Raw genomic sequence first — 113,588 nt, forward strand, 5'->3', positions numbered from 1 at the left:
GGTACTGGGCGTTTTTCCATTCCGTGATGTCTTCCAGCAAGCCGGCCATCACCACTTCGCCCTGCTCGTTGCGTAGCGGATGCGCCCGCACCCGAATCCAGCCGCGGGGCGCGTCGGCCCGGGGATTGGGCACGTCGTACTGAAACGGCACCAGCGCCCGCAGGCTTTCCTCCACGTACCGCCGGGTGGTTTCGTCGAGGTTGGGCCGCAAAAAGCTGCGCGGAAACTGTCCCAGCACCTCGTGCGGCTCCAGGCCGCAGAGCGCGGTAAAGCCCTTGTTCACCCACGTCACGCGGTTGTCGGCGTCGGTGAGCATCACGGCGGCGTACAGTTCCTGCATCAGCAGGAGCAACTGCTCGTGGTTGGGCAGGTCCGGCGGTGCAGGTGCCGGCCGCTGGGCCAATGCCCGGCGCAGGGCGGCGTTTTCGGCTTGCTGCTGGGCCAATGCGTGTTCTAGCTCCGCGTGCGTCATGGGCCTGTGGCTTTGCTCGTGCCGGTCGACGGCGTGGGTACTTCGGCGCTAGCCAGCGCGGCGAAGCCCCGGGTTGGTAGTACTACGCTGAATGCGACAAGGTTGTGCTTATCTGCCGGGTGGCTTAGTTGGGCAGGGTGCGCACGTAGCTGTGCTGCACCGGCACCGGGCTGCCCACGCCCTGCTGGGCCAGCCCGCGCTGCAATTGCTCAATGAGGCGACCCTGGGCACCGCCGTTGTGCCCGGCGGCGGTATAGGCCCGGAAGGCCACCGTCATGCCACCGGGCTTGAGGCCCGTAACCACTACCTGCGGCGCGGGGGTGGCCAGCACCTGTTCGTCGGCCTGCATCAGCGGAATGGCCCAGCCGCGCAGGTCGTCGAGGTTGGTGGCGTTGTCGAGGTCGGCCACAATCTCTACCAGGGCCTTATTCTGGGCCGTTTTGTTCACAATCACGTTGTTGGACGTGGCGCCGTTGGGCAGGATGATGGTGTCGCCCTGCGGCGTGACGAGGATGGTGTTGAAAATCTGAATTTCCCGCACCTCGCCCGACTTGCCCTGCGACTCAATGGTGTCGCCCACCACGTAGGGCTTGAAAATGAGGATGAGCACCCCGCCCGCGAAGTTGGCCAGCGTGCCCTGCAGGGCCAGGCCCACCGCCAGGCCCGCGGCCCCCAATATGGCCACAAACGACGTGGTTTCGAAGCCCACCATGCCGGCCACCGTGATGAGCAGCAGCACCTTGAGCACGATGTTGACCAAACTGGTCAGGAACGAAGCCAGCGACACATCTAGCCGCGTGGTGGCCGCCGCAATCAGCCGGCTGGCCCAGCCGATGAGCCACCAGCCCACCACCAGCGCCACCCCGGCCATGAACACGCGGGGCAGGTAGAGCACAACCAGGGATTGGAGCTGCTGGGCGTACGTAGCAACTTGATTCATAGCAGAGAAAGAACAGAAAGGAACGTAGAAAGCCGCGCTACTCGTGCGCTTGGTGGGCGTCAATTTCGCAAATAATCTTGCGCATGTGCCGCAGCACGCCGTGGTAGCGGCCGATACTATGGTGAATGGCCGGGTCCCGGTTCAGTAGTTGTACATCAGGTCGGCCTGCATCACGTAAAAGTAAAAGCCAATTGCTTTTGGCCCCGCCCCTACTTTACGGTTACCAGTTCCACGCCCAGAATCTGGTCGCCGATGTCGAGCTTGTGCACCACGTCCAGCCCGCCCACCACTTGCGCAAAAATGGGGTAGCGGCCGTCGAGGTGCGGCGTGGGCGTGTGGGTGATGAAGAACTGGCAGCTTTCGGTGTCCTTGCCGGCCGAGGCCAAGCCCACGCTGCCCTCTTGGTAGTGCAGGTCGCCAAATTCGGAGCGCAGATTGTAGGGCGCGCTGCCGTTGCCGTCGCCGCGCGGGTCGCCGCCCTGGGCCACGAAATTGGGCACCACGCGGTGGAAGTACAGTTTGTCGTAGAAATGCTCGTTGAGCAGCGCCACGAAGCTGGCCACTGCGCCGGGCGCCTCGTTGGGCTTCAGTTCCAGCAGAATAATGCCTTTGCTGGTGCGCAGGCGCACCTGCTGGCCCAGCGGCACACCCTGTACCACCGCCCAGTCGATGGGGTGTTGCGCGGCCGTGGCAAGGGGCGAAGGCGTGGGCACCGCCTTCTTTTCCAGCTTATCCAGTGCCTGCTGCAAGCCCTGCCACGCCTCGATTTCGCGCGGCAACTGCAGCTTGGCCTGGGCTTGGCGCAGGGCGGCGAGGTCGGCGGCCTGGGGTTCGGGAAAAAGTTTAGCGTCGGCGTAGGCTTCGGCGGCGGTGCCGAGTTGGGCCACGTCGCCACCGGCCAGGGCCTGGCGCATGGCCGCGGCAAAATCGGCCTGCTTGGCGGCCGGAAAATCGGCATGGCGGCGCAGGGCCAGCAGCGCGGCGGTAGCGTAGCCGGCCACCACCGGCGACTGCCCCGGCGCAAAGGCCTCGGTGCGCACAAAGTCGAACGCGGCCGGGTCTTCGCCCAGGGCCTGCAGCAAGAAGCCCTTCTCGTACACGGTGGGCACCGCTGGGTAACGCTTCTCGATGGTTTCGACCAGGCTGGGCCGGGCCGCCGGGCTGGCGTGGCGCACGGCCGCTTGCAGCAAGGCCGCCCGCACGCGCGGCGAGGACTGCTTGTTGCCGTCGGCCAGCGCGGCCAGGGCCGCGCCCGACTCGCCTTTGGCGTGGGCCAGCAGCCACTCCGCCGCCGTAAGGGCCACGGCGGGCTGGTCGCGGTTCAGGGCCGTGAAGACGGCTTTGCGGCTGGCCGGGTAGTTTTCCTGGTCGAACGGCAGGGCACGAATGGCGCTCAGCCGCACGCGGTAATCCGCGTCCTTGGTGGCGAGGCGGGTCAGGGTGGCGGCCGCGCCTCCTGCGCCCTTCGTGCGCAATGCATCGGCGGGCACCGGAATGGCGGCAATTTTGCCCAAAGTGGTGGCAACAGAGGCCCGCACGGCATACGACCGGTCTTTCTGTGCAAGGCGCAGCAAGGTCGTCTCGGCCTGCTTTTTCAGCTCGGCATCGAGTCCTCGGGTGCGCGAGAGGCCTACGGCAGCCAACACGCGCGCTCGGGTTGGCAATTTGGGGGTATTCAGCAAGGTAACGGTTTGACGAATGCCCTCCGGTGAACCGATGCCGCGCAGCGCGGCGCGGCTCAGGCCATACGCCAGGGCCGCGGTGCGGGCAGTATCGTTTCGGGTTTCGACGCGCCAGAGCTCGGGCAGGGTGCGGCGCGTGACGGTGCGGCCCAGCGCCTCGTGCACGTAGCGGCGTACCACGGGGTCGTCCTCTTCCTGCACGCGCACACGCAGGGGCTCCACGGCGGCGCTGTCGCCGATTTGGCCCAGGGCATACGCGGCGGCGCGGCGCACGCTGGGGTCGGCATCGCGCAGCAGCGGCAGCAGGCCGGGCACCGCGGCCGGCGCCTGCACCGAGGCAAACGCCAGGGCAGCCTCGCGGCGGTAAGTAGGGTTGGAATCGGCTAGGGAAGGCAGCAGCGCGGCGGTGTTGCGCTCGTCCTGCGCCGTGCCGATTTGCCGAATGGTGGCGTCGTGGTACTTATTGGCGAGGCCGGCGCTGGGCCGGGGCGTGCGGGCGCAGCCGGCCAGCAACAGCAGCAACGGCCAGAATCGTGAGGAGCGGTGGGGCATGCGGTAAATGTAGCGCGAACTTGGAAAGAGGCGCTCCCCTACTCCCCACCCCACGAGGCTTCCTGCGCCGCGAGCTCGGCCGGCAGGTGGCGGCTGCCGATATCCTGTAGCTCCTCGTCGAGGCGCGCAAACAGCACCTCGTTGCCCTCCTGCTGGTAGCTGGCCAGGGCTTTTTCAAAATTGGCCAGGCCGTAGAGGAAAGCGCGCAGGTTGTCGGCCGTGATGGCCTCAAAATGGCGGCCGTAGCCCATTTTTTCCACTTCGGCCGCGTTCAGCCACTGCTCAAACTGCGCCGGAATGGGAATGGCGCAAATGGGCTTGTGCAGAAACACAGCTTCCGAAATCAACGAGAAGCCGCCGTTGGTGACCACGGCGCGGGCACTGGTCAGGTCGGCAATGAAACCGGCTTCGGAAAAGGCGCGGAGCTGCACGTTGCCGTGGCTTTCCTGCTTGTTGAAGCCGTAGACGCGAAACTCCTGGTCGGGCAACTGCTGGAGCAGGGGCACCAGGTTTTGCTGCGTGGTGGCCGACTGGTACACCAGCACGTGGTCGCCTTTCGAAGGCTTGGCGGCCAGGATTTCGGGCCGGATGATGGGCGGCACCAGCGTGGTGCGCTCCTTCTGCAGGGGCAGGTCGAAGAAGGTGGTGACGAAGTAGTGGCGGCTGTGCGGCAGCTTGGCCCGCACAATGCTTTTGGCCAGGTTGAAGTTGCCGCGCTCGGCTTTGGGCACCGCCACGTTCAGCTTGGCCCGGCTGATAATCTGCATGTTGTCGATGCTGACCACGGGCAGCCGGTGCATCTTGGCAAACAGGTAGGTGAAAGATTCAAAATCCGACACCACCACCTCGGGCTCAAAGTCACAGAGCAGCTCGCGGTATTTCGCGAAGTTGATGCGCAGGTCTTCCGGCGCGGTGCGCAGCGTGAGCGCGGCCGTGCGCAGCTTGCTCACGGCCAGCCCCTTGTAGGCCAAGTGAAACCCCCGGATTTCGTGCACCCGGCCCGGGAAGGCAGCGGCCAGCATTTTGTAGGCGCGGCTGCTGCTCACCACGCACACTTGGTGGCCCTGCGCCAGCAGATGGCCGATGACGACTTTGCTGCGGGTGGCGTGGCCCAGGCCCTCGCCGGGCACTCCGTATAAGATGTTCATGGGGCAAAGATGGGCAGGTCTGCGCAGACGTCGCGCCTCGCCCCCCGGCCCCTCTCCCAAAAGAGAGGGGGAGCCGCACGGCACAAAACCCACACTATTTCCAAACAAAAAGGCATCGACTGGCACCCCTCTTCTTTGGGAGAGGGGCCGGGGGTGAGGCGTCCGCCAGCATGTATTTACTTCACCACCAGCTTCTCATTCCGCGTGCCTTCGTTCGATTCCAGCTTCACGAAATAGATGCCGGCGGCCACGCCCTCCAGCGGCAGCGGGAGTTGCTGCGGGCCGGCCGGGTAGGCCTTCTCGCGGGCCAGCGTGCGCACCACGCGGCCGGTGGCATCGACCAGCGCCACGCTGACGGGCCCGGACTTGGCCAGTTGGAAACTAATGGCCGCACCGCTGCTGGCCGGGTTCGGAAACACGGCCATTTGCACGGTGCCGGGGGTGGTGGCCACGCCGGGCAGGGTGCTGAGCACGATGCTTTCGTCGCCGGGCTGGTAAGGCAGCAGCTCAAAATAGGTGAGCAGCATCTCGGCGGTGGTGCTTTCGCCCCAGGTCACTTGCTGGGGCGGGTTGTTGGGGTTGCGCGGGTTGTTGGCGGTGTTGTCGTAGGTGGCTTCGGCCATCAGGCGCGAGCCAAAGGGAATGCGCTGCAGGCTGGTGAAGCGGTAGGTGCCCTGCCAGCGGAAATCCCAGTCGTTGATTTTCACCAGCCGAATGGTGTCGCCGTTGGGCTTGACGGCCCACACCTTCCAGCTCTTGCTGAGCAAGTGGGCGTGCGGCGACACGCTCAGCACCGTGGCCTCGGCGGGCACCGTGAGCTGGGCGCGGAAGGTTTTGGTCTGGTTGGCCGGAATCACAAACGGCCCGTTGGTAAGCACGCTGGGCGAAATGGCCGGCAGCGTTTGCACGAAGCGCGTGACGGGCTGGCGGGCGAAGAAAATATTGACCACCGACGAGTCCTTCTGCGTCACGAAGTTGGGGCCGTAGTGAATCTGGAGCAGCAGCGAAGCGCGGCGGTACAGCTTCTTGCCCATGCCCGTGGGGTAAAAGCGCGCCTGCATGCCCGGCACCCAGGCGCCGAACACCTCTTCCACGGGGCTGAAGCCGAAGCCCCCGAAGCGGGTGTAGCCGTAGCCGGGGTCGGCGGCGTCGAGGGCCTGGGCCTGCTGGGTGGTGTCCATGCCGATGATGACGTGGTGCACGATGCGCTTGTTGCCGGCCCGAAACTCGATGGCGGCAATGTTGCGGTCGGCGGGCAGGTTCACGGGCAGCACGAAAATGCGGTACATGTCCTGGCCGTTGCCCTGGTGCGTGAAAGCCTGGCGCATGGGCACCACCAGGTCGGGCGTGCCCAGCTGCGAGCCGCTGGGAAACGTGGGCACGGGCGGCGTCTGGGCGGCGTTGCCCTGCGGCATGCCATTATCGACCCAGTCCCGAATCTGCTGGATTTCGGTGGTGGTGAGGGTGTTTTCGTCGAGGTAGTGCCGGTAGTTGGCATCGGGCTTCCACGGCGGCATGTACTTGGTGCCCGTCACGTACTTAATGGTCTGGGCGTGGCTGGCCACCTCGGCGTAGGTGGTGAGCGGAAACGGCGCCACTTCGCCCGTGCGGTGGCAGGGCGTGCAGTGCTGGTACACCAGTGGGGCAATGTGCTGGCTGAACGTGACCTGCGCGCCGGTTTGGGCCTGGGCGCGGGGCGCCGCCAGTAGGGCGGTTAAGCAGAGAAGGGAGAAAAGGTGTTTCATGAATAATAATTAAAACGTCATGCTGAGCGCAGCCGAAGCATGACGACTTTTTTTGCACATAGGGCAAGCTCTAACCTCAAATTTACTCAATAAAACAACCCACTGGCTCGGTGCGCGGCACGGCCACGGGCCGGCCGGCCACCACATCGGCCAGGGCGTCGGCCAGCTCGTGGCGACGCGTCACGGAGCGGTGCTGGCCCAGGGCGGCGTAGGCGTCGTTCAGGCGGCCGCGGTAGAGGACGGCGCGGCCATCGGGCCCCAGCACCACGGCCTCCGGGGTCACGCGGGCCTGCAGCTGCCGAGTGAGCCGGTGGCCAGGGTCGGCTTGCAGCGGGAAAGGCAGCTGGTAGGTTTTGGCGAAGGCGGCCAGGGCGGCCGGCGTGGCGTCGGCCGCCGGAAACACGCCCACAAACCGCACGCCCTGCGCCGCGTATTGGCCGTGCAGCTCGCGCAGGGGCAGCGTGGCCGCCTGGCTGATGGGGCACGTATCGGCCAGAAAAACGTAGACCGTGGCCCGCGGCGCAGGCCCCGAAACCAACAGCGTTAAATAACTGACCAGCAAGTACAGCAGCGGCATACGCGAAGATACAACGGCCAGCGTTGGGCCGAAGCGTTGGAAAGACACCGCCGGCCCGCGCCGGGTTCCGGCGTTTTCGGCCTGATTTTCGTTTTTACCCCGTTCTCCTTATTCTTCCTCTATGAAAATCTCTTTCTCTTTTGTTGCCTCGTGGCGCTCGGCGGGTCTGTTCGCTGCTTCAGCCCTGCTCCTGGCTACTTCCTGCACCGCGCCGCGCGCCATTGTGGCCACCGGCAAAGTCACGCCCCAGGGTGAGTTCCGGGTGGGCTACAACCAAGGCTTCAACGTGGCCACGGCCTCGCTCAGCAAGGCGGGCGCCGCCGTGAAAGAAGCCGCCAGCCAGGCCCTCACCCAGCAAAAGGTGGACTACACCGACGCCACTACCCAGCTGCAGGCGGCCGCCCTGGCCTACGTGCTCGACCCGGTGCAGCCCACCGCCGACCTGAACTTCCGCTACGGCATCGTGCCGCGCCTCGACGCGGGCTACAAGTACGCCTTCGGCTCGCACGTGTTCGACACCCAGTACCAGTTTCTGGGCCCCACCGGCACGCCCGAGGACCCCGGCGCCGGCGCCACCACCGGCACCACCTACGGCAGCATCGGCCTGCAGTTTGCCACCCAGCGCGCCAAGCTGCCGGGGCTGTCTTTCCTGTCCGACATCAACTCGCTGCTGAATTTCCGGGCCACGCGCAACGACCTGCTCATCCCGCTCACGTTCAGCAATTCGTTTGGGCCCGAGGAGGAAATCGGGGCCATCAGCTACGGCCTGGTGTATGCCCACAGCTGGGTGAGCTACGGCTTCGCCCCCACCAAGCTGTTCAACGGCTCGGTGCAGGTGCCCGAGCTCACGCTGCAGAAGCGCGATTTTTCGTCGTTTGGCGGGTTCGTGAACCTGAAGCTGGGCTACCGCTACTTCTACGTCATCCCGGCGGTGTCGCTGTTCTACCAGAACTACGGCAACTACGCCCTGCTCAACGGCCAAAGCACCTCGCTGAGCGGCGTGACGGTGGTGCCTTCGCTGGGCTTCCAGCTGCGGCTGCCCAATTTGTTTAAGCAATAAGCTTCGACGCCAGAGGGGCTTGCTTGCCAAACCGGGCCGTCGCAGCCGGTTACACGACGGGCAACAAAGAATGTCACGCGCAGTGGCGTTCTTTGTTGCCCGTTTTTCGGAATCGTTTCCGGAAACCGCTTTTCGACGTCTCCCCACCTATGGAAGCTCCCAACCCCGAATTCATGCGCGAAGCCATTCGCCTCTCCATCGAAAAAATGCAGGCCGGTTTTGGCGGGCCCTTCGGGGCCGTGGTGGTGAAAGATGGCCACATCATTGCCCGCGGCTTCAACCAGGTCACCACCACCCACGACCCCACCTGCCACGCCGAAGTCGACGCCATCCGCAAAGCCTGCAAAGAACTGGGCACCTTCCAGCTCGACGGCTGCGACCTCTACACCAGCTGCGAACCCTGCCCCATGTGCCTGGGCGCCATCTACTGGGCCCGCCCGCGCCGGGTGTTTTACGGCAATACCAAGGCCGACGCGGCCGCCATCGGCTTCGACGACCAGTTCATTTACGAAGAGCTGGACCGGCCCATGGAAAACCGTAAATTGCCCATGACGCAGCTGCTGCGCGACGAGGCCCTGGCCGGTTTCCGCGCCTGGACGGAACTGGAAGGCCGGACGGAGTATTAGGGTAAATCGCCTGTCATCCTGAGCGCAGCGAAGGACCTTATCACGTTTGCGCTACCTGATTACTGCAAATTGTTCTGGCGTGAGAAGGTCCTTCGCTGCGCTCAGGATGACAGACGGCACAATCACCAAGCTATTATGATTGAATTTCTCCTCAACGACCAGCCCATTCGCACCAGCGAGGCCCCGGCCAGCGCGCTGCTTGATTTCGTGCGCTACCATGAGCAGTTGAAGGGCACCAAAATCGGCTGCCGCGAGGGCGACTGCGGCGCCTGCACCGTGCTGGTGGGCGAGCTAAGCGCCGACGGCCAGACCGTGAACTACCAGAGCATGACCAGCTGCCTCACGCCGCTGGGCAACGCCCAGGGCAAGCACATCGTGACGGTGGAAGGCATCAACGCGGCCGGCTCGCAGCTCACGCCCGTACAAAAGGCCATTGTCGACGAGGGCGGCTCGCAGTGCGGCTTCTGCACGGTGGGCTTTGTGATGTCGCTGACGGGCCACAGCCTGAGCAGCACGCCGGCCACCGAGAAAAGCACCATCGCGGCCATCGATGGCAACATCTGTCGCTGCACCGGCTACAAGTCGTTAGAGCGCGCCGCGGCCAAGCTCACCGCCGAGCTGGAAAGCCGCCCGGTTGAAAACGCCTTGGCCTGGCTCAGCGAGAAACAATTTGTGCCCGGCTACTTCGCCAACATTCCGTCGCAACTGGCGAAGCTGCGCGCCACTGAGGCCCAAGCAACCGAGGCTTCGGCAGCAGCACAGGTTGCTTCAGGCACAGCCCAAAATGGCGGCAGCGCGGTGTCGACCTCGCCCAACGGCCACGCCCAAAACCAGAACGACCACGGCCACAACGGCACCACCAAACCGTTTGCCCACGCGCTGCTGGGCGGCGGTACCGACCTGCTGGTGCAGCGCCTCGAAGAGCTGCGCGAGCAGCCCGGCGTGCGCCTGATTTTCGACCAGCCCGGCCGGCGCGGCATCCGCCACGAAACCACCGGCCGCGTGGTGCTGGGCGCCGCCACCACGGCCAGCCAGCTGCTCGAATCGGAGCTGATGCGCGGCCTGCTGCCCAACTTGCCGCAGTACCTGAAACTGGTGAGCAGCACGCCCATCCGCAACATGGGCACGGTGGCCGGCAACTTCATCAACGGCTCGCCCATCGGCGACCTCACCATTATGTTCCTGGCGCTGGGCGCGTCTATCACGCTGCTCGACGCCACTGGAGCCACCCGCGAGCTGGCCCTGCCCGACCTCTACCTCGGCTACAAAAAGCTGGCGAAAGCGGCCGACGAGCAGGTCATCGAAATCAGCTTCCCGGCTCCGCTCGCCGGCGACTTCTTCCATTTCGAAAAAGTATCCAAGCGCACCCACCTCGACATTGCCAGCGTGAACTCCGCCGCCTGGCTGCGGGTCGAACACGGCCTCATCCAGGCCGCCCGCGTCTCGGCCGGCGGCGTGGGGCCGGTGCCGTTGCTGCTGGCCCGCACCAGCGCCTTCCTGCAAGGCCGCGAGCTGACGGCCGAAACCGTAACGGCTGCCAACGAGGTGATGCAAGCCGAAATCAGCCCAATTTCCGACGTGCGCGGCACCAGCGACTACAAGCGGCTTTTGCTGCGGCAGCTGCTGTGGGCGCATTTCCTGGAGTTTGCGCCGGAGCTGGCGGTGGATGAATTGATTTAGAACGTCATGCAGAGCGCAGCGAAGCATCTCGCGTGCGGCAGTAATTGACGCTGTTTTACCGATTGAATTAGTTGCGCTGGCGAGATGCTTCGCTGCGCTCTGCATGACGTTCTTTTTGGAACGACGCCCAAGAGCCAAAACCATGAACCACCTCGACCCCCACCGCCACGTGCGCGGCGAATCGCAGTACCTCGACGACGTACCCGTGCAGCAAGGCACCCTGTACGCGGCCGTGTTTGAAAGCCCGCTGGCCCACGGCGTGCTCCGCAGCCTCGATTTCGGCGCGGCGCTGGCGGCGCCGGGCGTGGCGCGCGTGCTCACGGCGGCCGACATTCCCGGCGAAAACCAGATTGGCGGCATTGTGCCCGATGAGCCGCTGCTGGCCGAGGGGCACGTGCATTTCCGGGGGCAGCCGGTGGCGCTGGTGCTGGCCCGCACCGAGGCGCAGGCCCACGCCGCCCTCAAGCTCATCAAGGCCGAAATCGACCCGCTGCCCATCATCACCGACCCGCGGGTGGCGGCGGCGCAGGGCGAGTTCATCGTGCCGCCGCGCACCTTCCGCCTCGGCGATTCGGCGGCGGCCTGGGCGACGTGCGCGCACGTGTTTGAGGGCGTGGCCGAGAATGGCGGGCAGGAGCATTTGTACATCGAAACGCAGGGCGCCTACGCTTTCCCGACGGAGATGGGCGGCGTGCGCATGATTTCGTCCACGCAGGGCCCCACGGCCGTGCAGCGCCACACGGCCGTGGTGCTGGGCCTGGGCATGCACCAGGTGGAAGTGGACGTGACGCGCCTCGGCGGCGGCTTTGGCGGCAAGGAAGACCAGGCCACGCCCTGGGGCGCGCTGGCCGCGCTGGGTGCGTTTATCACTAAAAAGCCGGTGAAGCTGGTGCTCGACCGCATGGCCGACATGCGCATGACCGGCAAGCGCCACCCCTACTCGTCCGATTTCAAAATCGGCTTTGATGCCGACCTGAAAATTGTGGCTTACGAAGTCACTTTCTATCAGAACGCCGGGGCCGCCGCCGACCTTTCGCCGGCCGTGATGGAGCGCACGCTCTTCCACGCCACCAATGCCTATTTCGTGCCCAACGTGACGGCCACGGCCTTTTCGTGCCGCACCAACCTGCCGCCCAACACGGCCTTCCGGGGCTTTGGCGGGCCGCAGGGCATGTTCGTCATCGAGTCGGCCCTGGCCAAAGCGGCCGAGGAGTTGGGCGTGCCCACCCACGAGCTGCAGCGCCGCAACCTGCTGCGCGAGGGCGACCTGTTTTCGTACCGGCAGGCGGCCGAAGGCTGCCACGCCGAGCAGGCCTGGGACACGGCCGCCGCGCAGTACGACCTGGCCGGCATTCGGGCCGAGGTCGCGCAGTTCAACCAAACCAATAAGCTGAAGAAAAAGGGCTTCGCGGTGATGCCCATCTGCTTCGGCATCAGCTTCACCAAAACGCCCATGAACCAGACGCGGGCGCTGGTCCACATCTACTCCGACGGCTCGGTGGGCATCAGCACGGGCGCCGTGGAAATGGGCCAGGGCGTGAACACCAAGATTGCGCTGGTGGCGGCCCGCACGCTGGGCATTTCGGTGAACCGCATCAAAGTGGAAACCACCAACACCACGCGCGTGGCCAACACCTCCCCCAGCGCCGCCAGCGCCACCGCCGACCTCAACGGCAAGGCCACCGAAATGGCCTGCCGCGCCCTGCGCGAGCGCCTGCTCCGGCACGCCAGCACCGAGTACACCCTCAACTACGAGGGCCTCGAAATCCGCGACGAGCAGGTGCTGGCCGCCGGCGTGCCCGCCGATACCAACTGGGAAAAGCTGGTGTCGTCGGCCTTCTGGAAGCGCGTGGCCCTCACCGAAAACGCCCACTACGCCACGCCCGGCCTGCATTTCGACGCCACCGTGAACCAGGGCCACCCCTTCGCCTACCACGTGTACGGCACGGCCCTCACCAGCGTGACGGTGGACTGCCTGCGCGGCACCTACACCGTGGATGCCCTGCGCATTGCCCACGATTTCGGCCAGAGCTTCAACGAAATCATCGACCGCGGCCAGATTGAGGGCGGCGCGGTGCAGGGCATCGGCTGGATGACGATGGAGGAAGTGGCCTACAACGCCGAAGGCCGCCTGCTCAGTAACTCCCTGAACAGCTACAAGATACCCGACATTTACGCCGCACCCAAGGTGCTCGACGTGCATTTCCTCGACACGCCGGGCCACCCCAAGGCCGTCCTGCGCTCCAAGGCCGTGGGCGAGCCGCCGCTTATGTACGGCATCGGCACCTACTTCGCCCTGCGCGACGCGGTGCGAGCCTTCCAGAGCCACACCGCGCTGCCGTTTTCCGCGCCGATGACGCCGGAAAAGGTGCTGGTGAGCTTGTATCCGGAGTTTGTGGGGGCGGGAGAAGCAGTTGCAGTGGCGCGGGGTTAGTTCAAAACAAGTTGTGGGGTATAATGCTGCGGCAATGCATCTTTACCTAAAACAGAACCCTAACATTCAATGATGAATCTGAAAGAGGCTATCCTAATATCCTTAGAGGAATTAGGAAAAATAGTAACTCACAACGATGTATGTGGGCATATCAACAATAAGGCTTACTATGACTTTGGGTCTGCCAAAACTCCTGCTTCTACAGTTTCGGCACTGCTTGGCGACTTTGTTCGCAAAGGGGATTCCAGAGTAAAAAGGATAAGTACTGGGAAAGGAAATTTCAGCTACTATTTAAGTAAGTATGAAGAATCTCTTTTTCCTGTATCAGGTACTATTAATCAAGTAGCACCATCGCTAATTCAGAAACAAGCGAGCTATAGTGAAAGAAGCTTACATAAGCTATTTAGCACGTATCTGAAAAGCGTCAATATTTCTTCTAAAACAATCTATCACGAACAATCTTCGAATAGCAAAGACAGCAACCAAAAATGGATTCATCCAGATATGGTTGGAGTTGAGTTCGCCAGTCTTCACACGAAAACCAGCCAAAGCTTCATTAAATCCATTAGCGTTGCAGAGTCTTTTAAGATAACCTCTTACGAATTGAAGCGAGAGATAAATACTGACTATGATTTGAAGCAAGCTTATTTTCAAGCAGTATCAAATTCAAGCTGGGCTAATTTTGGCTATTTGGTTGCTTTCGAAATAAGCGACAATCTGAATGACGAAATCAGCAGACTAAACCAGTCATTCGGTATTGGCGTGATAGAAATAAAAGCCAATCCTTACGAGAGCAAAATTCTTTATCCTTCAAGATTTAAAAGCCTTGATTTCAAGACAATTGACAAACTATGCAACATCAATGACAATTTTAATAAATTCATCGATAAAATTGATAAGATATTAAAAGCACAAGACGGCTATGTAAAATCAAGCGAAAGGGAGCTTGAAGAGTTTTGTGATACTTCTTTCAAATCAGAAGCCGACATACTCACCTATTGCAAGGAAGAAAACATTCCTACAAGCGAAAATTAAATAGAAACGAGAAGAGGCTGAAGCTCCCGTAGCTTCAGCCTCTTCTCGTTTCTGCCGCAGCGCATGGCTTTGGGGCAGTAGCTCGGCCAGCGCAGACCTCCCATCGTCCGCCGTTTTCTTTCGCCGCACCTATGACGCCGGAAAGGGTTTTCGTAATTTTGCACCCCGATTTTTACGAACCCCCTCCCTACTTGCAACTTACCCGCTCTATTCCCCTTGGCACCCACGTGCAAGGCTTCCTGATTTATGCGGCTGGCGACACCGCCGCCGCGCTGTTGCTGCATCAGTTTAGCTGGCTGCGGCTGCTGGGCATGGCCCTGGTGGGCGGCCTGCTTTACTCCACGGAGGTACCGGCCTATTTCCGCTGGCTCGATGCGCGGGTGCCGGTGCGCCCCGAGGGCAGCCAGCTGCGCAAAACCAGCCGCGCGGCCCTCACCCTGCTCTACTTCAACCCGCTCTGGATTGCCCGGCACTACGTGTTTCTGGGCGTGTTCGGGGGCGCGGCCGAAACGCTGTCGCTGGCGCTGCTGCCCGTGGCGGGCCGCTCCTTCCTGCTGAACGCCCCGGTTTCGCTGGCGGCCAACTACTACATTCAGAACCGCGTGGCCACCGGCCGGCGCTTCATGGCCAGCGCCGTTTTCTCGGGGGTTATGGCCGTGTCGTATGCCCTCAGCGCCGCTTGGCTGTAGTACGGAGGCGCCTTACCTGCTTCGCTGACCATTTGCAGGCATCAACGGCTTTTGGCAACCGGCGCGGCCTCATATACCACCCTGCCGCCCACCATCGTCAGCTCGCTCACGGTGCCGGGCAGGGCCGGCAGCGGCACCGTGAAAATATCCTGCGAGAGCACCGCCAAATCGGCCAGCTTGCCGGGCGCCAGCGTGCCTTTTTGCTGCTCCTGAAACTCGGCGTAAGCAGCCCCGGCGGTGTAGGCGCGCACGGCCTGCTCGCGGGTCAGGGTTTCTTTGGGGTCGGCCAGGGTGCAGGCAAACAAGATGTTCAGGTAAGGGTTGGATGGGCCATCGGAGCCCAGCGCGAAGGGAATGCCGCTTTCCAGCAACGAGCGAAAAGAGCCGCGCAGGGTGGCCGGCGCGCCGTGCTGCGGGTCCAGGGCGGCGTTGATGAAGTGCGAAGGATTTTGCACCACCACAATGCCCAGCGCGCGGGCTCGGGGCTGCAAATCGGCAGCCAAGCCGTCGCCGTGCTCGAAGCGGACGCGCTTTTGGCGCCAGGTGGCGGCGTCGCCCAGCTGGCTCATGAGGCGCAGGACCAGGCTGGCCGTGCTGTCGCCGGAAATGTGCAGCATCAGCGGCTCGGAGCCGGCCAGGGCGGTGCGCAGTAGCTGGCGCACGGTGTCGACGGGGAAATTGAGCTGGCCGTACCAACCGGGCCGGCCGGGATAGGGACGCCGCATGAGGGCGCCGCCTTCCAGCGGCGTCGCGTCGAGGATGTATTTGACGCCATCCACGCGGGCGCGGGGCGCGGGGTGACGCTCCACGCCAGTCCATTCGCGGCGGTTGATGCCCCGTTTGGAGGTCATCGGAAACGGGATGACACGCAGGCGGAGGGGCAGACCGGCGGCTTTTACTACCCGAATGGTTTGGTCGGGCGGCAGGCCGTCGGCCATGTCCTGCACGCTGGTGATGCCGAAACGCAGAGCCTCGGCGCCGTAAGCTTTGAGGGAGTGCACCCAGGTCGAATCGGCTATTTTGCCACTGAAAGTGCGGCGCGGGGCCCAGTCGCCGTACTCGCTCAGCAGGCCGTTGAGCTGGCCCACGTCGGGCAGTCGGCCGTAGGCGCCGCCCAACGGGGCCACGTCGGAATCCTCAACGCCGAGCAGGCGCAGCGCGGCCGTGTTCACGATGCTGCCGTGGCCCCAGGGCGTGCGCAGCAGCACCGGGTGCCGGGGCGCCACCAGGTCGAGGTCGGCGCGGCGCAACTGCGGGTCCATCAGCGCGTCGCGCCCAATTTCGCCTATCAGCCACCTGCCTTCCGGCTCCCGGCCGGCCAGGGCGGCCACCGTGTCCAGCACCTGGGCGCTGCGGGGGCCGGGTATCATGTCGGCCTTGGGAAAGTCGAAAAAATGCCCCGGCAGGTGGCCCGGCGGCAGGTGCGTGTGGGCGTCGTTGAAGCCCGGCACCACGGTGCGGCCGCGCAGGTCAACGCGGCGGGTGCGCGGGCCAGCCAAACGGGCAATTTCGGCAGTACTGCCCACGGCTACGATGCGCTCGCCGCGCACGGCCAGCGCTTGGGCGTAGGGCCGGGCCGGGTCGGCGGTGAAGATTTTGCCGCCGGTGAGCACGTAGTCGGGCGCGGCTTGCTGCGCCGCGGCGGCCGACGCCATCAGCAGGGAAACAGCTAATGAGATGGATTTTAATGCGCAGCGCATGTGGTTTCACCGGGTTGTGGAAGTCGCATCGAGACGGTGCGCCCGGCCAAATCTACATAGCTTTTACCGGATATTTAAACAGCCTTCAAAAAGCCATTTTTCTTACTATTGGAGGTGCTGCTCTGGGATTGGTCAACTAAATTGTTTACACCAGATTTTTCTTGATGTAGGCCAGGCTCTGTGTCAGGCTGTCGAAGGGCGAACCGGGCGTGGTGTCCTGCTCCACGAAAAAATAGTGCAAGCCGGCCTGTTTCGCTTGGGCGAAGATTTTCTTGAAATCAATGACGCCGTTGCCTACTTCGGTGAAAGCGCGTTCGGGGGTTTTGGCCATGTCTTTCACGTGCCAGAGCGGGAAGCGGCCGGGGTGCTGCCGAAACAGAGCTACTGGGTCTTGGCCGGCTTTGGTGGCCCAGTACAGGTCCAGTTCCAGTTGCACGAGCTTCTCGTCGGTAGCCAGGAGCAGGTCGAAGGGCCGCTGTCCGGCTTGGGGCACGAACTCGAAGTCGTGGTTGTGGTAGCAGAGCTGCAAGCCGGCTTGTTGGCAGCGCTCGCCGGCCCGGTTGAGCTGGTCGGCCACGTACTTGTAGTGGTCGAGGGTGCCCCGCTCGGCCGGGGCGAGGTAGGCGCACACCATGTACTTCGCCCCCACGGCGGCGGCATCGTCCACGGCCCGGTCCCAGCCGTGCAGCAGGGTGCCCAGGGTCGGGGCGCCGTTCGTGGGCTCCTCGCCCAGGCGGTAGTGGCTGCTGGGCATTAGCAGGCCGTTTTGCTTGAGCAGCGCCGCAAATTCGGAGGGCGTCAGGCCGTAGAATTTCTGGCTGCCCGTGTAGGTTGCGCCTTCCACCGCATTGTAGCCGATGCTGGCCAGCCGCGCCAGGGTGCCGGCGGGGTCTTTTTCCATGGCCTCGCGCACGGTGTAGAGTTGCACGCCGAGGTATTTTTTCGGGGGCGCCGCTAGCAACGGGGGCCCCACCGCCAGGCCGGCAGCAAGCAGCGCAGCCGAAGCCAAAAAATCGCGCCGGGAAGTCATCATGAGCAAACGGGCTTGGGTTGATGGACAAAAAAGACGGGCCGCACCGGCCACCGGGCATAAAGAAGGCCACCGCAAACACGGCCCCGCCCGGCGGCAGACCGCCACAAGTACGCAAATATGAAGCCCGGGAAAAAGACCTTCTGGAGAAGGCCCTTCCCGGGCTTCGCATAGCGTTGCTGTTTTGCTGCTGGCCGGCTTACGCCACGGCGGCTTTGCGGCGGCCTTCCAGAATGCGGTAGAACGAGCGGGTGTTGATTTCGTCGCGCGTGAGGCCCGTGGCTTCGATTTCCTCCTCCGAGATGGCGCCGCAGTTCAGGGCTTTCAGGAAGAAGTTGAGCAGGCCCTGGCCGGTGGCGGCGTCGTCGAAAATATCGCCGGTGAGGGTGGAAATGGCAGCCCGCTCCACAAAGGTTTTCAGGCGATGCACCGCGTCGTCGTAGCTGCTCAGGAAGAAATTGTAGGTGGCGGCGTAGCGCATGGGCAGCTGCGCGGGGTTCAGGTCCCAGCCCTGGTAGAGGCCGTTGATGAGCGAGTGCGTGGTGTGGTGGTAGGCCTGGCGCCAGGCGTTGTGCACGGAGTCCTGGTTTTCGCGCAACTGGGCGTAGCTCAGGTTCTCGCCGCGGTGCGGGCCGATGGGCATCACGTTGGTGGCGCCGTCGGAAAGGAAAATGCCGGTGCCGCCCAGCGCCACCTTGGTCATGTGGTGGGCGAAGTCGCACACGGGGTGGGCCATGGTCTGGTACTTGGCCGTGATGCCGCAGCTGGCCGTGTAGTCGTAGGTGCCAAAGTGGGCGGCCACGCAGCGCCCCTCGCTGGCCCGAATGATGCGCATGAGCGGGTTGCGACCTTCCTCGTCCATCACAATTTGAGTGGCCTCCACCATGGTTTCCATTTTGAGGGTGCCGGGGGCCAGATTGTTGGCCTGCTCCAGCAGCTCAAACAGGCGCACCATCGTCGTCATCTGCTCCGGAATGGTCACTTTGGGCAGCATCACCACGAAATTGTCGGGCAGCTTGCCGCCGGTTTCTTCCAGCAGCGTGGTCAGGAAAATATCGAGCGTGCGCACGCCGCGGGCCTTCAAATCTTCGGTGAAAGGCTTGATGCGGATGCCGATAAACGGCGAGAGCGTGCCCTGGGCCATGCCCTTGGCCACTTCCCGGGCGGCGCGCACGGCGGTTTCGTCCTCCTCGGCATCGGGCCGGTTGCCGAAACCGTCTTCAAAATCGACGCGGAAGTCTTCCACGGCTTCGCGCTGCAGCTTCTGCACAATCTTGTTGTAGACCGAGTACGCCAGCCAGGCGGGCTCTTGCTTGCGCTCTTCGGCCGTCATGGCGTCCAGCCTAGCTGTCAGTTCGTAGATGTCCTTTTCCAGCACGGGCAGGTGCTCGTGGTTTTTGAGTTGGAGCACGCGGGCCAGCTCCACGAAATTGGGCGCGTAGGTCTGCAGGTTGTTGAGGGCGATGTCGCCCATGCGCTTGCAGGTGTCGGCCTTGAAGAGGTTAGCGCCGCCGTACACGGTGTGCACGGGCTGGCGGTCGGGCTTGTCGCCGGGGTATACCTGCTGGAAATGGCGGTTGGCCACGCCCAGCTCATCGAGCAGGGCGGTTTTGGCGGAATCTTGGAGGCTGAGTTTCATGGTGGGAATTGATAAAGCGAGGTAGAGACGCAAAATATTGCGTCTCGTCGTTGCTGATGTTGTGTAGTGTGCGCAGGCGGTGCGGCCCCGGTCGTTCAACGCCGAGACGCAAAATAGTGCGTCTCTACACCGTTCAGGAGCCGCGGTAGGTGGCGTAGCCGAAGGGATTGAGCAGCAGCGGCACGTGGTAATGCTCGGTGGTAGCCACGTCAAAAACGATTTCTACAAACGGATAAAAATTCGCCGTGCCGTCCTGCGCGAAATATTCCTGCGTGAAAAATTTCATTTTATAAATCCCCAATTCCAACTGCGTTTCCTTGGGCAATAAATCGGCAATTCGGCCATCTTTATTCGTTACGCCGCGCGCTATTTCCTGCCAGTTGTTGCCCGCTTGCCGCAGCAGCGCAATGGTCACATTAGCCGCTGGCCTGCCCTTGGTGGTATCGAGAATGTGCGTAGTTATCTGGCTCATGCGGCAAGTAATTTTTCGAGGCGAATGCGGGTAATTTTATCCTGCTCGCCCGCAGCAAGTAGAATTTCGTCTTCGGGTTTATTGGGCATTCGCGCCTGCAACAACGCCAGCATTTCTTCCGCCGATTTCCCCGTGGCGCAGACAATAAAGATGTAGCCAAATTTCCGCTCATAAGCCGTATTACCCGCGGCCAACGCTTCCAGCGTGGCTTGGGAAGCCTGTTTCACCGCCGCTTGCTCGCCTTCGGCCCAGGTGCTGGTACTGGCGAATTTTTCGCGCAAAGCTGCCACGTCGCCGCCAATTTTGGGGTGGTGCGTGAAGGCTTCGCGCCAGTCGGCTTCGCTGAGTTTATTCCAGACAGCGGTGGCTTGTTGCATCAGCGTTTCGGCGTCGGCAATTGGAAATAAGGCCACCATATTCTCCACCCACGCCGAGGCGCCGCAGCATTTTTGCAGGGTTTCGGCCAGGGCGGGTTTGGGCAAGTTATTTAATTCGGCTAGGGTCATAAAATGTAGCGCGGACTTTTAGTCCGCGAGTACGCAGTTGGCGGTTCTATTCGCGGACTAAAAGTCTGCGCTACATCACCGTCGGAAACCGGTTCACGTTCTTGTAGTAGATGTACACCGATGGCTCCTGGCCCATGGCCGTGGCCCATTGCTGGCAATAGGGCGCCATCCAGATGGAATCGCCTTTTTTCACCGGGTACCAGCATTGGTCGAGCATGTAGATGGCCTGTCCTTCGAGGTACATCAGGCCGTGCTCCATGATGTGCGTTTCCACCATGGGCAGGTTGCCGCCGAGGCCGTAAGTGAAGATGTTCACGGCCATGTCGAAGCCCGGCTCATTCGGCAGCAATTCTTGGATGCGCAGGGCCTCGTCGTTCATGTAGATGGGCGCTTTATTGTAGTCCCGCTCGCCCCAAAATACGCCCGGCGTGGCGTGGCCCGCCAGCGGCTCGTACACTTTGTGGAAAGTGAGCAGCTGCGTACTGGCTTCGGGCTGGCTAAAATCGTAGCGCTGGCCCACGGGCACGTACACGTATTCGCCCGCTTTCAGCGCGCGGGTTTCGCCGCCCACGGTGGCCGTGCAATTGCCCTGCACCACGTAGAAGAAAATCTGCGAAGCCTCGGTTTCGCCCTGCACGCGGCCGGCCTCGGTAAGGGTGACAAGCGTTTGGCAGAGGCGGGCGCCCATCTGCTCGTTGATGATGACGTTGGTGGTGCAGCCGGTCCAGCCGGGCACGTTGCTGTTGATGTAGCCATCGGGGGCAATGATGGCGTGGTTGCGCTTCACAACTGAGCGCGTCAGGGCGGACATTTCCATGGGTTAGCGGGTAGGATATTGGGTGCGGAGAAGGGCCACAAACCGGTCAGCCACGGCCACGGCGGCCGCCAAATCGGGCAGCTCCACATTCTCCAACGGGTTGTGGCTGATGCCTTGGTAGCAACGAATGAACAGCATGGTGACCGGCGCCACGAAGGAGATGGGCACGGCGTCGTGGCCGGCGCCGCTCACCAGCGGAATGGTTTCGTGGCCGCTGGCGGCAATGGCTTGGGCCAGCAGCTCGTTCAGATGGGCGTCGCAGGTCACGGGGGCCGTTTGCTGCACCGGTTTCCAGTCCAGCGCCACGTTGCGGTGGCCGGCCACGGCCTCGCCGTGGCTGCGGAGGTAGTCGTAGGCCTGGGGCAGTTGCGCTTCGTCGGGGCTGCGCAGGTCGAGGCTGCAGGTCACTTCGCCGGGAATCACGTTGCTGGCCGCGTGGCTGATGGCCAGCTTGCCCACGGTGGCCACCAGCCCGCGGCCGTGCACCTGGGCAAACTGCTCAGCGGTGAGCACAAACTCGGCGGCGGCGCACAAGGCGTCCTGGCGCATGCTCATCGGCACGGTGCCGGCGTGGCCAGCCATGCCCCGGAAGGTGAGCTCCACGCGCTGCTGGCCGGCAATGGCCGTCACCAGCGCCACGGGCACGTGGCGCTCCCACAGCACCGGTCCCTGCTCAATGTGCATCTCAAAATAGCCCAGCCAGTCGGCGGCCGGCATGGCGTCCGTTGCAAGTTGGGTCGCGTCGGCGCCCATGGCTTCCAGGGCCTGGGCCAGCGTGATGCCGGCCGCGTCGGGGCGCGCGAGCCAGGCGGGCTCGAAGGAGCCGGCCACCACTTTGCTGCCCAGGTAGGTGGTGTGAAAGCGCACGCCTTCCTCGTCGCTGAAGGCAATCAGCTCGATGTGGAACGGCAGCTCAGCTTTTTGCGCAATGAGGTTTTCCAGCAAATCGAGCCCCATGAGCACGCCCAGCGGCCCGTCGAACTTGCCGGCATTCACCACCGTGTCGATGTGCGAGGCCAGCACGAAGGTTTTGGCCGCGGGGGCTTGGCTTTCCAGCCGGGCGCGCAGGTTGCCAATGCCGTCGACGCGGGTGGGCAGGCCGGCAGCCTGCATCCAGCCTTGCACCAGAGCGCGGCCCTGCAGAAAAGCGGGCGTGCCGAAGGTGCGCGTCACGCCGTCGGCGTCTTCGCTGATGGCGGCCAGCTGCTCAATGCGCTGCATGATGCGCGCGGCGCGCGCTAAGTATTCCTGCTGCATCCAGCTACCGGGTTAAAAAGTTGCCGTGGTTGAGGCGAAGGGCGTTGGGGCGCTGGTAAACTTGTTCACCGGCCAGGAAAGTTAATTCCACCACGCCCGCCAATTCCTGGCAAATGTAAGGCGACACTTTGTGTTTGTGCCGAATGAGTTCCGCGGTGACTTCAAACGTCTTTTCAGGGTCCAGCACCACCAAATCGGCGTCGAAACCCACGGTAATCTGGCCCTTGCGCTGGTGTTGGCCGGCCAGCTTGGCGGGGTTCGCACTCAGCCACTTCGCCAGGTCGTTCAGGCTGGCGCCGCGCTGCCGGGCGGCCGTCCAGAGCACGGGCAGGGCAAATTGCAGCGAGGCAATGCCGCCCCAGGCGGTGGTGAAGTCGCCGCTGGCAAGCTGCTTCAAATCGGGCGGCGCAGGCGAGTGGTCGGTGGCCACAAAGTCAATAACACCGCGCTGCAGCGCGGCCCACAGCTGGTCGTTGTTGGCTTTCTCGCGGATGGGCGGCGCGCATTTGAACTGCGTCTGGCCGTCTTGAATGTCTTCGGCGTTGAAATAAAGGTAGTGCTGGCCGGTTTCCACGGTCAGGGGTAGGCCCCGGGCTTTGGCCGCGGCAATGGGCGCAATGGAATTGGCCGACGACAAATGCACGATGTGCACCCAGCAGCCGGTTTCTTCACACAGGCGAATCATCATCGCAATGGCCTCGTCCTCCCACTTTTTGGGGCGCGAAGCCAGGTAGTTAGGGTACGAGCGGTGGTCATTTTTTTTCCACTCGTCGTTGTCCTCCGATAACTCGCAGTGTACCAGCAGTGGCAGCCCGTGCCGGGCCAGCACGGGCATCACCCGCCGCAAATCAGCTTCGGTTGCATTCGGAAAATCATCAATGCCGGAGTGCGTCAGAAAAGCTTTAAAACCCAGCACCCCGGCCGCAATCAACGGCTCTATCTCGGCCGCGTTGCCGGGCACCACGCCGCCCCAGAAGCCCACGTTGCAGTGCAGCTGCCCCTGCGTGGCGGCGCGCTTGATTTCCAGATTGGCCACCGACGTGGTGACGGGCGCTGAGTTGAGCGGCATGTCGACCAGCGTGGTGAGGCCGCCGGCCAGGGCGGCTTTCGTGGCCGTGTCGAAGCCCTCCCAGTCGGTGCGGCCGGGCTCGTTGATGTGCACGTGCGGGTCGATGACGCCGGGCAGCACGGCGTGGGTGCCCACGTCGAGGAGTTCGGCGCCGGCCACGTCGGCGTCGTGAGCCAGCAGCGCACTGATGCGGCCGTTTTCGAGGAGGATGGTGGCGGCGCGCACGCCGTCGGGCACGACGACGCGCTGGCTGCGCAAAGCGAGTATTGACATGAAGGAGAAGTTTGGCGCTAAATTGGGGGCTTTTTCCCGGTTTAATTAATTTGGACGACGGGCAAGCGGCCAACGCCATTCAGCCCGTCATGCAGAGCGCAGCGAAGCATCTCGCGTGCCGCAACTAAACCAAACAGCTGAGTCACCCTTGCACGCGAGATGCTTCGCTGCGCTCTGCATGACGGCAGATTATTCTCTGCTTTCGCGCGCCACTGCTCCCCACATGCTCCAATACGTTACCCTCCTTTCCCTGATACTGGCGTTTCTGCTGCTGCTGGGCGTCATTTATGCCCTGCAGCGCGTGGCCAAAACCCGGCCCGGCGGCGGCGCCGTGGGCAACAGCGGCTTCACGCTCGAAGGCTATTCGTATGCGCTGATGCTGCTGGCCGTCATTGCCGGGGTGGGCATCTGCTACGTGCTGGCGCGCGACTCGCCCTGGTCGGGCCACATCATGGAGTGGCTCAACATTGTGGTGCGCCTCATGCACATCACCTTCGGCATCGCCTGGATTGGGGCGTCCTTCTACTTCGTGTTCCTCGAAAACGCCCTCAACCGCACCGACAACGTGCGCGAGGAGCTAGCCGGCAACCTCTGGGCCGTGCACGGCGGTGGGTTTTATTACCTGGAGAAGTACAAGACGGCGCCCAAGGAAATACCCAAAAGCCTGCACTGGTTCAAATACGAGGCCTACTTCACCTGGCTCTCGGGCTTCAGCCTGCTGTTTGTGGTGTATTACTTCAACGCCAGCTCCATGCTCATTGACCCGCGCGTGCTCGACATCTCGCCGCTGGCGGGCGTGGGCATCGGGGTGGGCTCGTTTGTAGCGGCCTGGCTGATTTACGACGGGCTGTGCCGCACGGCATTTGTGCGCAGCCCCTGGTTTAAAGTGGTGGGGTTTCTGCTGGCCACGGGGTTTGCGTTTTTTTACGCCGAGGTCTTCAGCGCTCGGGCAGCTTACATCCACTTCGGCGCCATGCTGGGCACGCTCATGGTGGGCAACGTTTTCTTCACCATTATTCCGGCCCAGAAGGCCATGGTGAAGGCCGCCACCGAAGGCACGCCGCTCGACCCCACGCTGGGCAAGAATGCCCTGGCCCGCTCGCTGCACAACAACTACTTCACCTTGCCGGTGCTGTTTGTGATGGTCAGCAACCACTTTCCCAGCACCTTCGGCCACTCTTACCCCTGGGCCATTCTGGCGGCCATCACGCTGGGCACCGCCGGCGTGAAGCATTGGCTGAACCTGCGCGAAAAGCACCAGACCGATACGGCCGTGTGGGTGCTGCCGGCCGCCGTGGCCCTGCTGCTGGGCGTGGTGTTTGTGACGGCCCCGCCGGCTCAAACCGGCGCGGGCGGGGCGGGCGCGGCCTCGGCCTGCGCCCAGGAAATACCCATGAGCCAGGTAAACCTGATTGTGCAGAAGCGCTGCATTCAGTGCCACTCCTCCCACCCCACCGACGACGTATTCAAGTCGCCGCCCAACGGCGTGGTATATGACACGCCCGAGGACATCATCCGCCTGAAAGACAAAATCATGCAGCGCGTGGTGGTGACCAAAACCATGCCCCAGAACAACAAAACCCAGATTACCCAGGAGGAGCGCGACCTCATTGCCTGCTGGATTAATCAGGGCGCCAAAAACCAGTAACGCATGCCCGCCACTCCCCGCGACCTACCCGTTTGGGTTCTGGCAGCGGCCAGCCTGCGGGCGGGCACGCCGGTGGCGCTGCTGTGCGTGGTGCGCAGCGAGGGCAGCAGCCCCGGCCGCCAGGGCTTCAAGATGGCCGTGACGCCCGACGAGGTAGCCGGTTCCATCGGGGGCGGCATTATGGAGCACAAGTGGGTGGAGCTGGCCCGCCAGCGTCTGCGCGAGGCCGACGCCGCGCCGCTGTTGCGCCCCCAGATTCACCGCCGCGAGGCGCCCACCGACCGCTCCGGCATGATGTGCTCGGGCGAGCAGGAAGTGTTGCTGTGGCCCTTGGCGGCCGCTGATTTGCCCACGGTAGCAGCTATTGCAACCAGCCTGCAGACTGGCAGCCCGGGCTCACTCAGCATCAGCCCAACGGCGGGCCTACAGCTGCACCCGGCCGAAACGCCTCCCGCCACAGCCGCCGCCGAAACCACCGAAACGCCTTTCTACGCCTTCCAGCCGGGCCTGGAGTGGCAGTACCGCGAGCGGCTGGGCTTTCGCGACCAGCTTACCATTGTGGGCGGCGGGCACGTCAGTTTGGCATTGTCGCGGGTGCTGGCCGAGCTCGACTTTGAGCTGACCGTACTCGACGACCGCCTCGACCTGCCCACGCTGGAAGCCAACGACGCCGCCCACCACCGCATTTTGGTCGACTACGAAAACGTGGCGGCCGAAATTCCCGCCGGCGCGCACCGCTACGTGGTGGTGATGACCGTGGGCTACCGCACCGACGCCGTGGTGCTGCGCCAGCTGCTGGGCCGCTCCTTTCGCTACCTGGGCGTGATGGGCAGCGTGGCCAAAGTGGCCGAGCTGCGCCGCGGGCTGCAGGAAGCCGGTTTTTCGGCGCAGCAAATTGCCCGGCTGCGGGGTCCCATCGGCTTGCCCATCGGCAGCCAGACGCCGGAGGAAATTGCCATCAGCATCGCGGCCGAGCTGATTCAGGTGCGGCGGGAAGCAGCGCAGAAGCCTTGACCCTATGGCGCGTTAGCCCGGACGCGTGCAGTCGCCTGTCATTGCGAGCGCAGCGCGCAGCGAAGCATGACGTTCACGTGTAAAACCAAAAAGCCCCGGCACTGCGCAGTGCCGGGGCTTTTCACAGTAGAAGGCTGGTCGCACAGAGAGGAAGGATTGCCGCGCTGCGCTCGCAACGACAGGCGCTCCCTTGCGCCACCGGGCAATTCCCTAGCGGTCGGCGTCGCTGGCGCCGCTGGGGCTGATGTTGCCGTTGGCAAATTCTTCGGTGAAGACGCGGTAGCGGTCCAGAATGGAGCGCACGGAGCGCTTGAGCACGATTTCGCCCATGGGGCCTTCGGGTACGGTCACGCCCGAGGCGTAGCCGTTCCACACGGCGCGGTTGGTTTTCACGTCGATGAGGGTGACGAGCAGCGTGCCTTCGGCCAGCAGCAGGCGCACGGGCTGGTAGCCCTGGCGGTCCTCCTTGGGCGTTTCGTCGGTTTCCTCGATGTTGCGCTTAATCCACTGGCTGAGGTCTTCCTGCTGGAAGCCGTGGAAGTTCATGTCGCCCTCGTACACCCGGAAGTTCACCAGCATGTCGGGGCGGCGGCGGGCCAGCTTGTAGCCCTGGGCCATGAAGCGCTGCTGGATGGCCTCGCGCAGCGACTGCCCCAGGCGGCTGCTGTCGGAGGTGAGGCCGGTGCCGCTCACAAAATCGTAGGTGCGGTAGCGCCGGAAATTGCCGCGGTAGCTGTAGTCGGAATCTACCCGCGCTTCGCGGGTGGTCATGCAGCCGGATAAGGCCAATGCGACGAGGATAACAAGCGTAATGGTGGGTTTCATGCGAAGGACGTACGGCTGGTTAAAGTGATTACCAATGTACGAAACCTAAGGCACTTAGCGTTGGCCGCCGGCCCGAAAAATTCTGCGGTTTGTAATTTTTCGGGCCTATTCGCGGCTCTAGCGGTAGCCAGCCGCCTGCAAGGCAAACAACTCCGCGTAACGCCCGCCCTTGGCCAGCAGCTCTTCGTGCGAGCCGATTTCCACGAACTGGCCGTTTTCAATCACCAAAATGCGGTCGGCCATGCGGACGGTGCTGAAGCGGTGGCTGATGAGCACGGCGGTTTTGCCCTGGGTCAGCTCCTTGAAGCGCTGGAAGACTTCAAATTCGGCGCGGGCGTCTAGCGCCGCCGTGGGCTCGTCGAGGATGAGGAGCTGGGCGTCGCGCATGTAGGCGCGGCCGAGGGCGATTTTCTGCCACTCGCCGCCGCTCAGGTCCACGCCGCCGTTGAAGCGGCGGCCAATCATCTGGTTGTAGCCGCCGGGCAGCTTGGCGATGACGGTATCGGCGAGGCTTTGGTGGGCGGCGGTTTCGATGCGGGGCTGGTTGTGACGCTCCTCGATGCGGCCGACGGCGAGGTTTTGGCCGGCGGGGAGCTGGAAGCGCACGAAATCCTGGAAGATGACGCCGATTTCCTGGCGCAGCTCGGCGGGGTCGTACTCGCGCAGGTCGTGGCCATCGAGGAGGATGCGGCCTTCGGTGGGGTCGTAGAGGCGGGCCAGGAGCTTGACGAGGGTGGTTTTGCCGGCGCCGTTTTCGCCCACGAGGGCCAGCTTTTCGCCGGCTTGCAGGGTGAAGCTCAGGTTGCGAATGGCCCATTTTGTACCATTCTTGTACTGGAAGCCGACGTTTTCAAACTGAAAACCCTGCTGAATAGGCCGGGGGAAGGGAATGGGCCGTTCGCCGGTGAGCTCCTGGCGCACGATGCGCGGCCGGAGCGCAAAGAAGTCGAAGAAATCCTGCAGATACAAGGCGCCGTCGGCCACGGAGCTGAAGCGGCTGAGGATGCCTTCGAGCAGGGCGCGCAGGCGGGCGAAGGAGCCGGCCAGGAAGGTGAGCTGGCCGAGCGAGATGCTGCCGGCCGCGGTGCGGGCGATGATGTAGACGTAGGCGCCGTAGTAGCCGGCGGCGCCGATGGCGGCGAAGAGCGTGCCCCAGCCGGCGCGGCGCAGCACGAGGGATTTGTTTTGGCGGTAGAAGTCGTCGGAGAGGGTGCGGAAGCGGCCGATGAGGAAATCGGAGAGGCCGAAAATCTTGACTTCCTTGGCGGTTTCGTCGGAGGCGCCGGTTTGGCGGAGGTAGTCGAGCTCGCGGCGCTCGGGCGTCCAGGAGTGCGAGAGGGAGTAGCTGCGCTCGTTGAAGTGCGACTCGCCGAGGAAGGCGGGCACCACGGCCAGCAGCAGCAGCCCCAGCAGCCAGGGCTGGAAGGCCACGAGGCCGCCGGCGAGGAGCACGAGGGTGATGAAATCCTGGCCCTGGCTGAGAACCTGGCTCATGAGCACGGTGCGGGAGAGGGTTTGGCGGCGGGCGCGCTCGAGCTTGTCGTAGAAGGTGCTGTCTTCGAACTGGTCGAGGTCGAGGCGGGCGGCGTGCTCCATGAGGCGGATGGAGGACTGGTTGGCGAAGAGGTCGCCGAGCAGCGAATCGAGCAGGGCCACGCCGCGGCCCAGGGCATCGGCGAGCAGCACGAGGCCGAACTCGAGGCCCACGAGGGTGAGCACGGGCGTGAGCTGGCGGGCGGCCGCGGGCAGCTTGGTGAGGGCCACCACGTCGTCGATAATCAGGCGGCCGACGTAGAGCGTGGCCAGCGGCAGAAACGCGCGCAGCAGGCGCAGCACGAGGTTGGCGGAGGCCAGCGCGGGGCTGGTGGCCCAGATGAGTTTCAGGAAGGCGGGCAGGTGGCGCAGGGCCGATACCCGCTCGCGCACGCTCACGGCGGGCTTTTCGGGGCCGCGCCCGGCGTTGGGGTTCTTGGCGGAGATGGATTTCAGGAAGTCAAACATGGCCCGGGCGTGGGCAAGGTTGGGGCCGGGTTTGGGGGGCGGCCGTTTTGGCAGGGGGTGGGGCTACTCGGATGCTCGGAATTAAGCACTAACTAGCAGCTGAATCCGTCGTTTTGCTGAACGATTCCGATAATTAACCTTATCAACTATGCTGCGCAACTGGTTTCGTCCTCGCTTGTGGTGGGTGTTAGTCTTGCCCTTGGGGTTTTATTTGACACACGGACGGTACGTCTTTGACAAGCTGGACGAACAGTACAAGGTTATTAGCTTGGAAGTGTACGACAAGTTTCCCTTGCAATACGAGTTCAAGGAGTACTTCATACTCGGTGGGTATTACTCGCCAAACACTTACCACGTCTGGCAATTCGTGGCCAACGCTTGTTTGGTCATCGGATGCTTAGCGCTGGGAAAGGCATTGCTGTTCACCAGACCTACGCACACACAAGCATAGGCTCGGTTTTCTAAAGGCACCCAACCGCCCGCCGCAGCCCCGACAGCTTCTAGGAAACCCAGCTACGCCCCAACGTTTCCCAGCAGCCCCCGCCCCGCCAGCGGCGGGGGCTGCTGGCGGTGCCGGCCGGGGCCGCTTACACGCCACGCGGCCCCTCCTACACGCCACGGACGTGCTCCTACGCATCTCGGGCGCGCTCCTACATGCCACGGGCTTGCTCCTACACGCCACGGGGCTGCTCCTACACGTCTCGCGCCTCCTCCTACACGTCTCGGGCATGCTCCTACACGCCAAGCGGCTGCTCCTACACGCCACGGGCTTGCTCCTACACGCCACGTGGCCGCTCTTACATGCCAGGCTCCGGCCCCAACAAATTTTTGGCGGCTAAAACCCCGTCCACGGCGAACAGGAGCGGATAGCGGGGAAGACAAGGGGCACAACGTCGGGAATACCTACCTACTACGGGGGAGAATTGGTAGCTTACTGCCTCATCATTCCCAACCCAACTACCCTTTTTATGGATGCCCAAGACACCTCCATCCTCGACAGCGGCCAGCGCGTGGGCCTGGTCGCCGCCGATTATCCCAAAGAGCTGGCGGACTTCCTGCCCCTGCAAGCCGCCAACACCGACCGCGCCGAGCTGGTGACCGCCATCGAGGCCCAGCAGCAAACCCAGGACACCCGCACCACGTCCGCGACGACCGACAAGGACGACGCCCGCGAAAAAATGGCGCAGGCCACGGCCACGCTCTCGGCCAAGGCGGTGGGCTACGCGCTGGCCACCGGGCAGCTGGGGCTGAAGCAGGCCTTCACCCTCTCCTACGCCGACGTGCGCTACGGCGAGGCCACCGAGGACGTGAACCACGTGCGCGACCTGGTGAAGGCCGTGGCGGCCCTGCCCGCCCAGGTGCGCCAAGACTACCGCCTGACCGATGCCGTGATTCAGGCCCCGGCCGACGCGGCGAAGCTGTTCGAAGACGCCGCCGACGACCAGACCGACGCCAAAGCCGCCCCGCGCCTGGCCACGCTGGCGCTGCCGGAGCTGCTGCGCCGCCTCAGCGCCGCCCTGCGCCTGATGGAGACGCTGCTCAAGGGCCAGCGCACCGATGCGGACCCGGCGTTTCAGTGGCCGGCCTTTTATGCGGCCTTCAAGGAGGCCAACAAGCGGCGGGGCCTGCCCGCCCGCAAGGCCAAAAAGGCAACCCTGCCGAAACTCGACGGGGCGGTATAGGGGCAGCCAGCGCGGCGGTGCGGCGGCTTGGCACGACCACGAAAAAGGCCCTCACCTGACGGTGAGGGCCTTTTTTATGGATGGTGGGTTTGGTTCCCCGCTGGCGCGCGTCTCCGACGCGTGCCGGACTGGGCGTCGGAGACGCGCGCCAGCGGGATTTGACGGCCGGGCGTAAGGGGGCTACTCGGATGCTCGGAATTAAGCACTAACTAGCAGCCTGAACCACCGTTTTACACAATTGAAGTATGGAATCCAACATTCAAGTAGGCGACTTCTTAGAATTTGACGGCCTATTGTGCATCGTCGTGGCGCTTGCTGGCCGCTACGGAGACGAGGATATTCCAGAAGAACATATTGCCGTGTGGTTTGGCGGCAACGACCCAGCAGGAAAGCCCGTCGAAGAAGAGCGATTCAAACCGGCGATTTGGACCATTCCGCAAGAATATTTCAAAAAAACGCCAAGGCCAGAAGTGCTGCATTAGTCCGCTTTTTGTTTCGAGAGAGCGTTTGGCTTCCGCCCGTTTTCTTGTATATCTATTAATCTGCTGCACACATGGCGTTATACCTCTCCCGATTGGAATTAAAGGCCCGGGTTCACGCCGGCAAGGAAGTCGAACAATGGCTGGGCCATGCCGACGAAGGCGAGTACACGGTGATAAAGTGGCTCTACATCGCTCCAGCGGAGGGGCACCAATACAGCGTCACTTATCTAGAATCGTTCGATGAAGGCGATGCAGAGTGGCAACTCGTGCCTGAGTTTTCTCTGTTGGACCCTGATGCTGACGAAAGTGCTGTCTTTGATTCGGTCGAAGAAGCCGTAGCGTATGCTGTTCAGACATATGGTGCTTTGCCCGACCGATTCATCCCGGGAGGAATGTTAGCCGAGGAATATGCTCGATACTGGCAAAGCAAAAACGCCTCTGCTAAGTAACCGCTCGATTTCCCAAGCCGCCGCAGCCCCGACAGCTTCTCAGAAACCCAGCTACGCCCCAACGTTTCCCCAGCAGCCCCAGCCCCGCCAGCGGCGGGGGCTGCTGGCGGTTCTGGCGGGCGGCGGGAACCAATACACTACCGGCGACCTTAGTCAGCCGCTGTATCTTTGTTTGAGCCCCGCAAACCCCTTCAACCGCATTTCGCCATGGGCCCTATCACCTGCCTCTCGCAGCTCGACCCCAACGGCGTGTATACCTACGCCGATTACCTAACGTGGCAGCTTGACGAGCATGTGGAGCTGATAAAGGGCAAGGTGCTGCGGCCAATGGCCGGGGCCAGCCGCCGACACCAGCAATTATCGCGGCGCTTGGAATACGTTATTGAAGGCCATTTGCGGCGCAGCCCGTGCGAGATGTACCACGCCCCGTTCGACGTGCGCCTCACGCGCAACGTGGGCGCGGGCGATGCGCAGGTGCAAACCGTGGTGCAGCCCGACATCCTAGTAGTGTGCGACCCCGCCAAGCTGGACGAACGCGGCTGCGTGGGGGCCCCGGACTGGATTATCGAAATCGTGTCGCCCGGCAACCTCAAGCACGACACCAAAACGAAGTTCGACCTCTACGAGGAAAACGGGGTGCGCGAGTACTGGGTGGTGTTTCCCGGCGAGCACACCGTGCTGGCCTACGTGCTGGACGCGCACGGCCGCTACGAGGTGGCCGGCGAGTACGCCGCGCCCGGCCCCATGCCCGTCACGGTGCTGCCCGGGCTGGCCGTGGAGTGGAGCGAGGTGTTTGACGCGGCGGTGTAAAAAGCTCGGCCCGCAGGATTAACGACAGAAGCCCCCGCCCCGCCAGCGGCTGGGGCTTCTTCACGTCACAGCCCACCGGAAACCTCGGTCGCGCCGCGCTACGAGTTGCATGGCTCATGCCCGCTCCGCTACCAACCGGTACAGGTCCTGGGCATTTTCAAAAGCGGCGCCCATGGTATTGTTGAAGTAGGCATACACGTCTTTCCCCTCCTGGAGGTAGTCGTGTATCTGCTCGGCCTGGTCGTGCAGAAAGTCGTGCTCGTAGGACTCGCGGTAGTTTCCCTTGGGGCCGTGGAAGCGCATATACACAAAGTCGGCCCCTTCGTTGAGTTGGGCGTTTCGGGCGGGGCCTTTGTCGTGCAGCACGAGGCTGGCGCCGTGGTGGTCCAGCATCTCCAACGCATCATCGACATACCAGCTGGGGTGGCGAAACTCCACCGCTTTGCGCCACTCGTGGGCGGGGTCGGCCGCGGCAAGGGCAGCCAATAGGACATTGACGGCCTTTAGCTGGCGAATGGTGTTGCTGGGCGGGAATTGAATGAGCAGGCAGCCCTTTTTGGGGCCCAACTCCCGGGCGGCATCCAGAAAGCGGGCAATGCCGGAGAGGTCCTCGGCCAGCGCCTTGGTGTGCGTGATATCGCGCCACAGCTTGATGGTAAAGTCAAACGCAGGGCCGGTTTCCGCGGCCCAGGCGGCAAACGTTTTGGGCTGGGGGATGCGGTAGAAGGTGCTGTTAATCTCCACCGAGTTGAACAGGGTGGCGTAGTAGGTGAGGCGGCTCGTCGCCTGGTAGGCCTCCGGAAAGGTGGCCTTGGGGCCGGGCACGACGATGCCGCTGGTGCCAGTGCGCAGGGTGCCAAGGTGGGCCGGCATGGGAAGGGGTTATGCGGGAGTTTCGGGGTATAACGGGCCGCGCTGCCTCGGCGTTTTATCCCAGGCGCCTCTTCACAGGGGCCCAACGTATCAGTTGCCGCCTCGGCCGCGGCAGGCGTTTGACCCGGCTACAACGACGCCTGCAAATAGGGCCACGCGAAATAGAGCGCCGCGCCTTGCAGCAGCGTTAGCGCCAGGGTAACGCTCCAGAAAGCGGCTTTGCGGTTTTTGTGGTGCAGCAGGAAGATGGCGGCCCACGCGCCGGGGGCGGCGCCCGGCAGCGTGGCGAAGTGCAGCGTTTTTTCGGCAATGCGCCGCTGGCCCCGTTGGGCCTTGCCTTTGTCCAGGGCGAAGAGCAGGAAACACAGGAGGTTGAGAAACAAGAGGAAACTCAGGAGGAAGGTCATGGATTGGGGTTACGGCCGGAGTGCTCACGGCACGGGTCCGAACTGCTTGGACGGGCGTAAGAATGGGGGCGGGAAATGGGATGCCAGCGGTGAGGCAGCCGCAGATGGCACCGGCGGGGCTGCAAGTTAGGGCGTTGCGCCAAGCGCAAGGGCGGGGTATCTGCCGGCGGCTGCAGCTCTGTAAGGGCCAGGGCTGCTGCGTGTCACGGCCCGCGGGCAGTTCCGGCCTTCGCCAAAATGTTGCACAGCACCACCCGGATTTTGTGGAACGAAAATTTTATTCCGGTTAAGCCCGACCGTAGGGAACAGCTTGGTACAATTATGTGAGCAGAACGCGGCATCCTGCTACCGCAGGGCGTTTTATTTCACGCTTTTTGCCCAGCTTTTATGCCATGTGCCCTCCCCTCTCGTGCTGCCACCAGCGGCTAACGCAGCCGCTGCCCACGCAACTATATTACCTCACGCGCCTGCTGCTGACCCACGCCGAAACCGACGAATTGCTGCCCGACCAGCACGCCCTGGTGCAGCAGCGCCTGGAGCAGCTCTGGCACCGGGTGCAGCACGCGGTGCAGTGCCGCTGCCGCGTGTCGATGGCCCGGGCCATTGAGCTCACCGAATGCTTGGTGGCGTGCCTGCTGCGCGAGGAATGCTGCCGCCGCTCGCTGCGCCGAGCGGTGTCGTTGCGCGAGGCATTGGGGCCGGTGCTGGACTAGGGCCGGCGCTGGGGCTGGCAACGCAGTGGTGCGCCCCGCCGCCGGCCCTAGTCCAGCACCGGCTGCGCCAAGGCGAATGCGGCATCCTGTAAGCAGAGCCGACGGGCAAACAAGGCCTACAAATGGCCACAAAGGGCTTTTTTGATATGGGCAGGAATCTATATTTGCCCTGGCATGGCCATTGGGTTAGGTCATATTTCGTTAGCCAACGCGCTTGTTTCTGTCTATGAAATCAGTTTTTACGCTTCTTCCTTTGCTCACCCTTGGCCTGCCCCTGGCTGTTCGCGCTCAGAACGTGGGCATTGGCGTGGCAGTGCCGCAAGCCACGCTGCACGTGGGCGGCGCCGCCAGCACCCTGCGCGTCGACGGGCTGGGCGGTACCGGCACCCGCGTGCTCACCACCGATGCGTCCGGGGTACTGGGCTCGCAGGCACAGCCCACGCTGGGCCTGAGCAGCCAAACCCTGACGCTGACCAGCGGCACCAGCACCAGCAGCGTGACGCTGCCGCCCGGGCCCACAGGGCCACAAGGGCCGCAGGGACCACAAGGCCCCACAGGGGCCACGGGTGCCACGGGTGCAACCGGCCCCCAAGGACCCAGCGGGGCCTTGGGCCGCTACGGCGATGGTAGCGCGGGTGCTCTCACCGTCTCGTCTGGCCAAACCCTCGACCTTTCTGCATCCTTTAGCAGCCTTCCCAGTGGCGCCAACTTGCAGTTCACCACCCTCACCGTTTTGGGCAGTTTGATAGTGCCCAGCGGAACGGTACTGCGCTGCACCGGCAACGCGACTATTTCGGGCACCATCAGCGTGGTAGCCGGAGCAGTGGGCGGGCTGGCGGTGGCCGCGGGCGTGGCGCTCGGGCCACCCAGCGGGCTGGCGGGCGGCACCGGTATTAGCGCGCTCACGGCGGCGGGATTGCCCGTTGCCGGCAGCCTGGGAGGCGGCGCGGGGCTGCGCAGCGTGGCCAGCGGCAACTCGGGGGGCAACGGCGGCGGCCGGTTTGCACTGCTGTGCGGCGGCAACCTGAACGTGGCCAGCACTGGCTTTATTCAGGCCAATGGCACTTCCGCTGTCAACCTCAACACCGCGGGCCAAAGCATACCCGGCGCGGGCGGGGGCGCGGGCGGCGTGGTGGTGCTGGCCACCAAAGGCACCCTGACGTTGCAAGGAACCGTTCAGGCCAACGGCGGCAACGGCGCCAGTGCCTTCGACGGCAACGGCGGCAACGGAGAAGGCGGCGGGGGCGGCGGCGGGGGCGGCATCGTTCGGCTGCTGGCCAGCTCCTCGCCCAGCGTAACGGGCACCGTCCAGGTGGTCGGCGGGTCGGCGGGGGCGGCGGCGGGCTCCACTACCGTGGTCGTGACCGGGGGCGGCGGCGGTGCCTGCGGCGGCAATGGCGGCGCGCCGGGCACTAGCGGTGTATCGGCGGGCGCCGGGTCGGCCGGGTATTTGATTCAAACGGTAGCGCCGGCCCCCGAAAACCTGCTCGAATAAGCAATGCCCGGGTGCATACAGGCACAAGCCCCGGCCGATGGTCGGGGCTTTTTGGTGCAGTAGCTGAGAGGCCGACAGGTGAGTGTCGTGGCCCATGACGGTGCAGGAAGGTGCTGGGAAACAGGCCGCGTAGGTTAGCCGCGTCAACTTTTCCCATCCCTCGCACTATGGTTCACCGTTACCTCCTAGCCCTGCTGCTGGCCCTGAGCTTTGGCCCGGCATTTTCCGCAAAATACTACGTGGCCCCCACGGGCAACGACACGAACAGCGGCACCATTCTCCAGCCCTTTCTGAGCATTCAGCGGGCTCAGGTGGCCGTGGCGCCCGGCGACACGGTGTGGGTGCGCGGCGGCACGTACCTGATGCAGAGCTCGCAGATAGCGAACTACGTGAGTCCGTATGCCTACGTGACGCAGCTGAGCAAGAGCGGCTCGGCCGCGGCGGGCCGCATCAACTACTGGGCCTACCCCGGCGAGCGGCCCGTGTTCAACTACGCCAACATCGACCCCAACGTGGGCGTCAGCAACGCCAACGTCACCTTTGCGGCACCCTACCGCATCAGCGCGTTTGAGATAACGGGCTCCTACATCCACCTGCGGGGGCTGGAAGTGGTGGGCGTGCGGGTGCCGCTGGTGCCCACCAACACCAACACGCAGTCCATCTGCTTCTCGCAGAGCGGGGCGGGCGGCAACAACATTTACGAGCGCCTGAGCATGCACGACGGGCAGGCCATCGGCTTCTACCTGACGCGGGGCGGCAACACCCTCGTGCTCAACTGCGATGCCTACCGCAACAACGACAACGTGAACACCTCGAACTCCACCGGCGCCGCCAACGGCGGCAACGTGGACGGCTTCGGCTCGCACCCCAATAATGCCAACTACTCGGGCATCGTGTTTCGCGGCTGCCGTGCCTGGCAAAACAGCGACGACGGCTACGACTGCATCTCGGCCTTCGCCGCTACCACGTTTGAAAACTGCTGGGCCTTCTACAACGGCTACACCCAGAACTTCGTGAGCCGCGGCGACGGCAACGGCTTCAAGGCGGGCGGCTATGGCACCTCCACCTCGTTTCCGGCCGTGGTGCCCAATAATACCGTGCAGCTGTGCCTCTCGGTGCGCAACAAGTCGAACGGCTTTTACTCGAACCACCACCAAGCGGGCAGCTACTGGTACAACAACACGGCCTACCACAACGCCACCAACTACAACATGGTGAACCGCAAGGACAAAACCGCCAGCGGCTACCTGGTGGACGTGCCCGGCTACGGCCACGTGCTGCGCAACAACATCAGCTACCGGGGCCGCTCGGCCAACAATCCCGACACCATCAGCATTAGCCGCTCGGCCAGCACCTTCGACCACAACGCCCTCGGGGCGGGCGTGACGGCGGCCGACTTCCTCAGCCTCGACACCACCCAGCTGCGGGCGCCGCGCCAGGCCGACGGCGCCCTGCCCGTCCTCAGCACCCTGCGGCTGGCGCCGGGCAGCGGCCTCGTCGATGCCGGCGTGAGCGTGGGCCTGCCCTACCTCGGCGCGGCCCCCGACCTGGGCGCCTTCGAGGCCGCCGCCCTCAGCACCTGGACGGGCGCGGTGAGCACCGACTGGTTTGACGCCGCCAACTGGACCGCCGGTGTACCCACGGCCACGGCCGATGCCCTCGTTCCCGTGGCGCCGCGTTACCCGCTCATTGGCGCGGGCGCGGCCACGGCCAAAAACCTGACCCTCGCCGCGGGGGCGGCACTCGGCCAGACCGGGGGCACGCTCAGCCTCACCGGCGACCTGACCAACAACGGCACCTTCACGGCCACCGCGGGCACGCTGGCCACCAGCGGCACGGCCAACCAGCTACTCGGCGGCGCCAGCGCCGGCGCATACCGGAGCCTCACCGTGGGGGCGGGCGGGGCCACCCTGGGCACGGCGGCCAGCATTCAGGGCGTGCTCACGCTGGTGGGCAACCTCAGCACCAACGGCAAAACGCTCACGCTGCTCTCGGCCGTGAGCGGCGGCGTGGCCGCCGACGCGCTGGTGGTGAACAGCGGCGGCGCGGTGCTGGGCGCGGCCACGGTGCAGCGCGCCATCGACCCCGGCCAGAACGCCGGCGCCGGCTACCGCCATTTCAGCTCGCCGGTGCAAAGCACCACCGTGGCCGACCTGGCCACCGCGGCCTTCGCGCCCGTGGTGAACCCGGCCTACAACACGGCCGCGGCCCCCGCCAGCGTGACGTCTTTCCCGACGGTATTCGGCTACGACGACAGCCGCCTGGCGCTGACCAACACTATGAGCGACTTCGACAAAGGTTTTTTCTCGCCCGCCGCCCTCAGCGACCCGCTGGCCGTGGGCCGGGGCTACGCCGTGAACATCGGCGCCTCGCAGCTGGTCGACTTCGTGGGCACCCTCACCAACGGCGACCTGCCCCTGGCCCTGACCAGCGCCCGCGCCCGCTACGCCGATGGCGGCTGGCAGCTGCTCGGCAACCCCTACCCGGCCCCGCTCGACTACTCGCTGGTGGCCCCGGCCGACCGCGCCGGGCTGGAAAGCGCCGTGTACGTGTACGGCAGCACGGCCCAGTACGCGGGCCAGTACCGCAGCTACGTGAACGGCGTAGGCAACCCGGTGCTGCCCGTGGGACAGGCCTTCTTCGCCCGCGTGGCCGCCGGCCAAAGCACGGCCAGCCTGACGTTCCGCAACGGCCAGCGCCTGACTGCTCCTAGTGGCACCACCTTCCAGCGCGGCGCGGCCGAAACCCGGCCGCTGGTGCAGCTCAGCCTGCAGGGCGTGGCCAGCCCGCTCACCGATGAGGCCACGGTGTATTTCGAGGCGGGTGCCACCAGCGGCTTCGATGCCGCCTACGACGCCGCCAAGCTGCCCAACCCCTCGGGCCTGAACCTCGCCACGGCCCTCGCCGGCACCCCGCGGCTCAGCATCGACGGCCAACCCGCGCTGGGCACCGGCCCGCGCGTGCTGCCGCTGGCCGTGGCCGTGCCCGCGGCGGGCGCCTACACCCTCACCGTCAGCCAGCTGCTGAACCTGCCCAACGTGCCCGTGTACCTGCGCGACCTGCAGCTCGGCACCCTCACCGACCTGCACCAGCAGCCCGCCTACCGCTTCACGGCGGCCACTGCCGGGGCCCTCAGCCCCGCCCGCTTCGAGCTGGTGCTGGGGGCACAGCAGGCGCTGGGCACTGCTCCCGCCGCATTGGCCGGCCAGGTAGCCCTCTACCCCAACCCCGCCCGCACCCAGGCCGTGGTGGAACTGCCCCTGGACCTGAGCCGTCAGCCCGTGGCCGCCGCCCTGGTCGACGCCCTGGGCCGGGTGGTGCGCCAGCAGGCGTTGCCGGCCGGCCAGGCCTCGCACGCGCTGCTGCTCATGGGCCTTGCCCCGGGCGTGTATGCCCTGCACCTGCGCACCGAGGCCGGCACGGTGGTGAAAATGTTGGTGGTGGAATAAGCAGGTTGCATTAAGATAAAACCCCGCAGCCGGCCTGGCTGCGGGGTTTTATTTTGCCCCACAGGCTGCCGGGCACGACTTCAACCCCCAAAGCTGACCCGCCCCAAAAAGCAAAGCCCCGGCTGCTGAGTGCAACCGGGGCTCACAATCATCTACCCAGCAAAAAGCTAGTTCAGCCACACGCGCTCTATGATTTCGAAGCGGTGCGGCGCGAAGGCGTTGTAGTAGGGAGCTTCGCCTTGGAAGCTGAGCACGTGCACGAGGTCGGTGCCTTCGGCCTTGCCCTCGGTGACGCGCACGGCATATACCTGCCCTTTCACGGGCCAGTCGCCCACGTGCCGGGCGGGGCGATTCTCGTCGTCGACGCAGATGGCGTAGTCGATGAACGGCGCGGTGGTGGTGGCTTCGGCGAAGGTGTGGTTGGCGACTTCCATGGGCATAACGGTAAAGACTCGCCAATATACACAGCCTCCGGCCACATGGTTCCGACCCAAAGACACCTTGAGGCTGCACGGGTGGGCGCGCCTGCCGACCTTTGCGGCTGCTTATGGCCCCTTCCTCCGCCCGCACCTACTCCGTCGGCTTCTGGCTGATGTGTTTGTCGTCGTTTCTGTTTTTTGCCAGCTTCAACCTGCTGCTGCCCGAGTTGCCCGAGCACCTCTCGCGGCTGGGCGGCGCCGAATACAAAGGCTTCATCATTTCGCTGTTTACGCTCACGGCGGCCATTTCGCGGCCGTTTTCGGGCAAGCTGGCCGACACCGTGGGCCGCATTCCGGTGATGGTGTTTGGCTCGCTGGTGTGCTTTGTGTGCGGTTTTTTCTATCCCTGGGCCCTCACCGTGTCGGGGTTTCTCACGCTGCGGCTGCTGCACGGGTTCAGCACGGGCTTCAAGCCCACCGGCACGGCCGCCTACGTGGCCGACATCGTGCCCGTGGCCCGGCGCGGCGAGGCCATGGGCCTGCTGGGCGTGACGGGGGCCCTGGGCATGGCCTTCGGGCCGGCCTTCGGCTCGTGGGTGGCCGAGACGTTCTCGCTCAACGCCATGTTTTACTGCTCCAGCGGGGCGGCGCTGCTCTCGGTGCTGGTGCAGGGCACCCTCACCGAAACCCTGCCCCGGGCCCAGCGGCGGCGCTTCAGCCTGGGCCTGCTGCGCCTGAAATGGGCCGAAGTGCTGGAGCCGCGCGTGCTGGCGCCCTCGCTGGTCACGGCGCTGTGCCTGTTTCCCTACGGCGCGGTGCTCACCGTCATTCCCGACCAAAGCCGGCTGCTGGGGCTGGCCGGTTCCACTAAGGGGCTGTTCTACATCTGCTACACGGCGGCGTCGCTGGCCGTGCGGCTGGTGGCGGGCAAGTCGTCGGACACCTACGGGCGGGTGCCGGTGCTGCGCTGGTCGGCGGGCATCCTGGCCGCGGGGCTGGCGCTGCTGGTGTGGTGCCCGTCGGTGCCGGTGTTTTTGGCCGGGGCGGTGGTGTTTGGGCTGGGCACGGGCCTCAACTCGCCCACGCTCTACGCTTGGACCATCGACCTGAGCCACCCCGAGCACCGCGGCCGCGGCGTGGCCACCATGTACATCGCCCTCGAAATCGGCATCGGGCTGGGTGCGCTCTTGGCGGGCTGGATTTTTGCGAACCAAGCCGCGCATTTGCCCTACGTGCACGGCCTTAGCCTGCTGTGCGTGCTGGCGGCCATTGGCTACCTGCTAAGCGTGAAAAGCACCGGTCCGGTGAGCCACGAAAGCGCCTCGGAAGCGCGGCCGGAACCCTCGCCCGAAGAGGTGGTGTAGCGGCCCAAAAAGAAAGATGAATAGTTGGTGAAATTCAGATAGATTCTTCTATTTTTAGGGTTTCAAAGACTGTCTACCCCTTTCTTTTTAGTTGATGCCGGCTTCTTTTCTGCTTCGCGGCATGCGACGGCTGCTACCCCTCCTGCTCGTGCAGGCGTTGGCCCGGCACCCGGCCCTGGCCCAGCCCGAACCCGTCAAGTTTGGCCACATCGACAGCCACTTGCTGACGGCCGCGCCCTTCGTGGGCGACAGCGCCGCCGAGGCGGTGGTGCTGTGCGACTACGGCACCGCCAGCATCCCCAACGGCGGCGAAGTGCGCTTCGACCGGATAACGCGCATCAAGATTTTGAAAAAGTCGGGCCTGGACTGGGGCAACTTCGAAGCCCTGCTGCGGCACGACCAACCCGGCCATGCCGAGCGCCTGACCAACGTGCAGGGCTTCACCTACAACTTGTTGAATGGCAAAGTGGAGCAAACGCCCCTGCAGGCGGCCACGGGCGTGTTGCTGAAGAAGTCGGAGCTCTACTCGCTGCAGCGGTTTGCGCTGCCCCACGTGCGGGTGGGCTCAGTGGTTGAGTTTCGCTACACGCTGTATTCCAACTACCTGTCCAACTTCCGGGGCTGGGACTTTCAGCGCAGCATCCCGGTGCGCTGGAGCGAGTACCGGGCGGCGTTCCCGCACCAGTTCAACTACAAAATCCTGCTCCAAAGCAAGCAGGCCCTGGCCGTGGACGAGCACGCCGGCGCCGAAGCCCTGATATCTACGCACCGCTGGGCCATGCGCGACGTGCCGCCCCTGCGCGCCGAGCCCTTCATGACCACCACGGCGGACTACGTGGACAAAGTCTTTTTTGAGCTGGCCAGCTACGGCGGCACCGACGTGGCCCGCTCGTGGGAGAAAATTGACGAGTTTCTGCTCCACGACTGGGAGCTGGGCCAGCAGCTCGACCACTTCAATTTTCTGAAAGACGACCTGGCCCGGCTGCCGCCCCCCACCCCCGACAACGCCCTGCAGCGCCTGGCCGCCGTGCGCGCCCTGGTGGTGCAGGCCGTGAAATGCACCGGCGAGTTCAGCATGCGCACCTCGACGCCGCTGCGCAAAATCTACCAGCAAACCCACCAGGGCAACACCGCCGAAGTCAATTTCCTGCTGGTGGCGGCCCTGCGCGGGGCGGGCTTCGCGGCCAACCCCATGCTGCTGAGCACCCGCGCCCACGGCCGCGTGCGGGCCACCATGCCCGAGCTCGGCCAGTTCAACTACGTGGCGGCCCACGTGCCGCTGCCCGACGGCCAGGCGCTGGTGCTCGACGCCACCGACCCGCTGCTGCCCTACGACATGCTGCCCGAACGCTGTCTCAACCAGCAGGGCCGCGTGATAGGCGGCAGCGCCGCGGCCTCGCGCTGGGTAGAGCTCAAGCCCCGCCACCGCCGCACCCACCTGCAGCAGGTGCAGCTGCGCCTGGCGCCCGACGGTGCCCTCAGCGGGCAGGTGCACGAGGAGTTTGGCGGCTACGCGGGGGCCCAGCAGCGGGCCAGCCTGCAGGCCGCCGGCGACAAGAAATTTGCGGCCGACGTGGCCAAGTTCCTGCCCGGGTGGACGGTGACCGGCTTTGCCCTGGCCAACCGCGACAGCGTGCACATGCCGCTGGCGCTGGACTACGCCGTGGCCCAGTCTACCCCGGCCAGCGCCCCCGTCGGCACCATCTACCTGAGCCCGTTGCAGTACTTCGGGCCCGAGCGCAATCCATTTCGGGCCGAAACGCGGCAGTTTCCGGTCGATTTTGGCTACGTCCGCGAAGAAACCATTGTGGTCAACCTCACGCTGCCAGCGGGCTACGCGCTGGCCGAAACGCCCAAATCGAAAGCCCTGGACCTGCCCGACAACGGCGGCCGCTTTGTGTGCAGCACCACGGCCACCGGCGCCGCCGTGCAGCTCACCAGCCGGCTGCTGCTGCGCAAGCCCATCTACACCGCCGCCGAATACGCCACCCTGCGTGAGCTCTACCGCCAGCTGCTGGAAAAGCAGGCGGAGCGGCTCGTAGTCAAAAAGCTAGGCTAAGCCACAACAATTTCATTCACCCGCCCATTCATCTGCGCCTATTCCTCCATTTTTACATGAACAACCTGCTCTCATGCAGCGCCTTGCGGTGGCTGCTGCCGGTGCTGGCGCTGTTGTGCAGCGGGCTGGCACACGCGCAGCCCGAACCCATTAAGTTTGGCCAGGTCGACAAGCCGGACCTGACGGCCGCGCCCTTTGCCAGGGACAGCGCCGAAGCCGTGGTGCTCTGCGACTTCGGCCGCTCGCGCATGGAAGGCAAGGGCGCTGGCCTGCAAGTGGTGTTCGAGCGCATCACACGCATCAAAATCCTCAAGAAAGCCGGGTTCGAACACGCCACCGTCGAAATCCCGCTGTACCACCGCGACGGGGACCAGGAAAAGCTTTCGGCGCTGCGCGGCTACACGTACAACTTGGTCAACGGCGCCATCGAGAGAACCAAGTTCGACGCCACGGGCGCGTTTGTGGAAAAGCGCACCCCCACCACCGACATCCAGAAGTTTACGCTGCCCAACGTGCGTGAGGGCTCCGTGATTGAGTACGCCTACACGCTGCGTTCTGACTTTCTGTTCAACTTTCAGGACTGGTCGTTTCAGCAGGCCATTCCGGTGCGTTGGAGCGAGTACCGCGTCAGCATTCCCACGTTTTACAAATACAAAATCATTTATCAGGGCAGCCAGGCGTTCGACGTGAACCTGGCCCGCTTCGGCACCGTGGGCCTGAGCCTCGACGACAAAGTGCCGACCGGAGCGGGCCTGAGCGCGGGCACCAGCACCGGCACGCTGAGCGTAACCGCCTCCACCGAAGAGCACCAGTGGGTGCGGAAAAACGTGCCCGCCTTCCGCCCCGAGCTCTACATGACCACACCCCGCGACTACGTGGACCGGCTCGACTTTGAGCTCACCGGCGAGCAATGGTCCGAAAACAACTACCACGACCTCACCGGCACCTGGCCCAAAATCAACTCGCTCCTGCTGGCCGACGAAGACTTTGGGGGCCGCCTCAACCACGCGGGCCCGCTCAAGGACCAGGTGACGGGCCTCGCCGCCCGCTACCCCGCCGTGGTGGACCGCGCCGCGGCCGTGCGCCAGACCGTGATGGCTGCCCTGCGCTACGACGGCCACGACTGGTACCGGGCCCAGACGCCGCTGCGCAAAGCCCTTGACGCGCACCGCGGCAGCGCCGCCGACGTGAACCTGCTGCTCATCGCCGCCCTGCGCGAGGCGGGCATCGACGCGCACCCGCTGCTGCTCAGCACCCGCGACCACGGCCGCATCAGCAAGGAGTTTCCGATGCTGGACCGCTTCAACTACGTGGTGGCCCTGGTGCCGCTGGCCGACGGCAAGGACCTGCTGGTGGACGCCACCGAGCCCGTGCTCCCCTGCGGCACACTGCCCGAGCGCTGCCTCAACTCGGTGGGCCGCTTGGTGCTCCCGAAGGACGGTGAAGGCCGCTGGATTGACCTCACGCCGACCCAGCGCCAGGTACGTTTTCAACAGGTGGCCCTCACCCTCGATGCCCAGGGCGGCTTGCAGGGCAAGGTGCACGACGAGCGCGGCGGCTACGCCGGGGCCCAGGCCCGGGCCGAGCTCGCCAGCCTCGGCGAAAAGAAATACCTGGCGGGGCTGCTGCAGCGCCACGATGCCTGGGCCGTGCCCAAGCTGACGGTGGGCCAAGCCGAGGCCGTGGAAAAGCCCCTCACGCTGGACTACGAGTTCACCCAGCCGCCGGCCGGCAACGCCACGGCGGGCACCTTCTACCTAAGCCCGCTGAGCGAGTTCGGGCCCGGCCAAAACCCGTTCCGGCATCAGGACCGTGCGTTTCCCATCGACTTTGGCATGATGCAGGAAGAAACCCTGCTGGTGACCCTGACGCTGCCGGCCGGCTACGAAGTGGCCAGCCTGCCCAAACCCGCCGTGGTTGAATTGCCGGACCAGGGCGGCCGTTTCATCTACAACGTGGCGGCCGTATCGCCGGGCGTGGTGCAGCTCACCAGCCGCCTCAACCTGCGCAAGCCCGTGTATGCGGCCAGCGAATACGCCAACCTGCGCGAGCTCTACGGCCAGCTGATGGCCCGCCAGGGCGAGAAGCTCATCATTCAAAAGAAATCCGGCGGATAAGACGCGGCGGCCCGAACAACGCCCGCGCAACTCCCGCACGGCACACAACCTGTTTTACAACCACTCACACCAACCGTCCATTTTTTATTTATTCATTTTTGTATGAAACAAACCTTACTGTCTGCGGCGGCCCTCGGGGCCGTGCTACTAAGCGCTTTCGGGGCGCAGGCCCAGAACGCGCCCATCAAATACGGCAAGCCCGACCCGGCCGACTTCACGGCGGCGGCCTTTGCGAAGGACAGCGCCGCGGCCGCCGTGGTGCTCTGCGACTTCGGCACCACCCGTTTCGAGTACGTCAACAACGACTTTCAGCTGCAGTCGGAGCGCGTGACGCGCATCAAGATTCTGAAGAAAGCCGGCTTTGATGCCGCCACGGTGGAAATACCCCTCTACCACCACGACACGCGCCAGGAAAAGATAACCGGCCTGCGCGGCACCACCTATAACCTGGTGAACGGCAAGATGGTACCCACCAAGCTCGACGTGGGCACCTCCTTCACCGAGGAACGCACGCCCAACGTGCGCATCCGGAAATTTACCCTGCCCGACGTGCGCGAAGGCTCCGTGATTGAGTACAACTACACGGTGACGTCGGACTTCTTTTTCAACTTTCAGGACTGGACGTTCCAACGCGAGATTCCGGTGCGCGTGAGCGAGTTCCGGGCCTCTATTCCGGAGTACTTCCACTACAAGATGCTGGTGCAGGGCTACCACACCCTCGACGAGCAGTCGCAAACGGAATCCACGGGCCAGTACGCCATTCACACGGGCGGCAGCACGACGGGCGGCGGTTTCAGCACCAATCGCGAAGGTCCCAGCACCGACGTGGTGACAAGCCGCGTGACCAACTACCGCTGGGCCATGAAAAACGTGCCGGCTTTCCGCGACGAGCCCTTCATGACCACTTCGGACGACTACGTGGACCGCATCAACTTCCAGCTGGCCGGCTTGCAGTTTCCCAACTCCGCCTACCAGAACGTGGCCGGCACCTGGCCCAAGATTGACATGGAGCTGCTGAACGACGAGAACTTCGGCCTGCAGATGAACCGCGGCAACTTCCTGCGCGAGCAGGTGAAGCCGCTGGCCGCCAAGTACCCCGAGTTGCCGGCCCGCGCCGCCGCCGTGCGCCAGCTGGTGATGGCCGCCGTGCGCTACGACGGCACCAACCGCTACTCCACCACGGGCTCGCTGCGCAAAGCCTACGACGCGCACCGCGGCAGCGCCGCCGACGTGAACCTGCTGCTCATTGCCGCCCTGCGCGACGCCGGCGTGGAGGCCCACCCGCTGCTGCTCAGCACCCGCGACCACGGCCGCGTGAACGAGTCGCAGCCCATGCTGGACCGCTTCAACTACGTGGTGGCCCTGGTGCCGCTGGCCGACGGCAAAGACCTGCTGGTGGACGCCACCGAGCCGCTACTGCCCTGCGGCGTGCTGCCCGAGCGCTGCCTCAACCAGAGCGGCCGCCTCATCATGCCCAAGTCGGAAAACGGGCGCTGGGTGAGCCTCGTGCCCAGCCAGCGCTACGTGCACTACCAACAGGTGGCCCTCACCCTCGACGACAAGGGCGGCCTCAGCGGCAAGGTGCACGAGGAGCACGCGGGCTACGCCGGTGCCCAGGCCCGCGCCGAACTGGCCAACCTCGGCGAGAAAAAGTACCTGAGCGAAATGGCGCGCACCCGCACCGGCTGGACGGTACCCAAGTTTGCCGTGGCCGAGCGCGACAACGTGGAGAAGCCCCTGGCCCTCGACTACGAGTTCAGCCAGCCGGCCGACGACAACAACCCCGCCGGCACGCTCTACCTGAGCCCGCTGCGCGACTTCATCAGCGACCAGAACCCCTTCCGCCACGACGACCGGCTGTTCCCCGTCGACTTCGGCGCGCCCAAAGACGACACCCAGACCATCACCCTGACGCTGCCCGCCGGCTACGAGCTGGCCGAAATGCCCAAGCCGGCCGTGGTGGAGCTGCCCGAGCAAGGCGGCCGCTTCCTCTACAACGTGGCGGCCGTGAGCCCGGGCGTGGTGCAGCTCACCAGCCGCCTCACGCTGCGCAAGCCCGTGTACGCGGCCGAAGAATACGTGCAGCTGCGCGAGTTCTACCGCATCATGCTGGAAAAGCAGGCCGAAAAGCTGGTTATCAAGAAGAAGGCGTAGTCCGCCGCTGCCAGTTTAATTTTAATGCCCTGGATTTATTCCCTGTGAAAGCATTCATTTCCCTGCTGGCGGCCTTGCCGCTGACCAGCTTCTTGCCGCCCCCGGCCGCCCCGGCGCCCAAATACGCGGTGGCCGATATTCCTGCCGCGCTGCGCGAAGGCGCCCACGCCGTGGTGCGCGCCGACGACGAAGTGGTGACGGTGAAAAGCGCCGGCCGCCTGGTGCACACCGTGCACCGGGTGGTGACCGTGCTCGACGCGGCCGGCGACGACCAGGGCCGCCAGATGGTGAGCTACGACGCGCTGCGGACCCTGAGCTACCTGCGCGGCGCCGTGTACGACGCCGACGGCCGCCTGCTGCACCAGCTGCGGCCCGCCGAGATTCACGACCAGGGCATGGGCGACGCCGGCGGCAGCTTCATGACCGACGTGCGCGTGCGCTACGCCGACCTGCGCCAGCCCCAAACACCCTACACGGTGGAGTTTGAGTACGAAATTGTGTCCGACAACACCCTGTTCTACCCCGACTGGCAGCCGCAGGAAGTGGAGGGCGGCGCCGTGCAGTCGGCCACGCTGCGCGTGCTGACGCCCGCGGCGCTGCCGCTGCGCTACCAAGAGCGGCAGCTGCCAGCGGGCAGCAAGGTGGTGCACACCAGCACTAGCGGCCAGGAAACCTACCAGTGGCAGCTGGCCAACCTGCCCGCCGTGGAAGAAGAGGAGGAGGCTCCGCCCCTCTCCTACACCACGCCCGCCGTGGTGCTGGCGCCCGGCGCCTTCGAGGTGCAGGGCCACAAGGGCACCGCCGCCACCTGGCAGGGCCTGGGCCAGTGGAGCTACGCCCTCAACGCCGGCCGCGACCAGCTGCCGCCCGCCACCGTGGCCAAAGTGCAGGCCTTGGTAAAAGACGCCCCCGACGCCCGCACCAAAGCCCAGCGCGTGTACGAAATGCTGCAGGGCAGCACCCGCTACATTTCGGTGCAGCTGGGCTTGGGCGGCTGGCAGACGTTTCCGGCCAGCTCGGTGGCCACCAACGGCTACGGCGACTGCAAAGCCCTGAGCAACTACACCACGGCGCTGCTGGCCGCCGCCGGCGTGCCGGCCTACGTGGCCCTGGTGGGCGCCGGCGCCGACCAGCCCGACCTGCGCGCCGACTTTCCCAGCTCGCAGTTCAACCACGCCATTGTGTGCGTGCCGCTGGCCCAGGCCGGCCGGCCCGACACGCTGTGGCTGGAATGCACCAGCCAGACCGAGGCCTTCGGCTACATGGGCAGCTTCACGGGCAACCGCCACGCGCTGCTCGTGACGCCCGACGGCGGCAAGCTGGTGGCCACCCCGCGCTACGGCGCCGCCGAAAACTGCCTGACGCGCCGCGTCGACCTGACGCTGGACGCCACCGGCGGCGCCACGGCCACGGCCCGCACCCTGCGCACCGGCCAGGAGCAGGACGGCTACGCCCAGCTCATGCACCAGCTGGGCCCGGTGGAGCAGAAGAAATACGTCACCGACCGCCTCAAGCTGCCTACGTTCACCCTCACCAAATTCAACCTGGCCGCCGCTCCCACCAAGGCCGCGCCCGGCATTGTGGAAACGCTGGGCTTGTCGTTGCCGGGCTTTGCCGCGCCCAGCGGCAAGCGCGTGTTTGTCAATCCCAACCTGCTGAGCCGCCTGCCTGCCCTGCCCGCGCAGGTGGGCGAGCGCCACACGCCCGTGTGGCTCACCGACGCCTGCCTGCACGCCGACACGGTGCGCCTGCACCTGCCCGCCGGCTTTCGGCCCGAAACCCTGCCCGCCCCAGTGCAGCTCAGCACGCCCTACGGCGTTTACTCCAGCCAGTACCAGAACCTGCCCGACGGCAGCGTGCAGTACATCCGCCGCCTGGAGCTGAAACGCGGCCAGCTGCCGGCCTCGGCCTACAGCGGCTACATCGATTTCCGCCGCAAAATCAGCGCCGCCGACAAAGCACAGGTAGTGCTGCTGAAAACGGAGAGCTAGGCCGGTTTACAACTTCTATTTTCTAGCCGTTTGCTGGCCTCGCCACTGTACTTCTTCCAATTCGATGTTCTATTCCCGCATTGTTGCGTCCTCCTGTAAGTGGGCGGTAGCCATTGGGCTCCTGGCCGCCGCTGGCTGCGGCAAAGACAAACCCGAGCCGCCGCCCGCTCAACCGGCCAATAAAACCATCACGATAAGCGTGGTGCGTGGCAACAACCAGCGCGACACCGTGGGACACATCTTGCGCGATACCGTTGTTGTGAAAGTGCTACGGGGCAGCCAACCCGCGGCGGGGTACGAGGTACGATTCGACAAGCCGACGTGCAATATCGAGCCAAGCGTATTGTCGCAGGTATATACCAATGCCAAGGGCCTGGCCTACTACCGTTGGCGGCTGAGCGGCGACGCCGGCCCGCAGACCCTAACGGCGCGCGCCATCGACTCGGTGGGGACTGCCCAGGCTACGATAGCGGCGACAGTCACGGCCGTACAACCCACCTCGGGCTGGCATCCGGCAGCGTGCTTGCCGCAGGGCATTAATGCGTTGTGCCAGCTTCCCAACGGCCGGGTACTGGCGGGGCTGAGCTACAACGAGTACCTCTATTACTCCGATGATGAGGGCCGGACTTGGCAACGGCAAGCTACCTTTCCAGGGCCGGGTACTATTTCCGTCATTAAGGCCACTCCGCAGGGCGAAATATTCGTGGCCACCGGCGCGACCAACGCCCAAGGCGGCTTTTATTATTCTGCCGATAATGGGCAGACCTGGCAAAACCGCACCGCCGGCATCAGCGACCCGCGCATGTTCCAGGACATTTCGTACACCGCCGGCGGCAAACTCTTTGTAAGCACGTACTTCGGCGGGCTGTCGGTATCCACCGACAAAGGGATAACCTGGCGAGTGGCCAACGGCGGCCTTTCTACTTCCGACCGGTTTCGCGACGTAACCGAACTGGCCAATGGCGACTTGCTGGTGGTGAATACCGGCAGCTACCTCTACAAGTCAACCAATGGCGGGCTCAACTGGAACCGCACCAGCAACAACCCGCTGTACAGCGTCTATAACCTGCTGGCCGATGCCAATGGCGACCTGTACGCAAGCGTGGACCAATGCACGGGCGACCTATATAAATCGACGAACGGTGGCGCCGGTTGGCAAAAAATATACACCGCGCCTCCCGTGCCTTCCTCTTGCCTGAAGATAACCAACCTCAGCAAAATCGGCAACGCGCTCTACTTTCTGGTGGTGGGCATCGGCATTGTTAAGACGACTGACTTTGCCACCTACACGTACTTTCGGCGGCGGCCCCGCGGGTTTGCCTTCATTCCTACGCGCAACCACACCCTGCTGTTGGAAGATACCGGCGAGTTGCTCTACCACCTTAACTGAGGTGTTCCCAACGCGCCGGCGCACTCAGCTGTTGCTTAAAACTTCACCCGCAGCTGCGCCTTCACCTCGTTGCGCAGCTGGCCCTGAATGGTTTCCAGCCCGCTGCCGATGGTGTCTTGGTGGCGGTAGCGGGTTTCGGCGTAGCGCAGCCAGAGCGTGAGGGAGCGGTTCAGACGGATTTCGGCGATGCCATAGAGGCGCGTGCCCTGGCCGTAGAGCGCGGGCACCGACACGGCCAGCAGCACGTCCTGCTCATACACGTACTGACGGGTGTCGTAATCGTCGGCGTCGAAGAGCGAGTAGCGGGCCGTGAGCTTGAGGCTGCGGTTGAGCTGGTAGCTCACGTCCTGGGCCAGGGCGTAGCCGCTGCGCCAGGCCAGGTTGGTGTCGTCGCGCAGGCGGGAGGTTTGCAGGCGGGTGCGCAGGCTGAGCGCGGTGCTGATGTCGGTGTTGTAGTACACCAGCAGGCTTTGGCGGAGCTGCTCGCCGGGCAGGGGCAGCACGCGGTTGGCGGCCAGCGCGGTGAGGTCGGCGGTGGCCAGGTCGCGGGGCTTGAGGCGCTGGCGGGCCTGCACGTAGAGCAGGCTGGTTTTGGTGGGCGAGTACGCCACGCGAATGAGGGCGTCGTGGCCGTCGGTGGGGGCGCTGGCCCGGTAGCGCAGCCACGGAAAGCGGTACTGGTCGTAGTAGGCCGAGATTTCCCACTGCGCAATGGGCCGCACTTTCAGGCCAATGTACACGCCGGTTTCGTTGATGTTGCGGGTGTTTTCGCTGAAAGCGTTGCCGTAGAGGGTGTGGAAGTTCGGGTCGTAGTGCCGCACCAGCAGGGCCGCGTCCACGGTGGGGCCCAGGCTGGCCAGCAGGCCGTTCACGGTGCCCAGCCCGCCGCCGGTGGTGCGCGCCGTTTCGCCAAACAGCAGGAAATTGCGGTACACGTAGCTGTAGTTGATGCTCAGGGCCAGGTTTTCCTTGCCGCTGAACTCGAAGCGGTTGTACACTTCCGGCCGCTTGAGGATGGCCGTGCCGTAGTGCGTGAACACGCCCGTGGCCCCGATGGCCAGGTTGCCGTTGCGGCTGGTGTAGCCCACGTTGCCGCCCCCGATGCTTTCCTCCAGTTGGTGGCGGTTGGCCAGCTCCGACGCCGTGCGGTGGAAGCCCGTGTAGAGCAGCCCCGACGTAAACTCGTCGAACTGCGCCAGCGAGTCGATGCTCTGCTGCAGGTTGGCGTCCACGTTTTTGCGCGACACGAAGGCCGTGGCCTGCACCGTGGGCGCCACCTGCACCGTGGCCGCCCCGCCTCGAAAAAACGTGTTTTCGAGCAGCGACGAGTACGCCCGCACGCCCACCGACGAGCGCCGCAGCGTGGTAATCGTCTCGGCGCCCTTGCCCACGCCCAGGCCCGACGACAGCAGCAGGCCCTGCCCGAACTGCAGTTGGTAGTCGCCCAGCGCCAGGGTTTTCAGCCGGCCCTGCTCTTGAATCACGAAATGCGCCGACACGTAATCGGCTCCATACTGCCCCTTTTGCGGGTTCCAAATGAATTGCTCGCCGGCGTCCTTTTCCATCGAAAAGCCCAAGCTGAAGTCTTTGGTGTGGCTCACGCGGTAGCGAATGAGCATTTTGTCGGGCGAGCCAAGGTAGCGCGTCGTTTCCTTGCCCTGGTACAGGGTGGGCGGCGTATAGCCCTGGCGCTGCTGCAGCACCCGCTCGTAGCGTAGGTACAGGGCGTTGTTGTCTTCCTTGGCAATGCGCTGCCACAGCGTGCCGCGGCTGGCGTTGGCGTTGCTGCTGAGCACGCTCACGAAGGGCAGAATGCGGCCGATGGTGCGCAGGTCGTAGCCCTCAATGCTTTGCAGCTCATACACGCTCAGCAGGTCGCCGTTTACCTCGCGGTGGCGCAGCAGCGTGGTTATCTGGTTTTCGTTGAGCAGCAGCAGGCCCCGCAGCTCTTCGCGGGTGGCCGTGTTCAGGTTGATGGGCGTTTGGTAGTACTGCAGCAGCGTTTCGTACAGGTCTTCGTACGGCACCTCGTCCGACTGAATTTCGGCAAACAGCTCCTGCGTGAGGCGGTCCAAATCCGGCGGACGGCGCACGTAGTCCTGCGCGCGCGCTGAGTGAACGGTTAGCAGTGAGCAGTTAACAGCGAGGAGTAGCAAGCACCAGCTACCGCGTTTCAGCAGTTGCTTGGACCAGCCAGTCAGCACAGGCCTTGCGTGAGGGTAAAGTTTTTTCATCGAATTCGGTTAGCGGCTCGCGGCCAATTGCTCACTGTTCACTGCTAACTGTTCACTGATTTCGCCCCCACGACTTGCTCACGCTCAGGTGTTGGCTGAAGCCCAGCGCTTGCTGGAACGCCGCCGCGTAGTCAATCTGAAACGCCCCGGCCGCTACGCCAATGCCGGCGCTGGCCTGCTCGGTGAGCGTGGCCAGGCCCAGCCGGGCCGCCAGCACCGGCACGGGCCGGTATTCCAGGCCTGCCTTGAAATTGGCGTCGCGCTCCACGTCTTTTTCGGTTTCCACCAGCAGCACTACCTGGGAACTGGGGCGGTAGGCTAGGCCGGCCTTGAGCACGGTGGGCACCCGCTCGTCCTGGTAGCTGGCCAGCTTGGTTTGGCTGAGGTTGTAGAGCGAGGCGCCGAAGGTGAGGCGGTTAGGCAGAACCTCAATCTGCCCGCCCAGCGTGCCCAGCACCACGCGCCGGCTGCCCAGGCCTTCGATGCTCACTTGCAGCATGTCGACCCGCGCGCCCAGGCTGATTTGGCCGAAACGGTAGCCGTAGCCGGCCCCTACGCGGGTTTCATTATACAGCGTGCCGCCAAAGCGCTGGGCCTCGAAGCCCACCACGCCGTGCCGGGCCCAGGTGCGCGCCGCGGGCACCACGGCCTGGGGCGCGGCCGAGCCGTCGGTGGGCGCCGTGGCGCCGGATTGGTGGCCCAGCGGCAGCGCCACGGCCAGCGCGCCCACGTTCAGGGCCGCGCTGAAATAGCGGTTTTCGGCGTAGAAGCCCACCGTGGGCCGCTGCATCTCGCCGAGGCCGGCCACGTTATTGCCCATGCTCCACACCTCGCCGCTCAGGGCCACCGAGGCGTTGCTGAGGCCGGCAGCGCGGGCGCCGCGCACGCCCGGCCCGTTGCCCTGCGCCGCGGCCGCGTGCCCGGCAAAGCAGAGCCCAAAGAATCCAATAATTGAAAGATACCGGGGTAAACAGTGTTGCATGACGGGAAGGTAGCACGGCGCGGCCGATTGGGCCGGCTAGGCTTCGAAATTATTTTCGGGGCCAAACCGGTTATGCAACCCGGCGCCCCTGCCGAACTTGCCACCGTATGCCCCGCTCCTTCTCCGCCGCGCCCCGCCGCGAAACGCTGCTTTACCGCAACCACTCCCTGCACTACACCCTGGTTTTTCGCTCCCGGCGCACCATCGGCTTCGCCGTGCGGCCCGATGGCAGCGTGCACATCAGCGCCCCCGCCGGCACCTCGCCCGAGTGGGTGGCCCAGCAGGTGCTCCGCAAAGCCGACTGGATTCTTAAACACCAAGAGGCCTTTGCCAGCCGCCCGGCGCCCGCGCCCAGCCGCCAGTACGAAGCGGGCAGCCAGCATTACTACCAGGGCCAGCCCTACACCCTGCGCTTTGCCGAGGCCCCGCGCCCCCGCGTGGCCGTCGAAGCCGACGAATTGATACTCAGCGCGCCCGCCCCGCTCACCCCGGCCCAGGCCGAAGCCCTGCTGCACGCCTGGTACGCTCGCCAGGCCGGGCCGCTCTTTGCCGAGTCGCTGGCCCGGGTGTGGCCCCGCTTCGCCGGGTTCAACCTCACCCGCCCCACGCTGTCGGTGCGCCAAATGCGCACGCGCTGGGGCAGCTGCACGCCGCGCACGGCCCGCATTCGTCTCAGCCCCGAGCTGGTGCGCGCCCGCCCCGAATGCCTCGACTACGTGCTGCTGCACGAGTGCTGCCACCTGCTGGTGGGCGACCATTCTCCGGCCTTCTACGACCTGCAAACCCGCCTGCTGCCCGATTGGAAGCAGTGGAAAGCAGAATTAAATGCGTTACCCAAGTAGCCGAGTATGGTCAGTAGTGAGAAGTGAGAAGTGAGTAGTAAGACTACGTTCTCTCTTTGTTGCTCTTTACTCACAACCCTCTATTAAATGTCCCGCTTTTTCCGTGCGTTTTTCCTGGGCTTGGTGTGGTTTTACCGCCACTTCATTTCGCCGCTCACGCCGGCCAGCTGCCGCTACACGCCCACCTGCTCGGCGTATGCGGCCGAGGCCATTGGCAAGTACGGGCCGTGGCGGGGCGGGCGCCTGGCGCTGCGGCGCATTGCCAGTTGCCACCCCTGGGGCGGCCACGGCTACGACCCCGTACCCTAATCGGGGGCCTGCGTATAGGAGGAGTTCACCGTTTGACTGTTGTTCGATGCGTTTCACTCCTCTCCTGCCGGCCGCGCTGGCTGTTTTGCTCACCACCTCTTGCTCGAAGGCCCAATCCGAAAAGTCTGGTAAAACCAAAACCGAAAACGGCACGCCCAACGGCGGCGACCGCCGCAAAGACAAAAACGCCGCCGCCGAAGTCCCCGGCCTGCGCAAAGTGGGCTCGCTGAAAGGCGTGGTGCCCGAAAGCTCGGGCCTGGCCCCGGCCCCCACCGCTGGCAATTATTACAGCTTCGGCGACGACGGCAACCGCCCCATTCTCTACGAAATTACGGGCACCGGCCAAGGAGTGCGCACCCTCGACGTGCCCGCCGACAACAACGACTGGGAAAGCCTCAGCCGCGACGGCCAGGGCAACTACTACATCGGCGACTGCGGCAACAACGAAAGCTCGCGCCGCGACCTGCGCATCCTCAAGTTCCGGCCCGATGCGCCCGCCAAGGTGGGCACCATCGCTTTCAGCTACCCCGACCAAGAAGAGTTTCCGCCCAAGAAAAAGCAGCGCAACTTCGACTGCGAAGCCAGCCTCTGGCACAACGGCCAGGTGTGGCTTTTCACCAAAGACCGGGGCCAGTCCAGCACCAGCACCGTGTACTCGGTGCCCGACCAGCCCGGCGAGTACACGGCGAAAAAAATGGCGTCGCTGGCCATTCCCGGCGAAGTAACCGACGCCGCCCTGCGCCCCGACGGCCGCCGCTTGGTGCTGCTGGGCCGCGGCGAGTTGTTCATCCTCGACGGCAGTTCCTGGGCCGATGTGCTCAGGGCCACGCCTCGCCAAGTGGCCCTTACCGGCGCCGGCCAAACCGAAGGCGCCGTGTTTAAAGACAATAACACCTTGCTCATCAGCACCGAGCAGGGCGGGCTGTTTGAATACACGCTGCCCTAAGCCGTGGCCGGCGGCACAGCCGAAGATTGTGAAGACGCCGCCGGGCGCGGGCGTTGCGGCGTTTCCGGGGCCCGGGTTCCGCCCAGCAAAGTCCGGGCTTCGGCCAGCGAAAGCTTCCCTTGGCCCTGAATGATGCTTTTTTCCGAACTGCCGGTTCCAATATTGGCGTTTAGCTGGCCCGGTTACCTAATTCGCTTTTTTCTTGACGCCCCTCCCCCTCTCTTCTCCCGACGCCTCGGCCCGTCAACTGGGCGTGTTGCTTGAATTGCTGCCGGAGGGCGTGGCCCTGGTTGGGGCCGATGGCCAAATTGAAGCCCTCAACCGCCGCTTTTTTGCCCTCTGCGGCCTGCTCGATGCCCCGGCCGACTGGCTGGGCCGCCCGGCCGCCGACCTACGGGCCCGCGTGTTTGCCCAAGTGTTTTCGCCAGCCGAAGCGGCGGCCCGCGGGCCCCTCCTACCAGTGGCAGGCAACGACTCAGGCGGCGAGGTACTCCCCCTGCGCACCGGCCGCATCCTGGCCTACGAAACTGTGCCGGCGCCCGCGGGCGTGGGCCACCCCGGCCAGGCACTGCTGTGCCTGCGCGACGTGACCCAGCAGCACCAACTGGCCGTCGAGATGGAGGCGCTGGCCCGCATTCCGCACCAAAACCCCAACCCCATGCTGCGCCTGGCCGCCTCCGGCCGCGGCGTCTATGCCAACGCCCGTGCCCTGAGCCTGGCCCGCAGCCTGGCCCGCCCCGAGCGCGCCCAATTGCAGCGCCGGTTGCGCGCGTTGGCAGCGCAGGCGCTGGCCGCGGCCGTTCCCACCGTACAGCACGCCGACCTGGCCGTGGGCCAGCAGTTTTTCACGGTGAACGTGGTGCCCTTCGCCGCCGAGGGCTACGTGAACCTCTACTTCACCGAAACCACGGCCCGCGTGCACGCCAAAGCCCAACTGCGCGAGCAACAGGAGTTTTACGAAAGCATCCTCAACGAGCTGCCGGCCGAGATTTTTGTGGTCGACTCCGACTACCGCTACCGCTACGTGAACCCGGCCGCCGTGCCCGACGCCGAAACCCGCGCCTGGATGCTGGGCCGCACCAACGCCGAATACATTGCCCGCCGCGGCCAGCCCACCACCGTGGCCGAGCAGCGCCAGGCCCGGCTGCAGGCCGTGCTCGACGCCCGCCAGCGCCACGAGTGGGTCGAAACCCTGGGCGGCAGCCACGTGCTGCGCCGCCTGCAGCCCGTGCCCGAAGCCGGCGACGCCGTGCGCCTGGTCATCGGCTACGGCCTTGACGTGACCGAGCAGGAAACCACCCGCCGACAGCTGCGCGAGCAGCAGGAATTCATTCAGGGCATTCTGGATGCCAGCCCCAGCGTGATTTACGTGCGCGACGCCCAGCAGCGCATTCTGTTCGAAAACGCGGCCATGCAGGACGTGCGCGCGGGGTCGCGCCACCTCTCGGGCGAAGCCCTCGACCCCAACGGCCTCGAAGCCCGCGAGATGGCCCGGCTGGCCGCCAACGACCGCGCCGTGCTGGAAAGCGGCCGCGAGCTGATGGTGGAAGAATCCCTGACCCAGGCCGACGGCACGGTGCGCGTGTTTCAAACCATCAAGCGGCCCTTGGTGCGGCCCGATGGCACGGTGCACGTGCTGGGCGTGAGCACCGACATCACGGCCCTGAAGCAAACCCAGCGCACGTTGGAGCGCAGCGAAAAGCAGTACCGCGACCTGATGACCTACGCCCAGGCGCTGATTTGCACCCACACCCTCGACGGCACGGTGCTCACGGCCAACCCGGCGCTCGGCGAACTGCTGAACTGTTCCGTCGACGAGCTCATCGGCAGCAACGTGGCCGACGTGATGCCCCCCGAAGACCACGCCCCCTACGCCGATTACCTGCACCGCATTGCCCACGAGCACCAGGCCTCGGGGGTGCAGCGGGTGCGTCCGCGCGGCGGCCATGGCGAGCTGCGCTACCTGCTCTACCGCAATTTCTTGGTGAGCGAGCCGGGCCAGCCGCCCTACGTCATCGCCCACTCGCACGACATCACCGAGCGCATTCGGGCCGAGCAGGAAATGAAGCGCGCCAAAGAGGCCGCCGAGTCGGCCTCGCGGGCCAAGGAAAACTTCCTGGCCAACATGAGCCACGAAATCCGCACGCCCCTGAACGGCGTGCTGGGCATGGCCCGGCAGCTGGGCAAAACCCGCCTCGACGCGCACCAGCAGGAATTGCTGCGCGTCATCAACACCTCGGGCCAGCACCTGCTCGGCGTCATCAACGACGTGCTGGACATGGCCAAGATATCGGCCGGCAAGCTCGATTTCGAGCAGGTGGCCTTCAACCTGGGCGAGTCCGTGGCCCAGGCCCTGCATTCGTGCCGGCTGCAGGCCCAAGAAAAAGGGCTGGCCTTTCGCAGCGCGTTTGGGCCGGGCGAGTTTCCGGCGGCCTGGGTGGTGGGCGACCCCTACCGCATCAACCAAATCCTGCTCAACCTGGTCAGCAACGCCATCAAGTTCACCAAGCAGGGCAACGTGACGGTGGTCGGGCAGCAGCTGGCCGAAACCGCGACGCACCTCACCGTGGAGTTCCGCGTCATCGACACGGGCATCGGCATTCCGGCCGACCGCCAGGCCCAGATGTTCGACGGCTTCACCCAGGCTTATGCCGACACCACGCGTCACTTCGGTGGCACGGGCCTGGGCCTGAGCATCAGCCGGGCGCTGGTGGAACAGCTGGGCGGCCAGCTCACGGTGCACAGCGAAGTGAACCAGGGCAGCACCTTTGCCTTCGTGCTCACGCTGCCCACCGCCTCCGCCCCGGCCGCCGAAGACGGCCCGGCGCGCGCCTTCCGCAACACGGGCGCCCTGGTGGGCCTGCGGGCGCTGCTGGTGGAAGACAACGAAATCAACCGCGAGGTGGCCCGCTTCATGCTCGAAGAATGGGGCGTGGTGCTGGAAGAAGCCGTGGATGGCGAGGAGGGCTTGCGCCTGCTCACGCAGCACGACTACGACGTGGTGCTGATGGACATTCAGATGCCCGGCCTCAGCGGCGTGGAAGTGACCCAGGCCGTGCGCCTGCTGCCCGACCCCGTGCGGGCGCAGGTGCCCATTCTGGCCCTCACGGCCAACGCTTTCCGCGAAGACAACGAACGCTACCGCGCCGCCGGCATGAACGACTGCCTGGCCAAGCCCTTCGAAGAGGCCGACCTCTATACCAAGCTCGAAGCCCTGCGCGGCACCACCCGCAGCACCGCCCCCTACAACCTGACCAAGCTACGCACCATGGCCCACGGCCGCGACGCGTTTGTGACCAAAATCATTCGCTCGTTTCTGGCCAATACCCCGGCCAGCCTGGCCCAACTGCAGACCGCTGCCGCCGAGGGTCACTGGGAGCGGGTGGCCGAAATCACCCACCACATCAAGCCCAGCCTGGAAATGATAGGCGTGACCGGCATCACCGACTTGGTGGCAGTGCTCGAAAAAGCGCCGCGGCCCATGCAGTCGGCCACGGAGCGGCCCGCCCTGACCACGCAGTTGGTGGCGCTGGTGGAGCGGGCCCTGGCCGCCGTGCCCACCGAGCTGCCCGACCAAGCCGCTTAGCGAAGCTTAGAAGTCGCGAAGCTGGCGCTGAAAACCCTCCTGGTAGGACTTGCCCACTGGCACCTCGTGGCGGGCAAACTGCACCATGTGGTCTTCCACCGCCTCAATGCGGCGCATGTTGACGATGTAGGACCGGTGCACCCGGGCAAACTGCTGCACGGGCAGGCGCTCCTCGAGGCGGCGCAGGGTGCTGTAGACGATGAGCTTTTGCTTGTCGAGCACCAGCACGCAGTAGTCCGACAGGGCCTCCACGTAGAGGATGTCGCTCAGATTGATGCGCATCAGCTTCTTGTTCACCTTCACGAACAGGTGCTGGACCGGCGCGCCCGGGGCCGTTTCGACGGGCAAGCGGTGGTCGGCCGCGGCGGGCTGGGCCTCGCGGCGCTGCACCACGCGCTGTACCGCCTGCAAAAAGCGCGGCAGCTCCACGGGCTTCACCAAGTAGTCGGACACGCTCAGGTCGAAGGCGTCGACGGCATAGTCGCGGTGCGAGGTCACGAGGATGATGTCGGGCGGCGGCACGGGGAGGATGCGCACCAGTTCGAGGCCCGAGAGCTCGGGCATCTCGATGTCGAGAAACAGCACATCGGCCCGGCCGCCCCCGGTGAAAAACGCGAGGCAGTCGACGGCGTTGGCAAACGAAGCGGTGAGGCGTAATTGGGGCGACAGGTCGATGAGGTGTTCCAGGTTGAAGCGGTTCATCTCGTTGTCGTCGACAACCAGGCAGGTCAGGGGGGCAGAGGGATTCATGCAAAAAGGTCCCGGCCCACGCCGCCCCGCTGCGGGACAAACGGCTGTGAACCCGGATTGCCGGCAAGCTATGCCCGCGGCGCGGCCGTTCGCCGCGCTTTTCGCCTAACTCGACAGCGCAGGCGTCTAACCTAGCTGATTCCCTGACGAATGAACTGCACTTTGGCGCTGCGCCCTCGCCCTACTGGGCAGTGGGAGGCAGCGCAGCGGCCTCCTTCGCCTCTAAATCGCGCGGGGCGTAGCCGTATGGATTTTGGGGGTCTTTGCCCGCGCGCCACAGCACCCAAATGCCAATGAGAATGAGCGGAATGCTCAGCAGCTGGCCCTGGTTGAGCAGGCGGCCGTTTTCAAAGTCGACCTGGTTTTCTTTCAGGAACTCGCCCAAAAACCGTTGCGTGAACAGCAGCACCACAAACAGCCCAAACAGTTGCCCGCGCGGCGTGCGCTCCTTGGTGCGGTTCCACATGGAGTAGAGCAAGGCCAACAGGAAAATGCAGAACAGGGCCTCGTAAATCTGGGTGGGGTGGCGCGGCACGGCCATGGGCGAGTCGGGCGCCACGGCCGTGCCCTCGGGCAGCAGGCGGTAGCTGGTGGTGCCGTCCTGGAAGCGCACCGGCTCGGCGGCTACCTGCACGGCGCCGGCGGGCAGCGGCCGCGTCACGGGGAGCAGGTGTTCGGCGTCGCGCGGAAACACGAAGCCCCAGGGCGCCGTGGTGGGCTTGCCCACAATTTCGGAGTTCATCAAATTGCCGGTGCGGATGCAGGCGCCGCCGAGCGCCACCACAATCACAATGCGGTCGAGCACCCACAGGTAGTCGAACTTGTTGTTGCGGGCAAACAGCCAGCAGGCCAGCAAGATGCCGAGGGTGGCCCCGTGGCTGGCCAGCCCGCCCTGCCAGATTTTAAACACCACCATGGGGTCGGCTTTCAGCGCCTCAAAATCATAAAACAGCATGTGGCCCAGCCGCGCGCCCACAATGGTGCCCACGAGCATGTAGATGGTAATCACGTCGACCCACTGCGGCGACACCCGCTCGGAGCGGTAGATGTGCGTGAGCACAAACGTGCCCACCACGAAGGGCAGCATGAAAAACAGCCCGTACCAGCGCAGCGTGACCGGCCCCAGGTGGGCGATGATGGGGTTGACGTTCCAGAAAACAGCGGCGAGGAAAGGCGACATGCGCAACGAAAATGAATAGTGGTTTCAAAGGTAGTCAGGCCCCGGCATGCGGCTGCGCCGATGCGGGGTGGGGCTTGGCGGCCGAATGACGGGCGCCCCGCCCGCGCAGCCATCAGGGTGCGGGGTGGCTGGTGGCGCCAGGCACCGGGCCGGTTGAGCTCAGGGCCTTGTCGTCGCCGCTGAGGGCCAGCACCAGGGCGCCGAGCAGCACGGCGTAGGCTGGCCGGCGCAACCAGCCGAACGGAACCGCGCGGGCGGGCGGGCCGGCCAGCCGGGCCATCACCCGGCCGTAGAAGAACGGGCGGGGCCGGGGCCGGGGCTGGTCGCGCAGCTGGCGCATCAAATCTTGCCACTCCTCGTCGGAAAGCGGCCGTAGGGCTGATTTAGACATGGCGAAAAGGCGATGGTAGGTGTTTGCGCAGGGTTTGGCGGGCCCGGAACAGCAACGACTCCACGGCCGGCACGCTCGTGCTGAGCACTGCCGCAATTTCCTCGTAGCTCAGCTCCTGCTCGTGGCGCAGGGTGAAGGCCACTTGCTGCTGCGGCGGCAGGCGGGCCACGTGTTCGAGTAGCAGTCGCAGTTGCTGCTGGCCTTCGAGCAGCGCCAGCGGATGGGCATGGTCGGGCTTTTCGTGCAGCACGGCATTGTCGAAACCCAGCAGGCTGGTGAAGTAGGCGAAGCGCTTCTGGGCCCGCGCTTTCCGCAAGCTCTTCAGGGCCCGCGACGTGGCCAGCCGGTAGAGCCAAGTGCTGAGCGACGCCTCGCTCCGGAAGCGGGCCACGGTCTGGTACACTTCCACAAATACTTCCTGGGCCACGTCTTCGGCTTCTTCCGGCGAGCGCAGCAGGGCCAGCACTGTGCGGTAGATGCGGTCTTGGTAGCGCTCCACCAAGGTCCGAAAAGCGGTTTCACTGCCTTGCTGCAGCTGCAGCACCAGCGCGGCCTCCGCCTCGGCCGCAAGGCGGAGCGGGCACGGGGCGGCCGGTGGGTCGTCGGTCAGCAGCAAGGGAAACGAGTACGCCACAGAGGAAAGCTAAAACGCCGGTGAAAATGTGTCCGGCAGTGGTCGAGCAGGACTTACATTGCCTTAGGCCCCCTCTGCCGGGCAAACTTGCGCGGGTGCCGGCATTTTTCTTTCCGCCGCCAGTGCCGCGGGCACCTTGCGTCAGCCCGCCCGGTGCTACAAGCCCGCCAGCTCCTCGGCAAACCCACCGCTGAGAATGGGGAAGCGCAGCCAGGAGCGCGGGTCCACGTTGTAGTCGTCTAAGTGGAAACTGGGGGCGTAGCGCTCACGCTTCCACTGGTTGCGGCTCCAGAGGTTGTAGAAGCGGCGCACGTAGGTTTTCAGCTGCTCCTCGTCGAAGCCCGTGCCCTCCCCTTCCAGCATGGCCAGCACCTGCTTCGGGCTGAGGCGGTCGTAGAAGGCCAGCCGCTCGATGCGATTGAGCAGCGTGTAGGGCATGAGGTCGCGCTCGTCGGTTTGCTTGTCCTCCAGGGGGCGCAGCTCGGCGGTGGGCTGCAGGGCATTCACGTGGCGCAGGGCCGTGTAGCCCAGCTCGGCTTCGGCCCAGCGCAGCCATTTTTTCACGAAGTCCTTGTCGACGCCCGCAATGGGCGAGATGCTGCCGGCCGTGTCGCCGTCCATGGTGCAGTAGCCCACGCTGGCTTCCGAGCGGTTGCTGGTGGTGATGAGCAGGCAGTTCTGCACGTTGGCCAGCAACCAAATGGCTGGGGCCCGCACCCGCGCCTGGATGTTTTGCAGGGCCAGGTCGTCGGTTTTCCAGGTCAGCTCCCGGCCCAGCGCTTGCTGGATTTTGCCCACGTAGCCGGTCACCTCCTCGTCGATGGTCCAGTTATAAAAACGGGCGCCCAGGCTATCGGCCAGCTCCTTGGCTGAGTTGAACGTATCGTCGGAAGAATTGACGGTGCCCTGGTAAGCACAAGTCAGCAGCTGCTGCACCAGTTGCTGGTTGGCGCCCAAGGCTCTCTCCGGCGCAGGCTGTTCCACTACTTGCGTGGCTTTGCCGCCGGCGCCTTCCTGCTTCACCACCTTCTCACCTTTTGGGAAGCAGCCGCTGCGGCGCTTGAACTCATCCAGGCCCAGCTCCTCCACGCCCAGACGCACCATTTCGGACACGCCCACGGCGCAGAAGCAGGAGTCGGCCCCGCCGCTCAGGCTCAGCACGAAGCCGCGGCTGCGGGCCTTGCGCAGGTAGTCGAACAGGGCCAGGCTCATGGCCTGGTTGAGCTCTTTGTACTCGTCGGGCGTGGGCAGCGGCACGATTTCTTCGGCCGGTGCCTGCTCGGCCGCAAAATCCACGTCCACCCATTCCAAATCCACTTCCTTGAAGCTCAGCAGCTGGTTGCGCTTCAGCAAATGGCCGTTGCGCGCCACCAGGATTTCGCCGTCGAAAATGATGCGGCCGGCCTCGTTGCCCAGCAAATTGGCGTAGAGGTAGGTGCAGTTGAACGTGCGCGAGGCCTTCATCACCAGCTGGTAGCGCACGTCGGTTTTGCTCATGGCAAAGTGGCTGGCCGAGGGGTTCACTATCAAATCCACCTTGCCCATGAGGCGGCAGGCGGGCCGCACGTTGTCGGGCCGCCAGGCGTCTTCGCATATCTCGAAGCCGAAGCGCACGCCCTCGTGCTCAAAGGTGAGGTCGCCCAACGGCCAGGTTTCGCCCTCGCAGGTCACGGTGGTCTGCTCGCCCGCCAGCCAGGGCACGAAGAAGCGCGTCTCGTAGTGCACCCCGTCGTTGGCCAGAAACTGCTTGGCCGCGAAGCCCAGAATCTGGCCGTCGCGCAGCACCGCGGCCGTGTTGTAGGTGCGGTGCTGCAGGCGCACCGGCAGGCCCACCACCACGCAGATGCCCTGCGTCCACTCCCGCACCTGTTGCAGGTGCGTCAGCGCGGCCTCGGGCATCCAGTCGCTCAGAAACAAATCTTCGCAGGCGTAGCCGGTCAGGCACAGTTCGGGCAGGCACAGCAGCTGCACGCCGCCTTCTTTGGCCAGCTCAATGGCCGCTTTGATGTTGCGAAGGTTGTTTTCCCAGTCGATGGGAATCTGATTGAGGGCGGCGCCAGCAATTTTCATAGGTCGTGGAAAGCGTTTAGCAAGCAACTGCCTTCGCGCAACTCAGGTTACGTGCGAGCTGCAAAACGAACGCAAATATGCCCTTCTGCCCCCGGTTTCGTTAAACGCCCAGCTCCGTCAGCGCGCGCTCGGCCGCCAGCTGCTCCGCCTGCTTTTTGCTTAGGCCCATGCCGGTGGCAATGATTTCCTCGTCCAGCAGCACGTTGGCCGTGAATTCCATCATGCCGCCGGGCCGGGCTTCGCCGGTGATGTCGTAGCGCACGGTTTTTCCTTCGCGCTGGGCCCACTCCACCAGCTTGCTCTTGAAATTGGCCGTGGTGGTGGTGAGGGTGTGCACGTCCACGAAGCCCTTCACTAGGCGCGTGAGCACAAATTTGCGGGCGGCCTTGTAGCCCAAATCCAGGTACACGGCGCCCACCAGCGCCTCCAGCGCGTTGCCGTTCACCGAGCGTGAGCGGGCGGCGCGGCCCTGCGCAGCGTCCAGCTGCACCAGCTTGTCGAGACCCAGCTTCAGGGCGATGCCGTTCAGGCTTTCGCGGTTCACGATGCGGGAGCGCACCTCTGTCAGGAAGCCTTCCTGCTCGTAAGGGTATTTCTTAAACAGGTATTCGGCTACCACCGTGCCCAGCACGGCGTCGCCCAGAAACTCCAGCCGCTCATTGGTTTGGTGACGGCCGATGCTGGGCTGCTGCCGCACCGCCGAGGAGTGCGTGAACGCCAGCCGGTACAGCTTGGCGTTCTTGGGCGTCTGCCCCGTGACGGTTGCCACGGCCTGCCGAAAGGCTTTATCGGAAGCAAAAAAACGGGAAACGAAGCCGAGCAAGAGAAAGAGAAAATTAGATACTGGCAGGAAATTTGGCAGGAAAAACCGACCAAAAAAGAACGTCATGCTGAGCGAAACCGAAGCATCTCTCCCGCAATACTAACTCAATCGAAAGGATTAGTTGCGCGGCAGAGATGCGTCGGCTTTGCTCAGCATGACGTTCTGAGTACCGTTCATGTAAGAAAACGGAGCGCCTACAGCTTGCGGAAAATCACCGACGTGTTGTGGCCGCCAAACCCGAAGGTGTTGCTCATGGCCACCCGCACGTCGCGCTCCTGCGCCACGTTCGGCGTGAAGTTCAGCGCTTGGTTGATTTCCGGGTCGGGCGTGTGCAGGTTAATGGTGGGGGGCACCACGCCGTGCTGCATAGCCAGCAGGCAAGCCACGGCCTCCACGCCGCCGGCCCCGCCCAGCAGGTGGCCGGTCATGCTCTTGGTCGAGGAGATGTTCAGCTTTTCGGCGTGCTCGCCGAATACCTGCTCAATGGCTTTAATTTCGGCGCCGTCGCCCAGCGGCGTGCTGGTGCCGTGGGTGTTGATGTAGTCCACGTCGGCGGCCGTGATGCCGGCGTCGCGCAGGGCGTTCTGCATCACGAGCACCACGCCGCTGCCCGTGGGGTCGGGCGCGGTGATGTGGTAGGCGTCCGACGACATGCCGCCGCCAATCAGCTCGGCGTACATTTTGGCGCCGCGGGCCTTGGCGTGCTCGTACTCTTCGAGCACCAGCGCACCGGCGCCTTCGCCCAGCACGAAGCCGTCGCGGTCCTTGTCATACGGCCGCGAGGCCGAAGCCGGGTCGTCGTTGCGCTCACTCATGGCCTTGAGGGCGTTGAAGCCGCCCACGCCCGATTCGGTGATGGCCGCTTCGGAGCCGCCCGTAATCATCACGTCGGCCAGGCCGAGGCGGATGTTGTTGAAGGCGGCGATGATGGAATCGTTCGACGAGGCGCAGGCCGACGTCGTCACGAAATTCGGCCCTCGGAAGCCGTTTTTGATGCTGATGTTGCCCGACGCAGAGTCGGCAATCATGCGCGGAATGAAGAAGGGCGAGTAGCGCGGCGTGCCGTCGCCCCGCTCAAACTGGAAGCACTCTTCCTGCAAGGACTTGAGGCCGCCGATGCCGGAGCCCCAAATCACGCCCACGCGGTCCTTGTTCACGCCGCTTTCCAGCAGGCCCGAGTCGGCGATGGCCTCGTCGGCGGCAATCACGCCAAACTGCGTGAACAAGTCCATTTTGCGGCCCTCTTTGCGGTCGAAGTAGGCGTCCGGATTGTAATCCTTCACCTCGCAGGCAAAGCGGGTTTTGAACTTGCTGGGGTCGAAGCGGGTGATGGTGGCCGCGCCGCTGGTGCCCGCGCGCAGGCCTTCCCAGTAAGCGGGGGCGGTGTTGCCCAGGGGCGTGATGGCCCCGAGGCCGGTAACGACAACCCGTCGGATGGACGTCATACAGAGCAAGCGCCACTGGCGCGAATGATGAAGCGGGATAAAACAGCAAAACCGGCCGGCGGCTAGCCGGCCGGTATGCGCAGAACAGGGGTCACGCCGAACGAAACGAGGAACCGGGGTAAAGGCTACAACTCAAATTGCTCGCAATGCTGGACGGTGACGAAATACTACTTGGCGTGCTCTTCGAGGTAGCTAATGGCTTGGCCCACGGTGCCGATGTTCTCGGCCTGGTCGTCGGGGATGCTCACGTTGAACTCCTTTTCGAACTCCATGATGAGCTCAACGGTATCCAGCGAGTCAGCACCCAGGTCGTTGGTGAAGCTTGCTTCGGGGGTAACCTCCGAGGCTTCAACGCCCAGTTTATCAATAATAATGGCCTTTACTTTTTCTGCGATTTCAGACATTTCCGTGGGGGTTTAAGGAAAACTACGGCACAAAGTAACGAGAGATTTTCCAATGAACCCACGGCCGCGCTTTTCAAATAGGGGTACAACATTATGGCGGCGCGGCTGGCAACCGCCCCGCGCAGGCCGTAGCTTTGCCCTGCCCGCCCGCGGGTGCCCTTTTTGCGGCTGCCATGAAAACCTTCACCCTCGACGTTGACTACGAGTGCGACTTTGCCCTGTTTGGGCTGGTGAGCAGCACCCGCGACTACACCCTGGCCTGGACCCTGAACCGGGCCCTGCGCCTGCGCCTGGTGAAGCAGCCCGAGCTGCTGCTGAACCTGCTCAGCCGCGGCCGGCTCGTGTTCACGCACTACCTGCACGCCACCGAGGCCCTCACCTTCCGGCTGCTGCGCAACCGCTCGGTGGCGCCCTCCACGCTCAAAAAGCCCTTTCTGGCGCCCGACATTAAGGAATACGACTACCTGCTGGCCGTCACCAACGGCACCGGGCCGCTGGCCGACCACGAGCTCATGGAGCAGCTGGCCGCCCTCGACGCCGTGCAGTACGTGTGTCAGTTTGACCCCAACACGCTCAAGTACAAAGAGAACCTGATTCTGTGAGTCTGGGCTGGCCTGGCCCGCGGCTGCCCGGCTTGTTTAACCGGCAAAGCCTGGCATACGGCACGCAGTGAGCAGCCCGGGCGTTGGTCAAAATAGGGGCCTTTCCGTATCGGTATCGACATCTTGCGGACAAATGCCCCACTGGCAATAGGCATTTCAATTTAATTAAACGACTTTTGCCCTGCTGAGCCCTTCCAAACCGGGGCCTGCCTCTTGCAACGCCTGCTACTTCAGCCGATGTACTGTGGGCAACCTGTCCCCTCCTTTTTTTCAGGTGGGGAGTTTTTTTGTACCGACATTTTCGCATTTCGCATGGATAACCATCCTGTTTTCAACAAAACCAAAATCGTGGCCACCGTGGGCCCGGCTTCCAATACCTACGAGCGCCTCGGCATCCTCATCCGCGAGGGCGTGGATGTGTTTCGCCTCAATTTTTCCCACGGCTCCTACGAAGACCACCTGAGTGTGATTAACACCGTGCGCCGCCTGAATAAGGACATGCGCACTTCCGTGGGCTTGCTGCAGGACTTGCAGGGCCCCAAGATTCGCCTGGGCGAAGTAGAAGGCGGCGGCGTCGAGATTAAGGCTGGCGACAAGCTCAAACTGGTGTGCGGCGAGAAGGAAATCAGCACGGCCACGCGCCTGAGCACCATCTACATGGGCCTGGCCCGCGACGTGAAGGCCGGCGACATGATTCTGATTGACGACGGCAAGATTGAGCTGAAAGTGCTGGCCACCGACCGCGAAACCGAAGTGGACGTGGAAGTGGTGTACGGCGGCCTGGTGAAGCCCCGCAAAGGCATCAACCTGCCCGACTCGGAAGTATCGGCCCCTAGCATGACCGAAAAGGACATCGAGGACCTGCAGTTTGGCCTGCTGCACGACGTGGACTGGGTGGCGCTGAGCTTTGCCCGCAAGGCCGACGACATTCGCTTCATCAAGAAAATCATTGCCGACGCCGGCAAAACCACCCGCGTGGTGGCCAAGATTGAGACGCCGGACGGCCTGCGCAACATCGACGAAATCATCGCCATTACCGATGCCGTGATGGTGGCCCGGGGCGACCTCGGCGTGGAGGTGAAGATGGAAGAGGTGCCCATGGCCCAGAAAATGATTATCGCCAAGTGCAACGCGGCCGGCAAGCCCGTCATCGTAGCCACCCAAATGATGGAATCGATGATTACGGCCCCCCGCCCCACCCGCGCCGAAACCAGCGACGTGGCCAACGCCGTGCTCGACGGCGCTGACGCCGTGATGCTCTCCGCCGAAACCGCCGTGGGTGCCTATCCCGCCGAGGTCATTCGCTCGATGGTGGGCACCATCCTGAGCGTGGAAAGCCGCAGCCCGCAGCTCTTCCATAAATGGTGGCCCATCGACCCGAACGGCCCCAACTTCATGGCCGACAGCGTACTCTCTGCTTCCTGCCACCTGGCCAAAAACACGGGCTCGAAGGCCATCACGGGCATGACGCACCACGGCTACACGGCCTTCCAGCTGGCCAAATACCGCCCGAAGGCGAACATCTTTATTTTCACCGATAACCGCAACCTGCTCACGGCGCTGAGCCTGGTGTGGGGCGTGCGCAGCTTCTACTACGACCGCCTCATCAGCACCGACAGCACCATCACAGACATCCGCTACGTCCTCACCACCACCGGCCACCTCGAAGCCGGCGACGTGTTCATCAACACCGGCTCCATGCCCATCCAGGACAAGGGCAAAGCCAACATGGTGAAAGTGAGCGTGGCCTAAACCCGCGCTGCCAAACGCAAAAAAGCCCCCGCTGCATGAGCAGCGGGGGCTTTTTTTATGGACAACCCAACGCTTACTCGTGGGTGAGCTTCCAAGTGGCGGTGGCGTCGGGGCTGCTCAGGTGCAGCAGGTAGAGGCCGGCGGGCCGTCCGGCCAGCGGTACAGCCACGGTGGTTTGGCTCGCGGACACGGGCGCATTCCACACGGTGCGGCCCAGGGCATCGGTCAGGCGCAAGAATTGGCCGGCGCGAGCGGGCTGGGCTAGCGTGAGCACAGCGGCGTCGGTGGCGGGGTTTGGGTGCAAGGTGGCCACGTCGGCGGCTGCGGCGGCCCGGGTGGGCAGCAGGCCTGTAAAAGTTAGCGGTGAGCCGCACGTAATCGGGATACCCGTGCCAAGGGTCCGGCGGTAATAGATAAGGCGGGTATCCGCGGTGGAAACGACACCCAGGCCCAGTGCCAGCGAAAAGTTCTGTCGCCATCCGATATCGACGCCCGTACTATATTGCCCAACAGGTGCACTGAATCCGGGGCCGGGAAACACCTCAATAAACCCTAGGTACAATCCATTGGGCGCACACCCGTTTCCGTTACTATTCATTAGAATACCCCGCCCTACCAGCAATGGCGGCGACTGGCTTCCGAACGCATTCACGTACTCACCCGTTAGCAACGGCAACGCTGGAAATTGCGCAGATTTGCCCGTTTGGAGTGAAACGGCCCAGCGTCCTCTGTAAATAGGATATACTTCAGTGCTAGCTGTGCCACCAGTAGGGGTAGCAAAATAATTGGTTCGCGTTTGTTCTTGGTAAGTAAAAACTAGACTATCCGTCGTTAACTGCCGAGAGAGAATACGACGAAAAGTATAGCTCTCCGAAGACGGGAATGGCGAGATGGTAAATGGTTCGGTAAAGTACCCCATTTCATCGCCGGGCTGGAAGTTGAATAGCAACGTCGGGTTATAGGGCGATTGCGACAAGGTCATGGGCAGGCGCGCCTGCGTCCACTGCGGCGCGGTGCTTACGGCACTCAACCATTGTGGCCCTTGCAACAAGCCATACGAACGACTTAAACGCACCACTTGGCCAGTACTCAGTGTGATGACGGCCACCGAATCCGAAGGGCTTCCCGCGGCGTTGTTCACTGGTTGCCAGCTTCGGCTGGTGAGGGTAGCCGTGAGGCTTGGAGAAGAGCTGGCAACCCAAGTGCTGCCAACCGGCGCTTGAGGGCGTAGCTGCAACGAAAATGCGGGTTGAAAGCCGCCTTCAGCCACGTTTTCGAGCACGAAAGCCGCGGGATTGCGCTGCCACAGCAGCCGAGCACCAAACAAGTTGTTGCGGCTTTTACGATAAACACCGAAGGGGTTTGTGCTTTGCTCTCCCCCGTTGCTTAGCTTAACGATTCGCCGAAATCCCCAAGCAGAATCGCCGCTGGCCGTAACGTAAGCCGAATCGAGCCGAAGCGTGAGCGCGCTGTTGCTGCCAGGCCCACTGAATGCATAAATCAGCCCCGGCCGAAACGGCCGCCAGGCCTGCTGCGCCCGCGCTGAGAATGTGCTAACAAGCATCACAACGGCCAGCAGCGGCCGCGCCAAAAGGTAAAAGTGTTTCATGCTCAGGGGTAGCTTAACGTGGAACGGTGCCCGTAAGGTACGCCACCTGAGCAATTTACCAAGCGCACGACCCGGCCAAACGCAAGAAGCCCCGCTCGTTGCCGAGCGGGGCTTCTGTGATGAGCGCGAGACCAGGCCTTGGGGCGGCGCAGCCTGGCCTCGCTAAACTCGTAGTCGCACTAGAGCGCGTTAACGAGCTTTGTCAGCTTGCTTTTGTTGTTAGCAGCTTTGTTCTTGTGGATGATGTTCTTCTTGGCCAAACGGTCCAGCATCGACGTCACCTTTTTCAGCAGCTCCTGGGCAACCGTTTTGTCGGTGGCTTCGCGCAGGCGCTTGATGGCCGTGCGGGTGGATTTGTGCTGGTAACGGTTCAACACGCGCTTGGCTTCGTTGCTGCGGATGCGTTTGAGGGCCGACTTATGGTTTGCCATGAGCAGGAAATATAGGGGAGCGTTATGCTTGAGTTCTGTGTTTGGGAGGGCAAAGGTACGAAACCGTCTGACAATTTCAAACCATGTCGGCAAAAATATTGACGCAAAGCCGTTTCAGCGAGGCCATAGCGGCTGTGGCGATAGGCGAAGCGGCCGTACTCTCACCGGCATAAGCCGCATTTCTATTCACCCTGTCTTCATTTCGGCCTGCTAAATTAGTATGCATGCCGATTAAGACCGAACTTTACTCTCTACCCCACCCAGCGCGCATCCTGCATCAGTAAGCCACCCCGCGCCATGCCTCTTGTATCGAAACCCGCTTACCAGCCGCCGTTTTACTTGTTCAACGGCCACTTGCAAACCATCGTGCCCAGCCTGTGGCGCACCGTGCCCGACGTGGCTTACCAGCGCGAACGCCTGGAATTGCCCGACGGCGACTTCCTGAACCTGGACTGGAGCCGCCTGCCCGAAATGCGCCTCACCGACGGCCTAGCCATCGTGTCGCACGGCCTGGAGGGCGACGCGTCGCGGCCTTACGTGCGCGGCATGGTGCGCGCCCTCAACCGCGCCGGCCTCGACGCGCTGGCCTGGAACTACCGCAGCTGCGGCGGCGAGATGAACCGCCTGCTCCGCTCCTACCACCTCGGCGACACCGACGACCTGGACGCGGTGCTGCGCCACGCCCTGGCCAGCGGGCGCTACCGGCGGGCCTACCTGTTGGGCTTCTCGGCCGGCGGCAACGTCACCTTGAAATACCTGGGCGAAGACGCCGGCCGCGTGCCCGCCGAGGTGCAGCGGGCGGCCGTGTTTTCGGTGCCCACCGATTTGCGGGCCAGCTCCATCCACATTGGCCGGCCCCAAAACCAGGTGTACATGCGCCGCTTCCTGAAATCGCTGCGCCAAAAAATTCGCGACAAGGCCGCCCTGCTGCCGGGCGAAGTGGACCTGGATGGCTTGGAGTCGCTGCGCAATTTTCCACAGTTCGACGACAAATACACCGCGCCCATGCACGGCTTCGACTCGGCCGATGCCTACTACCAGCACGCCAGCTCCGGCCGCTACCTGAGCGGCATCCGGGTGCCCACGCTACTGGTGAATGCCCAGAACGACCCGTTTCTGCCGGCTTCGTGCTTCCCCAAGGAGGTGGCCGAGCAGTCGCCCTACGTGTTTCTGGAAACGCCTCCGGACGGCGGACACGTGGGCTTTGCGGAGAGCAACGGCGAGTATTATTCGGAGCGTCGCGCGGTGGAGTTTCTCACGGCGGAGGTGCCGGCGTAACAATTAAGCCCTGTCAGTCTCATCTGGTGTCCGCATAGCAAAGGATGACAGGTGAGTCGCCTTATTTCGCAGGCACAAAAACGACCTTTTTTGTTTCAAAGAATTCCTCCTCAAAAAAGCTGCTCAAATCCGTGACTTTGGCTTTCAGGCCAGACTCGGCGATTTCCTCAGTTAGGTCGCCGCCTTTCAGGTAGTATAAACCGGCGCCGGGCACGCCCTGGGGCTTGAAGCGGTGGGCAATCCAGGGGTGGAAGGTGGCGAGGCGGGCCACGGCGCGGCTCACCACGTAGTCGTATTTGGTGCGGAGCTGCTCGGCGCGGGTTTGCTCGGCCGTTACGTTGTGCAGGCCCAAGGCGGCCGCCATGAACTGCACGGCCCGGATTTTCTTGCCGATGCTGTCGACGAGGTGGAAATGCACGTCCGGAAACATGATGGCCAGCGGCAGGCCGGGCAGGCCGCCGCCGGTGCCCACGTCGAGCACGGCGCTGCCTTTGGGAAACTGGATGACTTTGGCAATGCCCAGCGAGTGCAGCACGTGGCGCTCCACGAAATTGTCCATGTCGGTGCGCGACACGAGGTTGATGGCTTCGTTGGTGGCCCGGAACTCGGTTTCAAGCTGCTGAAATAGCTGAAGCTGCTGGGGCGTGAGCGCGGGGAAGTAGTGCGGCAAAAGGTTCATGGGTGCAAAGGTGCACGGTTTGGGGGTTTTGCCACGACACGAAACGGTCCTGCTCATCTGGCGTCCGCGCAGTCGAAGCATTTCTACTGCGCGAGCAATTATTTACTACCACACGCGAGATGCTTCGGCTGCGCGGACGCCAGATGAGCAGGACGTTCTTTTTTTATCGTTCAATACCGAAACTCATCAAAAAAGCCCCGACTCGCATCGGGGCTTTTTCACAACTTAAATAATTTGCTTGGTGTGCTTCACCATGTCATAGAGCAGCTCGCGGGCGCGGTGCAGCTGGGCTTTCACGGTGCCGAGCGGGGCTTTGAGCTCGGTGGCAATTTCTTCGTAGCTGAGTTCGTCGAAATAGCGCAGGCTCACGAGGCGCTGGTATTTGTCGGGCAGGCGGGCCACGACGTGGCGCATGATTTCGATTTTCTGGTTGCGCACGGCGTGTTCGGCCGGGTTCAGGTCGTTGTCGCGGAAATCGATGGTGATTTCGTCGCCGTTGTCGACCTTGATGGCCGAGTCAATCGACATGGTTTTGATTTTATTCTTGCGAATAAAATCAATGCAGTTGTTGGTGGCAATGCGGAACAGCCAGGTGCTGAAGGCGTATTCCGGGTTGAACTTGTGCAGGTTGCGAAACGCTTTGGCGAAGGCTTCGATGGTGAGGTCTTCGGCGTCGTCCTGGTTGCGCACCATCTTGAGCACCACGTGGTACACGGGCTTCTTGTAGATGTGCATCAGCTCGGCGTACGCCTTTTCATCGCCGTTGTCCACCGCGGCCCGAATCAACTTGAAGTCGTGCTTGGCTTTGGCGGAAAACTGCTTTTGAATATCTTGATTGTTTACTTCCATCGAAGGGTGCGGTTGAGGAATAGCGAGATTCCCAGGGCGAGGTATTGGAAAAAATAAACCACGTCGAGCACGGGCAGCAACCCGACGATTACGGGCTGACCCAGGCGGCTACTCAAACGGGCATACACCGCACCCATGAACAAAGTTCGGAGGGTGTATACCACCGCCAAAGGTACCCAATTGTTTGAAGAAAATGCTAGCGCGACCGTAGCGAAGTAGAACAACACGTTTGCCGCCACGAACGTGCCAATGCGCAACCGGTCGGCCAGGCGGTAGGCGCGGCCGGCCGACAAATGCCGCCGTTTCTGGTGCCACCACGCGCGCCAGGTAGGCGCGGGCTCGCTCAGGGTGTGGGCGCTGGCATCGGCCACCACGGTGATGCGCTGGCCGTAGCGCACGGCGTCCTGCACCAGCAGGTCGTCGTCGCCGGAGAGCAGGCGCATGTGCGAGGCAAAGCCTTTGGTGGCGTTGAAGCAGGCCCGCGTGTAGGCAAGGTTGCGGCCCACGCCCATGTAGGGCCAGCCGCGCCAGGCAAAGCTGAGGTACTGCGCGGCGGTGAGCAGCGTTTCGTAGCGAATGAGGTGGTTGAGAAAGCCGGGCGCCGCGGCGTAGGCCGAAAACCCGAGCACCACGTCGGCCCCGCCGCCGTGCGCAAAGCCGCGCTGCATGAGGCGCAGCCACTGATTGGTGGCCGGAATGCAGTCGGCGTCAATGAACAGCAGGCGGGCGTAGCGGGTGGTTTTGACGCCCAGGGTGAGGGCGTATTTCTTGGGGGCGAAGCCGCGGGGCGTGCGGGCCACGCTCACGAGGCGCACTTTCTCGTGGTAATACTGGGCCAGCTGCTGGGCATATAAGTACGTGTCGTCGTCGCTGCGGTCGTCGATGAGCACGATTTCGAAGCCGGCCGGGTAGTCTTGCTGCAAGAGCAGGGGCAGCAGCCGGCGCAGGTTGTCGAGCTCGTTGTGGGCGCACACCACGATGGAAACCGGCTCGGCATCCGGCCCGGGCGCGTCGGCCGGGGCCTCGGCGGGCCGGCTGGCAAACGGCCAGAAGAAATACGCGGCGTACATGAGCTGCACCACTCCGCACGCCACGAGCAGCCAGAAAAACGGGGAAGTGGGTATGGGTATCTGCAACGGAACGACGGGCGTGAAGGGGCCGGCAAAAGTACGGGACGCCGGGCGGCTGGGCTACCTTTGTGGTTGCTTATGACTTTTGACCTTCTCGCCCAAGACCCGGGCACCAAAGCCCGCGCCGGCCGCCTCGAAACCGCCCACGGCACCATCGAAACTCCCATCTTTATGCCCGTGGGCACGGCCGGCACCGTGAAAGCGGTGTCGCAAAGCACGCTCAAGGAAGACATCAACGCCCAGATTATTCTCGGCAACACCTACCACCTCTACCTGCGGCCGGGGCTCGACGTGCTGCGCGCGGCCGGCGGCCTGCACCGGTTCAACGGCTGGGACCGGCCCATTCTGACGGACTCGGGCGGCTACCAGGTGTACTCGCTCTCGAACACCCGGAAGATTAAGGAAGAGGGCGTGAAATTCCGCTCGCACGTGGACGGCAGCCAGCATTTGTTCTCGCCGGAGGGCGTGATGGACATTCAGCGCGTCATCGGGGCCGACATCATCATGGCCTTCGACGAGTGCACGCCCTGGCCCTGCGAGTACGACTACGCCGCCCGCTCCCTCGACATGACGCACCGCTGGCTCCGGCGCTGCATCCAGCGCTTCGACAGCACCGAAGGGCTTTACGGCTACGAGCAGAACCTTTTCCCCATCGTGCAGGGCAGCACGTTCCGGGATTTGCGCGTGAAATCGGCCGAGTTCATTGCCGAGCAGGGCCGGGCCGGCAACGCCATCGGCGGGCTGAGCGTGGGCGAGCCCGCCGAGCTGATGTACGAAATGACCGAGCTGGTATGCGACATCCTGCCCAAAGACAAGCCGCGCTACCTCATGGGCGTGGGCACGCCGGCCAACATCCTGGAAAACATTGCCCTGGGCGTGGACATGTTCGACTGCGTGATGCCGACCCGCAACGCCCGCAACGGCATGCTGTTCACCACGCAGGGCATTGTGAACATCACCAACAAGAAGTGGGAAACCGATTTCTCGCCCCTCGACCCCGAACTTGGCGGGCACGCCAGCACGTTCTATAGCCGCTCCTACGTGCGGCACCTGTTCCAGTGCAAGGAAATGCTGGGCCCGCAAATTGCCTCGGCCCACAACCTGGCCTTCTACCTGTGGCTGGTGAAGGAGGCTCGCAAGGAAATCCTGGCCGGCACGTTTGGCCCCTGGAAAGACCGCATGGTGAAGCAGGTAATGACGCGTTTATAAAGCAGTTAACAATTAACGGTGAGCAGTTATTCAATTACGTTCTGCACTGCTCACTGTTCACTGCCAACTGTTCACTGACTTAAAATGAACATCCTCGATAAATACATCATCAAGAAGTTTCTGGCCGCGTTTTTCTTCTCGGTGGTGATACTCGTGTCGGTGATTTGCGTGATTGATTTCACCGAAAAAAACGATGACTTTATCCAGCATAATTTGTCGATGGGGAAAATCATTTTCGGCTACTACATCTACCTGTTTCCGTATTTCGCCAACCTGCTTTCGCCGATTACCATCTTCATCGCCGTCGTGTTTGTGACGGCGCAGCTGGCGGCGCGCACCGAGATTGTGGCCATTCTGGCCAGCGGTGTCAGCTTTAAGCGGCTGATGCTGCCCTACGCCATGGGCGGGGCGGTGGTGGGGCTGCTCATTTTCGGGCTCATTGGCTGGGTGCTGCCCATCGGCAACAAGTCGCGGGTGGCGTTTGAGCGGGCGTATATCAAGCTGCCGTTTCGGTTTCAGGGGCGCAACGTGCACATCAAAATTGGCCCAAAAAGCTACGTGTACATGGAGAGCTACGACAACACGAGCAACGTGGGCTTTCACTTTGCCCTCGAAACCGTGGACGGCACCGTGCTGCGCCGCCGCCTGACGGCCGACGCCATCAACTGGGACTCGACCAAGCACGTGTGGCATTTGTCGCCGCAGCTGGTGCGCACCTTCCGCGGCGCGCAGGACGAAACCCTGCAAACCCTGCCCGCCCGCGACACCACCATGAACCTGCGCACCGAGGACTTCGCCAGTAACTACAAGCTGGCCGAAACCTTGACCCTGCCCCAACTCAACGCCTACATCAAGGACAAAATAGAGCGCGGCGCCGACGACACCCAACTCTACATGAGCGAGAAGTACGAGCGGTATGCCTACCCGTTCTCCATCATCATCCTGACGCTGATTGGCGTGATTCTGAGCGCCCGAAAATCAAGGGCCGGCGTGGGCGGGCAAATTGCGCTGGGGTTCGTGCTGGCCTTTATATTCATCATTTTCGTGATGCTGAGCCGCAACCTGGCCCAGGTGGGCAGCCTTTCGCCGCTGGTGGCGGCCTGGGTGCCCAGCACGGTGTTCAGCGTCATCGGGCTGGTGCTGTACCGGTTTGTGCCGAAGTAGTACCTGCAGCAAGCAGGCGAGGTGTTGTTGGGCGGTCATGCAGAGCGCAGCGAAGCATCTCGCGTGCAATAGCTAATTACTACCCCGAGCGTGATGCTTCGCTGCGCTCTGCATGACGTTCTGTTTGCTTACCTTCTATGCTCCGCGACTATCTCAAGCTTCATTTCATTGTGCTCCTGTGGGGCTTCACGGCCATTCTGGGCAAGCTCATTGCGTTGCCGTCGGTGGAGCTGGTGTTTTGGCGCACGCTGCTGGCGGCCACGGGGCTAGCCGTGCTGCTGGGCGCGCGGCGCATGCCCTGGCGCATTCCGGTGGGCCAGGTGTTGCGGCTGCTGGCCGTGGGCGCGCTGGTGGCCACGCACTGGATTACCTTTTTTCTGGCGGCGCGGCTGTCGTCGGTGAGCGTGTGCCTGGCGGGCTTGGCCACGCTGGCGCTGTGGACTTCGCTGCTCGAGCCGCTGCTACTCTGGCGCCGGGTGCGCGGCTACGAGGTGGGCCTGGGCCTCATCACCATGGTGGGCCTGTACCTGGTGAGCCAGGCCGAATTTGACCAATTGCTGGGCCTGGGCGTGGCGGTGCTGTCGGCGGGCTTGTCGGCCCTGTTCAGCGTGCTGAACTCGAAGCTGATAAAGCAGCACCCGCCGCTGCGGCTCACCTTTTACGAGATGCTGGGAGCCTGCCTGAGCATCGCGCTGTTCTTCCCCATCTACAGCCAATTTTTCACCCAGGGCAAGGGCCTGCAGCTGGCCTGGCACGGCCTGGACTGGCTCTGGCTGGGCCTGCTGGCGGGCGTGTGCACCGTGTACGCCTTTTCCACGTCGGTGGAATTGATGAAGCGCCTCTCCCCTTTCGCCGTCAACCTGACCATCAACTTGGAGCCGGTGTATGGCATTGCCATGGCGGCGGGCATCTACTGGCTGCACACCAAAGGCCTGTTGCACGCCCCGCAGTTCAACGGCGAACGCATGAGCCTGGGCTTCTACATTGGCACTCTGCTCATTGTGCTCAGCGTGCTCATTCACCCGCTGGTGGCGCGGCTGATGAAAGACAAAAAGCCGGATTTGGAGCCGGCCATGCCGGTTTAGAGCACGCCCTGCCACACGGCGTACTCGGCTGGCCACGCCATCGGCGCGGGCTGCGCGCCCGCGGGCCACAGCCCGTACACCGCCGAGCCCGAGCCCGACAGACTGGCGTACGTAGCACCGGCCTCGTAAAGCCGCTGCTTAATGTCGGCCAGCACGGGAAAGGCGGGCGTCAGGGCCGTTTCGAAATCGTTGCTGACGGTGTCGCGCCAGGTGGCCATGGGCTGCGCCAGTGCCTCCCGCAGCGGAAACTTCGGCGCCTGCGGCACAATGCGGGCGTACGCCTCGGCCGTGCCAATATGCAGCCCCGGGTACACCACCACGCACGTCAGGCCGGACAGGCTCAGGTCAATTTTCTCGAATACGTCGCCCTTCTCCACGGCCAGCACGGGCTGGTTGCGAATAAAAAAGGCGCAGTCGGAGCCCAGTCGGCGGGCGTAGTTTTCAAGGGCTTCCGGCGCGAGGCCCAGTTGAAATAATTCATTGGTGGCCGTGAGCGCAAACGCAGCATCGGCCGAGCCGCCGCCCAGGCCGGCCCCAATGGGCACTATCTTGTGCAGGTAGAGTTGCGCGAGCGGCAGCTGCGGGAAATCGGCTTGCAATAGCTCGTAGGCCCGCACGCACAGGTTGGTGGCGGGGTCGCCGGGAATGGGGCGGCCGGTGAGCGTGATGCTCGTGGGCTGGCCCGGCGCGGCGGGCAGGATTTCCAGCGCATCGGTCCAGGGCAGCGGCACAAACACCGATTCGATGCTGTGGAAGCCGTCGGGCCGGCGCTGGGTGACGTAGAGGCCGAGGTTGAGCTTGGCGTTGGGGAAAACGAGCATGAGGACAGCGCAAGCCAAAGCCTGCGACGCAAAGTTACTTTTGCGTTGTGCCCGCTCCCGATTCTTTTTACACCCGCCACGGCAAGCGCTGGCTCGACGTGGCCATTGCCTTGCCGCTGCTGCTGCTCACGCTGCCGCTGCTGCTGGGCGGGGCCGCCGTGGCCGCCGCTCAAAACCGGGGCCGCTGGCTGTTTCGGCAGGTGCGGCCGGGCTGGCACGGGCGCCTGTTCACGCTCTACAAGCTCCAGACCATGACCGACGCGCGCGACGCCGCCGGCCAGCTGCTGCCCGATGCCGCGCGCCTGCCCGCCGCGGGGCGCTGGCTGCGCGCCACTTCGCTCGACGAACTGCCCCAGCTCTGGAACATCCTGCACGGCGACCTGAGCCTGGTGGGCCCGCGCCCGCTGCTGCCCGAGTACTTGCCCCTCTACACGCCCACCCAGGCCCGCCGCCACGAGGTGCGGCCCGGCCTCACGGGCTGGGCGCAGGTGAACGGCCGCAATGCCATCAGTTGGGAAGAAAAATTTGCCTTCGACGTGTGGTACGTCGATAACCTGTCGTGGCGGCTGGACCTGACCATTTTGTGGCGCACGGCCGGGCGTGTGCTGCGCGGCAGCGGCGTGGCCACGCCGGGCCACGCCACCACCCTGGCCTTCCGGGGCACGCCCCCGCCCCCGGTTTCCCCGTAGATAGCCCCCTATGACCACCTTGTTTTTCTCAGACTACGAAGCCGGCGAAACCGGCGCCCCCCTCGTCATCTTCGGGGCCGGCGGGCTGGGCCGTGAAGTGCTGTTGCTGATTCGGCAGCTCAACGCCACCCTGCCCACCTGGGACGTGCGCGGCTTTTACGACGACGTGGCACCGGCGGCGCCCACCGTGGCCGGCCTCCCCTACCTCGGCACCAGCGCCGACCTCAACGCCACCACCGAGCCGCTGGCCGTGGCCGTGGCCGTGGGCAGCTCGGCCAGCCGCGCTGCCGTGGTGGGCCGCCTCAGCTCTCCCCACCTGTCGTTTCCGGCGTTGGTGCACCCGCAGGTGGTGCTGGGGCCCGAGCAGCGCATCGCGCTGGGCGAGGGCTGCCTCGTGCAGCAAGGCTGCATCCTGACCTGCGACATTTCGTTGGGCCGCTTCGTGCTGCTCAACCTGGGCTGCACCGTGGGCCACGACGCCGTGCTGGAAGATTTTTGCTCCCTGATGCCGCACGCCAACGTGAGCGGCGCCGCCCGGCTGGCCGCCGGCTGCTACCTGGGCACCAACGCCACGGTAATTCAGGGAGTGCGCGTGGGAGAGGGCAGCATTGTGGGGGCCGGGGCCGTGGTGGTACGCGACTTGCCGCCCCACGTGACGGCCGTGGGCGTGCCGGCGCGGGCCCTCAAGGTGGAAGATAAATAACCTGCTGGAACCAGAACGCCATGCCGGCCGCGCCGACCATGACGTTCTTTGCACTTCTTAAGCAACAGCATGCGCAGCCAGGACTACGACCGCCTTTACCTTTCCCCGCCCCACCTCGGCCGGCACGAGCTGAACTACGTGCACAAAGCCATTGAAGACAACTGGGTGGCGCCGGCCGGGCCCAACCTGGCGGGGTTTGAGGCCGACATCTGCGCGGCGGTGGGCGTGCCCTACTGCGTGGCGCTGAGCTCGGGCACGGCGGCCATTCACCTGGGGCTGTTGGTGCTGGGCGTGGGGCCCGGCGATGAGGTGCTGTGCCCCTCCTTCACCTTCGTGGCCACGGCCAACCCCGTGGTGTACCTGGGGGCTACCCCGGTGTTTGTCGACAGCGAGCCCGACACCTGGAACCTGTGCCCGGAGCGCCTGCGCGAAGCCATTCTCGACCGCCTGGCCCAAGGCAAAAAGCCGAAGGCGCTCATCGTGGTGCACCTCTACGGCATGCCGGCCAAGCTGCCCGAAATTCTGGCCGTGGCCAAAGAATTCGACATCCCTATTCTGGAAGACGCCGCCGAAGCCTTGGGCTCCGAATGGCAGCAGCAGCCGCTGGGTGGCTTCGGCCGGGTGGGCGTGTTTTCCTTCAACGGCAACAAGATTCTGACCACCAGCGGCGGCGGCGCCCTCGTCACCTACGACCGCGCGCTGGCCGAGAAGGCCCGCTTTCTCGCCACCCAGGCCAAGGACGACGCGCCCCATTACCAGCACTCGCAAACCGGCTACAACTACCGCCTCAGCAACATCCTGGCCGGCATTGGCCGCGGCCAGATGGAGCTGCTGGAGGAGCGGGTGAAGCGCCGCCGCCAGATTTTCGACTGGTACCGCGAGCACCTTTCCCGCCTGCCCGGCATCACGGTGGCCCTGGCGCCGGAGCCAGCCGGCAGCCGCTCCAACCGCTGGCTCACCACCATCCTGGTGAATCCCGCCGACCCGGACGCCGACGCGCCCGCCCGCCCCGTCACGCCCGAAACCCTGCGCCTGCACCTGGAAACGCGCAACATCGAGAGCCGGCCGCTGTGGAAGCCCCTGCACCTGCAGCCGCTGTTTGCCAGCGCGCCCACGTACGGCGGCGCCGTGTGCGCCGACCTCTTCGCCCGGGGCCTGTGCCTGCCCAGCGGCACGGCCATGGGCGAAGGCGAGCTGCGCCGCGTGAAAGAGGCCCTGGCCGAGGCGCTGGGGTAGCCGCTGATACCGTCGGCTAACCCTCCTTTGGGGAAGCGTAGGCGCTTGTTGGTTGGAGTTTACGAAACTCCAACCAACAAGCCATTTCGTAAACCGTGAATCGTAGACGGGTTTCGTACACTTGGTTTGCGCCACAGGGGCCAGTTGGCCATGAGATACAGAGCCAGTTCTTTTCGTTCACGGAAAGGAGCGTTCGAGTCAGACAGTGCATTATTACTTACTAGGCAGTCGAAGTGTCAAGGGGTAAGGAGTGCCCTTCTATCTTGCACCATGGTTTATCGGATTGGTTCATTTGTCTTCACTGGGCTGCTCTTGGGTGCCTGTGCATCTGACCGCTGTAACCCGCAGCAACGCAACCTTTCCCATGGTGGGCACCTCTACTTTAAGCTAGTTGACGCCCGCACGGGAGAACCGTTATGGGCCACCGATTCAGCCGCGCCCTCCCGCTACGTACTCGATTCAGCCCGGGTGTTTCGCGGCGAAGAACGGAGGTGGACTATCCATGATGAAGCGCGCCCCGGACAACTCGGGATTGTGGTGGTGGGCCTGGAGCGGGACAGCCTGCCACTGAAGACCGGTCTGGCCCAACGCTTCCTGCTATGGCCCACCCGGTCCGATGTCGATACCATTGAGGTCCATTATTCCCTCCAAGAAAACGAGTGCGGCTTTCGCGAGTTTCGGCGCATCCACGTCCTCTACAACCGCACTACAGTATACGTTGACAGCGGCATCATCCGCATCCCCACCCTGACCTTTCGCAAGTAGAAAGTTTACTGAAACGGTCTATTTTCTATTCCGCCTTTTCCGTAAGAAGCAACGCGTGCGGTGCCTTCTTGTTCGCAACGAGTGCCACGAGTCGCCCGGATGCGCAGCCATACGCCGCCAGGTTTCAGCGGCAACACGCACTGCCACCACCCGCAGTGCCCGGCCAGTACTCACGGCGGGCTTCAGGAGTTGCCGAAGGACCGCACGAGTGCTTGCAAAGCATTTCCCGATTTTCCAGAACCGGGCAACGATGACTCGCGGGGCATTTCCGGTGTTTCGGAACCGGGCCACGCGCCCTCGTTGCCCGCTTCCGGCAACGCCAAAGGCCCCCGCGAGTCCTCGCGGAGGCCTTGCCTATGGACCGGCAGCGGCCCGCGAGCTCGCGCTAGGGCTGGACGGGCGAGGGACCGGCCGCGGCTTTCTTTTTGGCCTTGGGCAGCTTGGCCGCCGAGAAATCGAAGAAGCTGTACACCTTCTCGGCGTCGTCGTACTTGAGTTCCAGCTGGGCCTTGAAGCGGCGCTGGGCGCGGGCAATGGCGGCGCGGTCGTCGGCCAGCTCCAGGCGGGCGTCGGCGATGGTGGCGGTCCGGGCGTCGCGGGCGGCATCGGCGGCGACCAGGGCGGCGTACCGGGCCTGGGCGCCGGCGGCCACCTCGGCGGGCAAGGCGGCTTGCTGGGCCCGGTACAGGGCCACGAGGGCCTGCGACGCGGTGAGCAGCTCGGGCTGGGCCAGCTCGGCCAGCCGGCTCTTGCCAAACTTCTTGAAGTCGGCGTAGACGGGCAGCTTGCGGAGCTTGGGCGTGACGTGGTCCTTCATGGCGTCGTCCACGAACAGCAGCCACTCGGCGCGGGCCTGGCGGAAGGCGTCGGTGCCCCCGGCCGTGGGCTGGTTGCGGTCGGTCAGGTTTTCGTCGAAGCCGGCAATGGCGGTTTCCAGCTCGGCCAGCAGCGGGGCAAACGCGGCGCCGAGGGCGGCCTCGCGGCCGGCCCGCAGGGCGTATTCGGCCTGGGCCTTGTAGGCGGGCCGCGCCATGCGCAAGGCCAGGAAAGGGTTGTCGAAATAGGTAGAGTAGGCGCCTTGCATGGGGGAAGAAAAAAGAGAAAACGGTAGACCGCGGAAGTGGTCACGCGCTGACTATCAGCGGCGGCGTAAGAGTAGCGCTTTTTTGTTTACCAACCTAGCGCACACCGTAGCACGGTGTTTGCCGTTAAAGGGGCATCCATCTTTTTATTTCCATGAAAAACCTTCGCCTTTTCGCGGCCCTCCTGCTGGCCCTGCCGCTGGCCGCCGCCGCCCAGACCACGCCCACCAAAACCACCACCACGCCGGCCCCGGCCACCACTCCCGCCACGGTGCCCCCCGGCATGCAGCCCCAAACCGAAGTAACCGAAGACCTGGACCCGGCCACCGGCAAAGTCATTCGGCGCACCACGCGCACCATTTACGTGCCGGCGGGCACCGCCGCCCCGTCGTCCACGACCACCAAAACCACCACGCCCAGCCCCACCACGGCCGACGTGCCCGCTGGGCCGGCCACCGATGCCCAAGTGACCACGTTCCTGCGCAAGAAAACCACGGTTTCCACCCTCACCACCGCCGGCCTGCTTGACGCTTACAGCCGCTTCATGGACCGCGTACACAGCGACCGTTCGGGCTGGAACGCCGCCGACTGGGCCAACGCCTCGGCCGTGCTCAGCCGCCTCAACGGGCGCTACGAGCAGCTCCGCGGCAGCTTTTCGTTCGATGACAAAGTGAACATTCGTGCGCAGCAGGCCGAATACCAGGCCCTGCGCACCGGCCGCCAAATTTCCGAGCAAGTGTCGGACAAGCTGTAAGAAAACGCCGCAACGCCTCCGTGGCTTATTGCCGAATGGCTATTTACCTAAAAGGCCCCTGTGTACGCACAGGGGCCTTTTTTATTTTCCTTAGTGGTGGTGGTGCTCCTCCTCGGGCGGCGGGGGCAGCTCGGCCGCGGCGCGGTAGAGCAGGGCCGTGGGCACGCGCGGGTAGTGGTGGTGCAGGTGATGAAAGGCAAACGAGGCCGTGATGGGCGTCCAGGCCTGGGCCAGGGCCGCAGCCGTGCGCGCCGCCGGGTTGCGCGACGACACGTGGTGCGGCACGTACGACGCCCAGATGGGCATCGTCGCGCTCATCACAAACGCCACGCCCCAGTACACCAGCCCCACCAGCGAGCCCGTGGCCCAGTATAGGACCACAAAAGCCAGCAGCAAGGCCAGGGTCAGCCCGGTTTCGATGAGCTGAATGCGGCGCGTATTCGGAGCAATGCGCAGCGACTCGCGGCGCAGCATGAGCGTGTGCCAGGGCCCCTGCCACAGCACCCGCGAGAAGCTCCAGGTGGCCGGCGCGCCCTCGGGGTCGGCCTCGGTGAGGCAGCGGCCGTGGTGGCGCAGGTGCGTCACCTGCAAGCCGTGGCCGCTTTTGAGAATGAGCAGCCCGGCCAGGGTCAGCACCCGCTCGTTGGCGGGCTTGGGCAGGCCCAGGGAGTTGTGCATGGCGTCGTGCATCATCACAAAAGCCGCCAGGCACACCACGGCGGCCAGCGGCACGGCCAGCCACCACCAGCTGGCCAGCGCGCAGCCCACGTACAGGGCCAGCAGCACCCAGGGCCGGGCCAGTTCCACGCGCCGCTGGGCAGGAGTGAGTTCAAGTTTCATGGAAGTGAATGAGGTTTATTCCCGGGCTTCGTACCGCAGCGGCAAGGCATGCGCCGGAATGTGCTCCGGGGCCACGCTGCGCCAGGTAGCATGAAACGAACCCGTATAGCCAAATAGCTTGCCCAGCACCGGGTTGCGCACCACCACTTCAATGCGGTAGCAGCCGGCGGCATCGTCGTACCACTCTTCCACATCGGCCAGCGCCGCCAGCACGCCGGGCAGGCGAAACGCCAGGCGGCCTTCGCGAAAGCGCTGCGCGCCCGACCGCAGCCGCAGCCCGCCCCGCTCGGTCACGGCCATGTCAATGTCCACGGCCACGTGTTGGTGGGTGCCCAGGTAGTCCACAATCGACTGGCGGGCGGCGCTGCGAATCATCGTTGCGTCGAAGCACCGGGTGTGCTCCGGGAAATGAAAGCGCCGAATCCAGGTCACGGTTTCGCGGCCCAAGGGGTCTTGGTACGCGTAGTTTTCGATGCGAAACGGCACGTTGTGCCCCGTCTCGGGGAAGGTGATGTGGCGCGCCAGGCCCGCTCGCAAAAACGGCTGCGTGAAAAACGGCCCGTGCCACACCCGTTCCATCACGCCCTCGCCCACAAACGCGCGATGGTCGCCGCTGCTAAAGCCCAGCCGCTCCTGAATGCGCGGGTGCAGCTTCTCAAAGTCGGCGCCCAGCTGCTGCTGATAGATGGAAGACATGGCAGGCAACGTGTGAATGTTAAGCAGTGGCTACGGGAGCTTCCCGCGGCACGCTCGCGGCAGTGCGCTGGCCTTCGGGCGGCCGGCGCAGGCACCGCGTGGCGCTGGGCACCAGTTCCGTCGGAATCAGGAGCGCCACCGCGGCCAGCGCCACCAGTGCCAGGTTCAGGGTGAGCGGGTTGAAAGGCGCCACAAATACGGCCGGCTGGCTGAATAGCGCCCCCGCGCCCAGCACCACCAGTCCCAGCATGTTCAGCCAGTACACCGGCCCCAGTCGCTGCAACGGCAGCACCCAAAACAGCAGCCCGAACAGAATTTCGCCCACGCCTACCGCCGAGGCCACGCTACGCGCCGCGCCCGCCGAAAAACCCGTGCCCTGCAAAATGCTCAGTTCACCGGTGTCCGGGTACAGCAGCTTGGGCACCACGCCCTGATACAGCCACACAACGCCCAGCGTAAACCGCACCAGGGCCATTATCAGCGCCAAAGCCCGCGATACCGCCGGCCGCTGCCCCTGCTCCAGCCACAGCCGCAGGCTGTCGAAGCTCCAAGCCGTGGCCCAACCGATGAGCGGCCGAAACACCAGCCGGTCAAGCCACTCCCCCACCGCGCCAAAGCGCGTCTGGTAATCGTAGCGCGTAAAAAAACGCAGGCCCTCCTCCGTTGGCACGTACTTCCAAAAGCCCGCGCCTTCGCGAATCAGCGACACCTTTTCTTCGGACCAAAACTTGAGCACCGAGGTGCGCTCTCCGTTTTTTTCGGTGGTGCCGAGGCTTTCGCCGCAGCCGGCCACGCCCAGCCCAAACCCAATGCGCGTGGCGTACAGAAACTGCTGCGGCTCGGCCTCCGACGGGCGCGGCAGGTACTCAATTTCGGTGAAGCGCAGGTCCCACTGCTGGTGCAGCTCGGGCTGCTGGGTGTGCGCCCAGAGCTGCTCCATGGAGCAGCGCATTTGGGCTTCTACGTAAATCGAGGGCCTCTTCATTTGTTATATTGAAGGTAGGCAGGAAGTGCCGGGCACCCAAGCGTTTCGGGCACCAGCGGCGGAATAAAACGCGTGAATTTTTACTCTAATGCCTGGGCCAGGTCGGCCAGCAGCTCTTCCACGGGCTCGATGCCCACGCTCAGGCGCACCAGCCCCACGGTAATGCCCAGCTCGGCCCGCTGCGCCTCGGTCAGGGCCCGGTGCGAGGTGGTGAGCGGGTGCGAGCACGACGAGTCCACGCCCGCCAGCGAAGGCGCGAACGGAAACCGCTGGCTGCGCTGCATGAAGCGGTTTACCACCGCCGCGTCGTCGGCCAGCCGAAACGACATCATGCCGCCAAACCGGCCACCGCCCTGGGCCAGCGCCAGCGCGTGCTGCGGGTGCGTGGGCAGCCCCGGGTAATACACCGCCTCCACGGCCGGGTGCTCGTCCAGAAACTCGGCCACCAGCCAGGCATTTTCGCTGTGGGCCGCCATGCGCAGGCGCAGGGTTTTGAGGCCGCGCACGCTCAGCCAGCTTTCCATGGGGCTCAGGGTGAGGCCGTACACCGTACCAATTTGGCGCAGGCGGGCGGCGTCCTCCGTAGTGCGGGCCACCACGGCCCCGGCCGTCACGTCGGAGTGGCCGGCGAGGTATTTGGTCACGCTGTGCATCACCAGGTCGGCGCCGTAAGCCAGCGGCTTGGTGAGCACGGGCGAAGCAAACGTGTTGTCGACCACCAGCTTCAGCCCGTGCGCGTGGCATTCGGTGGCAATGCGGGCCACGTCCACCACGCGCAGCAGCGGGTTGCTCATGGTTTCGCAGAGCAGCAGCCGGGTAGCTAGCGTCACGTGGGTCTTCAGGTCGTACAACTCCTCAAACGGCACGTAGCTCACCGTGATGCCCAGCCGCGCCAGCTCCAGGTTCAGCAGCGCCGCCGAGCCCCCGTAGATGTCGGCCGCGCACAGCACGTGGTCGCCGGCCCGGCAATAGGTCATCAGGGCCGCGAAAATGGCGGCCATGCCCGAGCCCGTGGCCACCGCCCCGGCGCCGCCCTCCCAGCGGCTCACGGCCTCGGCCAGTTCGTCGGAATTGGGGTTGCCGTTGCGCGAGTACATGTAGCGACTCTGCGGGTCGTCGATGTACTCTTGGATGGCGTTCAAATCCTCAAACTTGAAAACCGAGGTTTGGTAGATGGGGGTGACTTTGGGATGAATGGTCGAGAAGTCCATGGGTGGGAAAAAGCGCGTTAAGGCGCAAAGGTCGGCACAACCCCGGCTTTACACTTCCCCCGCCGCGGCCTTGTTCGTGGCCCGGTTTTCGCGCCGAAACACCTCCATCAGCACCAGGAAGTACGACACCAGCAGCGGCCCCACCACCAGCCCTATCAGCCCAAAAATCTCCACGCCCAGCACCAGTCCCACCAGCGTCACCAGCGGGTGAATGTCGCCCATGCGCTTGGCCAGCACGATGCGCAGCAGGTTGTCGACGTTGATAATGACGACGAAGCCCACCAGCAAAATGCCGATGGCCTGCCCGTTGTGCCCCTGCGAAAACTGATACAGCGCCGCCGGACCCCACACCAGCGGCGTGCCCAGCACCGGCAAAAACGCCATAAAAAAGGCCACCACGCCCCAAAACAGCGCATCAGGCACGCCAAATATCCACAGCGTAAGGCCCGTCAGAATGCTTTGCACCAGCGCCACCACCACCTGCCCCAGGACGTTGGCGTTCACGTTGTTTTTCAGCGACTCGCCCAGCTCCTTCAGCGTCTCGTTGCGGAACGGCAGGTAGCGGTGCAGGCCCAGCAGAAAGTAGGTTTCCTGCATAAACATGTAGTACATCGTGAACAGCATCAGGCCTACGATGACCAGAAAGGTGAGCGCGCTGCTGGCCAGCGTGGGCAGCCAGCTGCTCACCTTGGCGCCGCCCTGCAACAGCACCTGCCGCACATTAAACTGTTCGGTTATCTTAAACCCAATGGCCCGCTCTACCTTGTGCACCACTTCCAAAATCTGGTCCGGGTTCTGCGCAAACAGTATCAACCGGTCAAGCAGCAGCGAGCTCAGGGCGTAGAACGGAATCACGAGCACCACCACCGTCACCAGCAGCAGCAGAATGGTGACCAGCCGCCGGTTCCAGCGCCGCCGGTGCACCAGCGCCACCCACCACGGCCGAAACACCACAAACAGAATGCCCGCCGCCAGGAAAGCCGTGAGGTACTGCGCCAGCCCAAACACCATCAGGCCCGCCAGGCCCAGCAGCGAGGCCACCAGCAACACGTAGCGCTGGCGGTGGGTGTAAATGTTCTCGACGGCAATAAAGGGTTCAGAAGGTTTGTGCATAGCGGCGCAATTACGTCAGCATAGAATATTGCCTATACGCGTCAGCCAGAGTTTGGCCGCCACGCCGCACAAAAAAAGCCGTTTCTGCGGTGCAGAAACGGCTTTTGGTACCTCAACGGCTGGTAATTACGCCATGGCGCCTTCGGCGAGCACAATCACGTTGTTGCGCAGCACCTCCACCACGCCGCCTTCGATGCGGATGGCTTCGCGGCCGGCCGGGCCGGTCAGCGTCACCTGGCCAGCTTTGAGGGCGGCAATCAGCGGGGCGTGATTGTTCAGCACTTCAAACAAGCCATCCGCACCCGGAAACTGGGCCGACGTCACTTCGCCTTCGAATACCTTGCGGTCGGGGGTGATGATTTCTAAATGCATGTTTAGTTGTCAGTTGTTCGTTGTCAGTTGTTAGGCTTCAGCAGCTCGTTGCCGTTGTTAGAATGAGCTAACAACCGACAACGAGCAACTGACAACTAAAACTACTTGGCTTCGGCAATCAGGCGCTCGCCCTTGGCCACGGCATCCTCAATGGTGCCCACCAGGTTGAAAGCCGCCTCGGGCAGGTGGTCGTACTTGCCGTCGATGATTTCGTTGAAGCCTTTGATGGTGTCTTTGATGTCAACCAGCACGCCGGCCAGGCCGGTGAACTGCTCGGCCACGAAGAAGGGCTGCGACAGGAAGCGCTGCACGCGACGGGCGCGGTTCACCACCTGCTTGTCCTCTTCCGACAGTTCGTCCATGCCCAGGATGGCAATGATGTCCTGCAGTTCTTTGTAGCGCTGCAGAATTTCCTTCACGCGCTGGGCGGTGTTGTAGTGCTCGTTGCCGATTACGTCGGCCGACAGGATGCGCGAGGTCGAGTCCAGCGGGTCCACAGCCGGGTAGATGCCCAGCTCGGCAATTTTGCGGCTCAGTACCGTGGTGGCGTCCAAGTGGGCGAAGGTATTGGCCGGGGCCGGGTCGGTCAAGTCATCGGCCGGCACATACACGGCCTGCACCGAGGTAATGGAACCGCGCTTGGTCGAGGTGATGCGCTCCTGCATGGCACCCATTTCGGTGGCCAGCGTGGGCTGGTAGCCCACGGCCGACGGCATACGGCCCAGCAGAGCCGATACTTCCGAACCCGCCTGCGTGAAGCGGAAAATGTTGTCGATGAAGAACAGGATGTCGCGGCCGGCGCCGGTGCCGTCGCCGTCGCGGAAGCTCTCGGCAATGGTCAGACCCGACAGGGCCACGCGGGCGCGGGCTCCGGGGGGCTCGTTCATCTGGCCGAACACCAGGGTAGCCTGCGACTTCAGCAGCTCGTTCTGGTCCACTTTCGAGAGGTCCCAGCCGCCCTCTTCCATCGAGTGCTTGAAGGCCTCGCCGTAGAGAATGATGTTCGATTCGATGAATTCGCGCAGCAAGTCGTTGCCTTCGCGGGTACGCTCGCCCACGCCGGCAAACACCGACAGGCCTTCGTAGGCCTTGGCCACGTTGTTCACCAGCTCCATGATGAGCACGGTCTTGCCCACGCCGGCGCCGCCGAACAGGCCAATCTTACCGCCCTTCACATAGGGAGCCAGCAAGTCGATAACCTTGATGCCGGTGTAGAGGATTTCCGACGACGTAGCGAGGTCCTCGAACGCCGGGGGCAGGCGGTGAATGGGCAGCGCGCCGTCCGATTTCGGCTGGGGAATGCCGTCGATGGCCTGGCCGATAACGTTGAACAGGCGGCCTTTCACGGCGTCGCCGGTCGGCATCGACATCGGGGCGCCCAGGTCGCGCACTTCGGCGCCGCGGGTCAGGCCTTCGGTCGAGTCCATGGCAATGGTCCGCACCCGGTCCTCGCCCAAGTGCTGCTGGCATTCCAGAATTACCACTTGGCCGTTGTCTTTCGTGACTTCGAGGGCGTCGAGGATATTGGGCAGCTTCGTGTTTTCACCCGTGAAGCTCACGTCCACAACAGGCCCGATAACCTGGGTGATTTTGCCGGTATTGGCCATTTGGTTGTATTTATGATGAAGTTATGCAGTTTTTCAGGCCGCAAAATTACGGCAGAAGCGCGGCTTTTCCAACCCCACCGCCCAGGAAGCTGCGCCCGTGGGCCCACGCCTACAGCCGGGCTGGACAAGTGAAAATCAGGCAATCATGAGTTTTTAGGGGCATTCAGCGGGCCGCTGCTGATTTTTTCTTCAGATTTTTTTTGCTCTAACCCTTGCCCGAAATTTTTCCAGTAGTACATTTGCACTCCCAAACGGCACGTAGCCGGCTGGGAAATTGTCCGATGGTGTAACCGGCAACACGCTTGATTTTGATTCAAGAAAGTCCAGGTTCGAGCCCTGGTCGGACAACGACACCGCTCGCATAGCAACTGAAAGGCGCTGGCTTCTCCCCTGTCGGAGAGGCCGGCGCCTTTCTCTTTTTCCCTCAGGCTGCCGGCGGCGCCCTCGCTGCCCGCTGCCTTTCGCGCATCATCCCCCCTCTCAGCACCTTCCCCTATGAAACAGGTCAAAATATTCGCCGGCAGTGCTTCCCAGGTCCTGGCCGAAAATATTGCTGCCGCTTACGGCACCACCCTCGGCGACCTCACCCTGCAGCGCTTCGCCGACACCGAGATGGGTCCCAGCTTCAACGAAAGCGTGCGGGGCTGCGAAGTGTTTCTGGTGCAGAGCACGCCCCCACCCGCCGAGCACCTCATGGAACTCATGCTGATGGTAGACGCTGCCAAGCGCGCCTCGGCCCACAAAGTCAACATCCTGATGCCCTACATGGGCTACGCCCGGCAAGACCGCAAAGACAAGCCCCGCGTAAGCATCGGCGCCAAGGTGGTGGCCAACATCATCCAGAGCGTGGGCACCGACCGCCTGATGACCTGCGACCTGCACGCCGGCCAGATTCAGGGCTTCTTCGACATCCCGGTCGACCATCTGGATGGCGCCACCGTCACGGCGCCCTACATCAAGTCGCTCAACCTCGAAAACCTGATTTTCGCCTCGCCCGACGTGGGCGGCGTGGTGCGCACCCGGGCCTTCGCCAAGAAATTTGGGGCTGAAATTGTGGTCTGCGACAAGATGCGTCTGCGCGCCAACGAAATCGCCTCGATGCAGGTGATTGGCGACGTGAAGGGCATGGACGTGGTGTTCGTCGACGACATGGTGGACACGGCCGGCACCATCTGCAAAGCCGCCGAGCTGGTGATGGAGCGCGGCGCCAAATCGGTGCGCGCCGTGGTGACGCACCCGCTGCTGAGCGGCCCGGCCCACGACCGCATCCGCAACAGCGTGCTCACCGAGCTGATTACGACCGACACCATTCCGCTGCGCCAGGAAAACGACAAGATTCATGTCATCACGCTGGCCCCGCTGTTTGCCGCCGCCATCCGCAACGTGGTGACGCACGAGAGCATCAGCTCGCTGTTTGTGTAAACAATTGCTTTTCAAAAAGCCAAAAGGCCGCTCAACCAGTAGTTGAGCGGCCTTTTGCATGCATTCTGCAACGCTACGGGTTCACCGTTGCCTTTGGCAGCACTTCCACGTCGAGGTAGCTCTCGCCGAATACGCTGTGGGTGGCCTTCACGTAGTCGCTTTCGTTGGCCTTGTAGGGGTTCTCCACGAAGGTTTGCGGGTTGCGGGCAATGAACGGAAACCACGTGCTCTGCACCTGCACCATGATGCGGTGGCCCTTCTTGAAGGTGTGCAGCACGTCCTGCAACCGGAAATCGACGTCCGTTTTCTGGTTGGGCACCATGGCCTCGGGCTTCTCAAAGCTGTTGCGGAAGCGGGCGGGCATCACCTCAGAGCGCACCATTTGCTGGTAATTGCTCAGGATGATGCTTTTGTTGGGCATGTAGTCGTGGTTGGGCTCGTCGGGCGGGTACACGTCGATGAGCTTCACCACCCAGTCGGCGTCGGTGCCGGAAGTGGCCACCTTGAGCTTGGCCATGATTTCGCCGCCCAGCGTCACGTCGTCGGTCAGCACGTCGGTTTGGTACACCAGCACGTCGGGGCGGCGGCCGGCGAAGCGCTGGTCCTCGCTCATGTAGTTGAAGGGCGTGAAGCCCATGGTGGTGCTCAGGTCTTCGGTGTAGGGCACGGGCTTCAGCGGGTCGCTCACGAAGGTTTGGGTGCCGGGCGTGGCGGCGGGCTCGCGCTCGAGCTTGCCGCTGGCGCTCAGGTACAGCTTCTGGTGGGTGGCGGCGGGCGTAGGCCACTGCGCGAAGGTTTCCCACTGCTTCTTGCCGGTGTCGAAGAGGTAGGCTTCGGGCAGGCCGGTGTTTTTATCGCCCGAGCCCTTCAGGAAGTGGGCAAAGAATTTGGCTTCGATGTTGCGCTGGTAGAACGTGGCGATGCTGTCGCCAAAATACACGTTGCTGTGCAGGGTATGGCCGGTTTCGCGCGACCAGCGGCCGTGGCCGAAGGGGCCCATCACTAGGGTGTTGTAGGTGCCGGGGCTTTTCTTCTCGATGGTTTTGTAGATGGTGAGCGGGCCGCGCAGGTCTTCGGCGTCGAACCAGCCGCCCACGGTCATCACGGCGGGCTTGATGCCGGCGGTATAGTGCGCCGGCATCGCACGTTTCTGCCAGAACTCGTCGTAGTTGGGGTGGTTGACGGTTTCCTGCCAGAAGAAATTGTTGGCGTAGTACTTATCGGCGTTCTTGAGCGGGCCGAGGTCCAGCAGAAACTGGTAGCCGTCTCGGGTGCCCGCCTTTATCATTTGGGCATCGTACCACGACTTGCTGGTGGTGTCCTGCTTCTGCACCCCAAACACCGGATAGGTGTAGATGTAAGATTCCAGAAACGCGCCGTTGTGGTGGAAGTCATCGAAGAAAAAATCCGACACCGGCGCCTGGGGCGACGACGCCTTCAGGGCCGGGTGGTTGGACAGAATGCCCGAAGCCGTGTAGAAACCGGGGTACGAAATGCCCCACTGCCCTATCCGGCCGTTGTTGTGGGCCACTTTTTTCACCAGCCAGTCCACGGTGTCGTAGGTGTCGGTGGTTTCGTCCACGTCTTTTTTGCCCTTCTTGTGGTCGAGCACGGGCGTCATGTTGGTCCAGGTACCCTGGCTTTTCCAGCGGCCGCGCACGTCCTGGTAGGCGAAGATGTAGCCCTGCTTCATCATGGTTTCGGAGGGGCCGAGGCGCACCGGGTACTTGCCGGGGCCGTAGGGCGCCACGCTGTAGCACGTGCGCTGCATCATGACGGGGTATTTCTTGCCGGCCGCGGCATCCTTGGGCGTATAAATGGCCGTGAATAGCTTCACGCCGTCGCGCATGGTCACGTACACTTCTTGTTTGGTGTAGTGGTCCTGCGCGTAGGTGCTGGCCGGCGGCGCGGGCGTTTGGGCCAGCAGGGGCGCTGCGCTGAGCAGGCAGGCACCAAGGAAGAAGCAGTTGGTCATGAGGTGGGAATAAGGATGAGGATGAATGGGCGGGGCCCAAGGCACCGGCCCTGCCGCTGCCCTTGCCGGCGCGCTGCCGGGCACAATGTGGCGGCGGGGTTAGCAAATCTAGCAGATGCTCCTTACCTTTGCGGCCCGTTTTGGACTGATTTTCAGTTCAACCCGGCTTTCCTCATTTTTTTAACGAACCACTTTTATGAAAAGCCTCGAGATTGTAGGGTTTAAAAGAGCGAATCTCGGTAAAACGGACGCCAAGGCATTGCGCCTCGACGCCCAAGTACCGTGCGTGTTGTATGGCGGCAAAGACACCGTGCACTTCTCCGTGCCCGCTATCCTGTTCCGCGAGTTGTTGTACACGCCGGAGGCTCACATCGTGGACCTGAACGTGGAAGGCACCCTGTACCGCGCCATCGTGCAGGACGCCCAGTTCCACCCCGTGAACGAAATGCTCCTCCACGTTGACTTCCTCGAGTTGGAAGACGGCAAAGAGGTGAAAATGGACATCCCCGTGAAGTACGTGGGCGTGTCGCCGGGCGTGCTGGCCGGCGGCAAGCTGGTGAGCAAGCTGCGCAAAGTGAAAGTGCGCGCTACCGCCGACAATCTCCCCGACTACGTGGAAGTGAACATCAGCAGCCTCGAACTCGGCAAGTCCATCAAGGTGGGCGCCGTGGAGCCGAAGAACTACACCATCCTGACCAACGCCGCTGCTCCGATTGCGACCATCGCCATCCCGCGTGCGCTGAAAGGCGAAATGGCTGCCAACAAGTAATTCTGCACCACGGGTTCGACAGGTTTTCAGCTTGTCGAATTTCGTGGACGAATTAGCGCATACTCAAAAAGCCGCTCCAATTTTGGGGCGGCTTTTTAGTTGCGGTGCCCGGTGCACTGCCTCATTGTTTGAATTAACGTTATGAAGTTTCTGGTTCTCTGCCTGGGCAACATCGGCCCCGAATACGCCGACACGCGCCACAACATCGGTTTTATGGTGGCTGATTTCCTGGCGGCCAAATTCGATGCGCCCCGCTTCGAAATCGGTCGCCACGCCTTCACCACCGAAATCAAGCACAAAGGCCACACCTACACCTTGGCGAAGCCCACCACCTACATGAACCTGAGCGGCAAAGCCGCGGCGCACTGGCTGGCCACGCTGAAAATTCCCGTCGAAAACATGGTGGTCGTGACCGATGACCTGGCCCTCCCCTTCGGCAAGCTGCGCCTGAAAGGCCAGGGCTCGGCCGGCGGCCACAACGGCCTGAAAGACATTCAGGCCACGTTGGGCACCGATGTCTACGCCCGCCTGCGTTTTGGCGTCGACGCTAATTTTCCAAAAGGCCGACAGGTTGATTATGTATTGAACCCGTTTTCGGCCGATGAATTAATTGAATTACCGACCCGCATCGAGAAAGCCGCCGATGCCGTGCTGGCATTCGGCGCTATGGGCCTGGAGCGCGCCATGAACGTGGTGAATGTGAAGTAGCAAATTCGCTTTGTAAAAAAAAGGCCGACCGCAGTACTGTGGTCGGCCTTTTTTTCAAAGCGTGTGGCTTATGCTACCCCGCTGCCGTTGCGCACGGGCGTGCTGGGCTGCATCAGGGCGAGGGTACCGTCGGCATTTTCGGCCATCAGCAGCATGCCCTGGCTTTTGATGCCTTTGATTTCGCGCGGGGCTAGGTTGAGCAATACTTGCACTTGCTGGCCCACCAGCGCCTCGGGAATAAAATATTCGGCGATGCCGCTCACGATGGTGCGCTGCTCCAGGCCCACGTCCACAGTGAGTTTCAATAGCTTTTTGGTTTTGGCTACTTTCTCGGCGGCCACGATGGTGCCCACACGCAAATCCATCGCGCCAAAATCATCGAAAGTCACATCCGATTTAACGGGCGTGACGGGCGTGTTGGCCAACTGATTTTCCTTTTTGGTATCCAGCAGTTTTTGTACCTGAGTCTCCACCACGGCGTCTTCAATTTTGGCGAACAGCAGGGCTGCTTCGCGCAATTGATGACCGGCTTTCAACGCATCACGGCGGCCGGCGCTGGCCCAGTTGCCCAACTCTACATCAAGCATATCGGCCAGCTTCTGCGCCGATTCGGGCAGGAACGGCTCCAGCACCGGGGCCAGGGCCGCAGCAATTTGCAGCGCCACGTGCAGCACCGTGCCCGTGCGCGCCGCATCGGTTTTAATCAGGTGCCAGGGCTGCGTTTCGGCCAGGTATTTATTGCCCACACGCGCCAGGTTCAATACTTCCGCCAAGGCGTCGCGGAAACGGTAATTTTCAATCAGTTCCCCAATTTTGGCGGGAAATTCGGCCAGCTGCCCGAATGCCTCCTCGTCGATGGGTTGCAGCTCGCCTAATTCCGGCACCTTGCCTTCAAAGAATTTGTGCGTAAGCACAGCGGCACGGTTCACAAAATTGCCAAGCGTGGCCACCAATTCGTTATTATTCCGCGCCTGAAAATCTTTCCAGGTAAAATCGTTGTCTTTCGTTTCGGGCGCGTTGGCGCACAGCACGTAGCGCAGCACGTCGGCCTGGCCGGGGAAGTCGGCCAGATATTCGTGCAGCCACACCGCCCAGTTGCGCGAGGTGCTGATTTTGTCGCCTTCCAGGTTCAGAAATTCGTTGGCGGGCACGTTGTCCGGCAGCACGTAGTCGCCGTGCGCTTTCAGCATTACCGGAAAAATAATGCAGTGAAAAACGATGTTGTCCTTGCCAATAAAATGCACCAATTTGGAATCCTTGTCTTTCCAATATGTTTCCCACTCATCGGGGAAAGCTTCCTTGGTGGCCGAGATGTAGCCGATGGGCGCATCGAACCACACGTACAGCACTTTGCCTTCGGCGCCGGGCACCGGCACGGGCACGCCCCAATCCAAATCGCGCGTCACGGCGCGGGGGTGCAGGCCTTGGTCAATCCAGGATTTGCACTGGCCGTACACGTTGGTTTTCCAGTCGTTTTTGTGGCCGTCAATTATCCATTCGCGCAGCCAGGGCTCGTACTGGTCGAGGGGCAAAAACCAGTGCTTGGTGTCGCGCAACACGGGGTGCGCGCCGCTGAGCATGCTGCGCGGATTAATTAATTCCGTCGGGCTGAGCGAGGTGCCGCAGCGCTCGCACTGGTCGCCGTAAGCGTTTTCGTTGCCGCAATTGGGACAGGTGCCCACGATGTAGCGGTCGGCCAAAAATTGTTGGGCCGCCTCGTCGAAATACTGTTGCGTGGTTTGCTCGATGAATTTGCCTTCGTTGTTGAGCTTGGTAAAAAAACCGCTCGAAACTTCGGCGTGCGTGGCCGACGACGTGCGCGAATACACGTCGAACGACACGTTGAATTCTTTGAAAGAATCGCGAATCAGGGCGTGGTATTTATCCACCACTTGCTGGGGCGTCACGCCTTCTTTTTGGGCGCGAATGGTGATGGGCACGCCGTGCTCGTCGGAACCGCAAATAAATTTCACGTCGCGTCCCGCCGAGCGCAGGTAGCGCACATAAATATCGGCCGGTAAATAAACGCCGGCCAGGTGGCCAATGTGCACCGGGCCATTGGCATAAGGCAACGCAGCAGTGACGGTGTAGCGTTTAGGAAGTGAAGACATACGTAAACTGAGAAATAATGCAACTCCATGAATTTGCAGTCAAAATACCTGCAAACAATTGTCGCAAAAAGAAAGAAACATTGAAAATTGCCAGTTTTAAATCAACTTAAAACCAACGAAACCGTTTGACAAGCAAGTCATTTTACATTTGACCACGTCGTGAACACATCGACGTACAATTAAGCGCTTCTCCTCTGCCTTTTTTCACCTTCATCAACCTTTTTTTCACATGAAAAAACCTGCTTCTCCGACTCAAACGGGAAAACGCGCGAAACGCACGCCGGAAGAAAAAGCGGCCCGCAAATCGGCAAAAAATACCGGGCGCGCAAAGTCCGAACTGGACGATGACCGGGCCAGCCGCAAGGCCAGCCAGAAAAAATCGCTCAAATCGGCCGCCAAGCAATTGCAGAAAGAGTTGAACAACCGCATGAGTGAGGTGGTGACTCGCATCCGCAAAGAAACGAAAGCCAAGCTGAAGGAAGTAGTGAAGGAAGCCACGCGCCGCCTCGACGTGGATACGGAACGCATGTTTGAAGAAGCCCTGCACACCATTGTGCGGCACTACGATTCGGTGGCCGGCACCGGCGGCAACGCGGGCAATGCCAACGCAGCGGCCGATAGCGCCCCGAGCCGCAGTCGCAAAAAAAGCCAGACCCTGAACAAAGACGGCACCCCGCGCAAGCCCCGCGCTACGCGCACCGACGCGGCCGCAGCCAGCGCCGACGATGCTCCCCCGACTGCTTCCGCCTCGCGCGGCCGCAAACCCGCTGCCACACCGGGAGGAGCCCGGCGCGGCCGGCCCTCAGCCGCAGCCACCGGTGCCCGCCGCGGGCCTAAGCCCCGCACCCAAGCCAGCACCACGTCAGAGGCCAACGACGTGATGAACTCGGCCGACAGCCCCAGCACTGGCGAAGTCAGCGCGTAGCACGGCTGCAGGTTCCGATAACAAAAGCCCGCTTCTGGTACCAGAAGCGGGCTTTTGTTCGTAAGCGCCAGGGCTACGGGCGGCGCACCGTGTCGAGCGGTGCGGGGTAGTTGAGGCGCTGGATGCGGGTTTCGGGTGAGGTGGTGTTGGCGTCGTTGGTGTTTACGCTTTCGATGCGCTTCTGGCGGTTGATGTCGGCGGCCTGCTCGCCGAGGCGCACACGGTTGGGGGTGGCGTCGGGCACGGCCGAACTGGTGCCCGCCCCGTTGCCATTGTAGATGGCGCGGCGGTCGGCGTCGGAATTCACTTGCGTGGGCGTAGCGGTTTCGGCCGTTTGTTCGGCAGCCGTGCAGCTCACCAGAGCCGCCGCTAGGCTGGCGACCGCACCCAGGCGCAGGCCTATCATTTTACAGTTCAACATGGCAGCGCCGGTATAGCGCAGCCAGAGGCGGCTGCAGGCTTCAAACGCAGCGCCGGGCCGGCTGGTTCGGAACTGGCCCTACGCCAAAGCAGGGCGGGTTTTTCCCAGCTTCACGCCGTCCCAAAGGGCCATGCGCGCTTCCAGACAGCGCACCACCACCTGCTGGGCCTCCAGCCAGCGCTCGGGGTCGTCGGCGCACAGTTCGCGCACCATTTGCCGGGCCAGCGGGGCGTGCACGTCCTCGTCAAGCTCGATGTGGCGGTTGAGGTAGTAGGTAAACGTGTCGAGCTGGCCAGGAAAACGGGTGCTCAGGTCGTCCACCAATTGGCGGAACATGTCCGGAATCAAGTCTTCGCGGCCGAAGGTGAAGGCCGCGGCCACCGCGTGGGGCCGGCCCACGCGAATAATATTGAAGGTAGTGAGCACAAATTCGCGCACCGATTCCGGAACGCGCGCTGTCTCCAAGGCCCGCTCCACGGTATCGCCGGCCGCTACGGCGGCCACTAGGCGGCGAATGGGAGCCGTGTCGGCGCCGCACTCATCCATGGCGCGCACGTAGAGCTCGAAATGGCTGGTGGCGTGGCCCGCCGGGTCCACGTCGGACTCTTCTTCGAGCACAATTTCATTGATGAGGCGCCGCATGGCCGAGTTGGCGGTGGGCACCCAGGGCACCTGCACGCAGGTCAGGCCGCCCTGCAAGGCCTTGAGCAGCGACATGAAGTCCCACACCGCAAACACGTGGTGCTCCATGAAGCGCCGCAAGTCGGCCAGGGACTGAATGCTCCGGTACAGGCTGTTATTAAGCAGCAGGCGGCGCGTAGGCGCTATTTCCTGCTGTAGAAATTCGATGGGGTCAGAGGTAGCTTCCATAGCAAGAGAAGAATAATTGTAATTTTTCTCAGAGAGACATTTCTGCAACAGCATACCCACGAGGGTGAGCCGTCTATTCATCAACGAAAAAGGCCCTGCGAGTGGTTCTCGCAGGGCCAGCACTTTGTGAATTTTCCTAGAATATTGCAGTCAAGTCTACTTTTTCTTCTCAAAAACCAGGGCATTGCCGTCCATGCAGTAGCGCTGGCCGGTGGGCTTGGGGCCGTCGTCGAACACGTGGCCGAGGTGGCCGCCGCACTTGGCGCACACAATTTCGTCGCGGCTCATGCCGAAGGTGTTGTCGGAAGCCACTTTCACGCTGTTGTCGGTGGCCGGGGCGTAGAAGCTGGGCCAGCCGGTGCCCGACTCAAACTTGGTATCGGAGGTAAAAAGGAGGTTGTGGTCGGCGGCGCAGTAGTAGCTGCCCGCGGCGTGGTTGTCGTGGTATTTGCCGGTAAAAGCGCGCTCGGTGCCCTTTTCGCGCAGAATGTAGTACTGGTCGGGCGTGAGCATTTTTTTCCACTCGGCCTCGGTGTGCCGCACCGGAAATTCGTCGGGCTTGCCGGTCACGGGCTTGGGCTGAAAATAGGTTTTGCCAGCCGCTGTGCGGGCCGGCGCGGGCGTGTTGGCGGCCACGTCGGCGCGCTTTTGCGAGCAGGCGGTATCGAGCGTGAACAGGGAAACGAGCAGGAGCAACAAGGAAAAGCGCATGAGCAGGAATGGGCTGGAGTGATGGGAAGTCAACATACGGCACGGCGCCGGGGTTCGGACTGCGGGATAGACGAAAACCAGGCGGGAACCTTACGGCAGGGCTAAGCCATTTAAGGCGACGCGCTTGGCAGTGCGGCCGGCGGCCGATGCGGGCCGGTTGTTAAACATTGATTACCACAAGGCTTTGCGCCATTTTTTCCGTACCTTTGCACCCGCAAAACCAACCCATATGGCCCAGAATATCCGGAACATTGCCATCATCGCTCACGTTGACCACGGCAAGACCACCCTGGTGGATAAGATTATCCACGCATCTAAAATTTTCGACGCCCACCAGCAGTTCGACGACCTCATCCTCGACAACAACGACCTGGAGCGCGAGCGCGGCATCACCATCGTTTCGAAGAACGTGTCGGTGCGCTATAAAGACGTTAAAATCAACATCATCGACACCCCTGGTCACGCCGACTTCGGCGGCGAGGTAGAGCGCGTGTTGAAGCTGGCCGACGGCGTGCTGCTGCTCGTGGACGCCTTTGAAGGCGCCATGCCGCAGACCCGTTTCGTGCTGGGCAAAGCCATCGATTTGGGCCTGAAGCCCATCGTGGTGGTGAACAAAGTGGACAAAGAAAACTGCCGCCCCGACGAGGTGCACGAGCAGGTGTTCGACCTGATGTTCAACCTCGGCGCCTCGGAAGACCAGCTTGATTTCGTGACCCTGTACGGCTCGTCGAAGCAGGGCTGGATGAGCACCGACTGGAAGGTAAAAACCGACAACATCACCCCGCTGCTCGACGCGGTGCTGGCCTCGATTCCGCCGGCGCCGACCCTGGAAGGCACGCCCCAGATGCAGATTACCTCGCTCGACTACTCGTCGTTCGTGGGTCGTATCGCCATCGGCCGCGTGCACCGCGGCACCCTGCGCGAGGGCGCCAACATGAGCCTGATGAAGGCCGACGGCAGCATCAAGAAGGTAAAAATTCGCGAGCTGCACGTGTTTGAAGGCCTGGGCCGCAACAAGGTGAGCGAAGTGAACAGCGGCGAAATCTGCGCCGTGTCGGGCATCGAAGGCTTCGACATTGGCGACACCCTCGCCGACTTCGAAAACCCGGAGGCCCTGGAGCGCATCAGCATCGACGAGCCGACGATGAACATGCTCTTCACCATCAACAACTCGCCGTTCTTCGGCAAGGAGGGCAAGTTTGTGACCTCGCGCCACCTGCGCGACCGCCTGTTCAAGGAAACCGAGAAAAACCTGGCGCTGCGCGTGCAGGTGACGGACAAGGAAGACACCTTCCTCGTGTTCGGCCGCGGCATTCTGCACTTGTCGGTGCTCATCGAAACGATGCGCCGCGAGGGCTACGAGCTGCAAGTGGGCCAGCCGCAGGTAATCTTCAAGGAAGACGACAACGGCAAGCGCCTGGAGCCGGTGGAATTGCTGGTGGTGGACGTGCCCGAGGAAACCGCCGGCAAGGTGATTGAGCTGGTGAGCATGCGCAAAGGCGAAATGACCATCATGGAGCCCAAAGGCGACCTGCAGCACCTGGAGTTCACCATTCCGTCGCGCGGCCTCATCGGCCTGCGCAACAACGTGCTGACCGCCACCGGCGGCGAGGCCATCATGAATCACCGCTTCGTGGATTACGAGGAGTACAAAGGCCCCATCCCCGGCCGCATCGCCGGCTCGCTGATTTCGCTGGAAACCGGCCCCGGTACCGCCTACACCATCGACAAGATGCAGGACCGCGGCTCGTTCTTCGTGGACCCGGGCGAGGAAGTGTACGCCGGCCAGGTAATTGGCGAGCACACCCGCCCCAACGACCTGACCATCAACATTCAGAAGGGCAAGAAGCTGACCAACATGCGTGCTTCGGGCTCCGACGACAACGCCAAGATTGTGCCCAAGCGCCAGTTTTCGCTGGAAGAAGCCATGGAATACATCCAGAAGGATGAGTACTTGGAAGTGACGCCGAAGTCGATTCGCATGCGCAAGATTCTGCTCGACGAAAACGAGCGCCTGCGCTACGCCAAGACGGCTGAATAATTGCTCTCCCGCAATTGCACCGGAGAAGGGCGCGGCTTTGGTCGCGCCCTTTTTCTTTACCCCCGTTTAGCGTTTCAAGCAATTCCCGTTATGAACCAAGAGACCTTACAGCACTTCGTGCAGCTCTTCGCACTCGATGACGCCACCGCTACCCAGCGGGTGAGCGCCCGACTGGCGCTCGTGCTGCAAAACCCGGCCGCCTACCACACCCAGTTTGCGGAAGAACTGGCTGAGCGCGGCATCGTGGCGGCGCTGCCCGAGCCGGAACTGCGCGCCGTGGCGTTGATTGACGCCTTACTGGCCGAAGAACTTGTGTGGGAAAGCGACTGGCAGGACCCCGCCGCCGACCTGGTGTACGGCCTGAACGAAACCCTGACGCAGCAGCGCCGGGCCATGCGGGTGAGCGAACCGGCGCCGGGCCGAACCGCGGTGACCGGCCCCGACGCGCTGGACATCCTGCAGGACCTGCTGGAGCCCCTGGGGCTGGCGCTGGTGCTGCTGACGCTGGATGCCGACTCTTATGCCCTGACCGTAGTGGCCGATGGGCAGACCGAGAAAACCCGCCTGTTGGCAAGGGAGTTGGGGTTGGATGTGACGGTTTATTAACCCCTCTCCCCTACCCGCGCTGGCGGATGGCCTCGAACGTGAGCACGGCCGTGGCCACGCTCACGTTGAGCGAGTCGATGCGGCCCATCATGGGGATAATGACGGTTTCGTCGCAGGCGGCGCGCAGTTGCGGGGTCAGGCCCTCGGCTTCGGTACCCATGACGAGGGCGGTGGGGCCGCGAAAGTCGTATTGGGTGTAGGGCTTGGCTTCCGGCGCCAGGGCAGCGGCGTGGGTGCGGATGCCTTTCTCTTTCAGGAAAGCCAGGATACCGGCCACGGGCGCGGCCACGGTGGGCACCGTGAACACGCAGCCAATGCTGGCCCGGATGACGTTGGGGTTGAACAAATCGGTGCGCGGGTCGCCGATGAGCACGGCGTCGACGGGGGCGGCGTCGGCGGTGCGGAGGATGGCGCCGAGGTTGCCGGGCTTCTCCACGGCTTCGAGCACGAGGACGAGCGGGTTGGCGGGCAGGCGCAGGTCGGCGAGGGTGCGGGCGGGCGTTTTTAGCACGGCCAGCAGGCCGTCGGAGCCTTCGCGGTAGGCTACTTTTTCAAATACCGGTCGGGTCACCTCAAACCACTCGGGGGCATCCCGCTTGCCCGAAAACAGTTTTTGCAGGTCACCCAAACCCGCTTCGCCAGCCAGCTCGGGGCAGGTGTAGATGGTGGCCACGGCCACGCCGGCCTCCACGGCGATGGTGAGCTCGCGCAAGCCCTCTACCAGGGTGAGGCCCAGGGCGCGGCGCTCGGCCGATTTCTGCTGCAGCTTGAGCAGCTGCTTGATGCGGGGATTCTGGGGGCTGCTGAGGCGGTCGGAGGGGGCAAACGGCATGGGCGCAAAGATACCCGGCCGCGGGCCGGCCCCAACCTTCGCGGCAGCGCGGGCGTAGGGGCGCCCAGAACCTTCGCTGCCAATGAAATCGAAAATTGACCCCAAAATCATCATCGGCCTGGCCCTGGCCGTGGGCGTGCTGCTGCTCACGGCCGCGGCCTCGTTCTGGAGCATTCGGGGCCTGAAAGTGCAAACCGAGCGCGTGGAGCACACCTACCAGGTGCTGCAGGAAGCCGAAACCATTACGGCCGTGCTCAAGGACGCGCAAGCCGGCACCCGCGGCTACCTGCTCACGGGCGACACGGCCTACCTGCGCCCCTACAGCATTGCCACGGGCCAGCTGCCCACGGCCCTGGAGCGGGTGCGGGCCCTCACCGTCGACAACTCAGAGCAGCGCGCCCGCCTCGACTCGCTGCAGGCGTTGGTGGAGCAGGAATTTCACATTCTGCGGCCGCTCACCGAAATCAAGAAGGCCATGAGCCAGTCGGCCATGCAAACCCTGCTCGACACCGACCGCCAAACCCTGCGGCAGGTACGCACGCTGTACGCCCGCATCAAGAGCAATGAGATGGCCCTGCTGGCCCAGCGCAGCGAGTTGCAGGACATTTTTGAGCGCGCTACGCCCATCGTGGTGCTGGTATCGGCGGTGCTGGCGGTGCTGATTGTGGTGTGGCTGGTGCTGAAAATCGTGCGCGAGCTGGCCGACAACCGCCGCCTGCAAGGCGAGCTGGCCGCCATCAACGCCGAAGTGGCCCGGCGCATTGCCCAGATTCGGGTGCTGGCCGAGCAGGTGGTGCAGGGCGACTACACCGTCAAAATCACCGATTCGGCCGAGGACAACCTTGGCGGCCTGGCGGCGTCGCTCAACCGCATGACCCAGACCCTGGACGAAAGCTTCAGTGCCCTGGAAAAGCGTAACCAGGAGCTCGACCAGTTTGCCTACGTGGCCTCGCACGATTTGAAAGCGCCGCTGCGCGGCGTGACCACCATCGTGAAGTGGATAGAGGACGAGCTGGCGGCCGAGCTCTCGCCCCAGCTCCGCACCTACCTCGACCAAATGAAAGGGCGCCTCAGCCGCCTGGAAGACCTGATAAACGGCCTGCTGGCCTACGCCCGCGTGGGCCGCGTGGCGCAGCAGCCGGCTCCCGTCGACGTGGCCCAGCTGTTGCAGGAAGTGGCCGAGCTGGTGGTGCCGCCCGACTTCACGCTGCGTGTGGGGCCCGACATGCCCACCCTGACTACCGACCGCCTGGGACTGCAACAGGTGTTCACCAACCTGCTCTCAAATGCGGTGAAGTACCACCACCGCGGGGCCGGGCGGCTGGAAGTGACTTGCCACGACATCGGCCGCTGCTACGAGTTTCGGGTGCAGGACGACGGGCCGGGCATTGCGCCGGAATATCACCAGAAAATTTTCCTGCTCTTTCAGACCCTGCGCGACCGGCACACGGCCGAAAGCACGGGCATTGGCTTGAGCATTGTGAAAAAAATCATTGACGAGCACAAGGGCACCATTCGGGTCGAATCGGCGCCGGGCCAGGGGGCCGGGTTTATTTTTACCTGGCCGAAGTAAATTCCTGAGCGCGGGAACCCCTTGGGCCCGATTGTGCTTGTGCAGGTCCGGCGTTGCGAGGCCGGTTCCCCTTCTATTTTTTGTAGCGTATGCGTTCTGTTTTACTCGTCGAAGACGACATTTTTGATACCATGACGGCGGAGAAGTCCTTCGCCAAATTCAACGTGCCGCACCGCCTGCACACGGCCTTCAACGGCGAAGAAGCCCTCGACCTGCTGCTGGGCCGCAACGGCAGCGAGGCCCTGCGCCCCCTGCCCGAAGTCATTTTGCTCGACCTGAACATGCCGCGCATGAACGGCATTGAGTTCCTGACCGAGCTGCGCGCCAACCCCGAGTTTCAGCACATTCCGGTGTTCATCACCACCACCTCGAGCATGGACGTGGACCGCGTGAACACCGAAAGCCTGGGCATCAGCGGCTACATTCTTAAGCCGCTGGATTTCGAAACCGGCACCGACCTGTCCGACAGTTTGAGCCTGCTGGAGAAGCTGTTGAACTAGGCTGGCGGGCAGCGGGCCATTCACGCAAACTTCACGGCCGGCGGACGGAATTTGTGACGGCTCGTGAGAGTTTGCGCAGGAGCAGGGGTTGTGCGCGACCGGCCCGTGGGTTCTATTGGCAAATATTTGCCGGGCGTTGCTACCTTGTTCGGTCTCGTGGCCGTTAGCGCTGTTCATCTTATGAGAATTCCCGTTTTTTACTTCGCTGTGCTTGGGACGCTGCTGGCAGCACCGGCCGCCCGCGCCCAAGACGACGGCCCGCGCCAGCTGGGCGCGCCGCCTTCCCTGCCCGCTCCGGCCAAGCCCCGCGTGGCCCCGGCCCCGCGCCAGCTCGAAAGCGTGCCCGTGGCCCCGCCCGATACCACGCGCCGCGCCACCGTGACGGCCCCGCTGCCCGCGCCCATGCCCGCACCGGTATACGCGCCCACGCCAGCCGGGCAGCTGCCCGGCACCAACACGCGCCCGCCCCGCTTCCAGGTGGGCCTGAAGAACGGCTTGGTGTACAGCGCCAACGATGTAGAAACCAAGACGCCGCTGTTTGGCCGCTCCTACCTGCTGCTGGACGGGCAGCGCAAGTTTGAGCTGGCCGAGGTCGGGTTTTACGAAGACGAAACCGGGCACTACGTGCGCACCAACCTACCGGGCTCGTCGCGCGAGACGACCCTGCGGCGCGAGAAAACCGGCCGCATCAGCCTGTATTCCATCACCACTACGCAGTACAACTCGGGGCCGGGCGGCTTTGGCTACCCCGGCTACGGCTACGGCGGCTATGGCTACGGCGGTTTCGGGGGCTACCCTTACGGCGGCTATCGCACCGTGAAAACCGAGTATTTCTCGAAAGACAACGGCCCCATCCAAAACCTGACCAGCCGCAACCTGATGCTGTCCACCACCGACAACGCCGGGGCCCAGCAGCTGCTGGCCGATGCCCAGCGCTACCAGCGGGCCACCATCGGTGCCTACGTGGTGGGCGGTGGCCTGCTCATCTACGGCCTGGTGCAGTCGGTGCGGCCCACCGATGCGGGCCGTAGCATCTCGCCGCTGGTGTATGCGGCCATTCCGGTGCTCATCGTGCCCATTGTGTTGCAAAGCAAGCAAGCCAACAACCAGCGCCAGGCCATTGCACTGTATAACGCAGGGCGCTGAGGCCTAAAACACAAAACGCGGCAGCGGCGCGCAGAACCGGCTTAGCTGTTCTGCGCGCCGCTGCCGCGTTTTGAATGGCAGCCTAACCCCAAACCCCACGGCACGCGTAGGCAGCAGATGAAAACCGCTTCCACGGCCGATGCTCTGCCTACCGATTTTGCTGCCCTTCAAGCCAAGGCCCTGCTGGTGCACGAGCGGCTGTGCGCTGAGTACGGCGCCCCGTTCCGCTTCTTCAGCACCAAAGACCCGCTGAGCGAGCTCATCAGCGCGCTGCTGTCGCACCGGACCAAAAACGCCGACTCGCACCGGGCCTTCCAGGAACTGCGGGCCACCTTTCCGACCTGGGAAGCCGTGCGCGACGCCCCCACCGAGGCCGTGCAGCACGCCCTGCGCGCCTGCACCTGGCCCGAGCAAAAAGCGCCCCGCATTCAGGCGGTGCTGCGCGAAATCAGCCACCGCTGCGGCACCGATGCGCCCTGCTCGCTGGATTTCCTGGCCGACATGCCCATTCCCGAAGCCCGGGCCTGGCTGGAAAGCATCAGCGGCGTGGGCCCCAAAACCAGCGCGGCCACGCTCCTCTTCAGCTCATTGCGCATCCCGGCCATGCCCGTGGATAGCCACCACCACCGCGTGGCTCAGCGCCTGGGCCTGATTGGGCCCAAGGTGGGCGAAGGCCCGGCCCACAAGCTGCTGGAGGCGCTGCTGCCGCCCGGCTGGGACGCCCAGCAGGTGTACGACCACCACGAGGCGCTCATGTTTCATGGGCAGAAGTGCTGCTATTTCAGCGGGCCGGCCTGCGGCCGTTGCGTGGTGCTCGACCAGTGCCCCTTCGGGCAAGCGCGGCTGGGCCCAGCGGGGTAGTTTTGTGGCCGCATGGCCATTCTGCACCTCAAAGCCAAGCCCGGCAGCCGCGTCAACCAGCTTTCCATCGGCCCCGACGGCCTGGCCACCGTGCGCCTGAACGCGCCGGCCCAAGAGGGCAAAGCCAATGCGGCGCTGCTGGCTTATCTGGCGGCCACCTTCGGCATTGCCAAAAGCCGGATTACGCTGCTGGCGGGGCACACCTCGCCGTTCAAAAAGGTGGAACTGGCCGACGTGAGCGAGGAACAGCTGCGGGAGGTGCTGGCGCGGTTTCGAGAAGCCGCGGACTGATTGATAACGGCCGTCATACTGAGCGCAATCCCAGCCCCTACTTGCCGCGTTTCCAGCGGTAGTATTTGCGGTACCAGGTGGAAGTTTTCTTGAACAGGCTGCTGGTCGACTCGTTTGGAAACATATTCACCCGGAACACCTGCATGCGGTCATCCTCAATGGTCAGGCCGCCGGTATCGGTGGCTACGCCCAGGGCGAAACGGGCTTCGCGCACCCGTTGCTTCACGGCTTCGTTGAGGTCGCCGTAGGGATAGGCGAAGCTCACGACGCTGGTGTGCAGGGCAGTTTCCAGGGCGGCTTTGCTGCGCGCGATTTCCTGCGCAGCTTCGGGCAGCGGCAGCGTGGTAAGGCGGGGGTGCGACATGGTGTGGGCCCCGATTTCCCAGCCAGCGGCCACGAAGGCCTGCTTTTGCGCCCGGTCCATAATGTCGGAGCGGGGCTCGGTAGGGTCGGCGGCGAGGTCCCACTGGTTGTGGCGCACGTCGAAATCGCCGAGCAGGTAGAGCACGCCGCGGTAGCCGTACTGCTGCATCAGGGGCAGCAGGTTGGTGTAGTTGTCGGTGTAGCCGTCGTCGAAGGTAAGAATGATGGGGCGGGCCGGAAACTCGCTCAGCGGCCGCTCGCCGGCGGCAAAGCTGAGGTAGTCGGCGAAGGTGATGGGCGTGAGCTTGCGGGCCTTGAAATAAGCCAGGTGCTTCGCAAAGTTGTCTTTGGTGACGTAAATCTGGTGTTTGGTGTCCAGCGGCGCGTCCGGGATTTTGTGGTACATCAGCACCGGAATGAAAGCCGGAACAGCTTTGCGCATGCGGGCCGCCTGGTAGGTTTCGAGCACCCGAGCCGCCACGGTGGGCAGGTCGTAATGCGCCCGCACCTGCTGCTGCAGGGCGGCTGTCACGGGCTGCGGCGCCTGCAGGTAGCCCCACGCCGCGGCCAGCACCGCCGAAAAATCTACCGCCGACGGCGCCTGCCGGGCCGAGATGTCGCCAAAGTTGGAAGCCGCGGCCGCGCCGAACGTGGCTTCCGTCACCAGGCCTTCAAACGTGGCTTCGCCCAGGGCCAGCACCGCCCGGCCCGCGCCCAGCGCCTCAACGGCCACCCGGCCCGCCCCAATGACCAGCGTAGTGCGCGCCAGCCAGCCGGGCATGTCGCGGGTGAACCCAACAACTTCCACCCGCTCACCAAACTCGGCCTGCAGCTGCGCCAGGGCTGTTTTTCCGGCTTCAGGCAGGTGCTCCAGCTCGCCGCCGATGAGCGCCACGCGCAGCGCCGGCAGCTCGCGCAGCAGCACCGGAAACACCTGCTGCAGCAGGGCCGCTGCCCGCTCGCCCTTGCCGCCGTTGAAGCGCCCGATGAATGCGATTCTCAGCTCGGAGGGAGAACCCGTGACCGATGAAACCGCCACGCCAGGCGCCTTTTCATTTCTAAACGCCACCCCGTTGGGGATTTCCACGATTTTAGCCGCGGCCATCTTCACTTCGGCCACCAGGTGTTCCCGCAGGTTGCCGCAAATGGCAATGACTTTGTCGCCGTAGATGTCGAAGAGCGAAGTGGAGGCGTGCAGGTGCTGGCGGCCGTGCACGGTGCTCACCAGCGGCACTTTCAGGCCGCGCAGAGCCAGATGGCTCACCCAGCTGGCCGCCCGCGAGTGGGCGTGCACCACTTGGATGTCTTCGGCCTGAATGAGCCGGCGGATAAGTCGGGCATTGCGCAGACGCTGCCCGTAGCGGCGGTTGCTGATGGGCGCCGGCACCAGCGTGGCGCCCGTGGGCAGCTGCGCGGCGTCCGATACCAGCCAGACGCGGTGCCCCTGGGCGCGGTGTGCTTCGGCCAGCTGCACGGCATAGGCCACCGAGCCCGCAAAAAACTCAGCCGAAAGAACGTGGAGAATGCGCATGGCGCAAAGGTATTGCCGGGCTGCGGGTAGCCGGGCAAACCAATGCCACTAGCCCGAACAAGGCAGGGTCATGCTTCGCTGCGCGCTGAATGTCGTTCCTAGCTCAACGCAGACCGCTAGTTGAATGCCCGGCCGGCCACGTTGTCCATGTATTTCTGGCCGTTGCCAGTGTTCAGGAGCAGCACGGTTTCGTCGGGGTGCAGCCAGCCGGTGCCGAGCAGCTTGCGGGCGGCCATCCACACGGCCGCGCCTTCGGGCGCCACGAAAAGGCCTTCCTGCTGGCCCAGGTCGCGCATGCCGGCCAGCATGTCTTCTTCGCTGATGCTCACCACCGTGCCGTTCGATTCGCGCAGCACGCGCAGCATCATGGCCTCGCCCAGGGGGTGCGGCACGGCCAGGCCGTTGGCCAGCGTGGGGCTGCCGTGGTAGGCGTGGCAGTTGGCCTGCCGGCCGGCGTAGGTTTCAAGCAGGGGGCAGCAGTTTTTGGCTTGCACGGCCACCATGCGCGGCAGGCGGGTTTCGGGCGCGAGCCAGCCCAGGGCCTTCATTTCCTGAAACGCTTTCCAGATGCCGATGAGGCCGGTGCCGCCGCCGGCGGGGTACAGCAGCACGTCGGGCAGGCTCCAGTTGAGCTGCTCGGCAATTTCGTAGCCCATGGTTTTCTTGCCTTCGAGGCGGTAAGGCTCTTTCAGGGTCGAAATGTCGAGCAGGGCACCGTCGGCGTTGCGCTGGCGCACCCGGGCGCCGCAGTCGCTGATGAGGCCGTCGACCAGCTCCACTTCGGCCCCGTACCAGTAGCATTCCTCCTTGAAGGCCTGGGGCGTGTGGCGGGGCATCACCACCACGGCCTTGAGGCCGGCGCGGGCGCAGTAGGCGGCCATGGCCACCCCGGCGTTGCCGGCCGTGGGGATGATGCAGCCGTCGACGCCCAGCTCTTTGGCCTTGGACACGGCCATGCTCAGGCCGCGCGCCTTAAACGAACCGGTGGGATTTTGGCCCTCGTCCTTCAGCAGAAGCGAGGACAGCTCGTGGCGCGCGGCCAGGCGCGGGAGGCGCAGCAGGGGGGTGAAGCCCTCGCCCAGGGTCACCTTGTGGTCGGGGTTGAGCAGGGGCAGCAGGGCGCCGTAGCGCCACATCGAAGGGTCGGCCCGGTCGATGACGTCGCGGCCCAGCGGCTCAAACAAGTCGTAATCGGCCACCAGGGGCACGTTGCAGCAGGCCGACACGCGCTGCAATTCAAACGCCGAGTAAGCAGCGCCACACGCCGAGCAATGCAGGGCGCTAAGGCGGGAAGGAGATTCGAGGGCCACCATTTTCATGGGGCAAAGTACGGGAGTGCCCCGGCCGGGGTATGCCTTTTGGGGATGGGCTTTTGGAATAGCCTATGCCTTCCCGGAATAGTAGCGCTTGGTGAAAAGCAGGAAGTCGCGGTAGGGCGCGTTGTTCTCAGTGCCTTTGCGCTGGATGAAATTGAACTCCCGCTTCAAGGGGAAATTATTGATTTTCACTTCCGAAAACTCACCCGAAGCCAACTCCTTCAGCACGGCCTGGCGAGGCAAAAAGGCCAGGCAGTTGTCGACGCGCACGAAGTTTTTGAGGGCTTCGGTGCCGCCCAGGCGCACGCGCACCGGCAGCGCAGCCAGCTTGATGCGATGCTGCGCCAGGGCTTCTTCCAGCACGGCCAGGGTGCCGGAGCCGGCCTCGCGCAGGGCCAGCGGCGTGCTGAGCAGGTCGTGCACTTCGAGGGTGCGGTGTTCGAGCGGGTTGTTAGCGGCGCACACGGCCACCACGTCGTCGGTGAGCAGGGGCGTGTACGTCACGTGGCTCACCTTGTGAATGCCTTCGATGATGCCCAACTCAATTTCGTGGTCGAGCAGGGCCCGCAGGATGTTGTCGGAATTGCGGTTTTTGAGGCTGAGCTGGCGGTTG

At 63.7% G+C, this 113,588-nt stretch carries 99 protein-coding genes and 1 tRNA gene (2 of these 100 running past the window's edge); 48 read left to right on the top strand and 52 right to left on the bottom strand.

Going from position 1 to position 113,588, the window contains the following annotated elements:
* From JAO73_RS04800 to JAO73_RS04825, 6 genes are all read right to left on the bottom strand, one after another.
* A protein-coding gene (locus JAO73_RS04800; protein ID WP_198976015.1) for a PAS domain S-box protein crosses the window boundary here: on the bottom strand, positions 1–472 show its 5' end (the start). 2,750 nt of this gene lie to the left of the window's left edge; the window shows 472 of its 3,222 coding nt (coding positions 1–472); it begins with the start codon at positions 470–472; the stop codon falls past the left edge of the window.
* A gap of 124 nt (positions 473–596) precedes the next feature.
* Positions 597–1,412, bottom strand: coding sequence for a mechanosensitive ion channel family protein (locus JAO73_RS04805; protein ID WP_198976016.1), 816 nt, complete (start codon positions 1,410–1,412; stop codon positions 597–599).
* 209 nt (positions 1,413–1,621) lie between these two features.
* Positions 1,622–3,646, bottom strand: coding sequence for a HEAT repeat domain-containing protein (locus JAO73_RS04810; RefSeq protein WP_198976017.1), 2,025 nt, complete (start codon positions 3,644–3,646; stop codon positions 1,622–1,624).
* 38 nt (positions 3,647–3,684) lie between these two features.
* A complete protein-coding gene (locus JAO73_RS04815) occupies positions 3,685–4,794 on the bottom strand; it encodes an MJ1255/VC2487 family glycosyltransferase (RefSeq protein WP_198976018.1) in 1,110 nt (369 codons plus the stop codon).
* 176 nt (positions 4,795–4,970) lie between these two features.
* Positions 4,971–6,539 carry a T9SS type A sorting domain-containing protein gene (locus tag JAO73_RS04820; RefSeq protein ID WP_198976019.1) on the bottom strand — a complete coding sequence of 523 codons (1,569 nt, stop codon included), beginning with the start codon at positions 6,537–6,539 and terminating at the stop codon, positions 4,971–4,973.
* 82 nt (positions 6,540–6,621) lie between these two features.
* Positions 6,622–7,116 carry a redoxin domain-containing protein gene (locus tag JAO73_RS04825; protein ID WP_198976020.1) on the bottom strand — a complete coding sequence of 165 codons (495 nt, stop codon included), beginning with the start codon at positions 7,114–7,116 and terminating at the stop codon, positions 6,622–6,624.
* 121 nt (positions 7,117–7,237) lie between these two features.
* On the opposite strand from JAO73_RS04825, the gene JAO73_RS04830 reads away from it, so the two are divergent.
* From JAO73_RS04830 to JAO73_RS04855, 6 genes are all read left to right on the top strand, one after another.
* Complete coding sequence (locus JAO73_RS04830; protein WP_198976021.1) at positions 7,238–8,176, top strand: hypothetical protein; 939 nt, start codon at positions 7,238–7,240, stop codon at positions 8,174–8,176.
* A gap of 149 nt (positions 8,177–8,325) precedes the next feature.
* Complete coding sequence (locus JAO73_RS04835) at positions 8,326–8,802, top strand: nucleoside deaminase (protein WP_198976022.1); 477 nt, start codon at positions 8,326–8,328, stop codon at positions 8,800–8,802.
* Between the two features lie 135 nt (positions 8,803–8,937).
* The gene (locus JAO73_RS04840; RefSeq protein ID WP_198976023.1) at positions 8,938–10,482 is read left to right on the top strand and encodes an FAD binding domain-containing protein; all 1,545 of its coding nucleotides are present in this window, start codon (positions 8,938–8,940) and stop codon (positions 10,480–10,482) included.
* A 142-nt stretch (positions 10,483–10,624) separates the two neighbouring features.
* Positions 10,625–12,916, top strand: a complete 2,292-nt coding sequence (locus JAO73_RS04845; RefSeq protein WP_198976024.1) for a xanthine dehydrogenase molybdopterin binding subunit — start codon at positions 10,625–10,627, stop codon at positions 12,914–12,916.
* 69 nt (positions 12,917–12,985) lie between these two features.
* A complete protein-coding gene (locus JAO73_RS04850) occupies positions 12,986–13,951 on the top strand; it encodes a hypothetical protein (RefSeq protein WP_198976025.1) in 966 nt (321 codons plus the stop codon).
* Between the two features lie 191 nt (positions 13,952–14,142).
* Positions 14,143–14,640, top strand: coding sequence for a hypothetical protein (locus JAO73_RS04855; protein ID WP_198976026.1), 498 nt, complete (start codon positions 14,143–14,145; stop codon positions 14,638–14,640).
* Positions 14,641–14,681: 41 nt separating this feature from the next.
* Here the strand turns inward: JAO73_RS04855 and JAO73_RS04860 are convergent, their stop codons facing one another.
* From JAO73_RS04860 to allB, 8 genes are all read right to left on the bottom strand, one after another.
* The gene (locus JAO73_RS04860) at positions 14,682–16,295 is read right to left on the bottom strand and encodes an amidohydrolase (RefSeq protein WP_198976027.1); all 1,614 of its coding nucleotides are present in this window, start codon (positions 16,293–16,295) and stop codon (positions 14,682–14,684) included.
* 190 nt (positions 16,296–16,485) lie between these two features.
* Entirely contained in the window at positions 16,486–17,373 is an 888-nt protein-coding gene (locus JAO73_RS04865; RefSeq protein WP_233168690.1) for a sugar phosphate isomerase/epimerase family protein, read from the bottom strand.
* Positions 17,374–17,569: 196 nt separating this feature from the next.
* Complete coding sequence (locus tag JAO73_RS04870) at positions 17,570–19,009, bottom strand: DUF6986 family protein (RefSeq protein ID WP_198976028.1); 1,440 nt, start codon at positions 19,007–19,009, stop codon at positions 17,570–17,572.
* A gap of 133 nt (positions 19,010–19,142) precedes the next feature.
* Complete coding sequence (gene uraH, locus JAO73_RS04875) at positions 19,143–19,481, bottom strand: hydroxyisourate hydrolase (RefSeq protein WP_198976029.1); 339 nt, start codon at positions 19,479–19,481, stop codon at positions 19,143–19,145.
* Positions 19,478–19,987 carry a 2-oxo-4-hydroxy-4-carboxy-5-ureidoimidazoline decarboxylase gene (gene uraD / locus JAO73_RS04880; protein ID WP_198976030.1) on the bottom strand — a complete coding sequence of 170 codons (510 nt, stop codon included), beginning with the start codon at positions 19,985–19,987 and terminating at the stop codon, positions 19,478–19,480. The genes uraH and uraD overlap by 4 nt, the downstream gene beginning before the upstream one ends.
* A gap of 70 nt (positions 19,988–20,057) precedes the next feature.
* Positions 20,058–20,804: a (S)-ureidoglycine aminohydrolase gene (gene allE / locus JAO73_RS04885; RefSeq protein WP_198976031.1), complete on the bottom strand. Its 747-nt coding sequence runs from the start codon at positions 20,802–20,804 to the stop codon at positions 20,058–20,060.
* A gap of 3 nt (positions 20,805–20,807) precedes the next feature.
* Positions 20,808–22,061, bottom strand: coding sequence for an allantoate amidohydrolase (locus JAO73_RS04890; protein ID WP_198976032.1), 1,254 nt, complete (start codon positions 22,059–22,061; stop codon positions 20,808–20,810).
* 4 nt (positions 22,062–22,065) lie between these two features.
* Positions 22,066–23,403 (bottom strand): allantoinase AllB, encoded by a 1,338-nt coding sequence (gene allB / locus JAO73_RS04895; RefSeq protein ID WP_198976033.1) that lies wholly within the window; start codon positions 23,401–23,403, stop codon positions 22,066–22,068.
* A 223-nt stretch (positions 23,404–23,626) separates the two neighbouring features.
* Here allB and JAO73_RS04900 point away from each other — a divergent pair, with 223 nt between their 5' ends.
* The gene (locus tag JAO73_RS04900) at positions 23,627–25,051 is read left to right on the top strand and encodes a urate hydroxylase PuuD (RefSeq protein ID WP_198976034.1); all 1,425 of its coding nucleotides are present in this window, start codon (positions 23,627–23,629) and stop codon (positions 25,049–25,051) included.
* Between the two features lie 3 nt (positions 25,052–25,054).
* A complete protein-coding gene (locus JAO73_RS04905) occupies positions 25,055–26,065 on the top strand; it encodes an XdhC family protein (RefSeq protein WP_198976035.1) in 1,011 nt (336 codons plus the stop codon).
* 210 nt (positions 26,066–26,275) lie between these two features.
* On the opposite strand, the gene JAO73_RS04910 is transcribed toward JAO73_RS04905, so the two are convergent.
* Together JAO73_RS04910 and JAO73_RS04915 are read right to left on the bottom strand one after the other, a co-directional pair.
* The gene (locus tag JAO73_RS04910) at positions 26,276–26,890 is read right to left on the bottom strand and encodes a DUF4136 domain-containing protein (protein ID WP_198976036.1); all 615 of its coding nucleotides are present in this window, start codon (positions 26,888–26,890) and stop codon (positions 26,276–26,278) included.
* Between the two features lie 117 nt (positions 26,891–27,007).
* On the bottom strand, positions 27,008–28,891 hold the full coding sequence (locus tag JAO73_RS04915) for an ABC transporter ATP-binding protein (protein WP_198976037.1): 1,884 nt from the start codon (positions 28,889–28,891) through the stop codon (positions 27,008–27,010).
* A gap of 968 nt (positions 28,892–29,859) precedes the next feature.
* Between JAO73_RS04915 and JAO73_RS04920 the strand changes: the two genes are divergently transcribed.
* The 4 genes from JAO73_RS04920 (at position 29,860) to JAO73_RS04935 (ending at position 32,314) form a co-directional block, all read left to right on the top strand.
* Entirely contained in the window at positions 29,860–30,573 is a 714-nt protein-coding gene (locus JAO73_RS04920; protein ID WP_198976038.1) for a hypothetical protein, read from the top strand.
* Between the two features lie 245 nt (positions 30,574–30,818).
* Positions 30,819–31,055: a hypothetical protein gene (locus tag JAO73_RS04925; protein ID WP_198976039.1), complete on the top strand. Its 237-nt coding sequence runs from the start codon at positions 30,819–30,821 to the stop codon at positions 31,053–31,055.
* A gap of 71 nt (positions 31,056–31,126) precedes the next feature.
* On the top strand, positions 31,127–31,504 hold the full coding sequence (locus JAO73_RS04930) for a hypothetical protein (RefSeq protein WP_198976040.1): 378 nt from the start codon (positions 31,127–31,129) through the stop codon (positions 31,502–31,504).
* 207 nt (positions 31,505–31,711) lie between these two features.
* Positions 31,712–32,314 carry a Uma2 family endonuclease gene (locus JAO73_RS04935; RefSeq protein WP_198976041.1) on the top strand — a complete coding sequence of 201 codons (603 nt, stop codon included), beginning with the start codon at positions 31,712–31,714 and terminating at the stop codon, positions 32,312–32,314.
* A 114-nt stretch (positions 32,315–32,428) separates the two neighbouring features.
* On the opposite strand, the gene JAO73_RS04940 is transcribed toward JAO73_RS04935, so the two are convergent.
* Together JAO73_RS04940 and JAO73_RS04945 are read right to left on the bottom strand one after the other, a co-directional pair.
* Complete coding sequence (locus JAO73_RS04940) at positions 32,429–33,187, bottom strand: DUF72 domain-containing protein (RefSeq protein ID WP_198976042.1); 759 nt, start codon at positions 33,185–33,187, stop codon at positions 32,429–32,431.
* 128 nt (positions 33,188–33,315) lie between these two features.
* Entirely contained in the window at positions 33,316–33,594 is a 279-nt protein-coding gene (locus JAO73_RS04945; protein WP_198976043.1) for a DUF1294 domain-containing protein, read from the bottom strand.
* 392 nt (positions 33,595–33,986) lie between these two features.
* Here JAO73_RS04945 and JAO73_RS04950 point away from each other — a divergent pair, with 392 nt between their 5' ends.
* The 3 genes from JAO73_RS04950 to JAO73_RS04960 all read left to right on the top strand — a co-directional run bounded on the left by JAO73_RS04950 (position 33,987) and on the right by JAO73_RS04960 (position 39,251).
* On the top strand, positions 33,987–34,307 hold the full coding sequence (locus tag JAO73_RS04950) for a hypothetical protein (RefSeq protein WP_198976044.1): 321 nt from the start codon (positions 33,987–33,989) through the stop codon (positions 34,305–34,307).
* Between the two features lie 226 nt (positions 34,308–34,533).
* Positions 34,534–35,802: a hypothetical protein gene (locus tag JAO73_RS04955; protein WP_198976045.1), complete on the top strand. Its 1,269-nt coding sequence runs from the start codon at positions 34,534–34,536 to the stop codon at positions 35,800–35,802.
* A 167-nt stretch (positions 35,803–35,969) separates the two neighbouring features.
* The gene (locus tag JAO73_RS04960; protein ID WP_198976046.1) at positions 35,970–39,251 is read left to right on the top strand and encodes a right-handed parallel beta-helix repeat-containing protein; all 3,282 of its coding nucleotides are present in this window, start codon (positions 35,970–35,972) and stop codon (positions 39,249–39,251) included.
* A 167-nt stretch (positions 39,252–39,418) separates the two neighbouring features.
* Here the strand turns inward: JAO73_RS04960 and JAO73_RS04965 are convergent, their stop codons facing one another.
* A complete protein-coding gene (locus JAO73_RS04965; protein WP_198976047.1) occupies positions 39,419–39,691 on the bottom strand; it encodes a hypothetical protein in 273 nt (90 codons plus the stop codon).
* 107 nt (positions 39,692–39,798) lie between these two features.
* Here JAO73_RS04965 and JAO73_RS04970 point away from each other — a divergent pair, with 107 nt between their 5' ends.
* The 6 genes from JAO73_RS04970 to JAO73_RS04995 all read left to right on the top strand — a co-directional run bounded on the left by JAO73_RS04970 (position 39,799) and on the right by JAO73_RS04995 (position 50,745).
* The gene (locus JAO73_RS04970; RefSeq protein ID WP_198976048.1) at positions 39,799–41,034 is read left to right on the top strand and encodes an MFS transporter; all 1,236 of its coding nucleotides are present in this window, start codon (positions 39,799–39,801) and stop codon (positions 41,032–41,034) included.
* A gap of 121 nt (positions 41,035–41,155) precedes the next feature.
* On the top strand, positions 41,156–43,093 hold the full coding sequence (locus tag JAO73_RS04975) for a DUF3858 domain-containing protein (RefSeq protein ID WP_198976049.1): 1,938 nt from the start codon (positions 41,156–41,158) through the stop codon (positions 43,091–43,093).
* 56 nt (positions 43,094–43,149) lie between these two features.
* Positions 43,150–45,210 carry a DUF3858 domain-containing protein gene (locus JAO73_RS04980; protein ID WP_198976050.1) on the top strand — a complete coding sequence of 687 codons (2,061 nt, stop codon included), beginning with the start codon at positions 43,150–43,152 and terminating at the stop codon, positions 45,208–45,210.
* 102 nt (positions 45,211–45,312) lie between these two features.
* Positions 45,313–47,364: a DUF3858 domain-containing protein gene (locus JAO73_RS04985; protein WP_198976051.1), complete on the top strand. Its 2,052-nt coding sequence runs from the start codon at positions 45,313–45,315 to the stop codon at positions 47,362–47,364.
* Positions 47,365–47,408: 44 nt separating this feature from the next.
* On the top strand, positions 47,409–49,355 hold the full coding sequence (locus JAO73_RS04990; RefSeq protein ID WP_198976052.1) for a DUF3857 domain-containing transglutaminase family protein: 1,947 nt from the start codon (positions 47,409–47,411) through the stop codon (positions 49,353–49,355).
* A 64-nt stretch (positions 49,356–49,419) separates the two neighbouring features.
* On the top strand, positions 49,420–50,745 hold the full coding sequence (locus JAO73_RS04995; protein ID WP_198976053.1) for a sialidase family protein: 1,326 nt from the start codon (positions 49,420–49,422) through the stop codon (positions 50,743–50,745).
* A gap of 35 nt (positions 50,746–50,780) precedes the next feature.
* Here JAO73_RS04995 and JAO73_RS05000 read toward each other — a convergent pair whose 3' ends face one another.
* Together JAO73_RS05000 and JAO73_RS05005 are read right to left on the bottom strand one after the other, a co-directional pair.
* A complete protein-coding gene (locus JAO73_RS05000; RefSeq protein WP_317191200.1) occupies positions 50,781–52,838 on the bottom strand; it encodes a ComEA family DNA-binding protein in 2,058 nt (685 codons plus the stop codon).
* 193 nt (positions 52,839–53,031) lie between these two features.
* Complete coding sequence (locus JAO73_RS05005) at positions 53,032–53,961, bottom strand: hypothetical protein (protein WP_198976055.1); 930 nt, start codon at positions 53,959–53,961, stop codon at positions 53,032–53,034.
* A gap of 107 nt (positions 53,962–54,068) precedes the next feature.
* On the opposite strand from JAO73_RS05005, the gene JAO73_RS05010 reads away from it, so the two are divergent.
* The 4 genes from JAO73_RS05010 to JAO73_RS05025 all read left to right on the top strand — a co-directional run bounded on the left by JAO73_RS05010 (position 54,069) and on the right by JAO73_RS05025 (position 59,644).
* On the top strand, positions 54,069–54,803 hold the full coding sequence (locus JAO73_RS05010) for a M48 family metallopeptidase (protein WP_198976056.1): 735 nt from the start codon (positions 54,069–54,071) through the stop codon (positions 54,801–54,803).
* A gap of 87 nt (positions 54,804–54,890) precedes the next feature.
* Positions 54,891–55,112 (top strand): membrane protein insertion efficiency factor YidD, encoded by a 222-nt coding sequence (gene yidD / locus JAO73_RS05015; protein ID WP_198976057.1) that lies wholly within the window; start codon positions 54,891–54,893, stop codon positions 55,110–55,112.
* A 46-nt stretch (positions 55,113–55,158) separates the two neighbouring features.
* Positions 55,159–56,058 (top strand): hypothetical protein, encoded by a 900-nt coding sequence (locus JAO73_RS05020; protein ID WP_198976058.1) that lies wholly within the window; start codon positions 55,159–55,161, stop codon positions 56,056–56,058.
* Positions 56,059–56,260: 202 nt separating this feature from the next.
* Positions 56,261–59,644, top strand: coding sequence for a PAS domain-containing protein (locus JAO73_RS05025; protein WP_198976059.1), 3,384 nt, complete (start codon positions 56,261–56,263; stop codon positions 59,642–59,644).
* A gap of 6 nt (positions 59,645–59,650) precedes the next feature.
* On the opposite strand, the gene JAO73_RS05030 is transcribed toward JAO73_RS05025, so the two are convergent.
* The 8 genes from JAO73_RS05030 to JAO73_RS05065 all read right to left on the bottom strand — a co-directional run bounded on the left by JAO73_RS05030 (position 59,651) and on the right by JAO73_RS05065 (position 67,341).
* On the bottom strand, positions 59,651–60,394 hold the full coding sequence (locus JAO73_RS05030; protein WP_198976060.1) for a LytR/AlgR family response regulator transcription factor: 744 nt from the start codon (positions 60,392–60,394) through the stop codon (positions 59,651–59,653).
* A gap of 181 nt (positions 60,395–60,575) precedes the next feature.
* A complete protein-coding gene (gene lgt, locus JAO73_RS05035) occupies positions 60,576–61,574 on the bottom strand; it encodes a prolipoprotein diacylglyceryl transferase (protein ID WP_198976061.1) in 999 nt (332 codons plus the stop codon).
* Between the two features lie 112 nt (positions 61,575–61,686).
* Positions 61,687–61,965 carry a hypothetical protein gene (locus JAO73_RS05040; RefSeq protein WP_198976062.1) on the bottom strand — a complete coding sequence of 93 codons (279 nt, stop codon included), beginning with the start codon at positions 61,963–61,965 and terminating at the stop codon, positions 61,687–61,689.
* Positions 61,958–62,599: an RNA polymerase sigma factor gene (locus tag JAO73_RS05045; RefSeq protein WP_198976063.1), complete on the bottom strand. Its 642-nt coding sequence runs from the start codon at positions 62,597–62,599 to the stop codon at positions 61,958–61,960. Before JAO73_RS05045 ends, JAO73_RS05040 begins: the two co-directional genes overlap by 8 nt.
* A gap of 156 nt (positions 62,600–62,755) precedes the next feature.
* The gene (gene nadE / locus JAO73_RS05050; RefSeq protein ID WP_198976064.1) at positions 62,756–64,669 is read right to left on the bottom strand and encodes an NAD(+) synthase; all 1,914 of its coding nucleotides are present in this window, start codon (positions 64,667–64,669) and stop codon (positions 62,756–62,758) included.
* Positions 64,670–64,769: 100 nt separating this feature from the next.
* Complete coding sequence (rnc, locus tag JAO73_RS05055) at positions 64,770–65,492, bottom strand: ribonuclease III (protein WP_233168693.1); 723 nt, start codon at positions 65,490–65,492, stop codon at positions 64,770–64,772.
* 194 nt (positions 65,493–65,686) lie between these two features.
* A complete protein-coding gene (fabF, locus tag JAO73_RS05060; RefSeq protein ID WP_198976066.1) occupies positions 65,687–66,937 on the bottom strand; it encodes a beta-ketoacyl-ACP synthase II in 1,251 nt (416 codons plus the stop codon).
* Positions 66,938–67,104: 167 nt separating this feature from the next.
* Positions 67,105–67,341: an acyl carrier protein gene (locus tag JAO73_RS05065; RefSeq protein ID WP_019948606.1), complete on the bottom strand. Its 237-nt coding sequence runs from the start codon at positions 67,339–67,341 to the stop codon at positions 67,105–67,107.
* Between the two features lie 173 nt (positions 67,342–67,514).
* Between JAO73_RS05065 and JAO73_RS05070 the strand changes: the two genes are divergently transcribed.
* Positions 67,515–67,943: an IPExxxVDY family protein gene (locus JAO73_RS05070; protein WP_190922984.1), complete on the top strand. Its 429-nt coding sequence runs from the start codon at positions 67,515–67,517 to the stop codon at positions 67,941–67,943.
* 312 nt (positions 67,944–68,255) lie between these two features.
* On the top strand, positions 68,256–69,695 hold the full coding sequence (pyk, locus tag JAO73_RS05075) for a pyruvate kinase (protein ID WP_198976067.1): 1,440 nt from the start codon (positions 68,256–68,258) through the stop codon (positions 69,693–69,695).
* A 73-nt stretch (positions 69,696–69,768) separates the two neighbouring features.
* Here the strand turns inward: pyk and JAO73_RS05080 are convergent, their stop codons facing one another.
* Both JAO73_RS05080 and rpsT read right to left on the bottom strand, forming a co-directional pair.
* Positions 69,769–71,304, bottom strand: a complete 1,536-nt coding sequence (locus tag JAO73_RS05080; RefSeq protein ID WP_198976068.1) for a T9SS type A sorting domain-containing protein — start codon at positions 71,302–71,304, stop codon at positions 69,769–69,771.
* 179 nt (positions 71,305–71,483) lie between these two features.
* Positions 71,484–71,735 (bottom strand): 30S ribosomal protein S20, encoded by a 252-nt coding sequence (gene rpsT / locus JAO73_RS05085; protein WP_190922980.1) that lies wholly within the window; start codon positions 71,733–71,735, stop codon positions 71,484–71,486.
* Between the two features lie 297 nt (positions 71,736–72,032).
* Here rpsT and JAO73_RS05090 point away from each other — a divergent pair, with 297 nt between their 5' ends.
* Positions 72,033–73,013 carry a YheT family hydrolase gene (locus JAO73_RS05090; RefSeq protein WP_198976069.1) on the top strand — a complete coding sequence of 327 codons (981 nt, stop codon included), beginning with the start codon at positions 72,033–72,035 and terminating at the stop codon, positions 73,011–73,013.
* Positions 73,014–73,074: 61 nt separating this feature from the next.
* Here the strand turns inward: JAO73_RS05090 and rsmG are convergent, their stop codons facing one another.
* The 3 genes from rsmG to JAO73_RS05105 form a co-directional block, all read right to left on the bottom strand.
* On the bottom strand, positions 73,075–73,692 hold the full coding sequence (rsmG, locus tag JAO73_RS05095; protein ID WP_198976070.1) for a 16S rRNA (guanine(527)-N(7))-methyltransferase RsmG: 618 nt from the start codon (positions 73,690–73,692) through the stop codon (positions 73,075–73,077).
* A 225-nt stretch (positions 73,693–73,917) separates the two neighbouring features.
* On the bottom strand, positions 73,918–74,541 hold the full coding sequence (locus tag JAO73_RS05100) for an RNA polymerase sigma factor (RefSeq protein ID WP_190922977.1): 624 nt from the start codon (positions 74,539–74,541) through the stop codon (positions 73,918–73,920).
* Positions 74,532–75,635, bottom strand: coding sequence for a glycosyltransferase (locus tag JAO73_RS05105; protein WP_198976071.1), 1,104 nt, complete (start codon positions 75,633–75,635; stop codon positions 74,532–74,534). Before JAO73_RS05105 ends, JAO73_RS05100 begins: the two co-directional genes overlap by 10 nt.
* Before the next feature lie 114 nt (positions 75,636–75,749).
* Here JAO73_RS05105 and tgt point away from each other — a divergent pair, with 114 nt between their 5' ends.
* The 3 genes from tgt to JAO73_RS05120 all read left to right on the top strand — a co-directional run bounded on the left by tgt (position 75,750) and on the right by JAO73_RS05120 (position 79,129).
* Positions 75,750–76,880: a tRNA guanosine(34) transglycosylase Tgt gene (tgt, locus tag JAO73_RS05110; RefSeq protein WP_198976072.1), complete on the top strand. Its 1,131-nt coding sequence runs from the start codon at positions 75,750–75,752 to the stop codon at positions 76,878–76,880.
* An 84-nt stretch (positions 76,881–76,964) separates the two neighbouring features.
* Positions 76,965–78,044, top strand: coding sequence for an LptF/LptG family permease (locus JAO73_RS05115; protein ID WP_198976073.1), 1,080 nt, complete (start codon positions 76,965–76,967; stop codon positions 78,042–78,044).
* Positions 78,045–78,181: 137 nt separating this feature from the next.
* Positions 78,182–79,129 carry a DMT family transporter gene (locus tag JAO73_RS05120; RefSeq protein ID WP_198976074.1) on the top strand — a complete coding sequence of 316 codons (948 nt, stop codon included), beginning with the start codon at positions 78,182–78,184 and terminating at the stop codon, positions 79,127–79,129.
* On the opposite strand, the gene ispE is transcribed toward JAO73_RS05120, so the two are convergent.
* Complete coding sequence (gene ispE / locus JAO73_RS05125; protein WP_198976075.1) at positions 79,126–79,950, bottom strand: 4-(cytidine 5'-diphospho)-2-C-methyl-D-erythritol kinase; 825 nt, start codon at positions 79,948–79,950, stop codon at positions 79,126–79,128. The genes JAO73_RS05120 and ispE overlap by 4 nt on opposite strands.
* A 47-nt stretch (positions 79,951–79,997) precedes the next feature.
* Here ispE and JAO73_RS05130 point away from each other — a divergent pair, with 47 nt between their 5' ends.
* From JAO73_RS05130 to JAO73_RS05145, 4 genes are all read left to right on the top strand, one after another.
* Positions 79,998–80,639: a sugar transferase gene (locus JAO73_RS05130; RefSeq protein ID WP_317191201.1), complete on the top strand. Its 642-nt coding sequence runs from the start codon at positions 79,998–80,000 to the stop codon at positions 80,637–80,639.
* 10 nt (positions 80,640–80,649) lie between these two features.
* Complete coding sequence (locus tag JAO73_RS05135; RefSeq protein ID WP_198976076.1) at positions 80,650–81,342, top strand: acetyltransferase; 693 nt, start codon at positions 80,650–80,652, stop codon at positions 81,340–81,342.
* A gap of 48 nt (positions 81,343–81,390) precedes the next feature.
* Positions 81,391–82,578, top strand: a complete 1,188-nt coding sequence (locus JAO73_RS05140) for a DegT/DnrJ/EryC1/StrS family aminotransferase (protein ID WP_317191202.1) — start codon at positions 81,391–81,393, stop codon at positions 82,576–82,578.
* Between the two features lie 270 nt (positions 82,579–82,848).
* Positions 82,849–83,343, top strand: a complete 495-nt coding sequence (locus JAO73_RS05145) for a hypothetical protein (protein ID WP_198976077.1) — start codon at positions 82,849–82,851, stop codon at positions 83,341–83,343.
* 385 nt (positions 83,344–83,728) lie between these two features.
* Here JAO73_RS05145 and JAO73_RS05150 read toward each other — a convergent pair whose 3' ends face one another.
* Entirely contained in the window at positions 83,729–84,427 is a 699-nt protein-coding gene (locus JAO73_RS05150) for a hypothetical protein (protein WP_198976078.1), read from the bottom strand.
* A gap of 152 nt (positions 84,428–84,579) precedes the next feature.
* On the opposite strand from JAO73_RS05150, the gene JAO73_RS05155 reads away from it, so the two are divergent.
* On the top strand, positions 84,580–85,179 hold the full coding sequence (locus JAO73_RS05155; protein WP_198976079.1) for a hypothetical protein: 600 nt from the start codon (positions 84,580–84,582) through the stop codon (positions 85,177–85,179).
* A gap of 90 nt (positions 85,180–85,269) precedes the next feature.
* Here the strand turns inward: JAO73_RS05155 and JAO73_RS05160 are convergent, their stop codons facing one another.
* The 7 genes from JAO73_RS05160 to atpD all read right to left on the bottom strand — a co-directional run bounded on the left by JAO73_RS05160 (position 85,270) and on the right by atpD (position 92,003).
* Entirely contained in the window at positions 85,270–86,019 is a 750-nt protein-coding gene (locus tag JAO73_RS05160) for a fatty acid desaturase (protein WP_198976080.1), read from the bottom strand.
* 15 nt (positions 86,020–86,034) lie between these two features.
* The gene (locus JAO73_RS05165) at positions 86,035–86,715 is read right to left on the bottom strand and encodes a DUF4166 domain-containing protein (protein WP_198976081.1); all 681 of its coding nucleotides are present in this window, start codon (positions 86,713–86,715) and stop codon (positions 86,035–86,037) included.
* A gap of 19 nt (positions 86,716–86,734) precedes the next feature.
* Positions 86,735–87,700 carry a DoxX-like family protein gene (locus JAO73_RS05170; RefSeq protein ID WP_198976082.1) on the bottom strand — a complete coding sequence of 322 codons (966 nt, stop codon included), beginning with the start codon at positions 87,698–87,700 and terminating at the stop codon, positions 86,735–86,737.
* A gap of 80 nt (positions 87,701–87,780) precedes the next feature.
* On the bottom strand, positions 87,781–88,911 hold the full coding sequence (locus tag JAO73_RS05175; protein WP_198976083.1) for a trans-sulfuration enzyme family protein: 1,131 nt from the start codon (positions 88,909–88,911) through the stop codon (positions 87,781–87,783).
* Between the two features lie 48 nt (positions 88,912–88,959).
* Positions 88,960–90,024 (bottom strand): AI-2E family transporter, encoded by a 1,065-nt coding sequence (locus JAO73_RS05180; RefSeq protein ID WP_198976084.1) that lies wholly within the window; start codon positions 90,022–90,024, stop codon positions 88,960–88,962.
* A 126-nt stretch (positions 90,025–90,150) separates the two neighbouring features.
* The gene (atpC, locus tag JAO73_RS05185; protein WP_198976085.1) at positions 90,151–90,396 is read right to left on the bottom strand and encodes an ATP synthase F1 subunit epsilon; all 246 of its coding nucleotides are present in this window, start codon (positions 90,394–90,396) and stop codon (positions 90,151–90,153) included.
* Between the two features lie 101 nt (positions 90,397–90,497).
* On the bottom strand, positions 90,498–92,003 hold the full coding sequence (gene atpD, locus JAO73_RS05190; protein WP_190922959.1) for a F0F1 ATP synthase subunit beta: 1,506 nt from the start codon (positions 92,001–92,003) through the stop codon (positions 90,498–90,500).
* 275 nt (positions 92,004–92,278) lie between these two features.
* Between atpD and JAO73_RS05195 the strand changes: the two genes are divergently transcribed.
* Together JAO73_RS05195 and JAO73_RS05200 are read left to right on the top strand one after the other, a co-directional pair.
* Positions 92,279–92,351 (top strand) — tRNA-Gln (locus tag JAO73_RS05195).
* A gap of 147 nt (positions 92,352–92,498) precedes the next feature.
* A complete protein-coding gene (locus JAO73_RS05200; RefSeq protein ID WP_190922958.1) occupies positions 92,499–93,425 on the top strand; it encodes a ribose-phosphate pyrophosphokinase in 927 nt (308 codons plus the stop codon).
* 73 nt (positions 93,426–93,498) lie between these two features.
* On the opposite strand, the gene JAO73_RS05205 is transcribed toward JAO73_RS05200, so the two are convergent.
* Positions 93,499–95,400, bottom strand: coding sequence for a CocE/NonD family hydrolase (locus JAO73_RS05205; protein WP_198976086.1), 1,902 nt, complete (start codon positions 95,398–95,400; stop codon positions 93,499–93,501).
* A 196-nt stretch (positions 95,401–95,596) separates the two neighbouring features.
* On the opposite strand from JAO73_RS05205, the gene JAO73_RS05210 reads away from it, so the two are divergent.
* Together JAO73_RS05210 and pth are read left to right on the top strand one after the other, a co-directional pair.
* Positions 95,597–96,169, top strand: coding sequence for a 50S ribosomal protein L25/general stress protein Ctc (locus tag JAO73_RS05210; RefSeq protein WP_190922956.1), 573 nt, complete (start codon positions 95,597–95,599; stop codon positions 96,167–96,169).
* A gap of 141 nt (positions 96,170–96,310) precedes the next feature.
* A complete protein-coding gene (pth, locus tag JAO73_RS05215; RefSeq protein WP_198976087.1) occupies positions 96,311–96,877 on the top strand; it encodes an aminoacyl-tRNA hydrolase in 567 nt (188 codons plus the stop codon).
* Positions 96,878–96,945: 68 nt separating this feature from the next.
* On the opposite strand, the gene metG is transcribed toward pth, so the two are convergent.
* Complete coding sequence (metG, locus tag JAO73_RS05220; RefSeq protein ID WP_198976088.1) at positions 96,946–98,988, bottom strand: methionine--tRNA ligase; 2,043 nt, start codon at positions 98,986–98,988, stop codon at positions 96,946–96,948.
* Positions 98,989–99,217: 229 nt separating this feature from the next.
* Here metG and JAO73_RS05225 point away from each other — a divergent pair, with 229 nt between their 5' ends.
* Positions 99,218–99,913, top strand: coding sequence for a hypothetical protein (locus JAO73_RS05225; RefSeq protein WP_198976089.1), 696 nt, complete (start codon positions 99,218–99,220; stop codon positions 99,911–99,913).
* 73 nt (positions 99,914–99,986) lie between these two features.
* On the opposite strand, the gene JAO73_RS05230 is transcribed toward JAO73_RS05225, so the two are convergent.
* From JAO73_RS05230 to msrB, 3 genes are all read right to left on the bottom strand, one after another.
* Complete coding sequence (locus tag JAO73_RS05230) at positions 99,987–100,334, bottom strand: hypothetical protein (RefSeq protein ID WP_198976090.1); 348 nt, start codon at positions 100,332–100,334, stop codon at positions 99,987–99,989.
* Between the two features lie 78 nt (positions 100,335–100,412).
* Positions 100,413–101,204 carry a DUF3050 domain-containing protein gene (locus tag JAO73_RS05235; protein WP_198976091.1) on the bottom strand — a complete coding sequence of 264 codons (792 nt, stop codon included), beginning with the start codon at positions 101,202–101,204 and terminating at the stop codon, positions 100,413–100,415.
* Between the two features lie 156 nt (positions 101,205–101,360).
* Positions 101,361–101,915 carry a peptide-methionine (R)-S-oxide reductase MsrB gene (gene msrB, locus JAO73_RS05240; RefSeq protein WP_198976092.1) on the bottom strand — a complete coding sequence of 185 codons (555 nt, stop codon included), beginning with the start codon at positions 101,913–101,915 and terminating at the stop codon, positions 101,361–101,363.
* 229 nt (positions 101,916–102,144) lie between these two features.
* Between msrB and typA the strand changes: the two genes are divergently transcribed.
* Together typA and JAO73_RS05250 are read left to right on the top strand one after the other, a co-directional pair.
* Positions 102,145–103,956 carry a translational GTPase TypA gene (gene typA / locus JAO73_RS05245; RefSeq protein WP_190922949.1) on the top strand — a complete coding sequence of 604 codons (1,812 nt, stop codon included), beginning with the start codon at positions 102,145–102,147 and terminating at the stop codon, positions 103,954–103,956.
* Between the two features lie 90 nt (positions 103,957–104,046).
* Positions 104,047–104,562: a DUF6630 family protein gene (locus tag JAO73_RS05250; protein ID WP_198976093.1), complete on the top strand. Its 516-nt coding sequence runs from the start codon at positions 104,047–104,049 to the stop codon at positions 104,560–104,562.
* A gap of 10 nt (positions 104,563–104,572) precedes the next feature.
* On the opposite strand, the gene JAO73_RS05255 is transcribed toward JAO73_RS05250, so the two are convergent.
* Positions 104,573–105,394, bottom strand: coding sequence for a TrmH family RNA methyltransferase (locus JAO73_RS05255; RefSeq protein WP_198976094.1), 822 nt, complete (start codon positions 105,392–105,394; stop codon positions 104,573–104,575).
* A gap of 82 nt (positions 105,395–105,476) precedes the next feature.
* On the opposite strand from JAO73_RS05255, the gene JAO73_RS05260 reads away from it, so the two are divergent.
* The 5 genes from JAO73_RS05260 to JAO73_RS05280 all read left to right on the top strand — a co-directional run bounded on the left by JAO73_RS05260 (position 105,477) and on the right by JAO73_RS05280 (position 109,765).
* The gene (locus JAO73_RS05260; RefSeq protein WP_198976095.1) at positions 105,477–106,967 is read left to right on the top strand and encodes a sensor histidine kinase; all 1,491 of its coding nucleotides are present in this window, start codon (positions 105,477–105,479) and stop codon (positions 106,965–106,967) included.
* A gap of 89 nt (positions 106,968–107,056) precedes the next feature.
* Positions 107,057–107,467 carry a response regulator gene (locus JAO73_RS05265; RefSeq protein WP_190922945.1) on the top strand — a complete coding sequence of 137 codons (411 nt, stop codon included), beginning with the start codon at positions 107,057–107,059 and terminating at the stop codon, positions 107,465–107,467.
* Between the two features lie 180 nt (positions 107,468–107,647).
* The gene (locus JAO73_RS05270; RefSeq protein WP_198976096.1) at positions 107,648–108,613 is read left to right on the top strand and encodes a hypothetical protein; all 966 of its coding nucleotides are present in this window, start codon (positions 107,648–107,650) and stop codon (positions 108,611–108,613) included.
* Between the two features lie 117 nt (positions 108,614–108,730).
* Entirely contained in the window at positions 108,731–109,474 is a 744-nt protein-coding gene (locus JAO73_RS05275; RefSeq protein WP_233168695.1) for an endonuclease III domain-containing protein, read from the top strand.
* 12 nt (positions 109,475–109,486) lie between these two features.
* Complete coding sequence (locus JAO73_RS05280; RefSeq protein ID WP_198976097.1) at positions 109,487–109,765, top strand: DUF167 domain-containing protein; 279 nt, start codon at positions 109,487–109,489, stop codon at positions 109,763–109,765.
* A gap of 37 nt (positions 109,766–109,802) precedes the next feature.
* Here JAO73_RS05280 and JAO73_RS05285 read toward each other — a convergent pair whose 3' ends face one another.
* The 3 genes from JAO73_RS05285 to JAO73_RS05295 all read right to left on the bottom strand — a co-directional run.
* A complete protein-coding gene (locus JAO73_RS05285; RefSeq protein WP_198976098.1) occupies positions 109,803–111,659 on the bottom strand; it encodes a polysaccharide deacetylase family protein in 1,857 nt (618 codons plus the stop codon).
* A gap of 116 nt (positions 111,660–111,775) precedes the next feature.
* Positions 111,776–112,978 carry a threonine synthase gene (locus JAO73_RS05290; protein WP_233168696.1) on the bottom strand — a complete coding sequence of 401 codons (1,203 nt, stop codon included), beginning with the start codon at positions 112,976–112,978 and terminating at the stop codon, positions 111,776–111,778.
* Positions 112,979–113,041: 63 nt separating this feature from the next.
* Positions 113,042–113,588 carry the 3' portion of a LysR family transcriptional regulator gene (locus JAO73_RS05295; RefSeq protein ID WP_198976099.1) on the bottom strand. Its footprint extends 359 nt past the window's final position, so the window shows 547 of its 906 coding nt (coding positions 360–906); the start codon falls outside the window, past its right edge; its stop codon occupies positions 113,042–113,044.

Source organism: Hymenobacter miniatus (assembly GCF_016427455.1).
Classification (GTDB): domain Bacteria; phylum Bacteroidota; class Bacteroidia; order Cytophagales; family Hymenobacteraceae; genus Hymenobacter; species Hymenobacter armeniacus.

Excerpts from the sequence above, each read along its gene's own strand:
- JAO73_RS04805 (WP_198976016.1), bottom strand. The coding sequence starts at position 1,412 with ATGAATCAAGTTGCTACGTACGCCCAGCAGCTCCAATCCCTGGTTGTG.
- JAO73_RS04810 (WP_198976017.1), bottom strand. The coding sequence starts at position 3,646 with ATGCCCCACCGCTCCTCACGATTCTGGCCGTTGCTGCTGTTGCTGGCC.
- JAO73_RS04815 (WP_198976018.1), bottom strand. The coding sequence starts at position 4,794 with ATGAACATCTTATACGGAGTGCCCGGCGAGGGCCTGGGCCACGCCACC.
- JAO73_RS04820 (WP_198976019.1), bottom strand. The coding sequence starts at position 6,539 with ATGAAACACCTTTTCTCCCTTCTCTGCTTAACCGCCCTACTGGCGGCG.
- JAO73_RS04825 (WP_198976020.1), bottom strand. The coding sequence starts at position 7,116 with ATGCCGCTGCTGTACTTGCTGGTCAGTTATTTAACGCTGTTGGTTTCG.
- JAO73_RS04830 (WP_198976021.1), top strand. The coding sequence starts at position 7,238 with ATGAAAATCTCTTTCTCTTTTGTTGCCTCGTGGCGCTCGGCGGGTCTG.
- JAO73_RS04835 (WP_198976022.1), top strand. The coding sequence starts at position 8,326 with ATGGAAGCTCCCAACCCCGAATTCATGCGCGAAGCCATTCGCCTCTCC.
- JAO73_RS04840 (WP_198976023.1), top strand. The coding sequence starts at position 8,938 with ATGATTGAATTTCTCCTCAACGACCAGCCCATTCGCACCAGCGAGGCC.
- JAO73_RS04845 (WP_198976024.1), top strand. The coding sequence starts at position 10,625 with ATGAACCACCTCGACCCCCACCGCCACGTGCGCGGCGAATCGCAGTAC.
- JAO73_RS04850 (WP_198976025.1), top strand. The coding sequence starts at position 12,986 with ATGATGAATCTGAAAGAGGCTATCCTAATATCCTTAGAGGAATTAGGA.
- JAO73_RS04860 (WP_198976027.1), bottom strand. The coding sequence starts at position 16,295 with ATGGCGTCGGCCGCCGCGGCGCAGCAAGCCGCGCCCGACTACGTGCTC.
- JAO73_RS04865 (WP_233168690.1), bottom strand. The coding sequence starts at position 17,373 with ATGATGACTTCCCGGCGCGATTTTTTGGCTTCGGCTGCGCTGCTTGCT.
- JAO73_RS04870 (WP_198976028.1), bottom strand. The coding sequence starts at position 19,009 with ATGAAACTCAGCCTCCAAGATTCCGCCAAAACCGCCCTGCTCGATGAG.
- uraH (WP_198976029.1), bottom strand. The coding sequence starts at position 19,481 with ATGAGCCAGATAACTACGCACATTCTCGATACCACCAAGGGCAGGCCA.
- uraD (WP_198976030.1), bottom strand. The coding sequence starts at position 19,987 with ATGACCCTAGCCGAATTAAATAACTTGCCCAAACCCGCCCTGGCCGAA.
- allE (WP_198976031.1), bottom strand. The coding sequence starts at position 20,804 with ATGGAAATGTCCGCCCTGACGCGCTCAGTTGTGAAGCGCAACCACGCC.
- JAO73_RS04890 (WP_198976032.1), bottom strand. The coding sequence starts at position 22,061 with ATGCAGCAGGAATACTTAGCGCGCGCCGCGCGCATCATGCAGCGCATT.
- allB (WP_198976033.1), bottom strand. The coding sequence starts at position 23,403 with ATGTCAATACTCGCTTTGCGCAGCCAGCGCGTCGTCGTGCCCGACGGC.
- JAO73_RS04900 (WP_198976034.1), top strand. The coding sequence starts at position 23,627 with ATGCTCCAATACGTTACCCTCCTTTCCCTGATACTGGCGTTTCTGCTG.
- JAO73_RS04905 (WP_198976035.1), top strand. The coding sequence starts at position 25,055 with ATGCCCGCCACTCCCCGCGACCTACCCGTTTGGGTTCTGGCAGCGGCC.
- JAO73_RS04910 (WP_198976036.1), bottom strand. The coding sequence starts at position 26,890 with ATGAAACCCACCATTACGCTTGTTATCCTCGTCGCATTGGCCTTATCC.
- JAO73_RS04915 (WP_198976037.1), bottom strand. The coding sequence starts at position 28,891 with ATGTTTGACTTCCTGAAATCCATCTCCGCCAAGAACCCCAACGCCGGG.
- JAO73_RS04920 (WP_198976038.1), top strand. The coding sequence starts at position 29,860 with ATGGATGCCCAAGACACCTCCATCCTCGACAGCGGCCAGCGCGTGGGC.
- JAO73_RS04925 (WP_198976039.1), top strand. The coding sequence starts at position 30,819 with ATGGAATCCAACATTCAAGTAGGCGACTTCTTAGAATTTGACGGCCTA.
- JAO73_RS04930 (WP_198976040.1), top strand. The coding sequence starts at position 31,127 with ATGGCGTTATACCTCTCCCGATTGGAATTAAAGGCCCGGGTTCACGCC.
- JAO73_RS04935 (WP_198976041.1), top strand. The coding sequence starts at position 31,712 with ATGGGCCCTATCACCTGCCTCTCGCAGCTCGACCCCAACGGCGTGTAT.
- JAO73_RS04940 (WP_198976042.1), bottom strand. The coding sequence starts at position 33,187 with ATGCCGGCCCACCTTGGCACCCTGCGCACTGGCACCAGCGGCATCGTC.
- JAO73_RS04945 (WP_198976043.1), bottom strand. The coding sequence starts at position 33,594 with ATGACCTTCCTCCTGAGTTTCCTCTTGTTTCTCAACCTCCTGTGTTTC.
- JAO73_RS04950 (WP_198976044.1), top strand. The coding sequence starts at position 33,987 with ATGTGCCCTCCCCTCTCGTGCTGCCACCAGCGGCTAACGCAGCCGCTG.
- JAO73_RS04955 (WP_198976045.1), top strand. The coding sequence starts at position 34,534 with ATGAAATCAGTTTTTACGCTTCTTCCTTTGCTCACCCTTGGCCTGCCC.
- JAO73_RS04960 (WP_198976046.1), top strand. The coding sequence starts at position 35,970 with ATGGTTCACCGTTACCTCCTAGCCCTGCTGCTGGCCCTGAGCTTTGGC.
- JAO73_RS04965 (WP_198976047.1), bottom strand. The coding sequence starts at position 39,691 with ATGCCCATGGAAGTCGCCAACCACACCTTCGCCGAAGCCACCACCACC.
- JAO73_RS04970 (WP_198976048.1), top strand. The coding sequence starts at position 39,799 with ATGGCCCCTTCCTCCGCCCGCACCTACTCCGTCGGCTTCTGGCTGATG.
- JAO73_RS04975 (WP_198976049.1), top strand. The coding sequence starts at position 41,156 with ATGCGACGGCTGCTACCCCTCCTGCTCGTGCAGGCGTTGGCCCGGCAC.
- JAO73_RS04980 (WP_198976050.1), top strand. The coding sequence starts at position 43,150 with ATGAACAACCTGCTCTCATGCAGCGCCTTGCGGTGGCTGCTGCCGGTG.
- JAO73_RS04985 (WP_198976051.1), top strand. The coding sequence starts at position 45,313 with ATGAAACAAACCTTACTGTCTGCGGCGGCCCTCGGGGCCGTGCTACTA.
- JAO73_RS04995 (WP_198976053.1), top strand. The coding sequence starts at position 49,420 with ATGTTCTATTCCCGCATTGTTGCGTCCTCCTGTAAGTGGGCGGTAGCC.
- JAO73_RS05005 (WP_198976055.1), bottom strand. The coding sequence starts at position 53,961 with ATGCAACACTGTTTACCCCGGTATCTTTCAATTATTGGATTCTTTGGG.
- JAO73_RS05010 (WP_198976056.1), top strand. The coding sequence starts at position 54,069 with ATGCCCCGCTCCTTCTCCGCCGCGCCCCGCCGCGAAACGCTGCTTTAC.
- yidD (WP_198976057.1), top strand. The coding sequence starts at position 54,891 with ATGTCCCGCTTTTTCCGTGCGTTTTTCCTGGGCTTGGTGTGGTTTTAC.
- JAO73_RS05020 (WP_198976058.1), top strand. The coding sequence starts at position 55,159 with ATGCGTTTCACTCCTCTCCTGCCGGCCGCGCTGGCTGTTTTGCTCACC.
- JAO73_RS05030 (WP_198976060.1), bottom strand. The coding sequence starts at position 60,394 with ATGAATCCCTCTGCCCCCCTGACCTGCCTGGTTGTCGACGACAACGAG.
- lgt (WP_198976061.1), bottom strand. The coding sequence starts at position 61,574 with ATGTCGCCTTTCCTCGCCGCTGTTTTCTGGAACGTCAACCCCATCATC.
- JAO73_RS05040 (WP_198976062.1), bottom strand. The coding sequence starts at position 61,965 with ATGTCTAAATCAGCCCTACGGCCGCTTTCCGACGAGGAGTGGCAAGAT.
- nadE (WP_198976064.1), bottom strand. The coding sequence starts at position 64,669 with ATGAAAATTGCTGGCGCCGCCCTCAATCAGATTCCCATCGACTGGGAA.
- fabF (WP_198976066.1), bottom strand. The coding sequence starts at position 66,937 with ATGACGTCCATCCGACGGGTTGTCGTTACCGGCCTCGGGGCCATCACG.
- JAO73_RS05065 (WP_019948606.1), bottom strand. The coding sequence starts at position 67,341 with ATGTCTGAAATCGCAGAAAAAGTAAAGGCCATTATTATTGATAAACTG.
- JAO73_RS05070 (WP_190922984.1), top strand. The coding sequence starts at position 67,515 with ATGAAAACCTTCACCCTCGACGTTGACTACGAGTGCGACTTTGCCCTG.
- pyk (WP_198976067.1), top strand. The coding sequence starts at position 68,256 with ATGGATAACCATCCTGTTTTCAACAAAACCAAAATCGTGGCCACCGTG.
- JAO73_RS05080 (WP_198976068.1), bottom strand. The coding sequence starts at position 71,304 with ATGAAACACTTTTACCTTTTGGCGCGGCCGCTGCTGGCCGTTGTGATG.
- rpsT (WP_190922980.1), bottom strand. The coding sequence starts at position 71,735 with ATGGCAAACCATAAGTCGGCCCTCAAACGCATCCGCAGCAACGAAGCC.
- JAO73_RS05090 (WP_198976069.1), top strand. The coding sequence starts at position 72,033 with ATGCCTCTTGTATCGAAACCCGCTTACCAGCCGCCGTTTTACTTGTTC.
- rsmG (WP_198976070.1), bottom strand. The coding sequence starts at position 73,692 with ATGAACCTTTTGCCGCACTACTTCCCCGCGCTCACGCCCCAGCAGCTT.
- JAO73_RS05100 (WP_190922977.1), bottom strand. The coding sequence starts at position 74,541 with ATGGAAGTAAACAATCAAGATATTCAAAAGCAGTTTTCCGCCAAAGCC.
- tgt (WP_198976072.1), top strand. The coding sequence starts at position 75,750 with ATGACTTTTGACCTTCTCGCCCAAGACCCGGGCACCAAAGCCCGCGCC.
- JAO73_RS05115 (WP_198976073.1), top strand. The coding sequence starts at position 76,965 with ATGAACATCCTCGATAAATACATCATCAAGAAGTTTCTGGCCGCGTTT.
- JAO73_RS05120 (WP_198976074.1), top strand. The coding sequence starts at position 78,182 with ATGCTCCGCGACTATCTCAAGCTTCATTTCATTGTGCTCCTGTGGGGC.
- ispE (WP_198976075.1), bottom strand. The coding sequence starts at position 79,950 with ATGCTCGTTTTCCCCAACGCCAAGCTCAACCTCGGCCTCTACGTCACC.
- JAO73_RS05135 (WP_198976076.1), top strand. The coding sequence starts at position 80,650 with ATGACCACCTTGTTTTTCTCAGACTACGAAGCCGGCGAAACCGGCGCC.
- JAO73_RS05145 (WP_198976077.1), top strand. The coding sequence starts at position 82,849 with ATGGTTTATCGGATTGGTTCATTTGTCTTCACTGGGCTGCTCTTGGGT.
- JAO73_RS05150 (WP_198976078.1), bottom strand. The coding sequence starts at position 84,427 with ATGCAAGGCGCCTACTCTACCTATTTCGACAACCCTTTCCTGGCCTTG.
- JAO73_RS05155 (WP_198976079.1), top strand. The coding sequence starts at position 84,580 with ATGAAAAACCTTCGCCTTTTCGCGGCCCTCCTGCTGGCCCTGCCGCTG.
- JAO73_RS05160 (WP_198976080.1), bottom strand. The coding sequence starts at position 86,019 with ATGAAACTTGAACTCACTCCTGCCCAGCGGCGCGTGGAACTGGCCCGG.
- JAO73_RS05165 (WP_198976081.1), bottom strand. The coding sequence starts at position 86,715 with ATGTCTTCCATCTATCAGCAGCAGCTGGGCGCCGACTTTGAGAAGCTG.
- JAO73_RS05170 (WP_198976082.1), bottom strand. The coding sequence starts at position 87,700 with ATGAAGAGGCCCTCGATTTACGTAGAAGCCCAAATGCGCTGCTCCATG.
- JAO73_RS05175 (WP_198976083.1), bottom strand. The coding sequence starts at position 88,911 with ATGGACTTCTCGACCATTCATCCCAAAGTCACCCCCATCTACCAAACC.
- JAO73_RS05180 (WP_198976084.1), bottom strand. The coding sequence starts at position 90,024 with ATGCACAAACCTTCTGAACCCTTTATTGCCGTCGAGAACATTTACACC.
- atpC (WP_198976085.1), bottom strand. The coding sequence starts at position 90,396 with ATGCATTTAGAAATCATCACCCCCGACCGCAAGGTATTCGAAGGCGAA.
- atpD (WP_190922959.1), bottom strand. The coding sequence starts at position 92,003 with ATGGCCAATACCGGCAAAATCACCCAGGTTATCGGGCCTGTTGTGGAC.
- JAO73_RS05200 (WP_190922958.1), top strand. The coding sequence starts at position 92,499 with ATGAAACAGGTCAAAATATTCGCCGGCAGTGCTTCCCAGGTCCTGGCC.
- JAO73_RS05205 (WP_198976086.1), bottom strand. The coding sequence starts at position 95,400 with ATGACCAACTGCTTCTTCCTTGGTGCCTGCCTGCTCAGCGCAGCGCCC.
- JAO73_RS05210 (WP_190922956.1), top strand. The coding sequence starts at position 95,597 with ATGAAAAGCCTCGAGATTGTAGGGTTTAAAAGAGCGAATCTCGGTAAA.
- pth (WP_198976087.1), top strand. The coding sequence starts at position 96,311 with ATGAAGTTTCTGGTTCTCTGCCTGGGCAACATCGGCCCCGAATACGCC.
- metG (WP_198976088.1), bottom strand. The coding sequence starts at position 98,988 with ATGTCTTCACTTCCTAAACGCTACACCGTCACTGCTGCGTTGCCTTAT.
- JAO73_RS05225 (WP_198976089.1), top strand. The coding sequence starts at position 99,218 with ATGAAAAAACCTGCTTCTCCGACTCAAACGGGAAAACGCGCGAAACGC.
- JAO73_RS05230 (WP_198976090.1), bottom strand. The coding sequence starts at position 100,334 with ATGTTGAACTGTAAAATGATAGGCCTGCGCCTGGGTGCGGTCGCCAGC.
- JAO73_RS05235 (WP_198976091.1), bottom strand. The coding sequence starts at position 101,204 with ATGGAAGCTACCTCTGACCCCATCGAATTTCTACAGCAGGAAATAGCG.
- msrB (WP_198976092.1), bottom strand. The coding sequence starts at position 101,915 with ATGCGCTTTTCCTTGTTGCTCCTGCTCGTTTCCCTGTTCACGCTCGAT.
- typA (WP_190922949.1), top strand. The coding sequence starts at position 102,145 with ATGGCCCAGAATATCCGGAACATTGCCATCATCGCTCACGTTGACCAC.
- JAO73_RS05250 (WP_198976093.1), top strand. The coding sequence starts at position 104,047 with ATGAACCAAGAGACCTTACAGCACTTCGTGCAGCTCTTCGCACTCGAT.
- JAO73_RS05255 (WP_198976094.1), bottom strand. The coding sequence starts at position 105,394 with ATGCCGTTTGCCCCCTCCGACCGCCTCAGCAGCCCCCAGAATCCCCGC.
- JAO73_RS05260 (WP_198976095.1), top strand. The coding sequence starts at position 105,477 with ATGAAATCGAAAATTGACCCCAAAATCATCATCGGCCTGGCCCTGGCC.
- JAO73_RS05265 (WP_190922945.1), top strand. The coding sequence starts at position 107,057 with ATGCGTTCTGTTTTACTCGTCGAAGACGACATTTTTGATACCATGACG.
- JAO73_RS05270 (WP_198976096.1), top strand. The coding sequence starts at position 107,648 with ATGAGAATTCCCGTTTTTTACTTCGCTGTGCTTGGGACGCTGCTGGCA.
- JAO73_RS05275 (WP_233168695.1), top strand. The coding sequence starts at position 108,731 with ATGAAAACCGCTTCCACGGCCGATGCTCTGCCTACCGATTTTGCTGCC.
- JAO73_RS05280 (WP_198976097.1), top strand. The coding sequence starts at position 109,487 with ATGGCCATTCTGCACCTCAAAGCCAAGCCCGGCAGCCGCGTCAACCAG.
- JAO73_RS05285 (WP_198976098.1), bottom strand. The coding sequence starts at position 111,659 with ATGCGCATTCTCCACGTTCTTTCGGCTGAGTTTTTTGCGGGCTCGGTG.
- JAO73_RS05290 (WP_233168696.1), bottom strand. The coding sequence starts at position 112,978 with ATGAAAATGGTGGCCCTCGAATCTCCTTCCCGCCTTAGCGCCCTGCAT.